The sequence below is a fragment of the Actinosynnema sp. CA-299493 genome (genome assembly GCF_050946825.1).
Lineage (GTDB): Bacteria > Actinomycetota > Actinomycetes > Mycobacteriales > Pseudonocardiaceae > Actinosynnema.
In genome coordinates, this window is record NZ_CP191993.1 from 1,315,197 (window position 1) to 1,429,209 (window position 114,013).

The window sequence follows — 114,013 nt, forward strand, 5'->3', positions numbered from 1 at the left end:
GGCCCCGAGCACGCTGCTGTTCGAGATCGGCGTGGAGGAGTTGCCGCCCGCCGAGGTGACCCGCACCGTCGAGGCGGTGGCCAAGGCCGTGGCGGACAAGCTGGGCGCGACCAGGCTGGCGCACGGCGCGGTCGAGGTGCACGGCACGCCGCGCCGGGTCGTGGTGCTGGTGCCCGACGTCGCGCCGCGCGAGCCGGACGCGGAGAAGACCGTGCGCGGTCCGCGGGTGTCCGCCGCGTTCGACGCCGACGGCAACCCGACCAAGGCCGTGCAGGGCTTCGCCCGGGGCCAGGGCGTGGCCGTCGACGCGCTCGGCCGCGTCACCGAGAACGGCGTCGAGCACGTGGCCCTCGTGCGCACGGACCCCGGTCGCGGCGCGGTGGAGGTGCTCAGCGGGCTGCTCGGCGAGGTGGTGTCCGAGCTGCGCGCCGAGAAGAACATGAAGTGGAACGACCCGAAGCTGTCGTTCACCCGGCCGATCCGCTGGCTGCTCGCGCTGCTGGGCACGACGCCCGTGCCGGTCGCGGTGTCGTCGCTGGCCGCCGAGCCGAAGACCCGCGTGCACCGCACCGCCGCCACGCCGGTGGTGGAGGTGGCGTCGGCGGATGGTTACCTGGAGTTCCTGGCCGGGCACGGCATCGACGCCTCGGCGCCGCGCCGACGTGACGCCATCGTGGCCCGGGCGGAGGAGCTGGCCGCGTCCGTGGGCGGCGTCGTGGACTTCGAGGGCGTGCTGGACGAGGTCACGAACCTGGTCGAGCGGCCGACGCCGATCCTCGGCTCGTTCGAGGAGCGCTACCTGGAGCTGCCCGCCCAGATCCTCACCACGGTGATGCGCAAGCACCAGCGGTACCTGCCGGTGCGCGCGGGGGACGGCTCGCTGCTGCCGCACTTCGTGGCCGTGGCGAACGGCGAGGTGGACGCCGACCTGGTCCGCGCGGGCAACGAGGCCGTGCTGCGCGCCCGGTACGAGGACGCGGCGTTCTTCTGGCGCGCCGACCTGCGCACGCCGTTGGAGGACATGAAGGCCGGGCTGGAGAAGCTGACCTTCGCCGACAAGCTCGGCTCGATGGCGGACCGGGCGGGCCGGATCGCGGTGCTCGCGCGGCGGCTCGCCGAGGAGGTCGGCGCGGCCGACGAGACCCTGGCGCGCGCGGGCGAGCTGGCCAAGTTCGACCTCGGCTCGCAGATGGTGATCGAGCTGTCGAGCCTCGCCGGCGTGATGGCCCGCGAGTACGCCGAGCGGGCGGGGGAGACCCCGGAGGTCGCGCGGGCGCTGTGGGAGATGGAGCTGCCGCGCTCGGCGGGTGACGCGATGCCGTCGTCCACGCCCGGCGCGCTGCTGTCCCTGGCCGACCGGTTCGACCTGCTGGCCGGGCTGTTCGGCATCGGGGCGAACCCGACCGGCAGCTCCGACCCGTTCGGGCTGCGGCGGGCGGCGCTGGGCGCGGTGAGCGTGCTGCGGGCGTTCCCGGACCTGAAGGGCATCACGCTGACCAAGGCGTTGGCGCTGGCCTCCCAGGAGCTGGAGGTGCCGGCCGAAGCGCTGGACACGGCCCGCGAGTTCGCCGTGCGGCGGTACGAGCAGCAGTTGCTCGACGCCGGGCACGACCACCGGTTCGTCAACGCCGTGCTGCCGCTGGCCGACGCGCCCGCGGTGGCCGACACGACGTTGGCCGAGCTGACCGCGCTGGCCGGCGACCCGGACTTCGCCGCGCTGGTCGCCGCGTTGCAGCGGGTGCGGCGGATCGTGCCGGCGGACACCGCGGGGGAGTACGACGCGCAGGCGCTCGTAGAGCCCGCCGAGGTGGCGTTGCACGAGGCGCTGGCCGACGTGCCCGCCGGCGTCACGGGTCTGGCCGCGTTCGTCGCCGCCGCGAACGGGCTCACCGGGCCGGTGAACAGGTTCTTCGACGAGGTGCTGGTGATGGCCGAGGACGCCGACGTGCGGCGGGCCAGGCTGGGGCTGCTGGCCGCGATCCGCGACCTGGCCGCGCCGGTGCTGGACTGGCAGGCCCTGGGCGCCGCGCTGGGCTGACGGAACCCCGCGGACGACGAAGATCCCCGCCCTCCGGTTCGCCGGGGGACGGGGATCTCGGTCTGTCGCTACATGTCGCGGTTGTCTTCGCTCGTCTGGAACTGAGCCTGCGACTGCGAACTGGCGGCGACGGCGTGGTCCGGCGTGACCTGTTCGGCGGCGGCCGGCCCGGCGCCCAAGGCGAGCAGTGCCGCGGCGGTCGCGGCCACCAGCGCTGCGGGGACGATTCTCACGCTGTTCTCCTCACACACCCAGCCAAGGTTCGGCACGCGACACCATCGCACAAAAATCGCCGGAACGGGAGTCCCCTATCGCACCTGCCGGCTCCGTGACCAATCGGGTGCGGAGCGTGATAAGTACGCACTGTAACGGCCCTACCTGCGGTTTCGGTGTTCCGGGAAGGTCAACTGTCCGAATGGGGCGGCCCATTTGGAGCTGCGAGGTTGCTACGTCTTGACGAACCCGCACCCGGAGGGATGGAATTCCGCGACATTCCGTATTTCCCGGGTCTACGTCGATGTGCCCGCGCAAGGGGTTGGCGAATGCGAAGGCTAGTCAGAGCCGTGTCCTGTGGTCTCGTCGCGCTCCTCGCCGTCGGTTGCGGCGCGGAGGTCGACCCGCTCGCGCCGCCGACGGGCAGCCGGGCGCCGCGGCCGGTGGTCGGCGTGATCCTGCCGGACCGCTCGTCGTCGGACCGCTGGGAGGACCAGGACCGGCCGCTGCTGCTCCAGGCGCTGAACTTCGCGGGCATCGAGGGCCTGATCGAGAACGCGGACGGTGACGAGGCGAAGTTCGCCAGCATCGCCGACGAGATGATCGGGCGCGGCGTGAAGGTGCTGATGACGACGCCGCTGAGCCCCGAGGGCGGCGCGGAGGTCGAGCGCAAGGCCCGGGAGGCGGGCATCCCGGTCATCAACTACGACCGGATCAGCCTGGGCGGCCAGGCCGACTACTACGTCTCGTTCGACAACCTCAACGTCGGGGAGTTGCAGGCCGAGGGCCTGCTCAAGTGCCTCGGCGACAAGCAGGGCGCGCGGATCATCGAGCTGCAGGGCGCGCCGACGGACAACAACGCCACCCTGTTCTTCGACGGCCAGCGCCGCAAGCTCGGCCCCAAGTACGACACCGGCGCGTTGAAGCTGGTCGACAGCAAGCCCGTCGACAAGTGGGACCCGGTGCTCGGCAAGGCCGCGTTCGAGCAGATGCTGTCGGCCGCCGGCGGCGCGGTGGACGGCGTGGTCGCGGCCAACGACGGGCTGGCCGGCGCGGCGATCGAGGTGCTCAAGACCAAGGGGCTGGCCGGGAGGGTGCCGGTGACCGGTCAGGACGCCACGCTGGAGGGCCTGCGGGCGATCCTGCGCGGCGAGCAGTGCATGACGGTCTACAAGCCGATCCGGGACGAGGCCGAGGCGGCGGCGCGGCTGGCCATCGCGGTGGCCCGCGGCGACCTCAGCGGCGCGGACGACCTGGCCACCGGCAACACCCGCGACCTGGTGGCGAAGCGGGACGTGAAGTCGGTGCTGCTGGGCGCGGACCTGATCGCCCGGGACAACGTGCGCACGCTGGTGGCCGAGGGCGTGGTCAAGCACGCGGACCTGTGCGCGGGCGACACCGCCGACGACTGCGCCGAGCTGGGCATCCTGAACGGCTAGGCGGCTCCGGGGCCGGGCAGCACGTCGATGCCGGCCGGCCCCATCGGCCCGCCGCACTCCGCGCAGTGCGGCTCCACGTGCGCGATCCGGCCGCACGCGTGGTGGCGGTAGAGCACGGGCGGGCCCGCCTCGCCCGCCGTCCAGCGCACCATCACCATCAGCAGCTCGACCAGCCCGAGCCCCTTCGGCGAGCGCGGGCGTTCGCGGAAGCGGAGACCGCCGAGCCGGACAGCCCCGGCCTAGCCCTCCTCGTCGTGCCGCCCGGAGATGAACTCCTGCACCCGGATCTTCACCTGGATCAGCGGCCGGCGGATGCGGGCCTCGCGGCGGTACGCGCGGCGCAGCTTGCGCGAGCCCTCGGTGTACCGCCACCGGGCCCACGGCGAGCCGGGCCGGGCCAGCCTCAGCGCGCCGATCTCCGGCAGCACGGGCACCAGCAGCCCGATCAGCCCGGTCCACACCTTGCCCTTGAGCAGCGCCACGATGGCGAACGCGAGGTTGACCAGGATGAGCAGCACGCGCACGGCCACGCCCTCGCCGTAGAACTCCTCGTAGCCGACCGGGCGGGCGCCGAGCAGCAGCAGGCCGGTCATCCCGATGGCCAGGAACACCGCGTCCACCGAGAGTCGGCCGTCCTTGGTCCAGTACACGTCGCGCAGGTGCAGGAGCAGCGCGAACTCGTCGAGCACGAGGGCCGCGCCGACGCCGAGCAGGGCCGCCGCGGCAACCCGCACCCCGTGCTGGTCGTCCGGCACGGCCAACCCGGTCATGCCGCCGAGCAGCATGAAGACGGCGCCGAACACGACGTGGTGGATGTGCGTGCCGCCGGGCGTGAAGTTGCCCGGCCACCAGCGCACCTTGGCCCGGATCAGGCGGACGCTGATCCGGATGAAGACGAAGGTGAGCACCAGGCCGAGGAAGAAGAACAGCAGCCGGGACTGGGGCAGGTGGAGCGCGTACACCACCCCATCTTCACCCGGCGGGGTTACTTGAACCTGATGCCGCCCTGGATGTCGCCCGCCTGCACGACGTTGCCGTGCACCGTGCCGGAGATCTGGTTGGACACCCGGCCGGTCTGCGTGACGGCGTGGTGGGCCCGCAGCTCCGCCCCGAAGCCCGGATCGGCCTCGACGGTCCGCTCCAGCGCTTCGCCCAGCGCCTTGACCTCGGGCGAGTCCTCGGGCGCGCCCTCGGCGGCGGTGAGCGCCGCGGTGGCGACGGGATCGTCCGCGAACTTGGCGCGGACCAGCTCGTACAGGCCGGCGACGGCCCGCGAGGCGAGCGACGCGGCGATGGAGACCAGCATCGGTTCAGGCATCGGAGACCCCCTGTGATCGCGACCTCGCCCACGGTAGCAGTGCGACTCGCCGCATTCTTCCGCTCGACTGCCGGCGGGATCTCATGGTTGACTGTCTTCGGTCGTACCATTCTGTGTTCGTGTTCCACCACGCTCGCGGAACGGAGTTGCGGGCGCCGAACTTTCCTCGCCAGGAGGGGCCGGGGCCCTAGCTGACCCGGTGGTCGCAAGCGCGATCCGGCACCTGTTAGAGGAGAAGTAGCAAGATGGCAGTTCAGGGCACCGTCAAGTGGTTCAACGCGGAGAAGGGCTTCGGCTTCATCTCCCCGGACAACGGTGGCGCCGACGTGTTCGTGCACTACTCGGAGATCCAGAGCAACGGCTACCGCACCCTGGAAGAGAACCAGCGGGTGGAGTTCGAGATCGGCCAGGGCCAGAAGGGCCCGCAGGCGCAGGCGGTTCGACCGCTCTGACCTAATCCGGGTCACCACCAGGACCTGGATCTTTTCGGGCCGCCACTCCCCGCTGTCGCGGGGGGTGGCGGCCCGAATCGTTGCTCAGACCCTCAGCGCGGGCGTCTGGTCGACCTGCCCGCCGTAGACCCGCTTGCCGACCAGCCGGGCGTCGTCGAACACGAAGAACGCCGTCGCGCGCACCCGGTAGGCACGCCCTGGGGGCCCCTCGCCGCGGAGACCGCCCTGGTGGGTGCCCCGCAGCTCCAGTTCCACGATCACCGCGTCGTCGGCGTGGTGCAGCTCGACCAGCGTGCTGCGCCGGTCCGGGAACGCGTCGCGGACGCGGGCGTAGTAGTCGGCGACCTCGGCCCGACCGTCGAACACCTGACCGGTCGCCACGATCTCGCACCGGGGGTGGTCGAAGGTGCCCACGGCGGTGTCGAACTCGTGCTCGTTCTCCGACTCCAGGTGCTCCAGCACGATCGCCTCCCGCAGGGCCCGCAGTGCCTTGGACGCGGTCATGCGCGCGATTCCCTCCGGTTCGTCGGTAGCTGACGACGAAACACGCAGCGCACCCACCAGTCAAGACGGCATCCGCGTCGAGGTGTGCGCGAACGGGCGTGCGTTCACCCGTCGAGCGGTGCGCGCGACCGTCCGGTCGGAGTGGCCGTGATTGGTGCCATTGCCCGAGCGGCCGACGGACTGCCAGCCGCGCTTAATCGTTTACCTGGCGCTTCGCCGGTAAGGCGGCGGGTGTTCACCGCCGCCTTACCGTGATCACTCAGGGACGCATTCCGTATGCGCCGGACAGCGCCGCGACCTTGCCCCAGACGCGTTCGAAGCGGGCCTGGTCGACAACGGGCTTGCGGACCTGCGCGACCGCCCAGCCCTGCTGCGCCTCGGTGGACGACGCCTTGCCGTGCAGCGCGACCGCGTAGGCCGAGAAGTCGCGCACCAGCACGTCGAACACCTGGTCGAGCACGTCGGCGTCCAGGTCGGTGAGCCGGGCCTGCTCCAGCGCCAGCTGGCCGTAGACGACCAGCGTGAACAGGTGGCCGAGGTTGAGCAGGAAGTCCAGGTCCGCCTGCTGCTCGTCGTCCGGCGCGGCGGTGGTCAGCAGGGTGCGCAGCCCCCGTGCCTGCTCGTGGAAGCGGGCCACGTTGGGCACGTGCGCGTGCTCGCGGTAGGCCGTCTCCCAGTCGTGGAACGTGACCTGCCCCAGCCCCCGGGCCGGTCCCTGCCGCCAGAAGAAGTCGTCGTCGGCCGGGTCGTGCCTGGTCGGGACGTCGGCGTACGCGGCGGGCTGGAACAGGTAGTTCGGCATGAACTTGAGCACGAGGGCCAGGTTGACGTGGACCGTGCCCTCCAGCTTCGGCAGCGCGCGGATGTCGCGGGCGGCCATCGAGAAGTAGGTGTCCTTCTCGAAGCCCTTGGCCGCGATCACGTCCCAGAGCAGGTCGACGACCCGTTCGCCCTCGCTGGTGACCTTCATCTTGGTGATCGGGTTGAACAGCAGGTAGCGGCGGTCCTCGGGGGACGCGCTGCGGAAGTAGTCCGCGGCGCGGTCGGCGAACAGCTTCATGGCGGTGAGCCGCGCGTAGGCGTCCACGAAGTTCTGCCGCACGTGCGGGAAGTCGGTGACCCGCTTGCCGTACAGGACCCGGTTGTGGGCGTGCGTGATGGCCTCGTAGAACGCGTGCTCGTCGATGCCGATCGAGGCCGTGCACAGGTTGAACTTGCCCACGTTGACCGTGTTGAGGGCGGCGCTGAACGCGTCCGGACCGGTGTGCAGGACGTCGTCCGGGGTGACCGGGTAGCCGTCCAGGTGGAACTCGCTGACGTACATCTGCGAGTCGACCACGTTCTTGACCAGCGTGAACTTCTCGTGCTGCGAGTCGACGGCGAAGAACACGTACCCGTCCGGGCCCTCGACGTCCGCGCGCCGGCCGAAGACCGACACCATGCCGGCCACGTTGCCGTTGCCGATGTAGTACTTGCCGCCGGTCGCGGTGAAGCCGGTGGCGGTGGGCGTGAGGACCATGTCGGTGGAGTAGACGTCCGCGCCGTGCTCCTTCTCCGACAGCCCGAACGCGAACACCGAGCCCCGGTCGAGCAGCGCGGCGGCCTTCTTTCGGGCCGCGGCGTTGTCGCTCATCCAGATCGGGCCCAGGCCCAGCACGGTGACCTGCCAGGCGTACCAGTACTGGAGGCCGTAGAAGGCGAGGACCTCGCTCAACGCGGCGTTGCGGGCGGCGTCCCAGCGCTTGTCGGGGTTGCCGTCGGCCTCGGCGGCGGGCGTGCAGAAGGTCGCGAACAGCTTCTCGCGCGCGACGAAGTCCAGGAACTCCGCGTACCAGACCTTGGCCTGGTCGTCGGCGATCAAGCGGCGCTTGCCGCGCTCCTCGAACCAGTCGACGGTCGCGCGCAGCAGGCGGCGGCTCTCCGCGTCCAGGTGTCCGAAGTCGTGGGTGTTCGGGTGGAACAGCACGGGGTTCTCCCTTCGTCGCCGCCGCACGCTACCAGTCGGTAACTTATTCGGCCCGCCCGCCGGGAGCGCGAGTGCCGGGGTGGGCGGTCAGGGCGCGGTCAGGGCTTCGCCATCCGCCGGTACAGGGGCCGCAGGTCGTCGGTCACCGAACGACCGTCCACGACGAGCGGTTCGAGCTGGTCCAACAGCGCGTCCGGGCGCCTCGTGGTCGGCTCCACGACGTCCGGCACGACCTCGGCGACCTTCGGGCGTGCCCAGAAGTCGGCGAAGGAGTCCGCCGGCTCGGGCACCGCCTCGGTCGGCTCGGCGGGGACGGGCGCGCGCAGGTCGCGCAGCCGGTCCAGCAGGTCCTCGCGGGACCGCCCGCGCCAGGCCAGGATCTCGAACGGGTCGGTGTCGAACGACTCGGCGAGCAGGTAGCAGGTGGCGGCGAGGTGCTTGCACGGCACTTCCCAGTCCGGGCACGTGCAGTCCATGTGCAGCTCGCGCATCGTGCTCGGGAACAGCGTGAGGCCGAGGTCGGCGAACACGTCCTCGATCTCCGGCGGCATCTCGCCCGCCAGCAGCTTGGCCGCGAAGATCGCCTGGTCGGCCAGCGCGTGCTCGATGCGCCGCCAGTCGTCGTCGGTGAACTTCCGCACCCCGATCCGCGCCCGGTACGGCTCGGGGCGCGTGCCGGTGACCAGCGCCACCACCAGGCTGGAGGACAGGGACAGGCTCATCACCTGGCCGGTGCGCGCGTACGCCCGACCGCGGTTCAGGCGGCCTGCCATGCCGAACGACTCCAGGACCTCGAGGAACCGCCGCGACCACCACGTCTGCGCGACGTCACCCCGCTTGCTGCGCAGCGTGAGGCCGCCCTCGACCCGGATCGGCCGCGACGGCGGCCGGTACCTGTGCCAGTCAGTCACCGACGGCCTCCCCGGACAGGGCGAACAGCTCGCGCAGCTCGCCGGTCGACATCTCGGTCAGCCAGTCCTCACCGGCGCCGACCACGAGCTGCGCCAACCCGCGCTTCTCCTCGATCATGCGGTCGATGCGCTCCTCCAGCGTGCCGACGCAGACGAACTTGCGCACCTGCACGTGGTTGCGCTGGCCGATGCGGAACGCCCGGTCGGTGGCCTGGTCCTCCACGGCCGGGTTCCACCAGCGGTCGAGGTGGATGACGTGGTTGGCGGCGGTCAGGTTCAGCCCCGTGCCGCCTGCCTTCAGCGAGAGCACGAAGATCGACGGGCCGTCGTCGGCCTGGAACCGCCGCACCATCTCGTCGCGCTGCCGCTTCGGCGTGCCGCCGTGCAGGTAGAGGACCTCGGTGTCGAACCGGGCGGCCAGGTGGGGCACCACGAGGGAGCCGAAGGCGGTGAACTGGGTGAAGCACAACGCCTTGTCGCCGTCGGCCAGCGCTTCGTCCAGGATTTCCTCCAGCCGGGTGAGCTTGCCGGAGCGGCCGGCGACGCGCGAGCCGTCACCGAGGAGCTGCGCCGGGTGGTTGCAGACCTGCTTGAGGCGCGACATCGTGGCCAGGACCAGGCCCTTGCGCTTGACGCCCTCCGCCTCGGCGATCTTGGCCAGCATGTCGTCCACCACGGCCTGGTAGAGCGTGGCCTGTTCGGCGGTCAGCGTGCACAGCTGCTTGACCTCGATCTTGTCCGGCAGGTCGGTGATGATCCGCGGGTCGGTCTTGAGGCGGCGGAGCACGAACGGGCCGGTGATCCGGCGCAGGCGGACGGCGGCGTCCTCGTCGTGGTGGCGTTCGACGGGCACGGCGAAGCGGGCGCGGAACGTGCTGACCGTGCCCAGGACACCGGGGTTGACGAAGTCCATGATCGACCACAGCTCGGCCAGCCGGTTCTCCACCGGCGTGCCGGTCAACGCCACGCGGTGCCGTGCGGGGATCGCGCGCACCACCTTCGACTGCCGGGTGGAGCTGTTCTTGATGTTCTGCGCCTCGTCCAGCACGACGCGGTCCCAGCTCACGTCGGCGAGCTTCCCGGCGTCACGCGCGACGACCGCGTAGGTGGTGATGACCAGGTCGCAGTTCGCGTCGAGGGCGCGCTCCGCGCCGTGGTAGACGCGCACCTCCAGGCCGGGCGTGAAGCGGGCGGCCTCGCGCTGCCAGTTGCCGACCACGGACATCGGGCAGACCAGCAGCGTCGGCAGGCGCTTGCCGTGCGCGCGGTTGTGCGCTTCCAGGGCCAGCAGTTGGACGGTCTTGCCGAGGCCCATGTCGTCGGCCAGGCACGCGCCCAGGCCCAGCCGGTCGAGGAACGCGAGCCAGGCCAGGCCGCGCTGCTGGTAGGGGCGGAGTTCGGCGACCAGGCCCTTCGGCTGCCCGACCGGCTCCAGGTGGTGCTCGACCTCGCCGGAGAGCAGGTCTCCCAGCCAGCCGGTGGCGCTGACCCCGTTCAGCGGGAGTGGCAGGTCGGCGTCCTCCGGGTGCAGGCCGGAGTGCAGCAGGACCTGCGCCGCCGTCATCTGCCCGCCGCCCCGCTTGAGGAAGGCGAGGCCCGCGGCGAGGCGCTTCGGGTCGACGTGCACCCACTGGCCGCGGACCCGGACCAGCGGCACCTTGGCCTCGGCGAGGGACTGGAGCTCGGCCTCGGTCAGCCGCTCGTCGCCGACCGCCAGTTCCCACCGGTAGTCGACCAGGACCTTCAGGCCGAGCTCGCTCTCCTTCGCGACCTGACCCGCCGTGCCGCGACTGGTGGCCGTGAGCCGGAGCCCGAGCCGGTGGGGTTGCCGCCACCACGAGGGCAGCATCACGCCGAAGCCCGCCTCCGCCAGCACCGCCGCGTGCTGGAGGAAGTCGTAGGCGCCTTCGACGTCCAGCGCCAGCTCGACGGGCCGCCGGGCGGAGAGCGCCCGATCCAGCGTCGGGTAGAGCCGACCGGCCCGTCCGAGGTCGCCGAGCAACACGTCCTCGGGTCGGCCGACCCACCGCCGCAGGACGGCATCCTGCTTGTGCCACAACTGCTCCGCCGTCACCACGACGCTCGGTTCGTCCACGGCCTGGAGCAGGAACTCGACCCGCCACCCGTCCTTCGCCATGCCGCCCTGGTCGGGTGAGCTGAGCCGGAAGCAGGTCCGAACAGGACTCTGCCGCAACCCGTTGGCCCGCCAAGTCGCCACCCTGGCGCGCAACGCACCCACCTCACCGACCACGCGCGGCTCGTCCACCAACGCGTCCAGCCACCGCCCCACAACCCCGTCGCCGCCCGGTCGGGCACCCCGCAACGCCGCCCTGACCTCACGGTCGACCGCGCGGTCCAGCACCTCCTCGACCAGGTCGCCAGGCCCGTCGGAGCCCCGGAACGACGGCGGCGCACTCGCCCGCAGCGCGGCGAAGCGCAACGAGTCCACCCCGGACAACGCGGCCCGCCACCTCGCGAACCCGTCCCCGTCCAGCGACGGCAGCACCCGACCACGCCGGACCAGTTCCCGCCCGAACCCGAGGACGTCGTCCAGGAACTTCCACGAAGCACCACCCCGGCAGTCCGGCGGCAGCGACCCGCCCACCTCCTCGACCCACACCACCGGAACCACCCACTCCCGCCACCGCAGCGCGCCCCGCCGCCCACCGGCGGTCTCCCGGACCAACTCGGGCGACCCCACCGGCCCACCCGCGTAGGAGGGGAGCCTCAGGGCAACCTCCCCGACCACCCCGCCGACCAACCGCTCAAGCGTCGCCCCACCAACCGCGAACGGATGCCCCACCGCCCGCCGAGGCAACCTCCCACCAACCCGCTCCGGCAAGAGCGAATCCTCCGCCCAAACCCCAACCCGCCCACTGCCCACGCCCAACGCATGCAACACCAACACGAACAGCACTATGCGCCTGAACCAACCCCGCCCCCAACCCGCCCCCACCCAACCACTCGGACCACCCCACCGCCCCAATCCCCAACCACCCCACCCCGCCCACTCCCGCTGCCCCGCCCACTCCGCAACGCCCCCGCCCACTCCCCGCCGCCCACCTGACCGCGCGGCCCGTCCTCGAACCGGGGCCGCCGACTGCCCCAGGCGCCGGGTCACGCGATCTGTCGCGCACACATCCGGCAGCGCCACCCATGCGCCTGGCCGGTCGCCTGCCATGCGCCCGGCTGAGCGAGCCGTGACAGGTAGGCGGTGGCGGCACGTGGCTGGTGCAGTCGAACCCGGGTCGGCTGCCCAGCCCTCGGCAGGCCGTTCCAGACCGCTCCGGGCGCGCTGGAGCGCCGGAACCAGACCGGGTCAGGCCATCGAGCCCTGCCGTGCCAGGCCGTGCCGTGCCAGACCAACCGCTGCGATCCAGCTCGCAGGGCAGGGCAGGGCGGCATCGGTTCATGGGCGTGCGGGGCACCGGTGGCAGGCCGGACAGGAGGTGGGGCCGGCGGCCTGCCCTGCGGTGAGGTGGTCACTGGGGTTGGCGGGACCTCCTGCGGGCCAGGGTGGTCACACCGATGGCGGCCAGGCCGACTTGGAGGGCCAGTTCCAGCCAGTCGATGCCGGCGGTGTCCGAGACGCCCAGGGCCGACGCCGCGAACGTGCCCACCAGGGCCGCCGCGATACCGACCAGGAGCGTCATCACCATCGAGATCTTCTGCCTGCCCGGCACGACCAGCCGCCCGAGGCCACCGACGAGCACGCCGATGACCAGCGCCGAGATGAGCCCGGTGATCTCCACGAGAGGTCCTTTCCTCGCCCTACGCGTCCACCACGAGCATCACTCGACGCCCTCCCCTCCCGAATCGGGTTTGCCCCTGACCCGGCCCTGATCCCGACCCTGAACCCGGAACACCCGCGCGCCGTCCGGGGACAACTCCCGGCCGGGCACGTCCGGGTCGCAGCCCACCCTGGCCAGCCGCGACCTGATCGAGGTGGGGGAGCGCTCCAGCCGCTTGGCGATCGAACGGATCAGGTCAGTGGTCGGGGTCTCGGTGGTGGCGGCCAGCCAGTCGGCGCGCAGGCCGTCGTCCAGGTCCTGCGTCCACGGCTGGTTGGCGTTGGCCGGGCGGTCGCGGGCCGACAGCGAGGACGGCGCGCTCAGCCTGCCCAAGGCCTCCAGCACCTGCGCCAGCAGCTTGCCGATCTTCGCGCCGGCGTCCGCGGGCAGGCGGAGGGTGCCCTCGGCCACCAGGACGCCCGACGAGTCGACACCGGCCAGGTCGACGGAGAGGTCCGGGTCGGCGGTGGCCACCACCTGGTAGGTCGTGGAGCCGATGCGGACCGCGTTCTCGTACGTGGTTGTCGTCATGGTGATGACGCTAGTGGAGGGGTCCGACAATTCCGGTTCGCGCGGCGGGGACCCCGGTGGATCAGGGGCAGAGCGGGCAGCTCGGCGCGGTCGGCTCGGCACCCGTCAGGTACGGCTTGAGGTGCTCGGCGATGGCCCTCGCCAACGACGGCGGTACGGCGTTGCCGATCTGCCTGGCCACCTCGATCTTCGAACCGCACCACTCGAACGAGTCCGGGAACGACTGCAGCCGCGCCGCCTCCAGGTGCGTGATCGGGCGGTCGACCCGGTGGCCGCCCTCGCCCGGCTCCCACTGCGGGTGCAGGTAGCGGCCCTTCTCCGGCTTGTAGAACTCCGTGCGGATGGTCACCGACGGCTCGTCCCACCGCAGTCGGCCCATCACGTCCGTCGTGCCGGTCTTCTTCTCCCGCCAGCACCGCGGCAACAGCTCCGTCGGCAGGTCGAACCGACCGCCGCCCGGCGGGATGTGGCGGTACCGCTCCAGCGACAGCGGCGTGGGGTTGCGGCCGATGTGCAGGTCGGGGCTCTTGAACGGCCCCGGCAGCTCCCGGCCGAAGAACTCCACCACCGACTTCGGCAACGCGGTCGTCACCGGCCGCTCCGGCAGTCCGCGCAGCACGTCACCCACCGTGTGCCAGTGCCCGCGCGGGTGCGTCGCGACCGGCAGCGGGACGCGCCCGATCCGCGAGCCGATGACGATCGTGCGCCGACGCCGTTGGGGCACGCCGAAATCCGACGCCAGCAGGATGCCGAAGCTCAGCTCGTAGCCCTCGGTCTCGGCCTGGAGCAGCGCGAACTCCGTCGACGCCAGGAACCGGTCCACGTTCTCGATCACGAACACCGACGGCCGCGCCTTGCGCACGAACCGCAGGTACTCGCGCCACAACGAGTTGCGCGGGTCGTCGACGTCCTTCGAGCCGAGGTTCGAGAACCCCTGGCACGGCGGGCCGCCCACGATCACGTCGACCTCGGGGATCGCGCTGTCCGGCACGGCCGCGATGTCCGACCAGCGGATGTGGTCCTCGCCGAAGTTCGCCGCGTACGTCGCCGCCGCGTGCAGGTCCCACTCGACCGCCATGACCGGCCGGTAACCGCCCGCCGCGGCGAACCCGGAGGTCATGCCGCCACAGCCGGCGAACAGGTCGATCATGGACAGCACGAACTCAGGCTAGCCGACCGCGCCGCCGCAACACCGTGCTCCGCACCCGACTCGCCGCGACGGCCGGGTCCTCGTGCTCCCACACCCGCACCGCCAGCCACCCCGCGTCCGCCAGCACCTGGTCGGTGTTCGCGTCACGCGCCTGGTTCGTCTCGATCTTGGTCCGCCAGAACTCGCCGTTGCGCTTGGGCCACGTGCCGTGCTCCGGGCAGCCGTGCCAGAAGCACCCGTCCACGAAGACCGCCACCTTGGCCGGCCCGAACACCACGTCCGCCTCGCGCCGCACCCCGCGCACGGGCCGCTGGTGCACCCGGTACCGCAGCCCCAGCCGGTGCAGTTCGCGCCGCAACGCCACCTCGATGGCCGTGTCACGGGAGCGCTGCTTGCTCATCCGGGCGCGGACGTCGTCCGTCGTCTCCAGGTTCGGCACCCGGCCATGATGGCTCATCCGGGCGCAGCACGTCCCGCAGCCTCCGCGCCGCCCGGTCCAGTTGCGACCGCGACGGCAGCGAGGCCGCGCCGACCTGCGTGAACTCCGTGACTCCCAGATCCGTGAAGAAGAACGGCGGCATCGCGTGCACCAGCAGGTCCTGCGACCGCTGCCCACCGCCGCGGGGGTTGAGGATCAGCCGCTCCACCCACGCGTCCACCTTGAACACGGTGTCCGCCAACGGGTGCACCCGCACGTCCAGCCCGTGCCCGCGCAGCACCGCGAGCACGTGCACGTCACGCAGGAACCCCAGGAAGTTGGACACCACGCGGTCGCGCAGCGCGGCACGCACCTCCGGCCCCACCTCGGCGATCACCTCGCGAGCCGGCGTCCACAGCATGCCCGCGCCCGCTCGTCGGTCGCGCAGAACGCCCGGAACTCCGGCCGGCCGGTAATCGCTCGCAGGTCAGGTGATCGACAGGTGTGCCCGGTCCGCCGCCGTCCGGCCCGCGTCCCACCCCGCCGCGCTGCGCACCGGCGTCGACTTGGCGACGGTCCGGGTGAACATCGCGCCGAAGTACTCCTCCACCGCCTTCTTGCGCTCAGCCAGCACGGGCAGCAGCCGGTCGTCGTCGGGCACCTCGTTCGCCGCGCGCAGCCGTTCCCCGACCCGGTGCGCGTAGGACAGCAGGAACGACTTGCGGAACGCCGCCGACCGCGCCTCGTCGCCCTTGCGCGCCTTCTCACCCGCCGCGACCATCGCCCGCGTCGCCTGGACCAGCAACGACGCCGACAGCAGCTCCACGATCTCCAGGTCGAGCTCCTCGCCGACGAGCGCCACGAACCCCAGGTCGTACACCACGGCGCGGCAGCGGTTCGCCGTCGCGACCACGTGCACGACCTGCGCCTTGCCGTCGAAGTACCGCTTGTCCAGCCACAGCCGGCGGGACGTCGTCGTCGGCGCGTCGAGGGGCATCCGCTCCAACGCGTGCCGCGTCACCAACTCCTGCGCCTTGGCCGACAGCGCCTCCGCCTCGTCCGGGAACGCGGTCGACTCCGCCTTGGCCAGCAGCCCGCGCACCCGGTTGAGGATCTTCGGGTCCACGTGGTGGTGGTCGACCGCGGCCAGCGGCGTGCCCGGCTTCGGCACGATCACCGGCAGCCCCGGCAACGTGACCAGCACCGCCAGCACCGCGACCGCGGCGGCCACGGCGTCGTCACGCGTCTCGATGTGCCTGCTCGCCCACTGGTCGACGTGCGGCTGGGAGGCGTCCCACCACACCGCCGCCTCGATCTCCTCCAGCTGCTCCCGCCAGCGCGGGTGCAACGCCGGGTAGCGGGACGCCTCGATGGCCAGCGAGTCGACCAGGAACGAGAGCGCGCGCTCGTCCTCGTTCCGCCGTACGACCTCGTACACGTCGTAGGGCAGCCAGCCGTGTTCCCAGAGGTGCTCGAAGGCACGCCTCAGCACCGCCTGGACCGCGTCGTCCACTTCGGCCGGTGGGAAGGAGGAGGTGCGCGGCAGCCGGGCCCGGCGATTCGCCGCGGCCCGCCACAACGCCTCGCGCAGGGAGTCCACGACTGCCGATTGTCCCCTTTCGGGTGTGGTGTCGCCGCACCCGGTGCGCGTTGCGGCCCCGTGGACGCCCCGACGTGCCAGCCTCGCGCGGTGAGCCGGAAGACGCAGGTGCCGAGGCGGCGGCCGATCGTGGTGGTCAACCGTCCACAGGGGACGCCGCTGACCACGGCACAACGAGAGGTCGTGCACCGCTGTCGCACCCTGCCGCAAGTCCTCGACCCGCTGGAGGCGGAGCTGACGGTCAGCAGCGCGGTCGCCGACCTCCGGCCCGACGAGGAGTTCTGGGCCGGCCTGATCGAGCACGCCGTGTCGCTGCCCAGCCGGCGCAACCACGCCCTGCTGCGCGTCCTGGCCGCCGTGCTCACCGGCCGGCCGCGCGAGTGGGCGGCGAACGCCGTCACCCCCGCAGGCCCCGCCCTGACCGTCGGCGGCGCCTGGATCTGCGACCGCTCGATCGACGCCGGCTACCTGGCCCTGATCTGCACGTACCGGTTCGCCGCCGACGAGCACGCCATGGTGTTCCTGATCGACGAGCTGTCCGGCGGCGAGGTGCGCACCGCCTTCGCCACCCGCGACGTCGCCACCGCCCGCACCCGCCTGGCCGACCAGGGCCCGCTGACCCCGATAGGAGCCGAGGCCGCGCACTGGCTGCTGGCCAAGTCGTACAACCGCCTGGACCGCAACGCCGACGCGGTTCTCGACCCGGATGTTCAGGGGACGCGCTTGCTCACCGCCCGCCGGATCTCGATCGCGTTCGGGTAGTCGAGCGGCTCGCGCTCGGTCCACACCACCATGGTCATGGGTGTGTTCGGGGCATAGACCTGCTGCTCAACAGTGGTCGTTCTCGACTCGATTCCGTGGATGACCGTTGGCCACGCCAAGGCGGTCGTCGCCGTGGCGATCAGCAGTGAAGCGGAGGTAGCGAGTACCGCGATAATCTTCGTTGAACGTCGAACCACCGGGTGAGGCTAACCATCCACATCAGAAGTGGATCTCACCGGGTCGGGTGACACCCACTCTACTAGCGGGTGATGCGTCAGCTGAGGTTACGGAGCGTGGCATCGCGGCATGGGACGACCACCACATCGGTGCTTCGGCGAGGGTTCGGGATAGGACGTCCGAACCGCCGCAGCGCCTGCAGATGGTCGAGGATGTCCTGACGCGCAGCGCTATCCGGCCCGTGCAGGTCTGCGGCGCGAACCCACCGTTGTTCAGCCGCGGTCAGGTCGCCGATGGCGACCAGTGCGTGCCCGGCTGCGTGCAGGGCCCGCGCGTGCCCGTCGTCGGTGCCCGTCTCGGGGAACCCGACCGCCCGTTCACCCATCGCGATCGCCTGGTCGAAGTCCCCCAGCACGTAGTGGGCCTCGGTGGCGACCGCCAGCACGTCCACCATCAGGGGTTGGTCGCCGCTGATCCGGATCGCTTCCAGCGCGGTGGGCAATAATTCGACGGATTCGGCGTGTTTGCCCTGTTCGTGCAGGTACTCGACCATCTTGGCCAGCACTGTGGCACGTCCGTGGTGATTCTCAATGACCTCCCAGGCGGCTAACGCGGCCCGGTAGTGGTCGAGGGCCTCGACCTCGCGTCCCTGCCGGTGGTAGGTGAGGCCCAGCCGTTCCAGAGCAGCCGCCTCCACATCCCGGGTACCGATCTCGCGCGCCAACGCCAACGCCTCGTTGAAGAGGGTGGTCGCCCGACCGATCTCACCGCGGTCCAAGTGGGCGGACGCCAGGTTGTGGATCATCACGGGACGCAGTTCCGATCGCTCGACGTCACGCAGCACCATCAACGCCTCTTGGCCGATCCGAACGGCGTCGTCGTACTGGTGGAGTCGGTAGTGGACGCTGGCGGAGTTGATCAGCGTGCCGGCGAGCGCCGACCTGTCCGGCAGCCTCGATGTGGCCTCCACGGCAACGGCCTGGCAGCTCAGGAGGTCTTCGAAGTACCCAAGTCTGAGGAAGGCTCCGTGGAGGTTGGCCACCAGTCGCCAAGAGTGTTCCGGGAAGTCGTCCGCGCGCACCACCGCGGCGACGAGGTTCGCCCGCTCGCCGGCGAACCAGCCGAGTGCCTCCTCGTCGCTGTCGAACCCCAGGGCCACCGGCACGCCCTCCAGGGCCGGGACCGGGTTGAGCTTCGGGTTCAGGGTGTGCCACGCCGCGATCGCGGTGCTGAGGTAGTAGTCCAGCATGCCTCTGCGGGCGGCCTTCCGGTCTGCGGGTGATTCCTCCCGGTCGGCCAAGTCGAAGGCGTGGTCGTGCAGTAGGTCGTGCAAGCGGAACCGGCGCGTCGCGACGTGCTGTGCGAGGTTGGCCGAGCTGAGCGTGCGCAGGTGCCGCTCCGCGGTGCTCTCGGGCTCACCGAGCAGTCCACTGGCTGCCGCGGTGCTGAACTCCGTCGTCGGGTGCAGCCCGAGCAGGCGGAACATCCGGGCGGTCTCGGCGGGCAGACTGCGGTAAGACCAGGAGAACGCCGCCCGGAGACCGCTGCCCTCCTCGTCCGCTCCTTCCGGCGAGCCGAGGACGCCGAGCCCTTCCTCCCGGGTGAACTCCTCCACCAGGTCGGAGAGCGGGGTTTCCGGGCGGTGGTCGACGTGCCTGCCGATGATGCGGACTGCCAACGGCAGACCCGTGGCGATGCGGACGAGTTCGTCCACGGCTGCAGGGTCCTCGGCTGCCCGTCCTGTGCCGATCACGGCCCGCAGCACCGCAGTGGACTCCTCGGCCGACAGCGGCGGTACGGGGACGACGTGGGCGTCTTCGTGCACGGAGAGGTCGAACGGTTGCGTGCGGCCGGTGACCAGCACGAAGCACGACCGGGTGGCGTCGAGGATCGGCTTGACGTGCCGGTCGTCGCGCGCGTTGTCGAGCAGCAGCAGGAACCGCCTGCCTTCCAAGGCGGATCGCAGTCGCATCCGCCGTTCCTCGGCCGAGGCTGGGACTGGTCCTTCGCCCAACCGGGTCAGCAGGATGCCGAGCGCGTCGTCGGCGGCTAGGGGCGAGCCCGGGCCGAACCCCTGGAGGTCCAAGGCGAAGGCACCGTCGGGGAAGTGACGGGCGCGCAGGTGCGCCCACTGCGTGGCGAGCTGGGTCTTGCCCACGCCCGGCATCCCGTGAAGCACCACCACCTGGTTCTGCTCGTCTGCGGCCAATATCGAGTCGAGGCGGGCGAGTAGCCCGGCGCGCCCGGCGAACGTGTTGATTTTGCGGAACAGATCGGGCTGGAACGACGGTCGGATGTCCGACTCCATGCCGCCGGTGTTGGCCTGTTTGCGCAGGATCGCCCGGTAGACGCTGTGCATCTCGGGTCCGGGCGCCGCGCCGATGCTGTCGAGCAGCCGGTCGCTGAAGCGCTCGTGGAACTGCAGTGCGCGTGAGTACTTGCCGAGGCCGTAGAGGGACTGCAAGTAGAGGCGGGCGCACGTCTCGTCCGTCTGGTGGTCCTCGGTGAGCCGCAGCGCTTCACCGACCACCTCGGCGTGTTCGCCGAGGTGCAGGCGGCTGTCGAGTAGCGCCTGCTGCGCCATGAGGCGGTCGAACAGCTCCAGTTGATCACGGATGTGGTCTGCCCACGGGCCGACGACATCCTGCAACGGCTCCCCACGCCACAGGTCGAGCGCTTCCTGTAACAATGCTTTGGCGGTCCGATGATCCTCGTGCGCGGCAGCGGCACGGCCTTTCTCCGCTAATTTGCGGAAACGGTGGTAGTCGATCGCCAGTGGATCGACGTCGAGGCGGTACGCCATGCCATCGCGAGTTATCGTGTCGCCCACACCGGCGTTCTTCAGCAACTTCCGCAGTTTGCTGAGAAGCGGCTGAAGCCTGCCCGGGACCTGCGTGGACGGGATCTCTCGCCACAACGCACGACCGATGAGTTCGTTCGAGACCGGTTTCCTCGCGTGGTAGAGCAACAACGCGAGCAGCGCTCGCTGCTTGGCTGACTCGAACTTGACATCATTCCGGTCGATCTGTAATCGGGTCCTTCCGAGGATGATGAACTCCACCGACGCCGCCTCTCGCTGGCACGGTATGTCCGGAATGCCAGTGTGGAGCCGGAGAGCAAGATCCTGTAGTTCATCGGTGAAATTTGCTCCGATTCGGTGAGCGGGGCCGGGCGATCGGCGCTGCAAGCGAACTGCAAGTCCACCGGCAAACCGGCCCGCCACGCTCGGTGCAGGGGGAGAGCGCGAGGGGGAACTGGATGACGAACACCGAATGGCTGCGGGTGCCGGTCGGGATTGACGCGCCCAGGTGGGTGACCAGGGGCAGGTGCCGACAGGTGCTTGCCGTGGTGCACACGGTGACCAGCGGACAACGCCTGTTGGAGGCCGTGGAGCTCGTGGAGTCCGATCCGCGGGTGCAGGTGACGTTCAGCCAGGCACCGGACACGTTCAGCGCCGGCGTGGCGGACTTCCTGAGGTCGACGCGCGGCGTCGTGCTGCCGTGGGAGCAGGCCACCAGGGAGAGGTTCGACCTGGCGCTGGCGGCCTCGTACGGCAGCCTGCACCTGCTGCACGCGCCGTTGCTGCTAATGCCGCACGGCGCCGGGTACGGCAAGTCCGTGTCGGTCGGCGATGAGCCGATGGTCTACGGACTCGACTCGCAACGGCTGATGCACAATGGCGCGGTGCTGCCCGCGGCCGTCGTGTTGTCGCACGAGGACCAGCGGGAAGTGCTGCGCCGTCAGTGCCCGCAGGCGTTGGACGTCGCGGTGGTGGCGGGCGACCCCTGCTACGACCGCATGGTGGCCAGCCTGCCCCGGCGGGGCGCCTACCGCGAGGCGCTGGGCGTTGCGTCGGGGCAACGACTGCTCGTGGTCACGTCCACGTGGGGGCTGGACTCGCTGTTCGCGCGGTTCGAGGACTTCCTGCCGCGCCTGCTCGAAGAGCTGGTCGCGCACGGTTACCGGGTGGCGGCGATGCTGCACCCGGCCGGCTGGTTCGCGCACGGTGTGCGGCAGGTCGAGGCGTGGCTGACGGAGTGCCGCGACGCCGGGCTGATCGTCGTGCCGCCGGAGGTGGACTGGCGGGCCGCGGTGGTGGCCGCCGACCAGGTGGTGGCCGACCACGGCTCGATCGGCGTCTACGCCGCGTCGATCGGCACGCCGGTGGTGCTCGCCGAACCGTCGGTCAGCGCGGTGCTCAGCGACGGTTCGGCGCAGGAGTTGCTCCAACGGGTCGCGCCACGCCTCACCTTCGACCGACCGCTGCTCGCGCAGTTCGACGACGCCGCACGTGGCGCCCCACGTCTCGGCGAGCTGATGCGCGAGCGCGTCACGTCGAGGCCGGGAGGTTCGGCCACGGAATTGCGTGGTGCCATTTACCGGCTGCTGGACTTGGCGGAGCCGGGACGGCACCGTGCGTCGACACCGGTTCCCACACCCGGCGGAGGAGGTCCTGATGGTTGCTGAGACCGATGGACTGCGCGCCGTTGTCTCGTCCGGAGGGGAGATCATCGCGCTGATGGGTGACGACGTGATCGAGTTCGCGCTCGTGGATCGTGCGTCGTGCTTGTCGGACACGGACACGTGGTGTTCGACTGTCGAGTCGCTGCGGGCCTGGGGTACTGCCGGTCTCGACTTGCGGATCCTGCGCCGGCAGGGGTTACCGGTCTGGTGCGCGCGGCACCGCGCCCAGAGCTCAGCCGAGCCGTGTGGACGGCTCGACGTCCGCCAACCTGGCTGACACCGGCGCTACGCGGTTCGAGCCGAGTTTCGTCAGCAGCCGCAGCGCGTGACGCCAGTGCTCGGCGGCACGCACCGCGTCGGTCCGTTCGGTGGCCGACTCGGCGAGGAGCTCGTGGGCTTCGGCCGCGCCGCGGTCGGAGCCGAGCTCGCGCATCGCGGCCAACGCGGCCTCGCCGAGGCGGTCGGCGTCGGCGCCGTTGCCGTCGTGGTGGTGGACCTTCGCCATCGCCAGGGTCACGCGTGCCCGGTTGTACGGGTCGGGTTCCGCCAGTCCGTCGAACAGGCGCACGGCCTCGTGCAGCGCCTCCAGCCCGGCTGCCGGCTGCCCGGTGCGGCCCAACGCCGTGCCTAGGTGGATCAGGATCAGCCCGAGGCTGCGGTCCGCCGCGAGCTCGCGGTTGATCCGCACGAGGTCGTGCAACTCGGCCAACGCCTTGGCGGGCTCGTCCCGGTCGAGGTGTAGCAGTGCCAACATCTCCCGTGCGTCGGCCGCGCCACGTCGGTCGCCCGCAGTGGTGGCGCGATCCGCCGACGCGGTCAGGTGCTCCTCGGCCTCGGTGAACCGGCCGAGGGTCGTCAAAGCGAGTCCTTGCCGCTTGAGCATGTCCGCCTCGGCCACGAGGTCGCCGAGGCGGCGTGCCGCGGCGATCCCGCACTCATTGATCCCCAACCGGTCGCGGTAGTGCTTGTGGTGCAACAGCAGCGGCCACATCACGTCTGACAGCTGCCAGGCGAGGTGGGGCCAACCATGGTCCAACGCCGTGCGTCCGGCGGCGATCAGGTTCGCCCGCTCTGTCTCCAACCAGGATAGCGCGGCCTCGCGGTCGGCGAGCCGCGGCTGACCCGGCGGCGTGGCGCGGAACTCGTACGACAACCGCCTGCGGTGCGGGGTGACCACCAGGTCGGCGACCCGCGCGGCGGCGAGGTACCACTCCAGCACCCGGTGCAGGGCGTCTGCCCTCTCCTGGGCACCGGCCTGGTCCCTGGCGTGCAGCAGGAGCAGGTCGTGGAAGCGGTAGCGGTCCTGGACGGTCTCCTCGACCAGGCTGTCCTGCACCAGTTCGTCCAGCAAGTCGAGGGCGCGCTCCGGCGGCTCGTCCAGCACCGAGCCCACCACCGCCGGTCCGAAGTCCGGTCCGGGGTGCTGCGCGAGCCGGCGGTACAGCGCGGCGGCGGCCGGTCCCAGCGCCCGGTAGGAGAGGTCGAACGTGGTGCGCACCGACAGCTCCGACCTCGGTGACAGCGCCGAGAGCCGATCGCGCTCGTCGGTGAATTCCGCCACCACACGCTGCACCGACCACCTGGGTCTGGCGGCGAGCCGGGCCGCAGCCACGCGCAGCGCGATGGGCAGGCCGCCGCACATCCCGGCCAACTCACGCGCGTGCGCCTGCTCCCGGGTGATCCGGGTGCCACCGACCGCGTGGCTCAACAGCCGCACCGCCGACGACTCGCCCAACGGCCCGACCTCGACCAGCCGGGCACCCTCGGCGACGAGCCCGGCGAGCCTGCTGCGGCTGGTGACGATGACGGCGCTGTCCGACGACGAGGGCAGCAGCGGGAGCACCTGGCCAACCGCCACGGCGTTGTCCAGCAGCACCACCAGCCTGCGATCGGCGGTGAGCGACCGGTAGAGCGAGGCTCGCTCGTCCAGCTCAGCGGGGACCTGGCCCGGCGGCGTGCCCAGACCTCGCAGGAACAGCCCTAGCGCGTCGGCAGGTCGCACCGGGGCGCCGCCGCTGAACCCGGCCAGGTCGACGTAGAGTTGGCCGTCGCCGAAACGGTCACGCGTCCGGTGCGCCCAGTGCAGCGCGAGCGCCGTTTTCCCGACACCTCCCGGCCCGTGCAGCAGCGCCAGCGCGCGGCCACCCTGAGCGGCAATGGAGTCGAGTTCGGCCAATTCCGCGGCCCGGTCCGTGAAATGTGCAGGCGCGCCGAGCAACTGACGCGGCACGGTGCGCGGCGCCGGAATGCCGTGGAAGTGGACGCCGCCGTGCACTGCGTCGGCTTGAACCACCCCGCCGACCACCGAGCCGGACAAGTCGTTCTTCCGCTCGTCCATCGCGTGCGTCACCTCCCCATGGCAACAGGACGACCGTACGGGAGGCCTGTCGGCGTGGACGGCTTCTCGGGCCGGAACCACCCGGGTTGGGCAAGGAGGACCGCCGGGGCGGGCGCCGGCTCCGGCGATCGGCGCAGCCGTCGGTGGTGGGATCGGCGCAAAGGGGAAAACAACAATGGGGCCACCGAAAGGGTGGCCCCATTGTTGGGTGGTGCGCCGCCAGGGACTCGAACCCCGAACCCGCTGATTAAGAGTCAGCTGCTCTGCCAGTTGAGCTAGCGGCGCTCGGACTCTCTTGCTCTGTCCGACGCGAAGAACATTAGCACAGCGTCCGACCGGGCTCCCAATCGCCTGGTCAGGGCAGGTGTGCCGCCCTGGTGCAGGGGGAACTTCGCCTTGGTAACGATCCAGCATCTCGGGCAACATCGTCAACCCTCCAGGCGTCACCTTGTCAGGGGACGCCGACGGACTCCTGTGACGGACTGTCAGGGCGTTCTGGGGATGAAGCGGAGGACGGGGATGTACCGCAAGCGGGGGGCGCGCAGTGCGCTGGGGATCGTCGCGATCGGGTTGGTTGCGACGTTGATCACAAGTTGTTCGTCCGGCTCGGCGCCGACCGGGGAGGCGGCCGCGGACGGGACGACGACCACCACGTCGTCCACGCCGCCGCCCAAGCCCGTGTCGCTCACCACCGGCCCCGCGGACGCGGCGGTCGACGTGGCGCCCGGCGTGCCGGTCGTGGCCACGGCCACCGACGGCAAGATCACCTCCGTCGCGCTGACCAACCCGGAGGGCGTGGCCGTCGCCGGCCAGTTGAGCCCCGACGGTCTGCAGTGGACCAGCACCGAACCGCTGGGCTACCAGAAGACCTACACGCTGGCCGTGACGGGCGAGGGCGCGGACGGCAAGCCGGTCAGCAAGAGCTCCACCTTCACCACCGTCAAGCCGCGCACGCTGACCTACCTCTCGGTCAACCCGCAGGACGGCACGACGGTCGGCGTCGGCCAGCCGCTGGCGTTCTACTTCGACGAGCCGATCGCGGACAAGGCCGCCGCCGAGGCCATGATCTCGATCACCACGGAACCGCGCGTCGAGGGCGCCTTCTACTGGTTCGACGAGAAGACCGCGCACTGGCGGCCCCAGGCCTACTGGACGCCCGGCACCAAGGTCACGATCAACGCCAAGATCTACGGCAAGCACGTGGGCAACGGCGTGTACGGCGAAGAGGACCGCCTGATCACCACCACGATCGGCGACTCCGTCATCCACGAGGCGGACGGCCAGACGCACCAGGTCGTGACCAAGGTCAACGGCCAGGTCGTGCGCACGATGCCGACCTCCATGGGCGACGCGCAGAACCCGACCCCCACGGGCACGTACGTCCTCACGGAGAAGCACGCCCACATGGTGATGGACTCCCGCACCTACGGCCTCTCGCTGGAGGCCGGCGGCTACGTCACGCCGGTCGACTGGGCCTTCCGGATGTCCAACTCCGGCATCTTCTTCCACAGCGCGCCGTGGTCGATCGGCGACCAGGGCAACCGCAACGTCAGCCACGGCTGCCTGAACCTCTCGCCCGAGAACGCCAAGTGGGTGTTCGACAACTCCAAGCAGGGCGACGTCGTGGTGGTCACCAACTCGGGCGGCCCGGTGCTCCAGTCGTGGGACGGCTTCGGCGACTGGCAGATCCCGTGGGAGCAGTGGATCAAGGGCAACCGGTAGGCCTCAGAGGTCGGTGACGCGACCCGCCGCCACCACCAGGCGGCGGGTCGTGCGCACGGCGTCCAGCATCCGGCGGTCGTGGGTGACCAGGAGCAGGGTGCCCTGGTAGGAGTCGAGGGCGGATTCCAGCTGTTCGATCGCGGGCAGGTCGAGGTGGTTCGTCGGCTCGTCCAGCACGAGCAGGTTCACGCCGCGCGCCTGGAGCAGGGCCAACGCGGCACGGGTGCGTTCACCGGGCGAGAGCGACGCCGCCGTCCGCAGCACGTGCGCCGCCTTCAGCCCGAACTTCGCCAGCAACGTGCGCACCTCGGCGGGCGCCACGTCCGGCACGGCCGCGCCGAAGGCGTCCAGCAACGGCTCGTCGCCCAGGAACAGGCCACGCGCCTGGTCGATCTCGCCCACCACGACGCCCGACCCGAGGGACGACGAGCCCGAGGTCAGCGGGACGCGGCCGAGCAGCGCCGCCAGCAACGTCGACTTGCCCGAGCCGTTGGCCCCGGTGATGGCGATCCGGTCCGCCCAGTCCACCTGCAGGTCCACCGGCCCCAGCGTGAACGACCCCCGCGTCACCACCGCCGCGCGCAGCACCGACACCACCGAACCGGACCGGGGCGCGGCGGCGATCTCCATCCGCAGCTCCCACTCCTTGCGCGGCTCGTCGACCGCGTCCAGCCGTTCGATCAGGCGCTCGGTCTGCCGCGCCTTCGAGGCCTGCTTCTCGGTCGCCTCGGTGCGGAACTTGCGCCCCACCTTGTCGTTGTCGGGCGCCTTGCGGCGGGCGTTCTTCACGCCCTTCTCCATCCACGCCCGTTGCGCACGGGCGCGCTCCTCCAGCGACGCCCGCGTGGACGCGTACTCGTCGTACTCCTCGCGCGCGTGCCTGCGGGCGATCTCGCGCTCCTCCAGGTACGACTCGTAGCCGCCGCCGTAGGACCGCACCTGCTGCTGCGCCAGGTCCAGCTCCACCACCCGCGTCACCGTGCGGGCCAGGAACTCGCGGTCGTGCGACACCACCACGACGCCCGCCCGCAGACCCGTCACGAACCGCTCCAGCCGGGCCAGGCCGTCCAGGTCGAGGTCGTTGGTCGGCTCGTCGAGCAGGAACACGTCGTACCTGCTCAGCAGCAACGACGCCATGCTCGCCCGAGCCGCCTGACCGCCGGACAGGGCCGTCATCGGCAGGTCGAGCGAGACGTCCAGCCCCAGGTCGGCCGCCACCTCCAGCGACCGCTCCTCCAGGTCCGCGCCGCCGAGCGCGAGCCACCGCTCCAACGCGTCGGAGTAGCCGTCGTCACCCGAGCCCGACGACAACGCCTCGGTCGCCCGGTCCAGCTCGACCTGCGCCGCCGCCACGCCCGTGCGGCGGGCCAGGAACTCGCGCACGGTCTCGCCCGGACGCCGGTCCGGTTCCTGCGGCAGGTGGCCGACGGTCGCGGTGGTCGGTGAGAGGCGGATCACACCCTGCTCGGCGGGCAGCAGGCCCGCGAGCGTCCGCAGCAACGTCGACTTGCCCGCGCCGTTGGCGCCGACCAGCCCGATCACGTCACCGGGGGCGACGACCAGGTCAAGCCCTTCGAACAGCACTCGGTCACCGTGCCCGGCGGCCAGGTCCTTCGCGACGAGGGTGGCGCTCATGACGACTCCACGACAAAAGAAGACGCCCCTCGACAGGGCGTCGAGGGGCGTTCCGCTTGGGGTGAGTGACGGGACTTGAACCCGCGACACCTGGGATCACAACCCAGTGCTCTGCCAGCTGAGCTACACCCACCAAGACCGGCTGACCCGGCGCGTGAAGCATACAGTGCCCTACCGCCGGGTCTGAAATCGACCCTATTTCAGACCGTCGGCGGCCAGGAGTTCGGCGGCGACGGCCTGCGCCTGCTCCGACGAGGGCCCTGGTTGCGGCACGAACGCCGTGCGCCGGTAGTACGCCAGCTCGCGGATCGACTCCTTGATGTCGGCGAGCGCGCGGTGGGCCAGGCCCTTGCCCGGCTGCGCGTAGTAGATGCGCGGGTACCAGCGCCGGCACAGCTCCTTGATCGACGACACGTCGACCATGCGGTAGTGCAGGTGGGCGTCGAGCTCGGGCATGTCACGGGCGATGAACCCGCGGTCGGTGGCGATCGAGTTGCCCGCCAGGGGAGCGGTGCGCGGGTCCGGCACCCACTCCTTGATGTAGGCCAGCACCTGGGCCTCGGCGTCGGCGAGCGTCACGGTCGACCGCCGCACCTCCTCGGTGAGCCCCGACTTGGCGTGCATCTGCATGACGACGTCCGGCATCGAGTCGAGCGCGGTGTCGTCGGCGTGGATCACCACGTCGACACCTTCGCCGAGCACGTTCAGCTCCGCGTCGGTCACCAGCGCCGCGATCTCGATCAAGGCGTCCTGGCCCAGGTCGAGGCCTGTCATCTCGCAGTCGATCCACACCAAGCGATCCATCACCCGCGCGAGCCTAGTCGCCCCGTCCCGCCGACCCCGCGTCGCTTCGGGTGGCGGTCCCTACCAATCTCATCACGCTCGGGGCGCCGGGCGTGATGAGCCGGGCGTGGTGGCGCAGGTGCCCGGCGGTGAGGTCGTTCCCGCGCTCAGCCGCCCGCGCCCTTGGCCGTGAGATCACCCGCGGGCGCGTCGGGACCTCCCGCGAGCGCCGGTGACCGCTTGATCTTCATGGACAGGAACGCGGCGCCGATGCTGAGCACGCCGGCGACGTACCAGGCCGGCGCGTAGTCGCCGAAGTGGTCGCGGGTCAGGCCGGCGGCGGTGGCGGCGATGGCCGCGCCGATCTGGTGCGAGGCGAAGACCCAGCCGAAGACCACCGGCGCGGACAGGCCGAACACCTGGCGGCACAGCGCCACGGTCGGCGGGACGGTGGCGACCCAGTCCAGGCCGTAGAAGATGATGAACACGAGCATCGACGGGTGCACCGAGTCGTGGAACAGCTGCGGCAGGACGAGCAGTGACGCGCCGCGCAGCACGTAGTACACGGCGAGCAGGATCCGCGAGTCGACGCGGTCGGTGAGCCAGCCCGACAGGACCGTGCCCACGATGTCGAAGATCCCCACCAGGGCGAGCAGGCCGGCCGCGGTGGTGGTGGGCATCCCGTGGTCGTGCGCGGCGGGGATGAAGTGGGTGCCGACCAGGCCGTTCGTGGTCGCGCCGCAGATCGCGAAGCCCGCCGCCAGGAACCAGAACGGTCCGGTGCGCGCGGCGCTGGTGAGCGCGCCGATGGCACGGCGGGCCGCACCGCCCGTCGACGGCGGCACGGGCACGACCTCGTCGCCGCCGTAGGGCGGGACGCCCACGTCGGCGGGGTGCTCCCGGAGGAACAGCAGCACCAGCGGCACCACCGCGAGGGCCGCGACGGACACCACGACGGAGGCGCTGCGCCACCCGGACGACTCCGCCAGCGCCGCCACCACGGGCAGGAACACCAGCTGACCGGTCGCGCCGCCGGCGGTCAGGATGCCGGTGACCAGGCCGCGGTGCTTGACGAACCACCGGCCGGTGATGGTCGCCACGAACGCCAGCGCCATCGACCCGGTGCCCAGGCCGACCAGCACGCCCCAGAACAGCACCAGCTGCCAGGCCGTGGTCATGAGCACGGTCAGCCCGCTGCCCACCGCGACCAGCGCCAACGCCGAGGCCACGACCTTGCGCACGCCGAGGCGCTCCATCAGGGCGGCGGCGAACGGCGCGGTCAGCCCGAACAGCATCAGGTTCACCGACACGGCGAAGCCGATCGTGGTGGTGGACCAGCCGAACTCGCGTTGCAGCGGTTCGATCAACGCGCCAGGGGTGGCCCGGAACGCCGCGGCGCCGACGAGTGCGATGAACGCGACGCCGGCGACCACCCATGCCCAGTTCTGCTTGCTGCGAATCACGTGCGCAAGCTTCGACGATCCGGCCCGGTTCCGAAAAGTGGCTGGAAGGCCATCATGTGCAAGGATCCGGCCATGGACAGTCGCCACCTGGTCGCCGTGCTCGCGCTGGACGAGGTGGTGACCTTCGACCTCGGCACACCGACGCAGGTCCTCAACGCCGCCCGCGACGAGGCCGGGCAGCGGTACTACCGGGTGCGGGTCTGCACGCCCGGCGGACGTCCGGTGCGCAGCGCGGCCGGGTTCACCATCACCCCCGACCACGGCCTGGAGCTGCTGGCGGAGGCGGACACGGTGGTCGTGGCCGGCGTGCACTACGGCGCGCGGGTGCTGGAGGACGGCGCGCTGGACGAGCCGGTGCGCGACGCCCTGCTCGCGGCGGCGGACCGGGGCGCGCGGGTGATGTCGATCTGCACGGGCGCGTTCGTGCTGGCCGCGACCGGTCTGCTGGACGGGCGCAAGGCCACCACGCACTGGGCGCACGCGGACAACTTCCGCCGCCTGTTCCCGCTGGTCGACCTCGACCCGGACGTGCTGTTCGTGGACGAGGGCGACGTGCTGACCTCGGCGGGCGTCGCCGCGGGCGTCGACCTGTGCCTGCACGTCGTGCGGCACGACCACGGCAGCGAGGTGGCGAACATGGCCGCCCGCCGGTGCGTGGTGCCGTCGTGGCGCCCGGGCGGGCAGTCGCAGTTCATCGTCCGCCCGATCCCCGACCGGACCGACACGTCCACTGCGCCGGCCCGTACGTGGGCCATGGAGCACCTGCACGAGCCGTTGGACCTGCGCGCGCTGGCGACGCACGCCCGGATGAGCGTCCGGACGTTCACCCGGCGGTTCCGCGAGGAGACCGGCGTGAGCCCCGGGAAGTGGATCACTCAGCAGCGCGTCGAGCGGGCGCGGCACCTGCTGGAGACCACGGACCTGGCGATCGACCAGGTGGCCCGGCACGCGGGCTTCGGCACGGGCGCGGCGCTGCGGCAGCAGCTGGGCGCGACGCTCGGCGTGGCGCCCAGCGTGTACCGGACCACGTTCCGCTCAGTCGGCTAGCGCCGGTTCCAGGAACGGCCGCAGCAGGTCCGGCACCGCCGCGTCGGCCAGCGCCAGGCCGTCGGCCTCGGCCACGTCGACCACGTGGTACGCGCCGTTGCCCGCCGCCGTGGTGGCGGTGATCGTGACCAGGCCCGCGCGGCGCTGGAAGAACGAGCGGGAGACGCGCCAGCCGATGATGCCGGTGCGTTGCAGCGCCACGGTCTCGCGGACTGCGGAGCCCGCGCGGGCGAGCAGGTGGCGGTCGGTCAGCGCGTGGCCGAGCGAGCGGTAGCGGTCGTAGCCCAGAGCCGCGGAGAACGGCACCAGCGCCAGCACGACCTGCCACGTCCAGCTCGGCGCGAACCACGCCAGGACCGCCGCGAGCACCAGCAGCGGCACGACGGCGCGCACCATCCGGCGGCGCAGCGCGGCCACCGGGTGCCGGCGCAACGGGGTCCGCGTCGGCGACTCGTCCGTCCGACCGCCGCCGTCCGTCCGACCGTCGCCGGTCGCCTGATCGCCGCCGGTCGCTTGGCCGCCGGTTGCCGTCCGATCGCCGACTGCCGTCCGGTCGCCGGGTCCGCCGGAGACTTGCCGCAGCACCTCGGCGGACACGCGGTGCGCCTCCGCGACCGGCGCGGGCGGCAGCAGCAGGTTGCTCTCGCCCTTGCGACCCAGCCCGGTCGTCACGGTCTTGGCGTGCGCGCCCCGCCCGGCGCGCAGCAGCAGCGGTTCGACCAGCTCGACGCCGCGAAGTCGTTGCTCGGCAACGGAAACCGAACGCGTGGTGAGCAGGCCGCGGCGCACCCGGACCGTGTCGTCAGGCTCGCGGGTCAGCCGGTAGCCCCAGAACTGCACCACGTACACCAGCACCGAGCCGAACGTGGCCACCAGCAGCACGACGGCGGCGATCACCGCGACGGTCAGCCCGAGCGGCTGCTCCGCGACCCAGTGCGCGGCCTCGGTCATCGGTTCGAGCACCTCGATGTCCAGCTCCCGCGCGAAGTTCATCACGAACCCGAACAACGCGCCGGCGGCCACCAGGCCGGACAGCGTCAGCGGCGCGTACCGCAACCACCGGTTGTCCCATTCGGACAGCACGACGCCGGGCCGTTCCTCCTCCACGACGGCGGTGGTGGCCGTCTCCGCCTTGGCGGTGGTGAGCAGCAGCACGCGCAGCCGTTCCGCCTCGGCCGACGACACCGCGTCCAACGTCAGGCCGTCCTCGCCGGGCTGGTCGCGCTGCCCGGTGCCCACCCGGATCGCGGACAGCCCGAACAGCCGGTGCCCGAGCTTCGCGGTCAGGTCCACCGTGCGGATCCGGTCGCGCGGCACCGCCAGGCGCTTGCGGACCAGCAGACCGGTGTGCATCTCGACCTGCTCGGTGGTGATCCGGTACCGGGTGGTGATCCACCGCAGCAGGCCGAACAGCACGATCGCCGCGATCACGCCGACGCTGGCCAGGATCCGCCACGTCTCGCCCCGGCCGAGCACGAGCAGGCCGATGAACAGCGGGACCAGGCCGATCAGCTCGTTGAGCGGGCGGACGACGAGCATCCGCACGTCCAACCGGTGCCAGTCCACCATCGGCTCGGCGTACTCGGGCGCGGCGGGCAGCTCCGCGGTCACGTGGCATCACCCGGCGTGGCCTGGGTGGTGGTGGTCAGCTCGTCGGCCAACCGCACCGCGTCGTCGTGGTCGAGGCCCTCGATGAGCACGGGGCCGGCGGCCGAGGCGGTGGTCACGGTCACCGTGGACAGCCCGAGGAGCTGTTGCAGGGGACCGCGCTTGGTGTCCACGGTCTGGATGCGCGAGACCGGCGCGACGCGCCACTCCTGGTTCAGCCAGCCGGCCAGCGTGTAGACCGCGTCCGGGGTGGCCTCCCAGCGGTGCACCCGGTACCGCCAGCGCGGCATCACCAGCGTGTGCGCCGTGCCGAGCACGAGGGTCGCGATCGCGGCGGTCAGCTGCCACGGCGAGGCGGCGAAGATCAGCACCACCAGTTGCGGCGCCAGCAGCACCGCCCAGCCGATCAGCGCGTGCAGCGTCCAGAGGGTGATCGACTTGCGGCTCACCTGGTGCCGCGGCGCACGCAGGCGCAACACTTCGTTGCTCACGCCGTCCACTGTGCCTCAAGGCCGAGCTCGCGTGCGCGCGAACCCGGCCTCGGGGCCGGTCGGTTACGGCTGCGGTGCGTAGGGCGCCTGGAACACCCTGGCCGTGGCGCTTCCGTCCTGGACGGCCACAGCGGCGGGCACACCGACGACGACCGCGAGACCGGCGCAGATGGCGAGCGCAGCCATGATTCTGTGCAGGGAGTGCACAACCATCGTCGAACTCCGTTCGATCGTAGCGGCTTTGTCGGCAGGGGGGAGCCGGACCAGATCCGCGGGTAACGCCCGGAAGCGTCCAAGCGGAGCATGGCACAGAGGGGTCGTCACGGTCATCACCCACTTCTGTCCCTGCCCGCTAGGCAATACCCACGGAGCGGTAGCCCCGATCGTCGGGGACATCCCACCACCACGGGTAACGAGCGGGAAACCCGGAAGTGACTCAGTCACGCCGAGTTCTTGCCCGAGCCTCCTCGTCCAGGTCCACCCACCAGACCGCCGCGCCCGCCCGGTCGCGCACGCCGATCGTCCGGTAGATGCGCTGGAGGTGGTTCTGCACGGTCTTCGGCGACAACGACAGCTCGGCCGCGATGTCGGTGGTGCTCTCACCCGCCGCGACGCGCCGCAGCACCTCGATGCCGCGCTTGGTCAGCCCGGACCGCAGCGCCCGCGCGATCCGCCGGTTGTCCTGCTCGGCGGTGGCCGAGCTGCGCAGCGGGTCCGGTGACGCCCGGTGCTCCCGGCGCAGCCCGAACGTGCGCTCGGCCAGGTGGTCCACCAGCCGCGCGGACAGGTCGTGCTCCCGCATCCGCAGCAGGTCGCGGCCTTCCTGGAGCTCCCACAGCCGGTACTGCTCCAATTGAGACCGGGCGTGCCGCAGCGCCGGGCCCAGCTTCCCGGCCCGCTCGTAGGCCACGCTCAACGCGCCGTGCGCCCGCACCGCGACTTCCCGCGCCAGCACGCCCATCGCCAGTTCCGCCGCACGGGTGAGCAGCCGCACCTGGTCGTCGTGCCGCTCGCGCGCGCCGCTGACGCGGGCCCGCGCCATCAGCAGCTCGGCCCGCAGCACGGGCCGGTCGTGCCCCGCCAGCAGCCGGTCCGCCCGCTGGCACGAGCGCAACGCGCGCTCCACGTCGCCGAGGTCCAGCCGCACGTGCGTGAGCAGCAGGTTCAGCCTCGCCATCCGCAACGGCTGGTCGAGGTGCTTCCACCGGTCCCGGACCTGCGCGCACAACGCCTCCGCGCGCCGCAGCTTGCGCGTGCACGGCTCGCCGTCCGGGCTGCACCGGCTCGCCGCCGAACGCACCATGCAGTGCTCGTGGTACTGCGTGCGCAGGACGTTGGCCTGCTCGAACAGGATCGAGCCGATCAGCTCGACGTCCTTGGTCAGCTCGGCCAGGCCGAGGGCGCGGGCCAACGAGTGCAGCGACCGCTCCCGCGAGTCCAGCCGCAGCTCGACCACGGCCTGCGAGAAGCTGCACCACGCCTGGAGCCCGACGTGCCGGTTGGCCGCCGCGATGGCCTGCACCCGGTCGATGGTGTCCAGCGCGCCGGGCAGCAGCCCGCGCTTGCCGAGCGCCACGGACTGGGCCAGCACGCTGTGCGCCACGCCCTCGGCGTCGTCCAGCCACGAGAACGCGGCCACCGCCTTCTCGGCGGACTCCAGCGCGTCACCGGGTCGTCCCTCGTCCAACGCCATCCGCGCCTCGCGCAGGTTGGCCACCGCGGCCTCGCGCGGGCCGGCCGCTCGCTGGACGGGAATCGTCATCGTGTGCCCCCGCCGGAGAGGGTACTCACCCCAACTCCCGCTTGAGCACCTTCCCGGTCTCGTTGCGGGGCAGGGCGTCGAGGAACACCACGTCCCTGGGCACGGAGAACCTGGCCAGGTTGCCGCGCACGTGGTCGAGCACGGCGTCCTCGTCCAGCGCGCCCGGCTCCTCGCGCACGACGTACGCGGCGAGCCGCTGGCCGAACCGCTCGTCCGGCACGCCGACGACGGCCACCTCGCGCACCCCGGCCAGGCCCGCCAGCAGGTCCTCGACCTCGCGCGGGTACACGTTCTCGCCGCCGGAGACGATCATCTCGTCGTCGCGGCCGGCGACGAACAGCAGGCCGTCGCGGTCGCGGTGACCCACGTCGCCGGTCGACATGAGGCCGTCCAGGACTTCCTTGCCCGCGCCATTGGTGTAGCCGTCGAACAGCATCTCGTTGGCCACGAAGATGCGGCCGGTCGCGCCGGCGGGCACCGGGCGTCCCGCGTCGTCCAGGATCTCCAGCCGGGTGCCGTGCGGCGGCAGGCCCGCCGTGTCCGGGTGGCGGGCCAGCTCGTCGGGCCGCGCGATGGTCACCCACGACACCTCGGTGGAGCCGTAGAGGTTGTAGAGCACCGGGCCGAACTCCTCCAGGCACCGCCGCGCCACCGGTGGCGGCAACGCCGAGCCGCTGGACGCGATCACCCGCAGCTTCGGCAGGTGCGGACGTCCGGTCAGCTCCAGGACGCGTTGCAGCATCACGGGAACGGCGAACAACGCGTCGCTGCCGTGCTCGCGCGCGTCGGCGAGGACGAGCGCCGGGTCGAACCTGCGGCGCAGCACGAACGTCGCGCCGAGCACGAGCCCGATCTGGAACGCGGCCAGGCCCCAGGTGTGGAACAGCGGCGCGGGCACGGAGAACCGGTCGCCCGCCTTGAGCGGGATGCGGGACAGCAGCGCGGCGGCGGGCGCGAGGCTCGCCGGCTCCGGCCGCTTGGCGCCCTTCGGCGCGCCGGTGGTGCCCGACGTCAGCACGATCATCCGGCCGCGCGGCGGGCGCCTGGGCAGCGGCGTGGCGGGAGAGCCCGCGATCAGCTGCTCCACGGTCTTGCTCTTGGTGACGCCCTCGACCCACGCCATCACCCGGCGGACCTTGCGCGGCGCGTTGGTCAGCAGGTCGCGGAACTCGGTGTCGGCGACGACCACGGACACGTCCTGCTCGCGCAGCACCACGGCGATCTGGGCCGCGCTCAACCCGGTGTTGAGCAGCACGGTGTGCGCGCCGAGCTTCACGCACGCGGCCACGGTCTCCACGAAGCCGCGGTGGTTGCGGCACAGCACCGCGACCTTCGACCCCGACCGCACGCCGAGGTCGTGCAGGCCGTGCGCGAGCCGGGTGGTGCGCTCGTCGACCTCGGCGTAGGTGAGCGTGCCCGCGTCGTCGATGATCGCCGGCCGGTCGGGGTGGCGCGCCGCGCCGGTGGCGAACCCGAACGCCACCGTCATGTCCCACTGGAGGTAGGCGTCGACGACGCCGAGCAGCCTGCCGGGACCCATGGGCCGCACGACACCGGCGCGCACCAGCGTCGCCAACGCGCGCAGCGCTCCCAGGACCCGGTTCACCGCGTCGCCCGGAGGACGAGGCGGGTGACGCCCGCGGCGACGGCGGCCACCGGCGACGTGCGCGGCGTGCCCTTCTCCGGCATCGCCCGGTACGCCAGGTGCAGCAACGACCGCACGGTCCTGGGCGCGGTCTTGCGCGCGAGCTCGGCCAGCAGCCCGGACGGGAGGTTGACCTCTTCGGGACGGTGTCGCAGCGCGCGGACGACCCACTGGGCCGCGCGTTCGGGCGTCGCCGCCGGGAACGCGTCGTAGGCCTTCGTCGGCCCGATCATGGGTGTTCGCACCAGCGGCATCCGCACGGAGGTGAACGTGACACCGTCGGCGACGGTCTCGCTAGCCGCCACCCGGCTGAACGCGTCCAGCGCGCTCTTCGAGGCCAGGTAGGCGGAGAAGCGCGGCGTGCTGAGCTGCACGCCCAGGCTGGAGATGTTCACGATGTGCCCGGACCTCCGTTCCCGCATGTGCGGCAGCAGGCCGAGGACCAGCCGCAGCGGCGCGAAGTAGTTCAACGCCATGGTGCGCTCGTAGTCGTGCAACCGGTCCACGGACAGGTGCACGCTGCGCCGGATCGACCGGCCCGCGTTGTTGACCAGCGCGTCCACGCCGTCGTGCTCGGCGAGGACCTGCTTGAGCAGCGCGCCGACGGCTTCCGCGTCGGTCAGGTCGCACGGATAGGCGTGCGCCGTGCCGCCTTCCGCCCGGATCCGCCCGGCGACGTCCGCCAACTCGTCGGCACGCCGTGCGACCAGCAGCGGCACGGCTCCCTCGCGGGCCACGGCGAGCGCGGTGGCCGCGCCGATGCCCGACGACGCGCCGGTGATCAGCACGGTCCGCCCGGCCAGGCCGTGCTCCCGGGCGGCGCGCAGCGGGTCGAGGTGGTCGGCCCAGTACCGCCACAACGCGTGCGCGTAGGTGGTGAAGTCGGGCGGTTCCAGGCCGGTGACCGCGCGGGTGGCGGTCGAGTCGAACTCGGCGCGCACCACGACGTGCGGCACGACCTGCGGCGGGATGCCCAGTTCCGCGAGCACGCCGGTGACGATCGCGCTCGTCGGCACGGCGGGCAGCGGCATCGGCACGGTGAACCGGACCTTGGGCGCGCCCGCGGCGTCGGCCAGCGCGTTGTAGACGTCGTCCAGCGACCGGGAGCGGCGCGCGGTGAGGTGGAACGTGCTGCCGGATGGCACGTCGGCGTGGATCAACCGGTCCAGCGCGCGCACCACGTAGTCGACCGGGACCAGGTTCGCGGCGCCGAAGTGCGGCGCGAGCAGGGGCAGCCGGCGCGGCAGGCGGGCGAGCGCGGCCAGCGCCGGGAAGAAGTAGTACGGGCCGTCGGCCTTGTCGCTCTCGCCGGTGCGCGAGTCGCCGACCACGGCGCCCGGCCGGTACACGCGCCACGGCGTGCCCTGCTCGCGGACGATCTTCTCGGCGGCGTGCTTGGTCGCGTGGTAGGGCGAGGGCAGGTGCTGGCCGAGGTCGAAGTCGTCCTCGGTGAACGCGCCCCGGTGATCGCCCGCGACCGCGATGGACGACACGTGGTGCAGCACTCCGCACCCGGTGCGCCCGGCGTACTCCACGACCCGCCGGGTGCCCTCGACGTTGACGGCGTGGTGCTCGTCGGCGGACGCGGTGAAGTCGTAGACCGCGGCCAGGTGCACGACGTGGTCGACCCGCTCGGCGTCGATGGGCGAGGTGAGGTCGCCCAGCACCGGCATCAGCTTGTCGTGCCGCTCCAACCGGTCCGCTGACTGGGGCCTGACCAGCGCGAACACCCGCTCGCAGGACGGCCGCCGGAGGAGCTCGGCGACCAGGCGCCTGCCGATGAAACCCGTCGCGCCGGTGACGAAGTAGGTACTCACGAACCCGATACTGACACTACCTACCCGCGAGTAGGAAGAGCGCGGCGGGAAATCGGAACGTTGGTGATCAGTTTTCCGGCGTGCCGGACGCGTTCACCACCGCGTCGCGCAGGGCCGCGCGCAGGCGGCCCACCTCCAGCGGCGTCAGCACGGCCGCCTCACCCGGCGGCACGGTCACCACCACGTGGCCCTGGCTGATGAAAACGGTCATGTCACGGCGACGTGACGCGATGTCGCGGCAGGAGATCTGCCACTCCTTGCCTGTACTCACGGCCCCCGACCTCCAGGTGTGTCGACACGGCGTGCTCGGACCGATCCGGGCGCTCGTGGGGAAGAGACGCACGCGGACTGGCGCCATGACGGGACGTTCCGCCGGGCGACCGTGCCGAGCGTCGCTAGCGTCGCACGACGTGGTCACGAAGGTCACCTGAAGGGATGGGAAAACCGCTGAACCGCAACGGATCGTGATAATCGCGTCTGGCCTGGCCGTGTCGAGGCGGGAGGGCGATCGGGGTCCGCCGGTGCGGTCCGTTCGTACGATCGGCTGATCATGGCCGGCGGTCAGGTCCGGATGGCCGCGAACCCCGGGACCGCCGACGCCGAGCCACTAGCGTGAAAACCTCGTCCCGTCATTCCATGGCAGTGAAGACGAGGAGCGCCATGCCCCCGTTATCCCACGTGCTGACTCATGACAGCTACTGCGATCGGGTCTCCGACGAGATCACCAGGTTCGCCGAGACCCTGCGCCACCTCGACGCCGACGACCCGGTGCCGAGCTGCCCGGGCTGGACCGTGCGGCGGCTGTCGACGCACCTCGGGATGATCCACCGCTGGGCGGAGCGCACCGTCGCCGAGCAGTCGCCGGAACCGCTGGAGTTCACCCAGTTCGGCGGTGACCTGCCGGACGACTGGGCGGGGTGCGCCGACTGGGTGGCCGCCATGGCCTCGCAGCTGACCAGGACTCTGCGCCAGGCGGACCAGGACGGCCCGGCGTGGTCGTTCACCGCGATCCAGCAGGCCCGTTTCTGGCCGCGTCGCATGCTGCACGAGACCACGGTGCACCGGGTCGACGTCGAGCTGGCGGCGGGCAGGGAGCCCGAGGTCGACGCCCCCACCGCGGTGGACGGCATCGACGAGCTGCTGTACCTGCTGTCCTACGGCCACCCGTTCCGCGAACTGCCCGCCGACCTGCGGGGCGACGGCGAGACGATCCACCTGCACGCCACCGACGTCGACGTGCGCTGGTTGGTCACGCTGGGTCCGGACGGCCACAGCTGGGAGCACCTGAGCGCAGAGCCGGGAACCCCGGCGACGGCGACGGCGCGCGGTGACGCCGGGAGCCTGCACCTGTTCCAGTACAACCGCCTGTCCGACCCGGGCGGCGTGATCGAGCGCACGGGCGATCGGGCCGTGCTCGTCGACTGGCTTCAGCGCTCCGCTCTCTGACCGCGGGCCGGGGCCCGTCATCCGCTGAGCGCTGCCGACCGGTGACACCTCGGGGCCTCGCCCCGGGGTGTCACATGCAGGAGCCGCTGTCGGGTCCGTGGTCGACCGCGATCAGGCGCTCCAGCAGTTCGCACAGGGCGTGGGCCTCCGCCGGTTCGAGTCCGGCGGTGAACTCCCGCTCCACCTGGACGTGCAGCTTCTCGACCTCGCGCTGGACGGCCCGGCCCTGCTCGGTGATCACCGGCACGCGCACGCGCCGGTCGTTCGGGTCCGGCTTGCGCATGATGAGACCCGCGCGTTCCAGCCGGTCCAGTTCCGCGGTGAGCGTGGTCTTGTCCACCCCGAGCGCGTGGCCCAGCGCGAGCTGGGTGCGCTGGAACTCCTCGCTGGCCAACGCGGTCAGCACGATCTGCCCTCGCGTGGTGATGCCGTGCCGCGCCGCCGCTTCCTGCGCGACCGTGCCCAGCTTCTGCGCCGCGCGGTGCAGCAGCCAGTTCAGGCCCGCACGGCTGGTGCAGCCGAGGTCAGGGGCGAGATCCATGCCCTCGATCATACGCCGGCTGTGAGATATTCCTAGGTGAGAACATCTTGACTCAGAACGACTCCGGCAATATGTTCCGACTTGAGAACTTCTGAGGGAGAACTATGGCGAACTTGTTGCACATCGACACCAGCCTGCGGTTCGAGGGCTCGGTGTCGCGCGAGGTCAGCGGGGCTTTCGCGGAGGCGTGGCGCTCCGCGCGCCCGGAGGGCGAGTACACCTACCGCGACCTGGCCACCGACCCGTTGCCGCACGTCGACCCCGCGGCGCTGGCCACCAGGGAGGCCGATGGCGACCGGCCGTTGGAGCAGCGGCTGATCGGGGAGGTGAAGGCGGCGGACACGGTGCTGCTCGGCGTGCCGATGTACAACTTCGGCCTGCCGTCGAGCCTCAAGGCGTGGCTGGACTGGATCCTGGTGCCGGAGCTGTTCGCCGACCAGCAGACCGGCGAGGGCGTGCTGACCGGCACGCGGGTCGTGGTCGTCACCGCGCGGGGCGGTTCCTACGCGCCCGGCACGCCGCGGCACTCGTTCGACTTCCAGGAGCCGTACCTGCGCGCCGTGTTCGGGATGCTCGGCGTGCACCCGGAGTTCGTGCACGCCGAGCTGACGCTGGCCGGCGTCATGCCGCACCTGGCCCAGTTCCGCGAACTCGCGGTGGCCTCGCTGGAGGACGCGCACCGGGTGGTGCGCGAGTTGGCCAACGCCTGACGGGGGAGCGGGTGACGGGCCGTGGTCGAGGGGGCGGCCCGTCACCCGATAGTGCAAGCGTCGTCGGCCTGCCACCATGTGGGCCATGTCGGAGTCGATCGCCGCGGTCGTGGTGCGTGCCGCCGAGCTGACCGCCCGCGGGATGCCGCGCCAGGCGATCGAACTGCTCCAGCCGGCCCTCGTGGTCAACCCCCGGCACGGTGAGGCGTGGTGCCGACTGGCCGCCGCCCACCTCGACGCGGGCGAGCCCGACCCGGCCCTGACCGCCGCCAAGCGCGCCCTGGTGCTCGACGGCGACCCGGCGTGGGCCCAGCGGCTGACCGCGTTGGCGTTGAGCGAGCTCGGCCGGCACCCGGAGGCGGTGGTCGCGGCGCGGGAGTGCGTGCGCCGCAAGCCCCGCGACTGGCGGTGCCAGGTGGTGCTGGCCGAAGTGCTGGCCGACAGCCCCGAGGGGCAGCGCGAGGCCGTGGAGGTGGCCCGGGAGGCCGCGCACCTCGCGCCGACGGAGGCCCGCGCGTTCCAGGTGCTCGGCGACTCCGCGTTGCGCGTGCGCGACTGGGGCACCGCCGAACGCGCCTACCGCACCGCGCTGCGCCTCGACCCCGGCGACGACGACGTGCGCGCGAACCTCGCCACCGTCCGGCGCAAGCGCGGTGGCGCGCCCGTGCCGCCGCCGTCCGGTGAAGCCCTGCGCGCCGCCCACGCCCTGGCCTGGCCCGTGCTGTCACGGCTCGCCGCGCTGCTCGTCGCGGGCGGCTTGATCCTGCTGCTGGGCGGCATGCCGAAGCCGACCCCGCTGCTCGGCTGGTTCGCCGGGCTGCTGGTCGTCGCCTGCCTGGTGATCGTCGGGCTGGCGCTGGCGAGGGCCCGGGGCGGTGTGCGGCGGGCGTTGCTCCGGCTGCCGCTGCACCGGCCCAAGGTGGCCGTCGTCACGACGGCGTTCGGGCTGTCCGCGGTGATCCTCGCCGGCTGGGCGGTGGCGCTCCTCCTCGGCGCCACGACGATGCAGCCGCTCGTGGTCGCCTGGCTGTGCGCCCTGGTCGGCGGCGCGGTCGTGGTCCTGGCCGGCGGTCGCTAACCTGGGTCTCGGGAAGGATGCCGATGACCCGACGCGCGGTGCTCGCGATCCTGGCATTGATCGCGGGTTTCGTCGTGGCCGGACCCGGCCCGAACCCGACCGTCGACGTGGTCGCCGTCTCGGCCACCGCGGACGCCGCCCACCTGCCCGGCACGGCCACCCGCGGCCTGAACGCCGCGCACCCCGTGCAGGTGCACGTCGGCCAGCCGCTGGACGGCGTCCAGCCCGCCGTGCACGTCACGCCCGCGCCGCCGGTGCGGGTGGACGTCGTAGACCCGACCCACCGCGCCCCCGAGCGCGCCGGCCACAACCCCCTCGGCGAACGCGCGCCGCCCTCGACCTCCGGTAGCTGAACCCCCATCCCGTTCACCTCGTCCGGAGGTCTCTTCACCATGCCGCGCCCCAGCGCGCGGCGAGCGCTACTCGTCCGTGGGCTGATCGCCCTCGGCGTGCTCGCCGCGTCCGCGTTCACCCTGCTCACCGTCCAACCGCGCCTCGGCCTCGACCTGCGCGGCGGCACCCGGATCGTGCTCGAAACCCCGGCCGAGGCCACTTCCGACGCCACCGACCGGGCGATGGAGGTGCTGCGCCGCCGGGTCGACGAACTGGGCGTGGCCGAACCCGTGCTGGCCCGGTCCGGCGATCACCGCATCGTGGTGGAGCTGCCCGGGGTGCAGGACCCCACCGAGGCCATCGAGGTGCTCGGCCGCACGGCCCAGCTGCGCGTGCAGCCGGTGACCGGGCTCGGCGACGTGCCCGCGCCCGAGGGTGGCGCGATCGGCCTCGGCGAGGTCGTGATGACCGGCGAGGGCATCGCGGATGCCCGCGCCACGCCCAACTCGCAGGGCGTCGGCTACCTGGTCGGCGTCGACTTCCAGGGTGACGCGCCGCGGGCGTGGCAGCGGGTGACGGCCGAGGCCGCGTGCTCACCACCGGGCGACCCCGAGCGGCGGGTGGCGTTCGTGCTGGACGGCGAGGTCGTGTCCGCGCCCCAGGTCGACCCGTCGGTGGTGTGCGGCACGGGCATGGTCGGCGGCAGCACGTCGATCACCGGGCGGTTCGGCCAGGCCGAGGCCGAGGAGCTGGCGCTGGTGATCCGGTCCGGCGCGCTGCCCGTGCCGGTGGAGGTGGTGGAGCAGCGGACCGTCGGGCCGACGCTCGGCGCGGAGGCGATCGAGGCCGGCGCGCGTGCGGCGATCATCGGGGTGGCGCTGACCGGGCTGTTCCTGGTGTTCGTGTACCGGCTGGCCGGGCTCGTGGCCGTGCTGGCGCTGGTCGGGTACGCGGCCTTGGCGTACGCGGCGATGCTGGCCATCGGCGCGACGTTGACGTTGCCGGGCCTGGCCGGGTTCGTGCTGGCCATCGGCATGGCGGTGGACGCCAACGTGCTGGTGTTCGAGCGGTCGCGGGAGGAGTACGCGCGGCGCAAGCGCTTGTCGAGGTCGGTGGACGAGGGGTTCCGCGGTGCGTTCAGCGCGGTGGCGGACTCGAACGTGACCACGTTGCTGGCCGCCGGGTTGCTGTTCTGGCTGGCCACGGGGCCGGTGAAGGGGTTCGGCGTCACGCTGTCGATCGGCGTGCTGGCCTCGTCGTTCAGCGCCCTGGTGCTGAGCCGGGTGCTGTTGCAGCTGGTCATGCCGGTGCTGCGACGGCGGCCGAGGTGGAGCGGGCTGCACTCGTCGGGGCGGGTGCGCACGTGGCTGACCTCGCGCGGGATCACGTTGTTCCGGCGACCGCGGCGGTGGCTGCTCGTCGCCGGGCTCGTGCTGCTCGCGGCGGTCGGCGGGGTGGTGCTGCGCGGGTTGGAGCTGGGGGTGGAGTTCACCGGCGGTCGGGTGCTGGAGTTCACCGCGTCCTCGACGGACACCGGTCGGGTGCGCGCGGAGCTGGCGTCCGCCGGGTTCGCCGACGCGGTCGTGGTGACCTCGGGCTCGGACGGCCTCTCGGTGCGCACGGGCCCCATCGACTCCGCCGCCGCCGTGCGGCTGGGCGAGGCCGTGGACCGCGCGACCGGTGGGGCGGAGCAGGTCAGCAATGAGCTGATCAGCCCCAGCCTCGGCTCGGAGCTGCGGCGCAACGCGCTGATCGCGCTGGCCATCGCGGTGGCCGCGCAGCTGGTCTACCTGGCCGTCCGGTTCGACTGGCGGCTCGGCGTGGCCACCGTGGTCGCGCTGGTGACGGACGTGGTCGTGCTGGTCGGCGCCTTCGCGTGGCTGGGCAAGACGGCCGACGGCGTGTTCCTGGCCGCGCTGCTCACCGTGATCGGCTACTCGGTGAACGACTCGGTGGTGGTGTTCGACCGGGTGCGCGAGCTGCGGCGAGCCGGGGCGCCGTTCACCGAGGTGATGAGCTCGGCGGTGCTCCAGACCCTGCCGCGAACCGTGAACACGGGCATCGGCGTGCTGTTCGTGCTGGCCGCGCTGCTGGTGCTGGGTGACGGCTCACTGGCCGACTTCTCCACCGCGCTGCTGATCGGCCTCGTCACCGGCACGATCTCGACCATCCTGACCGCCGCACCGCTGGCAATCGTCCTGGAAGACCGCTGAACGCAGACCACGCGTCACCCTCGAACCACCCGACCCGGCTCCTGCCGAAACGGATGTTCGTGTAGCAAGGTGTCCTCATGACCGGATTCGCCGCGTACCAGAACGAGATCTACCTTCAAGGCCTGGCGGGCGCCGTGCCGCCGTTCACCACGGACCCCGAAGCGCTGGAGGCGTCCGCCCGGGAACGGCTCGGGCCCGGGCCGTTCTGGTACGTGGCGGGTGCGGCCGGTGGTGGGGCGACGGCGCGGGCGAACCGGGAGGCGTTCGACGACTGGCGGATCGTGCCGCGGATGCTCACCGACGCCACCGAGCGGCACCTCGGGACGTCGTTGCTGGGCACGGACATGCCCGCGCCGGTGCTGCTCGCGCCCGTCGGCGTGCAGTCGATCCTGCACCCGGACGGCGAACTGGCGACCGCGCGCGCGGCGGCGGAGCTGGGCGTGCCGTTCGTGCTGTCCACCGCGGCCTCGCACACGATCGAGGAGGTCGCCGAGGCCGCCGGTGACGCCGCGCGCTGGTTCCAGCTCTACTGGCCCAACGACCCGGACGTGGCGGCGAGCATCCTCGGCCGGGCGCGCGAGGCCGGGTACCGGGTGCTGGTCGTCACCCTCGACACGTGGACGCTCGCGTGGCGCCCGCACGACCTCGACCGGTCCTACCTGCCGTTCCTGCGCGGCGTCGGCACGGCGATCCCGTTCTCCGACCCGGCGTTCCGGGCCGGGCTGGCCGCGTCACCCGAAGACGACCGGCCGATGGCGATCCTGCGGTGGGTGCAGCTGTTCACCGGCACGGACAAGTCGTGGGACCAGCTGTCGTTCCTGCGCGAGCACTGGGACGGGCCGATCGTGCTCAAGGGCATCCAGCACGTGGACGACGCGCGCAAGGCCGTGGACGCGGGCGTGGACGGCATCGTGGTGTCCAACCACGGCGGACGGCAGGTGGACGGCGCGGTCGGGTCGCTGGAGGTGCTACCGGAGATCGCGGACGCCGTCGGCGAGCAGGTCGAGGTGCTGTTCGACTCCGGCATCCGCAGCGGCGCGGACATCGTCAAGGCGCTGGCGCTGGGAGCGAAGGCCGTGCTCGTCGGCCGTCCGTTCGCCTACGGCCTGGCGCACGGCGGTCAGGTCGGCGTCCGGCACGTGCTGCGCAGCCTGCTCGCCGACTTCGACCTGACCCTGGGCCTGTCCGGGCACCGCAGCCCGGCCGAGCTCAACCGCGGGGCGCTGCGTCGGCGCTGAGCTGCCGCAACCGGTTCTGCAACGTGGTGAAGTCGGCCGGCTGCACGGTGATCCACGGCGTGCCGTCGCTACCGGTCGTCTTCGCCGAGAGGTAGCGCCCGGTGATCGTGTCGAAGTACGTCAACGGCGCCGCGCACCGCTGCTTGCGCCCGAACCGGTCACGCCGTGCCGCGTACAGCTGGCCGCCGCCGATGCGCTGTTCGGCGAGCAGCTTGCGCACCTGCTGCACCTCGGCCACGTGCGCCCCGGTGGGCCTGCTGGCCTGCAGGAACGACCCGCCCTCCTCGTCCGGGCGGGGCCGGCGCGGCTGGTCGCTCACCGCGTCGGCGGGCAGCGAGAGCACGCCGCCACGTCCCGGCTTCGCCTCGGGCAGCGCGGACACCAGGGACTGCACCACGTCCTCGGGCCGCACGGGCTCCAGCACGAAGTGCTTGTCCGCCCGCAGCACCACGCGCAGCGCGTCGTCACCCGACTGCGCCACCAGCGCGGTGCGGGTCTCGTCGTCGCCCTGGTTGAAGAACGCGTAGTACTCGACGCTCGCGTCCGCGATCAGGCGCAGCGACCGGCCGAGGTCGGCGTGCACCTGCCGACCTCGGGCCAGGCCGAGCCGTTCCAGCTCGGCCCAACCACGACGGGCGAGGTCGGCCAGCACCGTGACGTCGCCCTCGGCCAGTTGGTCGCCGTCGAAGTCGACCTGGGCCAGCAGCGCGTTGTGCAGCGTCGGCAGACCTTCGGCCTGCCAGGCGTTGTAGAGCGCGACGACCGGGATGGCCACCCTGGTGCGCAGCACGTTCTCCCCTGTTCCCGCTATTCGCCGATGACCGGTGGGGCCACCATCGTGCCGTCGCCGAAGATGTCCTCGGTCTCCTGCAGGTACGACGCGGACTTGTGCTCCTTGTCCTCGTCCCCCTCACCGCGCGCACCACCGGCGCCCATGCCCGCGCCCATGCCGCCGGCCCCGGCCCCACCACGGCCACCGGCCGCGCCACCGGGCCCGAACCCACCCGCACCACCGGGCCCGAAGCCACCGCGACCCTCGCCGTGCCCCATGACGCCGGCCGTTCCGCCGGGCCCGAACCCGCCACCCATGCCACCAGGACCGCCGCCCATGCCGGGAATCCGGCCGGCACCCATCCCGCCGCCGCCCCCACCGCCACTGCCGCCGCCGGGCATACCGGGACGTCCACCGCCGGGCATCCCCGGCATCCCGGGCGTCCGGTTGCGGGGGTTGTTCGGATTGTTGGGGTGGTTGGGGTTGCGCGGGTCGTTCGGGTTGCGCGGGTCGTACGGCAACCTCGGGTCATAGGGCAACCGCGGGTCGTTCGGCAACCGCGTGTCGGACGGCAGCGGGGGCGGCCGGTACCCGATGTCGGGCTTGGGCCCGTTGGGGTCGGGCTGCACCCAGGACGGCCTGGTCGTGTTGTCGGTCGTGCCGGGCGGCGGGATGGTCGGCTCGGCCCACGACGTGGTGGTCGTACCGATGCCGTTGCGATCCACGTTGCTGTTGCTGACGTTGGTGTTGTTCTCGCCGATGTTGTTGTTCGGCTCCTCCTTGCCCGGTTTGGGCGGCGGAATCTCGATTTTCTCTTTTTCGACGTTCCCGTTGATCTCGCCGGGCTCCGGGAACCACGGCATGGAGTTGCTCGCAGAGGTCGTGGAGCTGCCGTAGCGGTTCAGCACCTCGACGTTGTGCGTGTTGACCTGCTGGCTCTGCTCGACCGCGTCGTCGTAGTCGGTGCCCCACGGGATGGCGTCGTTGTACCAGGGCTTGTCCGGCACCTGGACGGGCTCCTGCATGTTGCCCTTGGCCTCGCGGAACGCACGGCTGATCTCGCCCGTGTTGTCGCCTGCCGTCGTGGCGAGTCCGCTGGTCAAGTCCGACCAGCTGGCCAACGGCGTGGTGTTGGCACGGGCCGAGTCGCCTGCGGCACCTTCCCAGACCGCGCCGGACGCCTTCACCGCCTCGTTGATCAACTCGCTGATCTGGGTGTGGCCGGTGGAAATCCCCATCCACGCCTCGCGGCTGGCGTCAGTGGTCTGGTCGGGCCCTTTGCCCTCTTGGAACCAGCGGTAGATCTGCTCCGGGGCGACGCACATGTTGAGGAGACCCATGCCATCGCTGTCGACATCGCCCACCATGTCCTACCCCTTCAGGTTCTTGACCACGGTTTCCGCGATCTCGCTGGACACGGAGCACGGGTCGGCGTACTCGGCCAGCTTCTTGTCGTTCACTCGAACCTGCACCGCGAAGCCTTGGCTCTTGGCCACGCCGACAGCGGTCGCGCACGCGCCATGAGCTGCGTCTGACAGATCACTGTTGACCGCCGGGTACCCGGCGACCTCGGTCGGCCGGAACACCGGGAGGTCCTCGCGGTTGGCGTAGACGCCATCCAAGCCGCCGGCTTTGTCCAGCAGGGCGACGACGAAACTCGTGCCGAACGCGCGGTCATCCGGGTGCCATTGACAGGCCAGGCCGGTTGGTTCCGGGCGTTGAGAGCCGGCCTTGGTCACGCCGCGGGCGCTGAGTTGGTCGTCCTTCAGCATCGCGCAAGGACCGTCGAACTTCGTGAGGTCCAGTTCCGGGCCGCTGATGGCCGGGACCTCGCCCACCGCTGACGACGTTGTGGTGGGCTCTGCTGCGGTGGTGCTCGTGTTGCCTGCTGGCGACGGAGTGCCGCCGTCCTTGGTCGTGCAGCCCGACGCGACTATGAGGGCCGTTGCGGACAAGACCACCAGCGCTGCTCGCCTCACGACTGATTCCCTTCGCCCGTGAAGGCGTCGGTGGTTGCCTGATCCTGGTTCTTATAGGTGTCCAGGGAGGCTTGGATGCTCTGGATCGTACTGTTGAGGGCGTCGATCGCCTTTGAGTTGGCCAAGGCGTAGCCGCCGGGGTCGCCCCCTGCGGTCTGTCCGATCGCCACTGCCGCCGATTCGCTGTATGGATCCTTACCAGGCGGCCCGGTGACCGTCAGGTAATAGGTTCGGTCGTACAGTTCTTGCAGCCGGTCGCGCGCGTCCGCCAAGCCGTTGATCAGCTTCTCCGCCTGCGCCAAGTCGACGGTGAACGCGGTCTGGCCCGCAGTGAGTCCCGAGCCCGCCGGCCCCGCGGACACGGTGTCCGCCATGAATCCGATTCTCTTGATGGCGTCGCCACCCCCGGCGTCCAACATCGACGCACCCCCTCACCTCTGTAACTCGAAGTGATGATGGCACAAGGTCTTTTCCCCACTGGGGATGCTCGCGAAGGTTACTCCTGGTGGGTGATGGACGTCCGATTCGTTCAAGACGGCGGGACCTCGGCGGGCATACCGTCGGTGGCATGATCGACGAGGCACGTTCCTTCATCTGGCTCAACGCGCGGGTCCTCGAGCAGCGGCGGTTCCTGCACCTGTTCGACGGCGGGTCCGGGGAGGCCGTCGCGGTGGCGGTGCTGGCCTACCGCAACGACGACGGCGGCTTCGGGCACGCCCTGGAGCCGGACGGACGTGGGCCGGACAGCCAGCCGTTGGCCACCTACACCGCCTTGTCGCTGCTCGACGAGGTCGGGGTGACCGGGCACGCCGACCGGGCGTGCGACTTCCTGACCACGATCACCAACGCGGACGGCGGCGTGCCGAACTGCGTGGACACCGGTCGCGAAGACCTGAGGGCGCCGTGGTGGCAGCCGTCCGGGGACAGCGACCTGCTGGCCACGGCCCTGCTGGCGGGTGTCCTGCACAAGATGGGCGCCGGGCACGCGTGGCTCGACCGCGCCACGGAGTTCTGCCGGCAGCGCGTCACCGGCCTCACCAAGACCCACCCGTACGAGGCCGCCGCCTGCGTCCGCTTCCTCGACCACGCGCCCGACCGGCCGTGGGCGGAACGGGAGGCGGCACGGCTCGGCGAGCTCGTGCGCGAGCAGGGGTTGGTCGACCTGGGCGAGGGCGAAGCGCACGAGGGGTACGCGGAAGGCGAGACGCACAAGCCGCACGACTACGCGCCGACGCCCGACAGCCTGGCCCGGAGGTGGTTCGGCGACGACGAGATCGCCGCTGACCTCGACGCGCTGGCGGCCCGGCAGCAGGACGACGGCGGGTGGACGTTCCCGTGGGCCGCGTGGACGCCCGTGACGACCTACGAGTGGCGACCGATCGTGACCATCACGGCGCTGCTGGCGTTGCGCGCCTACGACCGGATCAGCTGACCCAGCGGCACGCCCGCCAGGTCGCGCACCTCGCGCGACAGGTGCGCCTGGTCGGCGTACCCGGTGCGGTGGGCGATGTCGGCGAACGGCACGCCCCGCCACGCCAGCTTGACCGCGCGGTCGAACCGCAGCACGCGGTGCAGCACCTTGGGGCCGTAGCCGAACGCGGCCAGGCTCCGCCGGTGCAGCTGCCGGGCGCTGAGCCCCAGCGACCGGGCCAGGTCGCCGACGCTCCCCGAGGACGACGCGATGACGTCCACCGCGGGGTCCGGCGGCGTCTCCCGCAACCGGGACAGGGCGGCCGACGCCAGCACGTCGCACGGGTCCTCGGCGGCGCCGAGGGCGTCGTCCAGCCGCGCCGACGGCCCCCACAGCTCCGACAGCGGGACGCGCTGGTCGCGCAGCTCCACCCCGGGCAGGCCGAACGCCGCAGGCCCGACCCCGGGGCCGAACCGGACGCCGAACACCGTGCCCGGCCCCATCCGCGTCACGTGCCCGACCGTGTCCGGCCCGGCCACGAACACCTCGCCCGTGGCCGCCGCGTAGATGATGTCGGTGCACCCGTCCGGCACGACCAGGCCGGCGGCGGTCGACGTCGTGGTCCGGCGCCACGCGCAGGCCAGACCGGGGAACGGGCGTTCCTCGTACACGTCGCCGATGGTAGTGGCGGGCCGCGCCGGAGGAGGGGCGCGCGGCCCGCCACGAGCACTCACGTGCCGAATCGGATCCAGTTCACGCTCACGTACGGCGAGGGCTGCCCGCTGGTGAACGTGACGTACACGTCGTGCGTCCCGGTGACGCCGGAGATGTTCGCGGGCACCGTCCGCCAGCTCTGCCAGCCGCCGGTGTCGCCGATGGCGAAGCTGCCGACCGGCGCCGCGGTCGGGCTGTCCAGCCGCACCTCGACCAGGCCGCTCACCCCGCCGGACGCGCCGGACGCGACCCGGGCGACGAACTGCGTCGCGGTGCGCGAGCCGAACCGGACGCCGGAGAACCGCAGCGAGTTGCCGTTGGCCAGCTGCGCCACCGCCTGACCGCCGTCACCCGACACGATCGAACCGCCGGACCGCGCCGTGGCCTGCTCGGCCTGGATGTCGGCGAACGCGTCCCACCCGCTGCCACCGGGCGTGGTGGTGGTCGTGGTCGTCGGCTGGGTGCCGCCGCCGGCCGACCACACCGCCACGTAGTCGACCACCATCGAGTGGCCGGACTGGGTCGCCGCGGTCGGCGTGCCGAAGCCCGCGACGCCGTTGGGGAACGCGCCGCCCATGGCCAGGTTCAGCAGCAGGAAGTAGCCCGCGTGACCGGTCATGTTGTTCCACGAGGTCGCGTCCATCTGGTTCTGGGTGACGCTGTGGAACTGCTGCCCGTCCACGTACCAGCGCAGCGCCTTGGGCGAGGAGCTGTCGTCCCACTCGAACCGGTAGGTGTGGAACGCCGACTGGCAGGACGAACCGGGGCAGGCGCGGCTCGCGCCGAGGCCGTTCGTCTCGTTGCACGGCCCGCCGGGGTTCACGCCGCAGTGCAGCACGCCCCACACGGAGTTGATGCCGTTGACGTTCTCCATGATGTCGAACTCGCCGATGGCGGGCCAGTTCCAGTAGTTGCCGCGGTAGGGCGCGCCGAGCGCCCAGAACGCGGGCCAGTAGCCGAGCGCGGCCTGGCCGGTGACGTTGGGCATCTGGATGCGGCCCTCGATGGCGAGCTTGCCGCCGGCCGGCGGCTTGAAGTTCGACCGCTGGGTCTCGATGCGGGACGACGTCCAGTTGCCCGAGCCGTCGCGCAGCGCGGTGATGCGCAGGTTGCCCGAGCCGTCGAGCTTGATGTTGTTCGTGCTGGTCGTGTAGTTCTGGATCTCGCCGGTGCCCCAGTTGCCGGGGCCACCGGGGTAGCCGTGACCGGTGTCGAAGATCCAGTTCGAGGACGACGGCAGCGTGTTCGCGCCGCCGTTGAAGTCGTCGCTCCACTGGAGCGTCCAGCCCGCGGGCGTGGACGGCACGGACGCGTTGGCCGACATGGTCGCGACGATCGCGAGCGGCACGGCGGTGATCAGGGCGGCGGCGGTCGCGAGGACCCGTCGTCGTCGGCTCCGGCTGAACTCCATGAGCGGTGACCTCCTTGTCACTGTTCCGAGCGTTCGGCACCAGACAACACATTGCCCTCTCTCATGAGAGCGCTCTCACGATGATCGTTCAAGAGTCCGATCGGCCCAATGCGGCTACTTCGCGTCGGCGTAGGAGTCGACGGGCACGGCTTTGAGCGGGAAGCGGACCGGTGTCGCGCCGAACACCAGCCGGGACGCCTCCTCGCCCGCCGCCGTCACCTCCGCGCACACCACCTCGGCCTGTTCCGCCGGGCAGTGCACCAGCACCTCGTCGTGCTGGAAGAACACCAGGTGCGCGTCCGGCGCGGACCGGCGCAGCCGCCGCCGAAGCACGCCGAGCAGCGCCGCCGTCCAGTCCGCCGCGCTGGCCTGCACCACGAAGTTGCGGGTGAACCGGCCCCAGTCGCGCGCCGCCCGCCGCGACTGCCGCACCGCGTCCTCGCCGTCGTCGGTGCTGCCGGTCGTCTCGTGCCACGCGGCCGACGGCGGCGGGCTCGTGCGGCCCAGCCGGGACCGGACCACCCGGCCCTGCTCACCGGCCAGCGCGGCGGCCTCCACGTACCCGACCGCGTCGGGGAAGCGGCGGCGCAGCACCGCCATCGCCGGACCCGCGTTGCCGCCCGTGCCGCCGTACATCGCGGACAGCATGGCGAGCTTCGCCTTGCCCCGGTCGCCGTCGAACGCCTCCGCGGCCAACGTCGTGTAGAGGTCGTCGTCCGAGGACACCTCGGTGAACTTGTGGTCGTTCGACAACGCCGCCAGCACGCGCGGCTCCAGCTGCGCCGCGTCCGCCGCCACCAGCTTCCACCCCGGATCGGCCCGCACCGCCGTGCGCAGCGTGCGCGGGATCTGCAACGCCGCACCGCCCCGCGTCGCCCACCGCCCGGACACCACGCCACCGACCACGTAGTCCGGCCGGAACCGCCCGTCCGCCACCCAGGCGTCCAGCCACGTCCAGCCGTGCGCCACCCACAGCCGGGCCAGTTCCTTGTACTCCAGCAACGGCTCCACGGCCGGGTGGTCGACGCCCTTGAGCACCCACGCGCGGGCCGACGGCACGTCGATGCCCTCCCGGGCGAACGCGCGCACGATGCCCGGCGGGTGGTCCGGGTTGACCTGCTTGCCGCCGAACGCCGCCGTGATCCGGTCGGCCAGCTCGGCGAGCCTGGCCGGGCGCACGCCGGTGGCCGGTCGCGGGCCGAGGGTGTCCACCAGCAGCTTCTCGTGCACGTCCACCCGCCACGGCAGGCCGAAGTGCGTCATCTCGGCGGCGGCCAGCGCGCTGGCCGACTCGGCCGCGAACAGCAGCCTGAGCCGGTCGGCGTGCACGAGCGTGGCGGCCAGCCGCTGCTGCTCGACGTGCACCGCGACCACCGCGTCGAGCGGGTCGACGTCGCCGGGCAGCCGCCGCTGCTCGGGTTCGAACAGGGTCGGCTGGGTGTCGCGCTTGCGCGGCCCGTGGTCGTCCGGCACGGGCAGCCCGCGCAGCCGGGCGATCGCCGCGCCCAACCCGCGCGGCTCGCCGTGCCGCCCCTGGTAGGCCAGCAGCAGGTACTCGACGTGCGCCAGGTCCTGGCACCGCTCGACCCGCACCCCGCGTGCCAGCAGGTCGGGGTAGACCTCCGCCGTCTCCGCCCACAGCCACCGGGGTCGGTGCCGCTCCTCCAACCCGGACACCGCCGCCGCCAGGTCCGTCGTCGCCACCACCGGTCCCTCGGGCGCCCCGGAGTCGGCGAGCACGCGGAACCGGCCCGCGTTCTCGCCGTCCGGCACCAAGGCGATGAGCACGCCTCTGATTGTGCCGCCGAGGTCCGACAATCCCGGCCCCGGACCTCAAGCCGCCGGTGACCCGATCGTGGCGGAGGGCGGGGAGCAGGATGAGCCGGTGGACCGCACCCTGTCGCCCGGTGAGCTGCTGGACCCCCGGTACGAGGTGGTGCCGTTCCACGGGCGCGTGGACGAGCTGGCCGAACTGGCGCGCTGGTGGGAGGGCGACGAGGCGTGCTCCGTCCTGCTCCTGCACGGTCCGGCGGGTGTCGGCAAGACCCGGTTGGCGCGGCACTTCGCGGCCGGCCCGGACGGCCCGGACGTCCTGGTCGTGGACGACGCCGACCTGGCCCGGCACCTCGACCTGGTCGGGCACCTGGACCTGCGGGAACCCCGCGTGCTGCTGGTCGCCCGGAGCACGGGCTGGTGGTGGTCCGCGCTCCGGCAACGTGCCGTCGGCCTCGGCTACCGCACCGCGGAGCTCGCCGTCACCGCCCGCCCGGACGAGCACGAGACGTCCTTCGCCACCGCCTGCGCCCACTTCGCCTACGCCCTGGGCCTGCAGATCCCGACCACGGCCCCGCCGGACGCGCCGACGCTGCACGACCTGCACCTGGCCGCCCTTGTCGCGGTGCACGGCTCACCCGTCGAGCCGGCGCCGACCCGCGGCCGGCTCGCGGAGGACGCGCTGGCCGGCACGCTGCTGGACGACCGGATCACGCCCGACCGCACGCCGGAGACCCTGGAACTGCTGCTCCGCGCCGCCGAACGCCTGCCGCACGCCCGCCGCCGGGCCGAGGAGCTGTTCACCGCGCACCCGGAACTCGCGGACACCGCCACCGGCGCCACCCTGAGGATCCTCGCCGAGTGGCCCGCGCCGGCCCGGGCCGTCGCCCGCCGCGTCTTCGACGACCCCCGCTTCCACGGCGACCCGCTGCCCGCGATCCTCACCCGGACGTTCGCGCGCGAGGCCCGGACCAAGCTCGAACAGGCCGAGCTGCACGGTCTGCTGGCCGCCCGCGCGGCCCTGGCGTCGCTGCACGACGAAGCCCTCGAAGCGGCCCGCCGGGAGGTCGCCCTGTACCGCGAACTGGCCGACGAGGACCCGGCCGAGCACCGCTCCGCGCTGGCGGACGCGGTGGCGGACCTGAGCCTGCGGCACATCGCCGCGGACCGACCTGAGGACGCCCTGACCGCGGCCGAGGAAGCCGCGGCGCTGTGCCGGGTCGTCGCCGCCGAGGACCACGACTGCGCACCCCGGCTGGCCCGCGCGCTCGACCAGCTGGGCAGGCGCTACGCCGCGCTCGGCCACCGGGCGGAGGCGATGGCCGCCCTGGACGAGGCGGGCGACCTCTACCGCGACCTCGCCGAGGTCCACCCGAAGCTGTTCCGGGTGGACCTGGCGAAGGTCACCGACCAGCGGATCGGGCTAGCCCGTGGTGACCAGTGAGCGGAGGAAGAACGCCACGTTCGCCGGGCGCTCCGCCAGCCGCCGCATGAAGTAGCCGTACCACTGGTCGCCGTACGGCACGTAGACCCGCATGCGGTTGCCCGCGGCGGCGATGCGGCGCTGCTCGTCCGGCCGGATGCCGTACAGCATCTGGTACTCGTAGGCGTCCGGCGACCGGTCCTTGGCCAGCTCGCCCGCGATCGCGATCAGCCGGGGGTCGTGCGAGGCGACCATCGGGTAGCCCTCGCCCGCCAGCAACGCCTTCAGGCACCGCACGTACGACCGGTCGACGTCGGCCTTGTCCTGGAACGCCACCGAAGCGGGCTCCCGGTACGCGCCCTTGCACAGCCGCACGCGCGACCCGGCGTGGGCCAGGTCCCGGCAGTCCTGCTCGGTCCGCTTCAGGTACGCCTGGAGCACCGCGCCCACCCACGGGAAGTCCACCCGCAGCTCGCGCAGGATGCCCAGGGTGGAGTCGGTCGTGGTGTGGTCCTCCATGTCGAGGGTGACCGTGGTGCCGACCGCGCCCGCCGCCGAGCAGATGCGCCGGGCGTTCTCCAACGCGATCTTCTCGCCGTCGACGGGCAGGAACTGGCCCACCGCGGACAGCTTCACCGACACCTCGGCCCGCTCGGTGTGCCCGGCGAGTTCGAGCCTGCGCAGCAGGTCCAGGTAGGCCTCGACGGTGGCCGAGGCCTGCGCCGCGTCCCGGGTGTCCTCGCCGAGGTGGTCCAGCGTGACGTAGCGGCCGTCGGCCAGCACCTCGCCGGTGGTGGCGACGGCCGCGGCCACGTCGTCGCCGGAGATGAAGCGCCTGACCACCGGCCGGGTCAGCGGCGTGCGTTCGACCAGCTCGCGGACGGCGCCGGAGCGCGAGGCGGCGAGCAGCGCGGAGCGGAGCATGATCACCCCTGGTGCGGGTAGCGGTAGGAGGTCGGAGCCGCGAACGTCTCCTTGATGGAACGCGGGCTCACCCAGCGCAGCAGGTTGTGCACCGAGCCCGCCTTGTCGTTCGTGCCCGACGCGCGACCGCCGCCGAACGGCTGCTGCCCGACGACCGCGCCCGTCGGCTTGTCGTTGACGTAGAAGTTGCCGGCGGCGAACCGCAGCTCCCGCTGCGCGTGCGCGATGGCGGCCCGGTCCCGCGCGATGATCGCGCCGGTCAGGGCGTACGGCGCGGCGCTCTCCATCTGCCGCAGCACGGTGTCGTAGTCCGAGTCCTCGAACACGTGCACCGCCAGCACCGGCCCGAAGTACTCGGTGGTGAACACCTCGTGCGCCGGGTTGCTCCCCAGCAGCACGGTCGGTCGCACGAAGAAGCCCTCGGAGTCGTCCGCCGTGCCGCCCGCGACGACTTCGAGCTGGTCGTCGGCGCGCGCGGCCTCCAGCACCCCGGACAGCTTGTCGAAGGAGCGCCGGTCGATGACCGCGCCCATGAAGTTCGACAGGTCCGTGACGTCGCCCATGGTCAGCGACTCGACGTCGGCCAGGAAGTCGTCCTTCACGCGGTTCCACACCGAGCGCGGGACGTACGCGCGGGACGCGGCCGAGCACTTCTGGCCCTGGTACTCGAACGCGCCGCGGACCAGCGCGGTGCGCAGCACGTCGACGTCGGCCGACGGGTGCGCGAGCACGAAGTCCTTGCCGCCGGTCTCGCCGACGACGCGCGGGTAGGAGCGGTAGTTCGCGATGTTCGCGCCCACCTGGCCCCACAGGTGCTGGAACGTGCGGGTGGACCCGGTGAAGTGGATGCCCGCGAGGTCCGGGTCGGCCAGCGCCACCTCGGACACGGCCAAGCCGTCGCCGGGCAGCAGGTTGATCACGCCCGGCGGCAGGCCGGCCTCTTCGAGCAGCCGCATGGTGAGGTGCGCGGCGAAGCTCTGCGTCGGCGACGGCTTCCACAGCACCACGTTGCCCATCAGGGCGGGCGCGGTGGGCAGGTTGCCCGCGATGGCGGTGAAGTTGAACGGCGTGATCGCGTAGACGAAGCCCTCCAGCGGGCGGTGGTCCGTGCGGTTCCACACGCCGGTGGACGACTGCGGCTGCTCGGCGAGGAGCTGCCGGCCGAAGGAGACGTTGAAGCGCCAGAAGTCGATCAGCTCGCACGCGGCGTCGATCTCGGCCTGGATCGCGGTCTTGGACTGGCCGAGCATGGTGGCCGCGTTGAGCGTGGCCCGCCACTTGGTCGCGAGCAGGTCGGCGGCGCGCAGCAGGATCGCGGCGCGGTCGTCGTAGGACATCGCGCGCCACTCGGGCGCGGCCTGCTTGGCGGCGGCGATGGCGTCCCGGGTGTCCTGCCGCGTGGCGCCGTGCAGGGTGCCGAGGACGGCGCGGTGGTTGTGGGGCTGCACGACGTCGAAGCGCTCGCCGCCGCCGACCCGCTGCTCGCCGCCGATGGTGAGGGTCAGCTCGGTGGGCTCCTTGACCAGCTCGGCCAGCTTCGCCTGCAACTGCGCGCGCTCCGGGGTGCCGGGGGCGTAGCCGAGGACGGGCTCGTTCACCGGTGCGGGGACCGCGGTCACGGCATCCACAAGCAGCTCCTTCGCCACAAAGTTCGGGGGTGTCCCAACGGTAGGACTTCCAACCATGCGGCCCGTTGTCCACCCGTCTAGGCTTGGCCACCCCTCGTTGTGGAACTGGACAAAGATGAGCCTGCGGCAGGTCCTGATCGCGCTCGGCGATCCGCTGGTCGAGGTGCAGGTCGCGCCGCACGGGCTGGAGGCCGACGTCCTCGACGTGGTCATCCTCGACCCGGACGACACGCCCGACGTGCGGCCCGGCGACCTCGCGCTGGTCATCGGCGCACGGGGACGCGCCGCGGCACCGCTGGTCCGGGCCGCCGGCGCCGGGGGAGCGGTGGCGGTCGCGGTCAAGGTCGACACGCCGTCGACGGTGCTGCGGCAGGCGGCGGCGGACGCGGGCGTGGCGCTGCTGGCCGTGCGGCCCGAGGTCCGCTGGGAACACCTCGAAGCGCTGGCCCGCGGCGTCGTGCGCAACGTCCGCGTGACGGCCGACGCGGGCCCGGGGGAGGTGCACGGCGACCTGTTCGGCCTCGCCCAGACCATCGCCTCGCTGACCGGCGGCATCGTCAGCATCGAGGACACCGCGAGCCGCGTGCTGGCCTACTCCCGCTCCACCGACGAGGTGGACGAGCTGCGCCGGCTGTCGATCCTCGGCCGCCAGGGGCCGGAGCCGTACCTCAAGATGCTCCGCGAGTGGGGCGTCTACCAGCGCCTCCGCTCCGGTGAAGAGGTCGTCCGCATCGACGAGCGCCCCGAGCTGGGCATCCGCCGCCGCATCGCCGTCGGCATCCACGCGGGCGCGCAGCCGCTGGGCACGATCTGGGTGCAGGAGGGCGGCGCCCCGCTGGCCGAGCAGGCCGAACGCGCCCTCCTCGGCGCCGCCCGCGTCACCGCCCTGCACCTGGTCCAGCAGCGCGAGCCCGCCGCCGCGTTCCGGGAGAACCTGCTCGCGTCCCTGCTCGACGGCCGGATGGACGCCGAGGCGATCGCCGAGCAGATCGGCGCGGACCCGGACAAGCCCGCCGCCGTCGTCGTCTTCGCCCTGCGCGGGCAGGAGCACACCGACCGCACGCAGCACGAGCTGCGCCGGGCCGAGATGACCAGCCTGATCTCCGTGCACGCCGCCGCGTACCGGCGCAGCGCGCTCGTCAGCCGGCAGAGCGGTCGCACGTACGCCCTGCTCACCGACCTGCCGCCGAAGGCGCCGCTGCTGACGTTGACCAAGGAGATCGTGGCCGCCGCGCGCAAGCACATGGGCCTGCGGGTGCAGGGCGCGATCGGCTCCACCGTGCCGACGGTGGACGAGGTGATGATCTCCCGGGACGAGGCCGACCGGGTGCTCGACGCCATGTCGCGCGACCTCGACGCCGACGTGGCGACGCTGGAGGACGTCCGGTCCCGGGTGTTGATCAGTGAAACCCTCGCGCTTTTGGCCGACCACCCGCGCATCCGGGATCCGCGACTCGCGCGGCTCGATGGGGAACTGGCCCGTTCACTTTTGGTCTACTTGGACGAATTCGGCGATGTGAAAAGCGCAGCCGCGCAACTGCACGTTCACCCGAACACCCTCCGGTACCGCCTCCGACGTGCGGCGGAGCTCGGCGGATTCGATCTGGACGACCCGTTGCTCCGGTTGTTCGCCCAGTTGCAACTCAGGCTGGGCTGAGGCTCGACTGCCGCGCGCCGTACCCTCCGGGAGTGAGCACCCAAGCCCGCGGCAGCGACTTCGCTGAATTGTCCAGGTTGGTCAAGCAGCAAGGTCTGCTCGACCGGCGCACCGGTTTCTACGTCACGTTCCTGGTCGGCTTGATCGCCGCCCTGGGGCTCACCGTGGTCGGCATGGTGCTGATCGGCGACTCGTGGTGGCAGCTCCTGCTCGCCGCGGTGCTCGCCGTCGTGTTCACCCAGATCGCGTTCCTCGGTCACGACGCCGGCCACCGGCAGATGTTCACCAGCGGCAAGGCCAACTACAGGACCGGCCTGCTGCTGGGCAACCTCGGCGTCGGCGTCGGCATCGGCTGGTGGATGGGCAAGCACAGCCGCCACCACGCCAACCCCAACCACGAGGACGAGGACCCGGACGTCGACATCTCCGTGCTCGCGTTCAGCGCCGAGCAGGCGCAGCGCAAGCGCGGCTTCTTCCGGCTCGTCGTCAAGCACCAGGCGTGGTTGTTCTTCCCGCTGCTGCTGCTCGAAGGCCTCAGCCTGCACATCATCAGCACGTCCGCCGCGGCGCGCCGCGAGGTCAAGGGCTGGAAGCTGGAACTGGTCCTGCTGGTCGTCCACTTCGTCGCCTACCTGACCCTCGTCTTCACGGTCATGTCGCCGGTGAAGGGGCTCGCGTTCATCGCGGTGCACCAGGCCCTGTTCGGCCTCTACATGGGCATCTCGTTCGCGCCCAACCACAAGGGCATGCCGGTGCTCCAAGCCGGCCACCAGCTCGACTTCCTCCGCAAGCAGGTGCTGACCTCCCGCAACGTCAAGGGCGGCGTGTTCACCGACTTCCTGCTGGGCGGCCTGAACTACCAGATCGAGCACCACCTGTTCCCGAGCATGCCGCGGCCGAACCTGCGCCACTCGCAGGCTCTGGTCCGCGACTTCTGCCAGCGCCAGTCGGTGTCCTACGCCGAGTGCGGCCTGTTCAGGTCGTACGGGTACGTGCTCCAGTACCTGCACGAGGCGGGAGCTGAACTGCGCGATGCAGGAAAGCTCGCTCCAGCAGGGTCCAGGTAGTCGTCGTCACGAGGTAGACCCCGGCCGCCAGGGGCAGCACGGCGGCGATGAGAACGGTGCCGAACGGCAGGAGCCGCAGCAGCCTCGCGAAAGGCGGCTGCGGCCCTCCGTTCTTCAGGGCAACCGCCGCCTGCCACCGCGAGGTCGCGTACGCCACCCCGGTGAGCACGGCGAACAGTGCGAGGAACACGGGCGTGTGCGCCCACACGCCGAACCAGTGCGTGCCCAGCGGAACGCCGAGCAGCGTGCCGTCCAGCAACGGGTTCGGCGTGGTCACCAGCCGGTACATCACCATGAAGAACGGCGCCTGCACCAACGCGGGCAGGCAGCCGGCCAGCATCGACGTGCCGTTGGACCGGTAGAGCTCCAGGGTCTTCTCCTGGAGCTCGACCTTGTCCTTGCCGTACTTCTCGGACAGCACGCGGATCTCGGGCGCCAACGCGGCGCGGGCTTTCTCGCCGCGCACGGCGGCACGGCTGAGCGGGTGCATGAGCAGCCGCACGACGGCGGTGAAGGCGACGATGGCCAGGGCGGGCGTGGCGAACCCGGCCAGGGCTGAGCCCAAAGCGTGGAACAAGGGGAGAACTCCGTCCTCAGAGCAAGCGGAACAAGGGCCTCAGGAGCTGAGGCCGAGTCCGGGTGCCCGGGGACGGGGACGGCCCGCCGCGTCGGGGTCGCGCAGCCGCAGGAACGCGGCGCGCAGCGACTTCTCGCGGATCGACAGCGACCGCACCCACGCGGGCGCGGCCCGCACCACCGGCGTGGCGGTGAGCAGCAGCAAGACCAGCGCCACGGCCGTCACGGCGGCCAGCACCTCGGCGGGCGTGCCGAGCAGGGTGAGGGCGTAGAGGGAGACCAGGCACAGCGCCGGCAGCAGTCGCAGCCTGGACATGCCCTCACCTCCCCCTGGGTCTCAGTCCACCTTACCCACGAGGGCGGGTCGCGCGGGGTGGTCGTAGCGCACCGTCACATCCGCGTGCGGCTCGTAGGAGGCGTAGGCGGGCAGCGTCCACCGCCACTCGTCGGCCGACTGCCGTCCGAGCGCGCCGGCCGACAGCCACAGGTGCACGGTCAGCTCGGCGGGCAGCCACTTGTCCAACAACATCGTGCCGTCCAGCAGCAGCACGCCGCCTGCGCCGAGCGTCACGTACCCGGCCCGGTGCGCCCGGTCCGTCGCCGCGTTCCACAACGCCGGCAGCACCCGTCCCGACCCGCCGGGGTCGAGCGGCTCCAGCACCTCGCGGAGCAGGCCGCCCACGTCCAGCCACGAGTCGCGGAACGAGTCGGGGTCCTCGTGCCCGAACTCCAGCCGCACGGACGCGGGCCGCAGGAAGTCCCACGCCGACACCCGCAGCACCGGACGTCCCAGCGCGCGCAGCGGCTCCACCAGGGCGTCCGCCAGCTCGCCCGGCCTGGCCGGCACGGCGCCGTCGACCAGCACCCGTGCCCACGACGTGCGCGGCAACGCGTCGATCCGCCCGACCAACTCGTCCACGAGGGTCTGCGGCGAGAGCGGGACGACCTTCACGGCAGCGGGTGGCCCTCCCAGCCGGCGGGCAGCACCGGGACCGGCCAGTCCGGGTCCGGCTCCCACGAGCCCCACGCCGGGTCCCACCACGTCGTGCCGGCGGTCAGCATCGCCGCGACCTCCTCGGCGGTGCGCCGGATCCGCTCGGCCTCGGCGGCGTCGTACTTGCCGTCGGCCACCATCTCCTCGAACTCGTCGCGGTCCAGCTCCCGCCAGTCGCCGTCGACGGGCGCCCAGAAGTCCACCGCGTGGTCGAGTGTGTCGAAGCCGAACGCGGTGCGGCGGAACGGGGCCTGGAGGTTGAGGTAGAAGCCCGCGAACCGGCGTCGCGGCCCCTGCCAGTACAGGTCGACCGAGTAGGCGTCGCCGGGCCGGTGCAGCTGGAGCTTGCCGATGCCGGTCCAGCGCGTGCGGCCGAGCTCCTGCCAGTGGTGGGGCCGCGGGTGCGGGTGGAAGCCGAACTCGGTGTCCGGCGCGGTGAACACGACGAGCAGGTCGGGCCCGTCCGCCACGACCCGGGTCGGCGTCACCACCCACGGCTCGCCGTGCAGCACCTCACGGCGCAACGCCACGTCCCCCGGCTGGAAGTACCCCATGTCGATCAGGCTAGTGCCCGCCTCAGCCTGGTCGCCGCCACCTCGCGGCGCGGGTCGGCGCGCGGGAGCAGGCGGGCCAGGCGGTCCAGCACGGCCGCGTCCTCGGCCACCAGGCCGAACGCCCACAACGCCTCGACGTCGCCCCGTGCCAGCACGCCCCGGCGCAACGCCACCGCCAGGTCCTCCCGCTCCTCGCGCACCACCGGCGCCTCGGACCGGGGGAGCAGCTCACCCCGGTACGCCGCCGCGGCCGTCCCGACATCACCGGCGCGCAGCGCGTCGCGCACCGCCAGGAAGTCACCGCGCACGTCCGCCGACAGCCGGTACGGCCTGGTCAGCAGCACTCCGCCCAGCTGGGCGCGCAGCCGGTGCAGCTCGGCCCGCACGGTCGTCGGGTTGCCGCGCTCGCCGTACAGGTGCAGCGCCAGCCGCTCGGCCGTCAGCCCGCGCGGGTGCAGCGCGAGCGCCGTCAACAACTCCGCGTGCCGCAACGACAGCGGCAGCGCCCGACCGTCCAGCGACCCCTTCGGGTCGCCCAGGAACCGCAGCGACAGCACGGGTCTTCGCGTGCCCGGTCGTGGCGCCCGGAGCAGGTACCCCTCGTCCAACGGCTCCAGGCGCGCTTCCCGCCCATCGGCCAGCCGCACGGTCTCGCCGGTCACGTCCACCCGCGCCGTCAGCAGGCCGTGCGGTTCGGCGGCCAGCACCCGGCCGCTCGGGCTCAGCAAGGCGCCGGGCTCGCCGCGCAGGCCGATCAGGTGCCGCAGGTTCACCGACCGCAGCCGCTCGTCCCGGGTCGCCAGCCGCACCCGCAACTGGCCCTCCGCCAACCTCGCGGCGGCGGACACGAGCGCGACCAGCGCCGGGTGCGTGCTGCTCAACGGCCCGCTCACGTCCACCACGCCGATCGTGCGGCCGGTGTCCGGGTCGCGCACCGGGCTCGCCGCGCACGTCCACCCGTGGTAGGTCCGCACCAGGTGCTCGGCGGAGTGCACGGTCACCGGCCCGCCCACGGCCAGCGCCGTGCCCATCGCGTTCGTGCCGATCGCGTCCTCGGCCCAGCACGCGCCCTCGCTCAGCCGCACCCGTTCGGCCAGGCCGCGCACGGACCTCGCGCCCTCGCACCACAGGATGTTGCCGTCCGCGTCGGTGATGATCATGACGTGCCGCACCTCGTCGGCGATGCCCAGCAGCGTCTCCCGCAGCACCGGCAGCGCCGCCGCGATCGGGTGCGCGCCGCGCCGGTCGACCACCTCGGCCGGGTCGAGCACCACGGGCGGCTCGTGCCGGTCCGGGTCGACCCGCGCGGCCAGCGACCGCCGCCACGACTCCACGATCAGCTCGCGGGCGCCGCGAACCCGGTCCCCGCTCAACACCGCCTCGCGCGCGTGCGCGAGCCGACGCGGGTCCGGTTGCATGGGCGCCTCCCCGACCAGGATGACCCGCCCGCGCCGATCGCGGCAAGCCGATCGCTGGTCCGTTCGGGTGCAACGCGACTGCAACGTCCCGCGTCCGACGCTGCCGCCGCACGACCGACACGAGGAGGCCGGACATGGCGAGGTACGCGGCGCCGGGCGCACAGGGCAGCGTGGTCTCGTACCGGGACCGGTACGACCACTTCATCGGCGGCGAGCACGTGCCGCCGGCCCGGGGCGGCTACTCCGCCGACCGCACCCCCGTCACCGGCGAGGTGTTCACCGAGGTCGCCCGGGGCTCCGCGGAGGACGTGGACCGGGCGCTGGACGCCGCGCACGGCGCGTCCCGCCGGTGGGGCCGCACGTCACCCGCCGAACGCGCGACCGTGCTCAACGAGATCGCCGACCGGATCGAGGACCACGTCGAGGCCCTCGCCGTGGCCGAGACCTGGGACAACGGCGCACCGGTCCGGGAGGCGCTGGCCGACCTGCCGCAGGTGGCCGACTGCTTCCGCGACTTCGCCGCGCTGGTCCGGGCGCAGGAGGGCAGCGTGTCGGCGCCGGTCGACGGCCTGGTGGCCCACCACTTCCGGGAACCGCTCGGCGTGGTCGACCGGCTCGTCCCCTGGCGCTCACCGCTGCTGACGGCCGCCGTGCACCTCGCACCCGCGTTGGCGGCGGGGAACACCGCGGTGCTCAGACCGGCGGAGCGGGCGCCCGCGGTGGTCCACGTGCTGGTGGGCCTGATCGCCGACCTGGTGCCGCCGGGCGTGGTGAACGTGGTCAACGGCGTCGGCGGGGACGAGTCGCCGGTCGGCCGGGGCACGGACGTCTTCCTCGCCGACGTGGCCGCGAGCCGTGACGCGCTCTACGACCGGGCGTTGGCGGGCTTCACCGCGTTCGCCCTGGACCGGGCGCTCGTGCAGGGCCCGATCCACGACCGGTTCCTGTCCGACGCCACCGAGCGCGCCCGCTCGGCCCGGCAGGGCCACCCGCTGGACACCGGAACCGAGGTCGGCGCCCTGCCCGGCCGCGACCTGCTCGACCGCACCCTGTCGCTGATCGAGGTCGCCGAGCGGGACGGCGCCCGGGTCCTCTGCGGCGGCGAACCGGCGGACCTCGGCGGCGAGCTGTCCGGCGGGTGCTACCTGAAGCCGACGGTCATCGCGGGCGAGTCGCGGGTGTCCCGCTCCGACCTCGTCGGCCCCGTCGTGCGGGTCACCGCGTTCGACCACTTCGACGACGCGGTGAAGGAGCTCGCCGACACCGCCGCCGGGGTGGGCCTGTGGTCCCGGGAGGCGGGCGTCGGCTTCCGGGCCGGCCGGCGGGTGCCCGCGCGCCGGGTGCGGGTGAACACCTTCCGGTCCGGCCCGGGGCACGAGGACCGCCGCGCCCTGCTCGACCAGTGCCAACGGACGAAGACGGTCCTGGTCGAGCAGGCCTGCTGACCGCGGTTACCAGGGCACCTGCGGCGACGGGTAGTAGTTCACGCCCATCACGTCCCACCGGTCGGCCTGCGCCGCCAGCCGGACCTTGAACCGGTCCCAGTCGTGCGTCGACCACGGCGACCAGCCCAGCTCCGCGATCGCGGGCAGGCGCGGGAACGCCAGGTGCTCCAGGTCGGCGGTGTTCGTGATGGTCTCGCTCCACAACGGCGCCTCGACGCCGCGCACCGCGTCGGCCGGGAGCCCCTCGACGTACGCGCCGGGGTTCCAGTCGTACGCGTCCTGCACGTCGGTGTACCCGGCCCAGCTCAACCCCAGCTTGGTGTTCGCGTCGTACTTCATGTCCAGGTACGCCTTGGTCGCGGGCGACAGCACGATCTCGTTGCCACGCGCGGCGGCCTCGACCACGTCCGGCGCGACCGTCTTCGTGCCCCAGAACTGCGGCACCGCCGACGCGGGCGGACCGGCCTTCACGAACTCGTGCCACCCGGACGCGGTCTTGCCGTGCTTGGCCACCAGCGGCAGCACCTTGTCCATGAACAGGTCGAAGTCCGGGTCGGTGGTGGCGTGCGCCTCGTCGCCGCCGATGTGGAGGTACTCGCCCGGCGTCAACGCGGCCACCTCGCGCAGCACGTCGTCCACGAACCGGTAGGTGATGTCCTTGCCGATGCACAGGGAGCTGAAGCCGACCTCGATGCCGGTGTAGAGCGGCGGCGCGACGCCGTCGCAGTTCAGCTCCGGGTACGACGACAGCGCGGCGTTGGTGTGCCCCGGCAGGTCGATCTCCGGGATCACCGTGATGTGCCGTGCGGCGGCGTAGGCCACGAGGTCCCGGTACTGCTCCTGGGTGTAGAAGCCGCCGGGACCGCCGCCGACCTCCGTGCTGCCGCCGTGCGCGGTGAGGTTGGGCCAGCTCTTGATCTCCAGCCGCCAGCCCTGGTCGTCGGTCAGGTGCAGGTGCAGCCGGTTGACCTTGTAGAGCGCGATCTGGTCGACGTACCGCTTGACCTCGTCCACGGAGAAGAAGTGCCGGGCCACGTCGAGCATCGCGCCCCGGTGGGCGTAGCGCGGGTAGTCCAGCACCCGGCCGCCGGGCGCGGTCCACGGCCCGCGCTGCCTGGTCCTGGCCTCCACCTTCGCGGGCAGGACCTGCCGGAACGTCTGCACGCCCGCGAACAGCCCCGCCGCCGTGCGCGCCCGGATCAGCACGCCCCGCCCGGTCACGTCGAGCTGGTAGCCCTCGTCGCCGACGACGGCGTCCGCGCCGACGAGCAGCAGCGAGATGTGCCGGCCGGACGCGCCGGGCGCCACGGGCAGGCGGTAGCCCGTCGACGGGCGCAGCACGCCCGCGAGGAACTCGCCGACCTGCTTCGCGGCGTCCGAGCCGGGGTGGGTGTAGATCCTGGTGTCCGGGCTGAGCGTGAACGTCACGCCCGGTCGCGGGGTGACAGTGACGGGAGCGGGCACGATGTGCTGCAACGGCGTCTCCGGAGCTGCGTGGGCGGGAACCGCCGCGCCGACCGCGCCGATGAACAGCAGCGCGACGAGCACTCGACCGAACCCGCGCCGTCCGGCGCCTTCTGTGGGAAGCACTGACGTCCTCCTGGTCAGCGTGGATCACCGAGCGGCGGCTCACGCCACCGTTTCAGCCGCACCAGGAGGTGTCAAGGTCCAGACCAATTACCGCAGCTTCGGCTTGCCCAGACCACGCCACACGGCGGGGAAACGGTCCTCCACCTGGCGCGCCGCCGCCGTCTCCAGACCGTGCAGCAGGCCGAACGTGAAGCCGTTCTCCCCGTCGAGCCGGGCCTTCGCGCCGAGCTCGCGCAGCACCGGGCGCGCCACCACGCCGTCCTGGTGCTCCCCGAGCAGCTCCTGCACCGCCTTGACCTCCTTGCGGTACTTCGCGGCCCGCTTGCCGAACCGCGACTCGGACACCTCCACCGCGTACCGCAGCCGCTTGGCCGCCTTGCGCGCCTCGTGCAGCTGAACGTCGTCGCGCGCGTTGCCTGCCCGTTTCGCCAGCCTGCGGTAGGTCTTGTCGACCAGGTCCGGCAGCACCTTCGTGGCCTTGGCGCGCGCCGTCGGCGTGAACGGCGGTTCGGCGACCAGCGCGTCGACCGCGTCCAGCAGGGCGAAGTACCGCCCGCTGTCCAACGCCGCCACGGCCGCCTCGTGCGCGGCGGCCTCCAGCGGCGCGAAGTGCCGGGTGAGCTGGGCGTGCACCGGGCCGAGCACCAGGTCCTCGTCGAGCGCGGCGACGTGGTCGGAGAACCGGGTCCGCAGCACCTCCAGGTCACGGGCCTCGCCGAGCACGCCCGCGAGCCACTTCAGCTCCTCGGTCAGCTCACGCGTGTCGTCGCGTTCCACGATCGTGCCGAACGCCTGGAGCGCGCTGCGCATCCGACGCGTCGCCACCCGCATCTGGTGCACGGCGTCGTCCTCGCCCCGGCGCACCCGAGGGTCCTGGTGCTTCAGCGCGTCGGCCTGCTCGCGCAGGTACGCCAGCACCACGTCACCGGCGGAGTCGCCGGCGGTGGTCGGCGGCGGCGTGGTGGCGGCGATCCGGTCGGCCAGCAGGCGGCCCAGCTTCGCCGACGACGAGGACCGGGTGATGCCCGCGTCCGCCAGCCGTGCCTCGACCCGGTCCAGCAGCGCGACGTCACCGCGTTCGCCCAGCTCCACCTCGACCTCGCGCCACGAGTCGACCGGCGAGTCGTCCGCCAGGGCCTGCCCGGAGACCAGGTCCTCGACCACCTCGGTGAGCAGGCGGCCCTTGTCGTCCACGAGCTGCCAGCGCTGCCGCGTGGTCTGGATGCGCGCCACCGGCGCCAGCTCCCGGCCGCGCGTGTGCACCCGGACCAGCGAGCCGAGCTGCTTGGGCGGGTGCTTGGCCGCGCGACCGGGCGGCAACCGCACCTCTTCGCGCGTGTCCACGCCCGCCGGCAGCTTCAGGTGCCAGCCCGCGTCGTCACCGCCCGTGCGGCGGCGCAACGTCAGCCCGGCCCGGGCGAGCCGCAGGTCGGAGGTGTCGTAGTAGACCGCCTCCAGGCGCTGCTCCTCCGGTCCGGCCACGGCCGCCACGCCGGGCAGGTCGGCCAGGTCGGGCAGCGCGGCGCCACCGGGAGCCTCGTACTTGCGTTCCGTTTCGTGCACCGACGTCGACATGCCTCAGGCATACACCGTTTCGTCCGGGTTCAAGCTGCTCACGGTGCGTGATCGACCGTTAACCAGGCTGGGGGTTTGTGTCGGCCCGTACGCGTGGTTTTCCGGTTTCGTCCCTGGACACCGCGTTCCGGTGCGGTTGGCTGGTTCGCGTGCCCACTGAGAAGGAACGGCTCGACGAGGTCGAGCCGACCGTCGCTGACCTTGTCGCCACCACCCAGGCGCTGACGGCCGAGCTCGGTCGGGTGAGCGACCGCCTGCACGTGCTGGAACGCAGGCTGTCCGGCGCCGGTTCGGGCCCGGACGAGGACCTCGACTCGACCGAGGGCATCACCGACACGGTCACCGCGCTGCGCGCCGCGTGGGACGCCGAGCAGGAGCTGCTGGCCGACTCCGTCCGCGCCGACCTGAACGCCGAGGTCGCCGAGTACGAGTCGCTGGCCCAGCAGCGGGACGCCGGGCTGGCCAAGCTCTCGACCGGCCGGATGCCGCGCTTCGAGCGCGACGCGTTGCAGCACGAGGTGCAGAACCTGGAGTGGCGGGTCAACGCGCAGGAGGCGGGCGCGCGGGCCGCCTCCCACCGGCTGGTCGCCGACCAGCAGGCCGCCGAGGAGCCGTGGCGCGCGGAAGCCGTCGTGGCGGGGGACAAGGCGCGCCAGGAGATCCTGGACATCGCCCGCCGCCGCCTGAACCGCGCCCTGGCCGCCGACACGCGCCTGCCGCTGTGGTTCCGCGTCGGCCTCGGCGAGATCACCACCCCGGACCCGTCCCGCTGGGTCGAGGCCGCCGTGGCCCTGATCGCCTACCGCCTCGAGTACGGCGTGGCGGACCCGATCTCACCGCTGGGCGAGATCCCCTCCGCCGCCTCCGGCTTCGCCGCCTGGGTCCGCCGGGCCGAAGCGCACACCGACATCGTCGACCAGCTCGAATCCCTGCGCCCCTGACCCCCTGGCGAGTTGTCCACAGCCGGCCCTCTCCACCACCGTCTTGTCGGTCCCTCGTGGCAGGATCAAAACCGGGGATCCCCCGGACGGGGACCCCTGCGAAGCGTCACCATCGCCGCCGCGAAGCGTCACCGCGCGGTCAGCACGTCCCGGTCGGCCCGTCCGGTCGGCTCGTCCGGTCGGCACGTCACCGGTCGGAATGTCACGGGTCAGCAGGTCTTGAGCATCGCGCCCAGCGCGTCGCGCTCCGCCTCGTCCACGGTCAGCGCGTACAGCGTCTTCACCGACACGACTGCCCGCGCGTACGTGCACCAGTACGCCTGCACCGGCGGCTTCCACTTGGCCGCGTCCTGGTCGCCCTTGGACCGGTTGCTGCCCGCCGTCACCGCGATCAGCTGCAACCCGCCCATGTCGTTGGCGAACTTCTCCCGCTGCTCGTCGGTCCACTTGTCCGCGCCCGAGCGCCACGCCTCGGCCAACGCCACCGTGTGGTCGATGTCGAGGTCGCCCGCGTCGGTCACGACCTTGCCGTCGTAGACGCTGGTCCACGTCCCGGCCGTGATCTTGCAGCCGTCACCGGTCCGCACGTCCGCGCCCTGCCGCTGCAACACCACGTCACGCGTGTCGCACCCGTCGCCCTGGCCGCTCCAGTGCGGGAACCGGTCACGGCTGTAGCCCGTCATCTTCCCCTCGGGCGCCACGGTCAACGCCGCCAACTGCGCCGCCGGGTCATCACCGGGCGCGGCCGGACCGGTCGGCACCGGGGCGGTGGTCGGGGTGTTCGGCGCGAGGATGTCGGCGCCGCACCCGGCGACGACCAGGAGGAGCGCCAGGGCACCGCTGATGACCGCTGTCGTCCGCTTGCCGCTCATGCACCCAATGATCAGCGATGTTCGCGCCGATCGGAACACCGGGGCCGAAATCGTCCGGAATAATCATGAACCGCGCGCCGCCTCCGACAGTCGTTCGACGTGCTCGTGCCGGCCTCGGTCGCGGTGCTCATCGCGTTCACGGTCGTCGGGACGTCCACCTCCGCCACCGCGATCACGGTGACCGCCGCGCTGACGGCGTCGGCCTCCGGCGCCGCGTTGTGGTGGCGACACCGCCATCCCGTGCCGGTCATGGGCATCGCGCTGGTCGGTGGCCTGGTGGTGCAGCTCGTCGCGCCGATGACGGTGTTCCCGCTCGCCGCGCTCGTCGCCATCGGCTCGCTCCCCGCCGCGCGCCCACCGAAGCTCTCCCTGCCCGCCTTGGCCTTGTTGCTCGGCCTGATCTCGCTGAACTTCCGCACCACGACCCCCGAGGACACCCAGTTCGTGATGGCCGTCGCCGTGGTGGTCGCGGCGCTGGGCGAAGCGGTCCGCAACCGGCGGGTCGCGGTGGCGCAGGCGGCGCGCCGCGCGGTCGGCGAGGAGCAGGCCCGCATCGCCCGCGAACTGCACGACGTCATCGCGCACGGCGTCTCGGTGATCGTGGTGCAGGCCGCGGCGGCGGACGACGTGTTCGACCGACGTCCCCACGCCGTCCTGATCGTCCTCACCTGGGCTTTCCTGTTCGTCGTGCGCCAGACCTCGTTCAGGGGCGGCTCGTGAGGTACCCGCCCATGTGCGTGAAGTACTCCGTCGCGCCCAGCTCGACGCCGTCCTCCGTCCGCACCCGCTTGACCAGCAGGGCGTGGTTGCGGCCACGCCGCGCCTCCGCGCCCGCGACGATCGCGACGCCGTCGCCCTCGCGGTAGAAGATCCGACCGGGCGTGCCGCCGTACCGCTCCTGGGACACCTCGGCCTCCACGATCTCCAGCCGCTTGCCCTTGTGGAACGCGAACGCGCTCGGGTACGGCGCGCACTGGGCGCGCACCAGCCGGTCCAACTCCTCCGCACCCCACGTCCAGTCGATGCGCAGGTCCTCCTCCGCCCGCTTGTGGAAGAAGCTGGCCTTCGACCGGTCCTGCTTGGTGAAGTCCGTGCGGCCCTTGGCGATCTCGGCCAGGCCGTCCACCGTGATCGGCCCGAACAGCTCCAGCGTCTTGTGGAACAGGTCCGCCGTCGTGTCACGCGGGCCGACCGGGACGGCGCGCTGGAGCACGATGTCGCCGGCGTCCAGCGTGTCGTCCATCATGTGCGCGGTGACGCCGACCTCCTTCTCGTCGTTGATCAGGGCCCAGATCAACGGCGAGAAGCCCGCGTAGGCGGGGAGCAGCGAGTCGTGCACGTTCAGCGTGCCGTGCTCGGGGAGGGTGAAGATGTGCGGCGGGATCCACGTGCGCCAGTTCGTGGCGACGATGACGTCCGGCTCGACCTCCTTGAGGCGCTGGAACAGCTCGTCGTCGTCCGGCCGGTTGCGGATGATCGTCTCGACGCCGTGCTCGGCGGCCAGGTCCGCGACCGAGTCGCTCCAGATGCGCTCGTAGGCGTGCTCGCTCTTGGGGTGCGTGACGACCAGAGCCACCTCGTGCTCGGAGTCCAGCAGCGCCTGGAGCGTGCGATGACCCCAGGTCTGGTAGCCGAACATGACGACCCGCATGGAGCTCCTCCTTGGATAGCCTGGCCTAAGTTATCCAACCCTAACCTAAGTGCCCGTGGGCTAGCCTTTGCGGGTGATCCTTGACCTCAAGGTGGTTGGCGGGCGGGTCGTGACCATGGACCCGACCCGGCCGGTGGCGTCCGTGATCGGTGTCTGGGCCGGGAGGATCGTCGGCTTGGACGACGACGTCGCCGACCTGCCCGCCCGCCGCGTGGTCGACCTCGACGGCGCGGTCGTGCTGCCCGGTTTCGTGGACGCCCACAACCACCTCGCGTGGGCCGGACGTGCGGCGAGGACCCCGGACGTCTCCTCCTGCGAGACCGTCGCACAGGTCTTGGACGTCCTCCGCGACGCCCCGCGCGCCTCCGGCTGGGTCGAAGCGTCCGGCTACGACCACCGCGCCCTGGACCGCCCCCTGACCTCGCGCGACCTGGACCTGATCGGGCCGCGGATCTACGTGCAGGACCTCTCCGGCCACGCGTGCGTCGTCAGCGGCGACGTGCTCACCGCCCTACCCGCCTCCGCCCTGCGTGACGCCCAGCGCGACGCGACCGGCGCCCCGACGGGCTTCCTCGCCGAATCGGCGCAAACCGCGGTCCGCGCCCTGCGACTCCCGTACTCCTTGGACGACATCGCCGCCGACGTCGAGTCCGGCGCGCGCCAGTGCCTCCGGGAAGGCGTGGTCCTGGCCGCGGAAGCCGGCGTCGGCGGCGGCCTGATCGGCAGCAGCCCGCTGGAAGTCGAGGCCTACCAACGCGCCACCCTCCCCATCCGCGTCCAGCTGATGATCTCCGCCGACCGCCTGGAACCGGTGACCGCCCACGCCGCCGACGGCATCCGCCGCGCGGTGCCCCTTGGCCTGCGAACGGGCCTGGGCGACGACCGCCTCTCCATCGGCCCCCTCAAGCTGTGGACCGACGGCGGCATGATGGCCCGCACCGCCGCGTTGAGCTGGCCTTACGAGGGCATGGACACCGCCGGCCAACTTCAGGACGACCCGGACCTCATGCGCGCCGCGATCATCGACGGCCACCTGGCGGGCTGGCAACTCGCCGTCCACGCCATCGGTGATCGCGCCGTCGACTTCGCCCTGGACGCCCTCTCCGAGGCCCAAAAAGCACAACCCCGCCCGAACGCCAGGCACCGCATCGAGCACTGCGGCCTCGTCCGCCCGGAACAACTCGACCGCATCGCCGAGCTGAACGTCATCCCGGTGATCCAACCGACCTTCCTGTGGGCCTACGGCGACGACTACGCCAGGATCATGGGCCCGGAACGCTCACCCTGGATGTACCGGGGCAAGTCCTTCCTCGACCGGGGAATCGTCCTGGCCGGCAGCTCGGACCGCCCGGTGGCCGACGGCAAACCGCTGCGAGCCATCCAGTTCATGGCCGAACGAAGGTCCAAAGAAGGAACCCCCATCGGCCCGGACGAATCAATCACCGTCCACCAAGCACTATCCGCCTACACCATCAACGCCGCTTACGCCTGCCACCAGGAAAACGCCCTCGGCACCATCACCCCGGGCAAACTGGCCGATTTCGCCATCCTCGAAGCCAACCCCCTCACCACCGACATCTCCAAGATCGGCGACATCCCCATCGCCGCCACCGTCATCGGCGGCCACTTCACCCACAACCCCGCCTCCTTCCCCGCCTAACCACCCCACCCCACTCCCAACGGACCCGCCAAGGCCCGATTTGACATGGGTTCGGGTGCTTTAGGCTGGTCGAAGCCGGCAGGCTTGGCGGGACGCTCTTCCCCGCCGGGCCTGCCGGCTTTGGCCTGTCTGGAGTGCCCGTAAGGGCCCCATGTCACATCGAGCCAAACCCGCGCAAACACTGACCGAACCTCACCAACCCACCGAACCAACCCACCAAACCAGCTCACCTACTACGCGCTCATCCTCCAATGCACCACATACCCCGCCGCCTCCGCCGCGATCAACGCGTCCAACTTCGCCAGGTTCGTCCGCCGTGACATCCGGAACGCCCGTCCCCGTCGCGCGTCCAACACCAACGGCACCACCTCCGGCGTCGCACCCGGCAACGTGTCCGGAATCGTCTGCTGCAAGATCCGCAACCCGATGTTGGCCGCCTCCTGCGTCATCGGCGCCTCCTTGACGTACACGAGCACCGCCGCCCGTGACCCGTCCGGCATCCGCAAGCCCAGGTGCGGCCGAACCCGCAAGGCCAGGTCGCCCGTCCGCCACTTGGCCGCCGACGTGGGCACACCGGTCGCCCTGGTCGACCGCAACCACGGCAGGAACCCCTCCCGCAGCTCTTCGTACGCCCGAGGCTGCCCGGCCCGAGGCTGCCGGTGCGCCGCCTCGACCGCCTTGTCCAGCTCCGCGGCCGGGTCGGGCGAGTTGGCCGCCCGCCGCATGGCATCCCGCATCGGGTTGTAGAACCCGGCCACCCACTGCTCGGACGACAGGTAGATGCGCCGCTGCTCGGACACGATGCTGATCCGGCCACGCTGACCGCTCATGACGTACTCGGTGAAGGACAGGGCGGTGACGCTGATCGGCTCCACGACAAGCTCCCCTCGCACGCGCTCGAACTCATGTTCGATTCTACCGAGGGGGTCCGACAATCCGGGCCCCGCGAACGGGGTATCCGCAGGTAGCACGCGATCGGCCTAGTCTCGGCAGAAGAACCACCCCGCCCTCCACACCCCCACCCCCGCACCCCCACCCGCCGCACCCCACCCCGCCCACACCGTCACCCACACCGCACCGAGGCCTAAGCTGCCGGCCGGGGGAAGGAGCAGTCGTGGGTGAACGACCGGACATAGACCTGACCAGGCCGAGCGCGGCCCGGGTGTACGACTACTACCTCGGCGGCGCGCACAACTTCGCCGTCGACCGCGAGATGGCCGAGCAGGCGATGTCGATGTGGCCGGAACTGCCGCTGATCATGCAGGCCAACCGGGCGTTCCTGCGCCGGGCCGTCCAGTTCTGCGTGCGCCGGGGCGTGACCCAGTTCCTCGACCTCGGCTCCGGCATCCCGACCGTGGGCAACGTCCACGAGGTCGCCCGCGAAGCCGACCCCGCCGCACGCGTGGTCTACGTCGACAACGACCCGATCGCCGTGACGTACAGCCGCACGATCCTCGGCGACGACTCGCGGACCACCGTCATCCAGGAAGACCTGCGCCACCCGGACGAGGTGCTGGCCGTCCCGGAGGTCGCCGACATGCTCGACTTCGACCAACCGATCGCGGTGATGATGGTCGCGGTGCTGCACTTCGTCCAGGACGACCCGGCGAAGATCATCACCGCCTACCGCGACGCCGTGGCGCCGGGCAGCTACCTGGTCATCTCCCACGCCACCCACGACGGCCAGGACGCCCAGGCCGACGACCACACCGACCTCTACCGACGGCGCACCGCCACCCCGATGACGATGCGCTCCAAGTCCGAGGTCAGGGCGCTGTTCGACGGCTACGAGCTGGTCGAGCCGGGCGTCGTGCACCTGCCGCTGTGGCGTCCGGCCTCACCGGAGGACGTCGACGATCACCCGGAGCGGTTCGCCGGCCTCGCCGCCGCCGGCCGCAAACTCTGACCCCCTCCCCTGCACTCCACCCCTCCCCCTCTCCCCAAAACCGAGGAATTCGCACCTTCGAGTGATCGAGCCCCACCGGCCATCACCGCTGTTGTAGTTTTGTGACCTGGCAGGTGCGGCTGCCACCGAGGCTCCTCCTGACCCGGATGGAGTGGGTGCCTCCAGAGCGCGTTCGAGCGAACGCGTCCCGCGTGTCCTCTTCCCGGGGTTCGACATCAGCGCGTCCCACACATCCGTGTGCTCGCGCGTTGTCCGAACCCGGTGGCGTCGGCCGGGTGGCGTCCGCGGAGGTTCCTCGTGTCGACAAGCTCTCTGGTCAAGCGCTACTGGTGCACCGGCGAGACCCCGAACATGGTGCGCAGGCAACGCGACGGCGTCGAGCCCGATTCCCTCGTGCCCAGTGCCTGCCTGCCCGGCCAACGCCGGTTCGAGGCGTCGCTCCTGGCGGCGGCCAACCGCGCGATGGCGGGCATGCGCCGGCGCGGCCACATCCTGCGGCCGACGTCCCTGGTGAGCCGCGTGCGGCCGGACGCGAAGGTGCTCGGCCTGCGCGTCCACGACGCCGCGCTGGACCAACTCCTGACCGAAGCGCTGCCGGTCGTCGCCGGCGACCGGGTCCGGGGCGTGCCGGGCCTGCGCGTCCACCCGCGGCGCGACCACCTCGACCTGCGTTCACCGGACGGCCAGGTGCGCCTGCTCGGCGTGACGCGGGAGCGCTGGCGTCAAGCCGTCGCCACGGGCCTGTCGGTCGACCTGGCCCTGACCGACCACCTCGACCCGCGCGAATCCGAGTCCGAATCCACGCTCGACCTGCCCGCCGACCTGATGAGCGGTGTCCTCCGCCGGCTACCGCTGTGGCGCGGCGCCGCCTGGCTGGACGGCGTCGTCGTCGGCGACGTCCTGGAGCTGTACTGGCGAGGCGGCCCGCCGAGCGACTCGGTCGCCGCGATCCTGGCCGGTTCCACGTGCGGCATCCCCGCCTCGGCCGCCACCCCGTACCGCTTCCGCAACGCCGTGCACGGCGTGGCCCTGTCCACCGCCGACCCGCGCGCCGTGTCCGAACCAGCCGAACCGGAATGGGCGTGGGTCGAGTGGACCGCCGCCACCGCGCCCGGTCCGCCCGTGGCGGAACGCGCCGTCCAACCCGCCGTCCACCCACGTCCCGAACTGCCCGACGTGTGGGAGCAGCACGAGATGCGCGCCGCGTTGGCGTCGCGCGACATCACCACCGTCTACCGGCTCTTGACGCACCACGGCGTCCCACGTGCCCGGATCGGAGCCCTGACCGGCCAACCCGACCACCACGTCGACCGGATCATCTCCGGCGACAAGGTCGAGTCCTACGACACCCTGACCGACATCGCCCACGGTCTCGGCATCCCACCGGGCTACATGGGCCTGGCCCACGACGAACAACCCGGCCCCGACCACCCGTGCGACTGCGCGAACCTCGACGAACGCACCAAACGCGACCGCTTCCTCGCCCACGCCGCCCTGGTGACCGTCGGAACCACCACCACCTGGGGCTGCCAAGCCCCGAGCTGCCGCTCCGCCCGCCCCACCTGACCTCACCACCGCCCCGAACACCGGCTGCGGCTCCACCCGCCACCCAACACACGATCTCGACCGCGGTGTGGGCCGACCTCGACCAAAGACCGGCCACACCACCACCCACAGCGCTTGCGCGCCCCCGGCAGGATTCGAACCTGCGACCTCGGGATTAGAAGTCCCTCGCTCTCTCCACTGAGCTACGGAGGCTGGAGGGGCCGTTGACCACGCGCTGTAGCAGCGTAGCCGCCCCACCGGACACATCGTCCGGAAGACTCGTCGCGTTTCCTTCCGGGCGCCGGAAGGGGATCAGGATGGCCGAAAAGTGATGTGGATCACTTTGGTGGGGCCGTCGAGTCGCGCGAAACGAGAGAGACCGGCAGTCTGGTCGGCTCGCCCGGTCTGCCGCCGTCGAGCAGTCGCAGGGCCAGTTCGCCCGCGTGCCTACCCTTCTCGGCCAGGGGTTGACGCACCGTAGTCAACGGTGGGTCTGCGTGTTCGGCGGCGGGCACGTCGTCGAAGCCCACGACCGACACGTCGGCCGGCACGCGCAGTCCCAGGTCGCGCACCGCTTGGAGCGCGCCGAACGCCAGCTCGTCCGAAGCGCACAACAGCGCCGTCGGCGGGGGTGACGCCGAGAGCAGGGCACGGGCCGCCGCACGGCCCAGTTCGCGGTTGCTCCGAGCGCACTCCCACACCGGGGTGTCCGTCCCGGTCACGTCGAGGTAGCCGTGCACCCGGTCCCGCGTCACGCGGAACGACGTCGAAGCCAGCCGCGAGGGCGTCACGAGGCCCGTCTGCCCGTCCGGGTGCAGCGCGAACGTCACCACGCCGAACCGCCGGTGCCCCAACCCCCACAGCGACGACGCCGCCAGCCGCGCCCCGCCGAAGTCGTCGACCTCGACCCGTGCCGTGTCCGGCAGCACGGGCTGGTCGATCACCACCAGCGGCAACCCGCGTGCCCGCACCACGGCCAACGCCGGCGCGTCGTCCGGTAGCGAATAGGCCACCACGACGTCCGCCTGCGCCCGCGTCACGGTCTCCGGCCGCGGTCCGGCCTTGTCCCGCCCCGGCATCAGCACCAGGCAGTGGTCGTGTCCGTCCACGGTCGAAGCCAGCCCGTCCAGCACGATCGACAGCGCCGCGTCGGCGAACGACGCCGACAGCCCTTGCCCGAGCATGAACCCGACGGCCGCGCTGTGCCGGGTCGCCAGGCTGCGCGCCACCGGGTCGGGTCCGGCGTACCCGATGGACGCCGCGGTCGCCAGGATCCGCTCGCGCAACGCGGCGGACAGCTGGTCCGGCCGGTTGTAGGCGTTCGACACCGTGGCGCGCGACACGCCGACCACGCCGGCCACCGTGTCGAGCGTGGGCTTCCGAGGGCGGTCCACGTGATGAGCGTAACCAGGTAATCGATTGGACGTTCTGAAGCGCTCTAGTTCACACTCGGACGCATGCCAGCACCACGCCTCGCCGTCTTCGCGGTGTTCCTGTTCAACGGGGCGCTGTTCCTGTCCTGGGCCGCGCGCATGCCCGCGTTGGCGGCACAGGTGGGCGCGACCGAGGCCACGCTCGGCCTCGCCCTGTTCGGCGCGAGCGTCGGCCTGGCGTCCACGGCGCCGTTCGCGGCCAGGCTCTGCGCGCGGGTGGGCGCGCGGAAGCTGATCCTCGTGGGCGCGGCGGTCACCGTCCTGGCCGTGCCCTCGCTCACGCTCGCCGAGACGCCCTTCCAGCTGGGCTTGGTCCTGTTCGTGCTCGGCTCGTGCGGCGCGTCGCTGGACGTCGGCATGAACGTCGCCGCCGTGGCCGTGACCCGGAGCCTGGACCGGCCGCTGATGCCGCAGTTCCACGCGGGCTTCAGCGTCGGCGGCCTGGTGGGCTCGCTGGGCGCGGCCGCCGCAGCGAGCGTCGGCTGGGGCCTGACCCGTCACCTGATCTTCGTCGCGGTGCTCGGGGCGGTCGCGATGGCGTGGGTGATCAGGTCCGTGCCGGACACGACGGCGGAAGCGACCGGCGCCACCGCCGAGGCAGCCGGCACGACCGGGAACGACCGCCCGGTCCTCAAGCGGCCGTTGCTGTGGCTGCTCGCGACGATCACGCTGTTCTCCGCGATCGCCGAGGGCGCGGCCTCGGACTGGTCGGCGCTGTTCTTCGTCAACGAACGGGGTGTGAACGAGGCCGCTGCCGCTGCCGCGTACGCCGGGTTCTCCATCGCGATGGCCACCGCACGCCTGTTCGGCGAGCCCGCACAACGCCGGGTCGGCCCGTACCGGCTGCTCGCGGCGGGCGCGGTGGTGGCGGCGGCGGGGTTGGCGCTGGCCGTGCTGGTGGTGTCGCCCGCGGTCGGCTACGTCGGGTTCGCGCTGGTGGGCCTCGGCCTGGCGTTCGCGTTCCCGGTGATCATGGACCTGGCCGGTGACGCGGGCAAGCGCGCCGACGGCACGGGCGGCGAGCGCGAGATCGGCCTGGTCACGACGGTCGCCTACACCGGTTTCCTGCTCGGACCGCCCGTCGTGGGCGGTATCGCGCACGCCGCGAACCTGTCGATCTCGTTGGGCGTCGTCGCGTTCGTGATCGCCTTGATGGTGCCCGCCGTGCTGCTGGCGCGCCGGTCGCGCGCCCGTGAGCTCACGCGAGCGGGAGCCGGTTCAACGCGGCCTTGAGCAGCGGCTGCATCCCGGCCAGCATCTGCTCGGGCACGCCGCCCGCCTGCGCCATCGCCACCAGGACGGTGCGGTTGGCGTTCACCACCATGGTCGCGGTGCACGCCATCTCGCCGCCGCTCAGCTCGCACAGCGTCCACGTGGAGTGCCCCTCCACGACCACCTCGCGGCCCTTGGCCTGCCGCGCCTGCACCTGCTCGTACTTCTGGTAGAGCGCGACGACCACGGTCCGGCCGGGCTGCGAGCCGTCGTCCAGCACGTACTGGCACGACTCCTGGATCACGTCGTCCTTGCGCGCGGGCTCTTTCCTATACGACCCGATGGACTTCAGGTCGGCCGCGGTGAGCAGGGAGCACGGCTCGACGCCCACGACCGTGCGCGGCTTGGCGATCCGAGGCGCGACCGGAGGAGCCGCCGACGTCTCGGCCGTGACGCCGGCCTGGGGCAGCGCGTCGCCGTTGACGGAGTAGCTGCACCCCGCCGACAGGAGCAAGGCGAGGGCCGTCACGAGCGCCGTGCGAGAACTGGTCACGTCCGGCAACGGTAGCGGGTGTGATCTGCGCACGTCCGGCGGTTGGTGGCGGTGTGGTCACGCCGCCTACGCTCGTCACGTGCCCACAGACGCGCCTTCCCGCACCCGGCGGACCGGTCTCATCCCCCTGCTGATCGTCGGCACGGCGATAGCCGCACTGGTGGCGGCCGGGCTGTTGGTCCTCACCGGCGGCGACGCGTCCGCGCTGATCGTCGTGCGCGTGCTGACCGAGGCGGCCGGGGTGGTGACGGTCGGGTCGCTGCTGCTGGCGGCGTTCCTGGTGCCGCCGCAGGCGAGCGGCACGCTGGCCGCGGACGGTTACGCGGCCGTGCGCACGGCGGGCTGGGCGGCGTTGGTGTGGACGTTGGGCGCGGTGCTCTCGGTGCCGTTCACGGTGGCCGACGCGCTGGGGCAGCCGGTGACCGTGCTGCTGGAGCCGTGGGTGCTGTTCAAGGTGTCCGGGCTGGTGGAGCAGGCGAAGGCGTGGATGATCACGGCGGTGATCGTGGCGCTGCTGGCGCTGGGCTGCCGGCTGGTGCTGTCGTGGGGCTGGACCGTGCCCCTGTTCTTCCTGTCGGTGTTCGCCCTGATCCCGGTGGCCGTGACGGGGCACTCGTCCGGCGGCGGCTCGCACGACGTGGCCACGAACAGCCTGCTGTACCACCTGATCGGGGCGGCGTTGTGGGTCGGCGGCCTGATCGCGCTGCTGGCGCACGGCCGGCGGGGCGGCGACCACCTCGGGTTGGCCACGACGCGGTTCTCCAGGCTGGCGCTGGTCTGCTGGCTCGTGATGGCGGTGTCCGGCGTGATCAACGCCTGGGTGCGGCTGCCGGTGAGCGAGCTGTTCGGCAGCGAGTACGGCCTGCTGGTGCTCGGCAAGACGCTCGCGCTGGTCGTCCTGGGGGTCGTGGGGTACTTCCAGCGCGAGAGGAGCGTGAAGGAGGTCGTGGCCACGGGCTCCGGGCGTTCGCTGGTGAAGCTCGCGGGCGTCGAGGTGCTGCTGATGTTCCTCACGCTGGGCCTGGCAGCCGCGTTGAGCCGGACGCCTCCGCCGATGGAGGGCCGCGTGCTGCCCAGCACAGTGGAGCTGCGCATCGGCTACGACCTGGCCGGGGCGCCGACGTGGTCGCGGCTGCTGTTCGACTGGCGGTTCGACCTGGTCTTCGGCACGATCTTCATCGCCCTCGGCGTGCTGTACCTGCTCGGCGTGCGGCGGTTGCGCGCGCGCGGTGACGCGTGGCCGGTCGGCCGGACGGTCGCGTGGGTCGCGGGCTGCCTGACCGTGGTGTTCGCCACGTCGTCCGGCGTGGGCCGGTACGCGCCCGCGATGTTCAGCATCCACATGGAAGCGCACATGCTGCTGTCCATGCTGGCGCCGATCCTGCTGGTGCTCGGCGGTCCGGTGACGCTGGCGATGCGGGCGCTGCCGACGGCGGGCAAGGGCAACCCGCCGGGGCCGCGCGAGTGGCTGCTGGCGTTCGTGCACTCGCCGGTGGCGAAGGTGCTGACCAACCCGTTCGTGGCGCTGGCGCTGTTCGTCGGCTCGTTCTACGGCCTGTACTTCTCCGGGTTGTTCGACGCCGCGCTGGACTACCACTGGGCGCACCTGGCGATGAACGCCCACTTCCTCCTGGTCGGCTACGTCTTCTACTGGCCGGTGATCGGCATCGACCCGGCGCCGCACCGGTTGCCGCCGCTGGGACGGCTCGGCCTGCTGTTCGCCTCGATCCCGTTCCACGCGTTCTTCGGCATCGTGCTGATGAGCTCGCAGACCGTGATCGGCGACAACTTCTACCGCTCGCTCGGCCTGCCGTGGGTGACGTCGCAGCTGGAGGACCAGCGGCTGGGCGGGGGCATCGCGTGGGCGGCGGGCGAGCTGCCGCTGATCGTGGTGATGGTGGCGTTGCTGGTGCAGTGGGCGAGGTCGGACAGCCGTGACGCCCGCCGGGCGGACCGGCGGGCGGACGCGGACGGTGACGCGGACCTGGCCGCGTACAACGCGATGCTGCGCAAGATGTCGGGCAAGGACTAGGGACCGGACCGGCTCAGAGCGGCCGGCGGAAGCCCTTCACCGCAACGACCCACCCGGCCGCGGCCAGCACGGCGCTCGTCACCAGCGCCCCGACCACCCCGGTCACGGGCTGGGCCAGCGCCAGCGAACGCGCCGCGTCCACCGCGAACGTCAACGGGTTGACGTCCGCGACCACCTGGAGCCAACCGGGCAGGCCGCTGACCGGCACGTACGCGCTCGACGCGAACATCAGCGGGAACATCACCAGGAAGCCGACGGTCTGCATCAGCTCGGCGTTGCGCAGCCACGCCGCGATGGCCAGGGAGACCCAGCCCAGACCCCACCCGACGGCCAGGGCCAGCGCGAGCGCCGCGGCGATGCCGGCCACACCGCCGGCGGGGGAGAAGCCGAAGACCACGACCGCGAACACCAGCATCAGCAGCAGTTGCGCGGCGGTGCGGACCAGGTCGGACAGGCTGCGCGCGACGAGCACCGAGCTCAACCGGATGGGCAGCGAGCGGAACCGGCCCAGCACGCCGTTCTTCATGTCCGTGACCAGCCCGACCCCCGCCTGCAACGCGGACTGCATGGCGGTGTTGACCAGGATCGCGGGCATCAGGAAGTCGATGTAGGCCACGCCCGGCGGGAAGCCCGGTGTGGTGGCGATGCCGGCGAAGATCTGGCTGAACAGGGTGAGCATGATCAGCGGTTGGAGGATGCTGAACACGATGATGCGCGGGTCGCCGACCAGCGCGCGCAGGGATCGTTCGGTCAGCACCAGCACCTGGGTGCCGAAGCCCGTGCCACGCCAACGCGGCGCGGCGGTGAGGGTGGTCATCCGATGGCTCCTGTTCAGGCCGTGTGCTGCGCGAGGGTGAGGTAGACGTCGTCCAGGGTCGGCTCGCCGAGGGCCAGTTCGGTGGCTTCCAGGCCGACCTCGTCCAGCGCGCGGACCACCTTGGCGATCTCGCGGGACGACGTGACGGGCGCGGTCAGCGTGTTCTCCACCGCCACCGGCTGCATGCCGGCCCGTTCCAGGGCTCCGATGGCCTTGGGGACGTCCGAGGCGTCCTCCAGGGTCACGGTGACCGTGCGCTGGCCGACTTGGGCCTTCAGGTCTGCGCTGGTGCCCTCGGCGACGACCTTGCCCTTCGAGAGCACCGTGATCGAGTCGGCCAGGCGGTCGGCCTCGTCCAGGTACTGGGTGGTGAGCAGGACCGTGGTGCCATCGGTGACCAGGCCCTCCACGATCTCCCACAGGCCGGCCCTGCCGGTCGGGTCCAGGCCCGTGGTCGGCTCGTCCAGGAAGATCACTTCCGGGTGCCCGACGAGGCTCGCGGCCAGGTCGAGGCGTCGCCGCATGCCGCCGGAGTAGGTGCGGGACGGCCGCTTCGCCGCGTCCGCCAGCCCGAACAGCTCCAGCAGCTCGGTGCCCCTGCTCCTGGCCTCGCGCCGGGTCGCGCCGAGCAGCCGGGCGATCAGGATCAGGTTGTCCAGGCCGGACAGCTGCTCGTCCACGGCGGCGAACTGGCCCGTCAGCCCGATCCGGCTGCGCACCTGGTGCGCCCGCGCGACCACGTCCAACCCGGCCACCGTCGCGTGGCCCGAGTCCGGCGGGAGCATCGTGGTGAGCACGTTGACCAGCGTCGTCTTGCCGGCGCCGTTGTGGCCGAGCAGTCCGAGCACGGTGCCCCTGGGCACGGCGACGCTCACCCCGTCCAGGGCCTTCTGCGCGCCGAACGCCTTGCCGACGTCGGTCGCTTCGATCATCAGGTCTGCCATCGGTACCCCCTCAGTCCTGCTTCAGCACGCCGTGCAGGAACAGCTCCACGAGCTGGTCGGCTCCGGCGGTGGAGTCGCCGAAGCCCTCGCCCTGCATGCGGTTGGTGAACACGAGCCCGAGCAGCAGCCGTGCGGCGAGGGACGGGTCGACGCGCAGGTCGTCGTCCGGGCCGAACAGCGAGGCCACGCGCTCGACGATGCGCTGCATCTCGACCGGCGGTCCCTTGCGCTCTCGTTGCTTGTCGTGCTCGTCGTGCGGGTCGTAGCCCGAGTCGCGGAGCACGCTCATCAACTTCCACATCCGGTCCAGGTAGCCGGAGACGGCGCTGATGGCCCGCGAGAGGCGTTCGGGGAGGGTGTTCGCCTGCCTCGCCTGCTCGATCAGCCCCAGCTCGGAGTCGGCTCCCAGCACGCTCCGCACACACGTGCGGATGAGTTCCTGCTTGTCCTTGAACGCCCGGAAGACGGTGCCCTCCGCGATGCCGGCCGCCTTGGCGATCTGGCTGGTCGTCACGTTGGCGCCGTGCGTGAACAGCAGCGGGACGGTGGCGGCGACGATCGTCTCGCGGCGGTCCTCAAGGCTCATCGCGGGTGCGCGCCGACGGCGTTGGGCGGTCTCCTCGGACATGGGCCCAGGCTATGAGTGAGTCCTCACTCATGTCAACGAGTGAGCGCTCACTCATTTCAGTTATGCATGCCCCGGCCAGTTGTCCACAGTTCGCGAATCGCACCTCGTCACCCGCCCCCACCCCCGGCAACCTGGTCCCAGGCAATCCACCACGGGGAGACGCACATGGCCTTCAACGAGACCCGGATCACGATCTGCGGCACTGTCGCCAGCCCGGTCGCCCACACCAAGGTCGGCACCGGGTTCAGCCGGGCGAAGTTCCGGCTGTTCAGCGCGGAGCGGGTCTGGGACCCGGAGGACCGCAGCTGGTCCGACGGCGCGCGGTTGTTCCTGACGGTGTCCTGCTGGCGCATGCTCGCGGACAACTCGCTGGCGTCGTTGGCCAAGGGCGACCCGGTGGTGGTCACCGGCCGGTTGACGATCAGGGAGGTGGAGTTCGAGGGCAAGAGGCAGCCGGTCGTGGAGCTGGAGGCCACCGCGATCGGGCCCAACCTGGCCCTGTGCACGGCCGCGCCGACGCGCACCAGGTTCGCGGCGGACGCGGTCGAGGCCCGGGCCGCGCCTGAGATCGCCGCGCCCCGCAAACCGGAGGAGTTGCCGCTGGTCCTCACGGACGAGTCGGAGCACCCGAAGGAGGTGGCCGAAGCGCCGTTCTGAGCCAAACGAGCTACAAGGGCTTCCGTCGGGCCGATCCGGGCGGAGAATGCGCGGGCAGTCGTCGCCGTTGCGAGCGTGGAGGAGGGAGGTCGTCGGGCCGGCGCCAGGGCCGGATCCGCACGCAGGCATCGGGGGTTGACAGCGCACCGAGTTCGCGCATCCGGTCGGAGTCGCTGGTCGCAGGGTCGCGCCAGGCGGGACCGGCGGTCGTGTTACGACTGTGGGTGACCCACGTTCGCGTTAACTCTGCGTTGTGCCCCGTCCGTTGCCGGCGTCCGAGGTTCGGGCCCGATCGGCACCGCTCTACGATCGCGGGCATGGCCGAGTACGTCTACACCATGAAGAAGGTGCGCAAGGCGCACGGGGACAAAGTCATCCTGGATGACGTCACCATCATGTTCCTCCCCGGTGCGAAGATCGGCGTCGTCGGTCCCAACGGCGCCGGTAAGTCGAGCGTGCTGAAGATCATGGCCGGCCTGGACACACCGGGCAACGGCGAAGCCTTCCTCGCGCCGGGCTACACCGTCGGCATCCTCCAGCAGGAGCCGCCCCTCAACGAGGAGAAGACCGTCCTGGGCAACGTCCAGGAGGGCCTCGGCGAGGTCAAGGTGAAGCTCGACCGCTACAACGAGATCGCCGAGAAGATGGCCGTCGACTACTCCGACGAGCTGATGGAGGAGATGGGTCAGCTCCAGGAAGACCTGGACCACGCGAACGCGTGGGACCTCGACTCCCAGCTTGAGCAGGCGATGGACGCCCTCCGCTGCCCGCCGCCGGACGCCGACGTCACGACCCTCTCCGGTGGCGAGCGCCGCCGGGTCGCCCTCTGCAAGCTGCTGCTGAGCAAGCCGGACCTGCTGCTGCTCGACGAGCCCACCAACCACCTGGACGCCGAGAGCGTGCTGTGGCTGGAGCAGCACCTGTCGCAGTACCCGGGCGCGGTCCTGGCGGTCACCCACGACCGGTACTTCCTGGACAACCTCGCCGAGTGGATCCTGGAGCTCGACCGCGGTCGGGCCCACCCGTACGAGGGCAACTACTCCACCTACCTGGAGAAGAAGGCCGAGCGGCTGGCGATCTCGGGCAAGAAGGACCAGAAGCTGCAGAAGCGGCTGAAGGACGAGCTGGAGTGGGTCCGGTCGGGCGCCAAGGCCCGGCAGGCCAAGTCCAAGGCCCGCCTCGGCCGCTACGAGGAGATGGCCGCGGAAGCCGAGAAGACGCGCAAGCTCGACTTCGAGGAGATCCAGATCCCGCCGGGCCCGCGCCTGGGCAGCGTCGTGGTCGAGGCGGACGGCCTGAAGAAGGGCTTCGGCGACCGCGTGCTGATCGACGGCCTGTCGTTCAGCCTGCCGCGCAACGGCATCGTCGGCGTCATCGGCCCGAACGGCGTCGGCAAGACGACGCTGTTCAAGACCATCGTGGGGCTGGAGGAGCCCGACTCGGGCACCGTCCGGATCGGCGAGACGGTCAAGCTGTCCTACGTCGACCAGAACCGCGGCGGCATCGACCCGAAGAAGAACGTGTGGCAGGTCGTCTCCGACGGCCTCGACTACATCCACGTCGGCAACGTCGAGATGCCGTCGCGGGCGTACGTCAGCGCGTTCGGCTTCAAGGGCCCGGACCAGCAGAAGCCGGCGGGCGTGCTCTCCGGTGGTGAGCGCAACCGGCTCAACCTGGCGCTGACCCTCAAGGAGGGCGGCAACCTGATCCTGCTGGACGAGCCGACGAACGACCTGGACGTCGAGACCCTGGGCTCGCTGGAGAACGCCCTCGAGCAGTTCCCCGGTTGCGCCGTGGTCATCTCGCACGACCGGTGGTTCCTCGACCGCGTCGCCACGCACATCCTGGCGTGGGAGGGCACGGACGAGAACCCGTCCAAGTGGTACTGGTTCGAGGGCAACTTCGAGGGCTACGAGAAGAACAAGGTCGAGCGCCTCGGCGCGGACGCGGCGAGGCCGCACCGCGTCACCTACCGCAAGCTCACACGGGACTGAGAGCCGGGTACCTACATCGTGGCGGCGAGGGGCGAGGCGCAGGCGGACGTCGAGGTGAGCACGCTGGTCGTGCCCGCCTGGCGGTTGCGTTGGCGGGCACCGGAGCTCGCTCTGGTGCTGGGCGAACGCGCCGTCGCGCTCGCCTCCACCCGCCGTGACGAGGTCGACCGGTTGCGCGCGGAGGCCCTGGTGGTCTTCGCGAGCAACCGCATGGGCCGGGGCGTCCGCATCGCGGACCGGGCGTTGGACGCCCTCAAGGCGGCCGAGGCCGCGTCCGAGCGGGAGACGGCCTGGCGCCTCCGGGTCGAGCTGGCCGACAGCGCCAGGTCGGTCGGCGCGCCCCTCACGGGCTTCGCCGCCGTCCGCCCGGTGCTGGAGGCCGACGACGTCCCGCCGGGTCTGCGGGCCACGGCCCTCGTCCAGGCGGGCGAGTGCCTGGTCTCGGTGGGGCGCGGCACGGCGCTGACCCAGGCGTTGGACGAGGCGGACCGCCTCTACCAGGCGGATCCGATGCTGGACCACGACACGACCCTGCTGCACCGCGGCCTGCTCCGCGCGTCCGCCGCCGGCCAGCACCGCCGTTGGGGCGACCTGCAAGCGGCGGTCGCGGCGGCCCGTGACGGACTGGCCGTGCTGGACCGGCTCAAGGAGCCGGAGTCCGACAACGGCCAGGTCCGGGGCAGGCTGACGGTCGAACTCGTCTGCGCCCTGATGGACCTGAACAAGCCGGGCGAGGCTTCGGAGATCGGCACCCCGCTGCTGGAACGCCCGGTGCGGGCGCCGTCCGCCTCCACCACCGGTTGGCTCCGACTGGCCCTGGCCACCAGGGTCCACCTGCCCGCCGGCCGCGTGGACCAGGCCCGCGACCTGCTCCGCGACGCCGCCGACAGCGCCGAGCGCCACCAGTTGGACATCCTCCTGGCGGAGAGCCTGCTGGCGCTGGCGCACGTCCACGAGGTAGCCGGCGACCTGACCGAAGCGCTGGCCAACCTCCGCTCCGCGCACGCCGCCGAACGCAGGCGCGCCAGAGCGGTCTACGCCGTGCGGGCCAGGCTCGCCGCCGAGTTCTCCGGCGTCCACCGCCGGCCGGCGGGTGGCCTGCACGACGAACTGGCCGCCCTGCTCCGCACCGGGACCCCGGCCGTGCCGCCACCCACCGACCCCGACCTCGCCCCCGAGGCCAAGCAGCAACTCCGCCAGTGGCGTCCGGTCCAAATGCACCGCAACGAGGGAATCCGGGTAAAGCGCTCCCGCCGTGCGGCCGAAGACATGACGGTGGAAGGCCTCTCAGCCGCAAGGGCCCACGCCGCCGACCGCTGGCGCCTGGTCCAACCGTTCGGTGAGACGGAAGGCGACGACCCCCAACCGGGAGGCCGCCGCCGAGCACCGGACCCGGAAACCCCACCGCCAGCCACCCATGGCCGCCCGGAACACGCCCGGAGCGGCCAGGCCAAGCCCACCCACACGCCGCCCTCCGGCTTCCCGGCCCCCGCCCACCCGGGGATCGGCGCGGGCATCGGCAACGCCTTCGGCAACAAGCCACCCACCGACACCAGCCGCGCCGCAACCGACGCGCCCGCGACCAGCGGCCCGGCCCACAGCACCCCGCCCAACGCCTGGCCGGCAACCCCCGCGAGCCTCCCTGACCCAACCGCCGCCATGCCCACCAGCGCACCCAACGCCAACACAGCCGCGACCATCCCCGCCGACCCGCCCGGCTCCCACTCAGGCGCTACCACCACCAATTCGGCCACCTCCGCCGCCATCCACGCGCACGACGCAGGACCCAGCGGAACCACGCCCGGCAGCACGCCGGCCGGGGGCCACCCTGGCGGCGCAGGTGCCGGCATTCCGGTGCCCGGCAGTACGCCTGCCGTGAGCCACCTGGGCGGCACGGGTGCGGGGGATTCGGTGTCCGGCAGTACGCCTGCCGTGAGCCACTCGGGCGGTGTGGGTGCCGGTGATGCGGTGCACGGCAGCTCGCCCGCCTCAAGCCAGCCGGGCGGAGCACGAGCAAGTGAGCCGGGAGCCGGTGGTGTCGTGCCTGGCAACGCCGCCTCGGATGTTGGTCACGCGCGCGGGTCAGTGGCCGGTCAGCCGCAGAGTGGTGTCGCGGATGGCGGCAACGTTCCGGGCGGTTTCGGGGTTGGTGGCGCGGCGGATGTCTCGTCCGAGGCCCGGTCCGGTGGCCGTCAGGGGCGGCCGATCGGTGGTGCCGGGCTTGGTGGGGGTGGCTTCGGCATCGTGCAGCCGGATGCGGATGAGCCCGATGCGGTCGAGGGTGGTGTCGGTAAGAGTGGTGCCGAGGCGGCTCTTCCCCCCGGTCAGGAGGGTGGCGAGCGGAGTGTGCCGGCGGCTGGGTTGATCGCTGCGGCCGGTGCTGTGCGCAGTGGTCGTCGGCGGGCGGCTCGTGAGGCTACCGAGGACGAGGGGGAGCGGTCGTCCGGTGACGCCGACCCCAATGTGCTGGACACCCTGAAGGCCGCCGGGCTGCTCGACCCGCAGCGCACCGGCGGTCGGCGGCGCGCTCCTGACGCCGACGAGGAGGCCGTCGTTTCCGAGCCCGAGCCCACGCGACAGGCCGAACCCGAGCAGGTGCAGTGGCGCGTGGAACCGCCGCCGCGACTGCGCGGCGAGGCACCGCCACCCGTCGACATGTTCGACTCACCGACGATGGTCCAGCCCGCCGTGCGCGACGACGTGCCGCCGGTCGGACTCGGCGCGGCCTTCGTGAAGGGGCCGCTCATCCCGACCGCCCGGGTGCCCGACCCACCCGACTACCCGCTGCCGCCGGTGCCCGACTTCGCGATGTCTTCCCCGATGCCGATGCCGATGCCGGAACCGGAGCCGGAGCAGGCGGTGACGGCGGAGGACGTGCCGCCGGTCTTCCCCCCGACGGACGTGGATTCGCCCGCCGAGGAACTGCCGGCACCCCCACCGCAGCCGCAGCCGCAGCCGCAGCTCGCGCCGGAGCCGGTGTCCCAGCCCGCACCGCAACCCGAGCCGGACCAGGTGCCGGTGGTACCGGTTCCCGACCTCGTGTCGTCCGACCCGTCTCCTGCCACGCCTCCGCCTGCGTCGGCGCACTTCAGCCCGTCCGGGTTCCTCGGCGCAGGCGATGTCGAGCACGACGACACACCCGCAGCCGGTGACGCGACCGTCGTCGCGCCCGCTGAAGCACCCGGCGTTGAATCCTCGAAGGAGCCCTTCGTCACGGCCGTCGTGGTCGGTGGCAAGACGATCGACCTCCCCGCCATCGTCGTCGAACCGACACCGCCCGCCCCCGACTCGCCCAGCGCCACCCGCGCCTCACGCCGCCACAAGAGCGACCTGAGCCTGGCCGAACTCCTCGCCGAGGCCCTCGTCGCGTACGAGGACGCCCGACGCGAGGACGAAGCCGCCGGTCACTCCGAGGTCGATGGTCGCTCTGACGTCGACAGTCGGTTCGAGGCCGACGAGAGCACCGTCCTGTTCTCACCTGTCGGGACGCCACCGCCCGAATCCGACAACGAGACCACCGCTCCGATCCGGCGCGTGGACCCGTCGTACCGCTTCGACACGTGGACACTTCCCGAATCGTGAAATCAGTTGAGGTTCTAATAAGGTTTCCCGCCGGTAACAAAGCGGGAAATAGGCCACGTCACAAGTGAATTCCGGACTTTCCGGCAAGTTGTTCGATTCAGTCCGAGGGTTGCGGCGAAGGGCTTCGCGCTCGTCTGGTTAAGTGGTGCGCACACCCGGTACACAGAGGTGCCGGATAGCGTGGAGTCGCCTGAACATGACCTCGACTGGAGCCCCGTCCCGCTCCGAGCACGCCGCCCGCGACGTCGGCGCGGCTCGCCCGGCCAGTCCCGAACAGGCCCGTGACGAATTGATCGAACGGGCCGCCGCCAACGCCCCCGAGCTCGCCGACCTGATCCGCCTGTACTACCGGCACGTCCCGGCCGAGGAAGTCAACGACGACGACCCGGTCGACCTGGTGGGCGCGGTGCGCTCGAACTACCAGCTCGCCGAGTCCCGCGTGCCCGGCCGCCCGGTGGTGCGGATCCTCAACCCCGCCCGCGCGCACGACGGCTGGACGTGTCCGGCCACGGTGGTGCAGGTGGTCACCGACGACATGCCGTACCTGGTCGACTCGGTGGCCTCCGAGCTGACCCGCGGCGGCGTGCAGGTGCAGCGGGTGGTGCACCCGATCGTCGTGGTGCGCCGGGACCTGGTGACGGGCGCGCTCCAGGAGGTCCTGCCGACCGCGGACCCGGCCGACCCGCCGGGTGACGCGCTGGCCGAGTCGTGGATGCACATCGAGGTCGACCTGCTCACCGACCCGGACCGGGCGCGTGAGCTGGAAGCCAAGCTGCACACCGTGCTCAACGACGTCCGCGAGGTCGTCGAGGACACCGACAAGATGGCCGGCATGGCGGGGCACCTGGCCGAGCTGCTGGAGTCCGAACCGCCGCCGCTGCCCAGCCACGAGGTGCAGGACGGCGCGAACCTGCTGCGCTGGCTGGCCGACGACCACTTCACGTTCCTCGGCTACCGCCAGTACGAGCTGGTCCACGACGACCCGGCCACCGACGGCGACCCCGCTCTCCGGGCGGTCCTGGCGAGTGGTCTCGGCGTGCTCAGACAGGACAGCCTCGCGGCGCGCAGCCTGACGGCGGGCCCGGACGCGGGCGCCCAGGCGCTGTCACCGGCACTCCTGGTCCTGACGCAGGCCAGCGCGCAGTCGAGCGTGCACCGGTCGGTGTACCCGTACTACGTCGGCGTGAAGACCTTCGACGCCGACGGCAACGTGTCCGGCGAGCACCGGTTCCTCGGCGTCTTCTCCACCACGGCCCTGCACGAGGACGTGCTGGACATCCCGGCCATCGAGCGCCGGGTCCGCGACGTCATCCACCGCGCCGGGTTCCCGCTGCACTCGTACTCGGGCCAGCGGATGCTCGAAGTGATCCAGAACTACCCGCGCACCGAGCTGTTCTCGGTCGACCCGGACACGCTCTACCAGACCGTCACGGGCGTGATCGCGCTCGCCGAACGCCGCCGGCTGCGCCTGTTCCTGCGCCGCGACCCCTACGGCCGCTTCTACTCCTGCCTGGTCTACCTGCCGCGCGACCGCTACACGACGACGTCGCGGCTGGCCATGCAGGAAGTGCTGATCGACCAGCTCGGCGGCGTGAACCTGGAGTACAGCGCCCGCGTCGGCGAGTCGGCGCTGGCCCGCGTGCACTTCACCGTGCACACCGACCCGAGCCGTCACGTCGAGCCGGACACCGGTCACATCCAGCAGCTGCTGGCCGAGGCCGTGCGCCTGTGGGACGACCGGATGGTCGAAGCGGTGCTGGAGGACCACGGCACGGGTCTGGGCGCGGAATCGTCGTCCGAGCAGGGCCAGCGGATCGCGGCGGCGTTCCCCGAGGCCTACAAGGAGGACTTCACCGCGGCCGAGGGCCTGGCGGACTTCCGGCGCATCGAGGCCCTCCAGCGCGGTGACCTGGACCTGGTGTTCTACACGCCGCGCGACGCCGAGCCGGGTGAACGGCGGTTCAAGCTGTTCCTCGTCGGGGCCCGCCTCACGCTGTCCGACGTGCTGCCGATGTTGCAGCGCATGGGCGTGGTCGTGGTGGACGAGCGCCCGTACGAGCTGTCCCGCGACGACGGCGTCGAGTGCTGGATCTACGACTTCGGCCTGCGCCTCGACCAGGTCACGCTGGACAAGCTGTCCAGCGAGGACGTCGAGTCGATCCGCACCCGCTTCCAGGACGCGTTCGCCGCCTCCTGGCGCGGTGAGGCGGAGGTGGACGGCTTCAACACGCTCGTGCTCAAGGCAGGCGTCACGTGGCAGCAGGCCGCGATGCTGCGCGCCTACGCCAAGTACCTGCGCCAGGCCGGCACGCCGTACAGCCAGGACTACATCGAGGACGCCGTCCTGGCGCACACCGAGGTCGCCACCGCCCTGGTGGGGCTGTTCGAGGCGCGGTTCGACCCCGCCTTCTCCGACGAGCAGCGCGAGGGCCGCACCGGGCACCTCGCCGACGAGATCACCGCGATGATCGACGACGTGACCAGCCTGGACGCGGACCGCATCCTGCGCAGCCTGCTCACGCTGGTGCAGGCCACGCTGCGCACGAACTACTTCGTGCGCGACGTCGACGGCAACCCCCGCCCGTACCTGGCGGTGAAGCTCGACCCGCGCGCCATCCCGGACCTGCCGCAGCCGCGGCCGAGGTTCGAGATCTTCGTGTACTCGCCGCGCCTGGAAGGCGTGCACCTGCGCTTCGGCCCGGTGGCGCGCGGCGGCCTGCGCTGGTCCGACCGGCGTGAGGACTTCCGCACCGAGATCCTGGGCCTGGTGAAGGCGCAGGCGGTGAAGAACGCGGTGATCGTGCCGGTCGGCGCGAAGGGCGGCTTCGTGCTGAAGAAGCCGCCGGCGCCCACCGGCGACCCGGGCGCGGACCGCGAGGCGTTGCTGGCCGAGGGCATCGCCTGCTACCGCCAGTTCATCTCCGGCCTGCTCGACCTGACCGACAACCTCAACTCCGGCACGGTCCTGCCCGCGCCCCAGGTCGTCCGCCACGACGGTGACGACACGTACCTGGTGGTCGCGGCGGACAAGGGCACGGCGTCGTTCTCCGACATCGCCAACGAGGTCTCCAAGTCCTACGGCTTCTGGCTGGGCGACGCGTTCGCGTCCGGCGGTTCCGTCGGCTACGACCACAAGGCCATGGGCATCACCGCCAAGGGCGCGTGGGAGAGCGTGAAGCGCCACTTCCGCGAGCTGGGCACGGACACCCAGACCGACGAGTTCACCGTCGTGGGCGTCGGCGACATGTCCGGTGACGTGTTCGGCAACGGCATGCTGCTGTCCGAGCACATCCGGCTGGTGGCCGCCTTCGACCACCGCCACATCTTCATCGACCCGGACCCCACCGCCTCGACCGGCTACGCCGAGCGCAAGCGGCTGTTCGAGCTGCCCCGCTCGTCCTGGGACGACTACGACCGCTCCCTGATCAGCGCCGGCGGCGGCGTCTGGCCCCGCACGGCCAAGTCCATCCCGCTCTCCGAACAGGCCCGTCGAGCACTGGACCTGCCCGAGGGCGTGGTCAAGCTGTCGCCGCAGGAGCTGATGAAGGCGATCCTGCTCGCGCCGGTCGACCTGCTGTGGAACGGCGGCATCGGCACCTACGTCAAGGCGGGCGCCGAGTCGCACGCCGAGGTCGGCGACAAGGCCAACGACGCCATCCGCGTCAACGGCGCCGACCTGCGCGTCAAGGTCGTCGGCGAGGGCGGCAACCTCGGCCTGACCCAGCGCGGCCGGATCGAGCTCGCCCGCAACGGCGGCAAGGTCAACACCGACGCGCTGGACAACTCGGCCGGCGTCGACTGCTCCGACCACGAGGTCAACATCAAGATCCTGCTGGACGAGCTGGTCCGCGACGGCAAGCTCGACCAGGAGCAGCGCAACGAGCTGCTGGGCCAGATGACCGACGAGGTCGGCGAGCTGGTGCTGGCCGACAACTACTCGCAGAACTCCGTGCTGGGCGTCTCCCGCGCCCACGCCGCGCCGATGCTCTCGGTGCACGCGCGCCTGGTCGCCGACCTCGAACAACGCGGCGTCCTCGACCGCTCGCTCGAGGCGCTGCCCACCGCGGCGGAGTTCAAGGCGCTGGAGAAGGCGGGCGACGGCCTCACCTCACCGGAACTGGCCACGCTGCTCGCGCACGTGAAGCTGGCGCTGAAGGAGGAGGTGCTGGCCAGCGACCTGCCGACGATCGACGTGCTGGCCCGCCGGCTGCCCGACTACTTCCCGAGCGAGCTGCGGGAGCGGTTCGCCGACGCCATCGGCAACCACCCGCTGTCCCGCGAGATCATCACGACCGTCCTGGTCAACGAGGTCGTCGACGGCGGCGGCGTGTCCTACGCGTTCCGGCTGGCCGAGGAGACCAGCGCGTCCGCCACGGACGCCGTGCGCGCGTACACCGTGGTGGCCGCGATCTACGACCTGCCGTCCATCTGGCGCGAGATCAGGGCGCTGGACAACGTCGTGCCGACCGACGTGCAGGACGACATGGTCCTGGAAACGCGCCGCCTGCTGGACCGCGCGTCGCGCTGGCTGCTCACCAACCGCCCCCAGCCGCTGGCGGTTGGCTCCACGATCAGCCGCTTCGCCCCCGTGGTCGGCTCCCTGGCGCCGCGCGCGATCGACCTGCTCCAGGGCCACGAGAAGGAATCCGTGATCGGGCACGTCGAACGACTGGTCGGCCACGGCGTGCCGGTCGACCTGGCGCGGCGGATCGCCGGACTGCTGTTCACCTACGGCCTGCTGGACGTCACCGAGGTGGCCGAACTCGCCGAGCGCGAGGAAGGCGAGGGCGCGACCGGCCAGGAGCGCACCCACGAGGAAACGGCAGAGGTGTACTTCGCGCTGTCGGACCACCTGGACGTCGACCGGATGCTCAGCTCGGTCTCGAGCCTGGAACGCCTCAACCGCTGGCACTCGCTGGCCCGCCTGGCGTTGCGCGACGACTTCTACTCGTCGTTGCGCTCGATCACGATCGACGTCCTGCGCTCGGCCGACCCGGGCGACACCCCGGACGAGAAGATCGCGAAGTGGGAGCAGGACAACTCCTCCCGCCTGGGCCGCGCCCGCGCCGCCCTGGCCGAGATCAACCGGGTCAGCAAACTGGACCTGGCCACCCTCTCCGTCGCCGCCCGCCAAGTGCGCAGCATGATCCGCTGACCCACCGGCACGAACCCCTTTACCGGCACGAAGCCCTCCCCGAACGGGAGGGCTTCGTGCCATCCCGCTGATGTGCCTGTCCGGCGAGAACACGGTTCGGCGCTCCTCGCGCCATCACCAACGCAGTTCCCCGTTCTCATCCTGGAACGTTCCCGTCGGGCCGTCCACCGGCAGGGTCGCCAAGCGCACGACCGTCCTCGCGCTCTCTGCCGGTGTCCTCCCTCCCTCGATCCCGAACCCCGCCGTCATGTCGGTGACCGTGTAACCCGGTTCGAGCGCGTTGAACTTGATGCCCGGTTCGGACTTCGCGTACTGGAGCGTCAACATGGTGGCCGCCGACTTGGACGCCGAGTAGAGCGCCGCCCTCAGGTGGAACTCCGGCCGGTCGGGGTTGGTCGCCGCCCAGAACGACCCGGCGCTGCTCGACACCGTGACCACCGCGGGGTTCGCGGACTTGCGCAGCAGGGGCAGCGCCGCTTCCGTGACACGCACGATCCCCACCGCGTTCGTGTCGAAGACCCGCAACGCGGTGGGCCCGTCCACACCTCCGGTGTTCAAGATGCCCGCATTGTGCACCAGGACGTCGAGCAAACCCTCCGCCTCGCCGATCGCGGCCAGCGCGCCACTCACCGAAGCGTCATCGGTCACGTCGAGCTGCACGAATCGCGCGCCGACCTCCGCCGCCGCTTTCTCGCCCCGTTCGACGTCACGTGCGCCGAGGTAGACGACGTGGCCCAATTCGGACAACTGCTTGGCCGTCTCGAAACCGATTCCCTTGTTGGCCCCGGTGATCAATGTGACAGTCACGTCGCACCCCTCCGAAATAAATGGCTCGAACCGTCCGTTGATCACGTTATGCACCGGCACCCGCCCCAGCCAGAGCCCTCTTGAGCCGGGGGTGCGGCAGGACCCCCTCTCCCCGACCCTCCGAGTCACCGGGCGGCCTCATGAGCAAGTCGACCAACGCCCTCGGCGCGTACCTGCGTGCCCGGCGCGAACTCGTGACGCCCCGGCAGGCCGGCATCCCCGATGTCGGTGTGCGGCGCGTGCCGGGGTTGCGCCGCGAGGAGGTGGCCATGCTCGCCGGCATCAGCGCCGACTACTACCTGCGGTTGGAACGCGGCCGTGACCGCAACCCGTCCACCCAGGTCGTCGAGTCGATCGCGCGGGTGCTCCAGCTCGACGACGACCACCTCGCGCACCTGATGACGTTGGTCTCGGAGGCGCCCCGGCAAGGCCGACGCCGATCGCGCGAGGAGGTCCCGCCGCCCGGCGCGCTCAAGCTGCTGGACTCCCTCGTCCAGCCGGCTTTCATCGAGGGGCGCTACTTCGACGTCCTGGCCTCGAACAGCTTGGCCAGGGCGCTCTCCCCCCATCTCGCCGTCGGGGGGAACCAGCTGAGGGACATGTTCCTGGTCCCGGCCGTGCAGGCGCTGCACCCGGACTGGGAGAACGTCACGGAGTGCTTCATCGCGAACCTGCGGCAGGCCGTGGGCAACGACGTCGACGATCCGCGCTTCACCGAGCTCACCGGGGAGCTCTCCCTCGCGAGCCCCCGGTTCCGCCGGCTCTGGGCCCGCCACGAGGTGCGCGGGCAGCGCGGGACGCTGATCCGTCTCGACCACCCCCAAGTGGGCGAGCTGACCCTCAACCGCGAACGCCTGGGCATCGGCGGGACCGAGGGCCTGATGCTCGTCGTGTACCACCCGGACGCGGGGTCGGCCGACGCGGAGAAGCTGGCGCTCCTGGCTTCCTCGGACCTGCCGACCAAGCGCTCCTCCCCATCCCGGTTGGACAGCGCCGCATCCAGGTAGCACCCCGAAGGGCGGGCGGGAGCGTCGGACTCACGCCCCGCCCACCCCTCTCACCTGGTCTTTTCCCGCACCCGCTAACTCCGCCAGGTGTCCGACAACGCCACCGGCGACGTCGCGGACCGGTTCGTCCCGCTCTCCCACGTCACCGCACCGCCGGCGTCCTTCCGGATGTACTTGTACTGGAACGACGTCCCCGCCGGCAGCGACACCGAACCCCGCCACGTCGGGTAGGTCGCCGACGACAGCGCGACCGCCGCACCCGTGTTCCAGGCGCCCAATGACGGGTGGTCGCCGACCACGAAGATGTTCTGCCCCGGCGACGTCGTGGCGTTCACCGCGAACGACGTCGTCCCGACCGGCGGGTTGCCGATCCCCGTCGCGCCGACGTGCAGCGCCAACGCCTCACCCGCGCCCAACGTGGCGGTGAACTGGCCGTTCGACCCGACCGCCACCGCGACGCACCCCTCCCGCTGCACGTTGCAGTACGACCCGGCGGGCAGCGAGGTCTGGAACGTCCGCGTCATCGCCGACGACTCCCGGTTGATCGCGACGAAACCCTTGTTGCCCCGCCCGAACGCGATGGCGTCGCCACCGTTGTCCCACCAGTTCACGACCGCCGTCCCGGCCACCGCGTTGCGGAACTGGACCATCGACGAGATCTGCGTCCACCGGTGCTGGCACTTCCACCCGGACGTGTAGCACTCCGACCCGGAGGGCGGCCCGGCGTCGTGCGACGAGAACTCGTAGCCCGAGTACACGTTCGGGGAGCCGTAGGGCCACGCCAGCATGAACACGTTCGCCAACGTGTAAGTCGAGCCGTCGCGGTACGTCAACGTCGACCCGTTGCGCTCGGTGTCCCAGTTGTCCACGAACGACCGCGCCTGGCCGCTCGCCAGGTAGCCCCACGACTGCCCGAACGTGCTCAGGTACGCCAGGTTCTCGTTGGTGAAGATCCGCTTGATGTCGTAGGCGTACCGGAACTCGTCCACGTCACCTGATCCGGTGTACTCGCCGGGCTGCACGGCCTCACCGGCCCCGTAGATCACCTCGTGCACCCAGTACACCCCGGGGTTGCTCAGCCGCGACTTGATCGCGGCCAGGTCGGCCGCCGCCACGTGCTTGGCCGCGTCGATCCGGAACCCGTCCACCCCGAGCGAGATCAGGTGGTTCAGGTGCGTCGCGATCCGCCCGCGCACGTAGTCGCTGCCGGTGTTCAGGTCCGACAGGTTGACCAGCTCGCAGTTCTGCACGTTGTCGCGGTTGCGGTAGTCGCTGATCGCCGTGCGGCACGAGTGGAAGTCCGGGTCGCTGTAGACGCCCGGGTAGGTGTACTTCGTGTACGACGAGCCGCCGGTGCCCGTGCCGGACCCGGCGCTCATGTGGTTGATCACCGCGTCCGCGATGACCTTCACGCCCGCCGCGTGGCAGGTGTTCACCATGGTCCGGAACGCGGTCTCGTCACCGAGGCGTCCGGCGATGCGGTAGCTGACCGGCTGGTACGAGGTCCACCACTGGGAGCCCTGGATGTGCTCGGTGGCCGGGGAGACCTCCACGAACCCGTAGCCCTTCGGCCCGAGCACGTTCGTGCACTCCGCGGCGACCCGCGCGAACGGCCACTGGAACAGGGTCGCGGTCACGTCCTTCGCGGACGGCGGCGCTGCAAAACTTTGCGGAACCGCCAAAAGGCTGAACAGGAGTACGGCTATGACGCCCAAAGCGCGTCGACTTGAGGAAACCACGGTGTCTCCTAGCTGGCAGGGATGTGCTCTAGGTCATACCAGCTGCCAGACTTGCTGAAAACACTTGCAAAGTATTTCATTGCCCTCCGGCGGAACCGATCCGGAAGGACACCCCCATGACGCAGGACTGGTGGCGCGATGCCGTCATCTACCAGGTCTACGTGCGCAGCTTCGCCGACTCGGACGGCGACGGCGTCGGTGACCTGCCCGGCATCCGCTCCCGGCTGCCCTACCTCGCCGACCTCGGCGTGGACGCCGTCTGGATCACGCCGTTCTACCGGTCGCCGATGGCCGACGGCGGCTACGACGTCGCCGACTACCGGACCGTCGACCCGCTGTTCGGCTCCAACGAGGACGCCAAGGCACTCCTGGACGACGCCCACGCCCTGGGCATCCGGGTGATCGTGGACATCGTCCCGAACCACACCAGCGACCGGCACGCGTGGTTCCGGCAGGCGCTGGAAGCCGCACCCGGCTCCCCGGAACGCGCCCGCTACCACTTCCGCGACGGCCGCCCCTCCGCCGACGGCCAGGCCGAGCTCCCACCCAACGACTGGGAATCCGTCTTCGGCGGCCCCGCGTGGACCAGGACCGCCGACGGCCAGTGGTACCTGCACCTGTTCGCGCCCGAGCAGCCGGACCTGAACTGGGACCAGCCGGAGGTGCGCGACGAGTTCCTCGACGTGCTGCGCTTCTGGCTCGACCTCGGCGTGGACGGCTTCCGCATCGACGTCGCGCACGGCATGGTCAAGGCCGACGGCCTGCCCGACGTCGGCACGCCCGGCCACCTCAAGCTGCTGGGCACGGAGGCGCTGCCGTTCTTCGACCAGGACGGCGTGCACGAGATCTACCGCGACTGGCGCAAGGTGCTCGACTCCTACCCGGGCAACCGGATCGGCGTGGCCGAGGCGTGGACGCCGAGCCCCGAGCGCACCGCCCGCTACCTGCGCGCCGACGAGCTGCACCAGGCGTTCAACTTCCACTACCTGACCGCCGGGTGGACCGCCGCCGACGTCAAGCAGGTCATCGACGACTCGCTGGCCGCGATGAGGCCGGTCGCCGCGCCCACCACGTGGGTGCTGTCCAACCACGACGTGCAGCGGCACGTGACGCGGTACGGCAGCGTGGCGCGCGCTCGTGCCGCCGCGATGCTGATGCTGGCGCTGCCCGGCAGCGCCTACGTGTACCAGGGCGAGGAACTCGGCCTGCCCGAGGTGCTCGACCTGCCCGAGGACGTCCTCCAGGACCCGGTGTGGGAGCGGTCCGGCCACACCGACCGGGGCCGTGACGGCTGCCGCGTGCCGATCCCGTGGACGCCCGACGGCCCGTCCTTCGGCTTCGGCGCCGGCGGCTCGTGGTTGCCGCAGCCCTCCTCCTGGGCCGACCTCAGCGTGGCGAGCCAGCTCGGTGACCCGAACTCGGTGCTGGAGCTCTACCGCGGCGCGCTGCGCGTGCGGCGGGAGCACCCGGACCTCGGCGCGGGCTCGGACGTCGAGTGGGTCGAGGAGTGGTCGGACGTGCCGGCGGGCGTGCTGGCGTTCCGCCGCGGCGCCTTCACCTGCGTGGTGAACTTCGGCCCTGACGTGGCACGTCTGCCCGCCGCCGGCGAGGTGCTGCTCGCCTCCGGCGGTGTCGCGACCGAGGACGCGGACGTCCTCGTGCCGCCGGACACGACCGTGTGGCTCTCGCGCCCGTAGAGTCACCCGGTGTGACAGCGCGGCTCAGTGACATCGCGACCCAGGCAGGCGTGAGCGAGGCGACGGTCAGCCGAGTGGTCAACGGCAAGCCAGGCGTCTCGGCCACGACCCGCCAAGCGGTGGTCGCCGCGATGGACGTGCTCGGCTACGAGCGCCCGCCCAGGCTCCGACAGCGCAGCGCCGGGTTGATCGGGTTGATCACCCCCGAGTTGAACAACCCGATCTTCCCGGCGTTCGCGCAGGTCATCGAGCAGGTGCTGACCCGCGACGGCTACACGCCGGTGCTGTGCACGCAGACGCCCGGCGGCTCGACCGAGGACCAGTTGACCGAGATGCTGGTCGACCGGGGCGTCACCGGGATCGTCTTCGTGTCCGGCCTGCACGCCGACACGACCGCCGACAAGGACCGGTACGTGAAGCTGGCCGGGCGCGGCGTGCCGTTCGTGATGATCAACGGCTACACCGACCAGGTGTCCGCGCCGTTCGTCTCGGTGGACAACCGGGCGGCCGTCCGGTTGGCGGTCACCCACTTGGTCGAACTCGGGCACGAGGTGATCGGCCTGGCCGTGGGTCCGCCGAGGTTCGTGCCCGCGCAGCGCATGGTGGAGGGCTTCACGCTCGTCCGCCCGCGGGCCGCCGGCCTGGTCGAGCACTCCTTGTTCACGGTCGAGGGCGGCCAGGCGGCGGCCAACGCCCTGCTGGACCGCGGCTGCACGGCGATCGTGTGCGGCAGCGACCTGATGGCGTTCGGCGCGATCCGCGCGGCCCGCCACCGGGGCCTCGACGTGCCGCGTGACGTCTCCGTCGTCGGCTTCGACGACTCGCCGCTGATCGTGTTCGCGGACCCGCCGCTGACCACGATCCGCCAGCCCGTCGAGGCGATGGGGCAGGCCGCCGTGCACGCGTTGCTGGAGGAGATCGGCGGCACGCCCGCGCCGCACGCGGAGTTCGTGTTCCAGCCGGAACTGGTGGTGCGCGGCTCGACCGGCGCCCGTCCCAGATGACCTCGCTCGCGGCGCGGATGCGGGCCCAACGGCTCTCGCACCCCGCCTCCGACGCGACGGACCTGTTCGCCTCGGTCTTCGCCCTGCAAGCCCAGGACGTCCCGGCGGCACGACTTGCCGCGCGCGCCCGCGGCGTGAGGTCCCTCGACGGCCCTCTGGTGCGCACGTGGGCCATGCGCGGCACCCTTCACCTGATCCACCAGGACGACCTGTGGGTCGTGCGCCTCCTCGGCCCGACCTTCATCGCCGCCGGACGCCGCCGCCGCGGACAACTCGGCCTCACCGACGAGCTGTGCGAACGCGCGCTGCCCGCGCTGCGCGAAGTCCTGACCGAGCCGCTGGACCGGGCCGATCTCGTGCGCCGCCTCGCCGAGGTCGGCATCGCCCTCGACCCGAGGTCCCAAGCGCCCGCGCACCTGCTGGCGTTCGCCGCGAACTCCGGCGTGCTGTGCCGGGGCCTGGACGACACCTACCGCCTCCTGCGCATCGACTGCGAACCCCGTGGCGTGGACGAGCTGTGGCGGCGCTACCGACGTGCCTACGGCCCCGCCACGCCCGACGACTTCGCCTCGTGGAGCGGCCTGCCCAAGCGCGAGCTCGAGAACCTGCCCGACGTGCCGACCTCCCCGCCCCAGCCGACCTCGGCGCCGCACCCGACCGGCACCGTCCGGATGCTCGGCCACTTCGACACCTACCTCCTCGGCTACCGCGACCGCTCCCGAGCCCTTCCCCCCGAGCACGCGCCGCTCGTGCAGACCGGCGGCGGCTTCCTCACCCCGCACGTCGTCGTGGACGGCCGCGTCGTCGCGGTCTGGCGGCGGGACGGCGCGCGCTTCACCGTGCGGCCGTTCGACGACCGCCAGGAGCGCCCGGACGTCGCCGAAGAGGTCGCCGACCTGGGCCGATTCCTCGACGTGGACGCGCGCTTAACCTGGGGGTAGCACGTCGATAGGGTCACGGTCACGCAGCGACAGCGGGAGGCGCGTTCAACTTGGGTGTGTTCGTCACGGGCGTTCGCCCGCGCTGGTCGGACATGGACGCGTTCGGCCACGTCAACCACGCCAACACGGTGACCTTGCTGGAAGAGGCCCGGATCGACCTGCTGTTCACCGAGGCCGCCAGGCACGGTGTGCCGGAGATGTCGCACGGCCTGGTCGTCGCCCGGCTCGTGGTGGACTACCTCTCGCCGGTGGTGTTCACCGGCGAGGAGGTCGTGGTGGAGATGTCCGTGCGGGAATTGAAGTCCGCGTCGTTCACGTTGGACTACACCGTCCGCGGCGGTCGCCAGGAGGGCAGCGCCGTCGTGACGACGGCGGAGACCCTCATGGTGCCGTACAACCTGGCGGCCGGACGTCCGCGCCGCCTTCTCGAGGCCGAGCGCGATTTCCTCGCGGGCTGGCGTGCCGGAGGTAATGGTGCCTGAGTTGGTCCTCGCCGACCCCGCCGAGAGGGACGACCTCGGCGCGTTCGTCGCCCGTGCCGTCCGGTTGGACGGCCAAGCCGTGGTGCGGCTGCGCAACCGCCCGTCCGGCGGCCTGGTCGACGCGTGGGTGGCCACCCCGTTCGACACCCTGGCGACCCGGACCGTGGCCGGGCAGGTCGCCCCGGGCGACGTCACCGTGTCCGGGACCGACCTGCTGACCGGCTTGGCCGTGGTGCGCAGCGAGACCGTCGACCCGGGTCCGGCGCGGGACATGATGTGGCGTTCGGCGCTGCCGCCGGTGGCGGGCTGGCTGCCGGTGGACCGGCTGCCCGGCAGCGTGGTGTCCGAGCTGGCGGAGAAGGGCGTCGAGGTGGCGCGGGAGAACGCGGGCCCGCGCGGCACGCCGCCCGCGTCGCTGCTGGACCAGACCGTGCTCACGGTGAGCGGTTCCGGCCTGGACGTGAAGGTGCCGATGCGGTGCCTGTTCGCGCTGTCCGGCATGGGCTTCCTGGGCGGTGACGACGTCCGCATCACCGCCACCGACTCGTGGCTGCGCATCGACGCCCGGTTCGGCGCGGTGGTCCGCCGCCGCCACTCGATGCTGCCCCTGCTGGTCTGACCCGCCGTTCGCCGCACCGGGGGAAGGCGCGGTCCCCTCGACCACGCCTCCCCGCACCCGGCAGCGCTAGACCAGCCAGACGGCCGTGTCGGGCGGCAGCTGGTTGCCGTCCATCGGCCCGCTGGACAGCAGGATCTCGCCGGGCGGCAGCGGCACCGGTCCGCCGGACGTGTTCAGCGCGCAGATCAACCCGCCGCCCTTGCGCCGGAACGCGAAGCACCCGGGCGGCGCGCCGTACCACTCCAGCTCGTCGCCGTCGAACGCCGGCTGCGACTTCCGCAGTTCGAGCGCCTGCCGGTAGAACGACAGCATCGACCCGGGGTCTTCCAGCTGCGACTCCGCGGTCAGGCCCGCCCACTCGTTCGGCTGCGGCAGCCACGTGGTGACCGCCTGCGAGAAGCCGAACGGCGGCGTGTCGCCCTCCCACGGCAACGGCACCCGGCACCCGTCCCGACCGCGCTCGGTGTGCCCGGACCGCAGCCAGATCGGGTCCTGCAACGCCCACTCCGGCAGCTCCACGTCCGGCAGGCCGAGCTCCTCGCCGTTGTAGAGGTAGACCACGCCGGGCAGCGCCAGCTCCACCAGCGTCATCGCCTTCGCCCGCTGCGCGCCGATCGCGCCGCCGCCGTACCGCGTCACGTGCCGCGTCACGTCGTGGTTGGACAACGTCCAGGTGGGGGGCGTGTCCAGGCCGCGGACCGCGCCCAACGAGTGCTCGATCGCCGCCCGCACGCCGTCCGCGTCGAACGGCGCCTCGACCAGCCGGAAGTTGAACCCGAGGTGCAGCTCGTCGGGCCGGATGTACCGGGCGAACCGCTCGTCGTCCTTGACCCAGATCTCGCCGACGGCCATCCGGCCCGGGTACTCGTCGATGACCTTGCGGATCATCCGGTGCACTTCGTGCACGCCGTCGTTGTCGAACCGGGGGTCCAGCGAGTTGTCGTGCATGACGCCCGCGCCCAGCTGCGCCCGCGGATCGATGTTCGGCAACCCGTAGGGCTTGGCCATGCCGTGCGCCACGTCGATGCGGAACCCGTCCACCCCGCGGTCCAGCCAGAACCGCAGCGTGTGCGCCAGGTCGGCGGCGACCTCGGGGTTGTCCCAGTTCAGGTCGGGTTGCTCGGGCGCGAACAGGTGCAGGTACCACTGCCCGTCGGGCACCCGGGTCCACGCCGGCCCGCCGAACTGGCTGGGCCAGTTGTTCGGCGGCGCGGACCCGTCGAACCCGCCACCATCGCGGAACACGAACCGGTCCCGCTCGACCGACCCCGGCCCGGCCCGCAGCGCGGCCTGGAACCAGGCGTGCCGGTCGCTGGTGTGGTTCGGGACCAGGTCGATGGTGACCTTGAGGTTGTGCGCGTGCGCCTCGGTGACCAGCCGGTCGAACGCGGCCAGGTCGCCGAACAGCGGGTCGACGTCACGGGGGTCGGCCACGTCGTAACCGTGGTCGGCCATGGGCGAGGTGAAGAACGGCGTGAGCCAGAGGGCGTCCACGCCGAGTAGTTCGAGGTAGCCGAGCCGGGAGCGGATACCGTCGAGGTCGCCCACGCCGTCACCGTTCGCGTCGGCGAACGACCGAACGTAGACCTGGTAGAAGACGGCGTCACGCCACCAGGCGGACTCGTCGGCGATCTCTGGTTGTAGATCGGAGGATCGTCGCACGAGGAGTCATCCTGCCATTCGCGACCGACACCACGTCCCCGTTCGTGTGATCACGGATCACACCCAGGCGTTCATCATGCTGTTCGCGGCCATCTCCAGGTACGCCCAGAGCTGCTTGCGGTGCTCGGGGGAGAGCTCGACCGAGTCGACGCCGACCTTGGCGCAGCGCAACCAGGCGTCCCGCTCCACGGGACCGATGACGAACGGAGCGTGACGCATCCGCAACCGAGGATGACCCCGGTTGTCCGAGTACGTGTGCGGACCGCCCCAGTACTGCATCAGGAACAGCCGGAACCGCTCTTCGGCGGGACCGAGGTCCTCTTCGGGGTACAGCGGACGCAGGACGGGATCGTCGGCCACTTCCCGGTAGAAGACCGCGACGATCTTGTGGAACGTCTCGTACCCGCCCACTGCTTCGTAGAAGTTCTCCGGAGGAGTGGTCACCCCTCCATCCTGCCTCAGCACCCGTGCGGCAGCCCACGCCGACCCCGCCGGACCTCGCCGACCACGCCGAACGAACCCACGGACATCGCTGCTTGGCGAACGGTTGGCGCACTCGGCCGTTCCGTGGTGAACGCGCAACACCGCGCCGCATCCTGGGCCCGACGGCTCCCGCCGTGAGGGAGGGCACGACATGGGCGAGGCCAACGAGGCATTGCTGCACTGGTTCCGGCAGGGCGGGTGGACGCAGCTCGAACTCGCGCGCGCCGTCGGGCGGCTCGGGCGGGCGCAAGGCCACAACGTCGCGCCCGACAGCTCCCGGGTGCGGCGGTGGCTGGAGGGCGAGCAGCCGAGGCACCCGGTCCCCGACCTGCTGGCGGCGTTGTTCGCCGACCGGCTGGGCAGGCCGTTCACGCCGGCCGACCTCGGGCTGACCGCGTCGTCGCCGGCCCGCGACCACGTGCCGTGGGACCACCGGGGGCTGGTCGCCACGTTGCAGGACTTCACGAGGAGCGATCTGATGATCAAACGCAGGGACGTGCTCGGCGCGACCGCCGCCCTCGCCACCGGCGCGGTACTGGAGGGGCGCTTGGCCGGGTGGCTGGACGCGGGCGACACGGCGCCGACCCCGGCACTCGGTCCGGGCCGGATCGGCACCGCGGAGATCGTCGAGATCGAGTCCGCGACCAGGACCTTCTGGGCCTGGGACGCCAAGCGCGGCGGCGGCCTGTACCGCGAGGCCGTGGTGGGGCAGCTCAAGGCGATGACCGACCTGCTCGACCACGGCTACCCCGACCCGATCTCCCGCCGCCTGTTCCGCTCGACCGCGGACCTGGCCAGGTTGGCGGGCTGGATGTCGCACGACGTGGGCCTCCAGGCGACCGCGCAGCGGTACTTCACGCTGGCGCTGCACTGCGCGAAACGGGCGCGGGACACCGGGCTGGGCGTCGAGGTGCTGTCCCGGATGGCACGCCAGATGGTGCACGTGAACAAACCGCGCGAGGCGTTGTCGCTGGTCGCGCTGGCCAGGCGGGGAGCGGGGGACCGGCTGGGGCCGATGGCCTCCGCGATGCTCTCCACCTGCGAGGCGTGGGCGCACGCGACCCTGGGCGACGTCGAGGCGGTGGACCGGGCGGTCGGCGCGGCGCAGGCGCGGTTCTCGCGGGCCGACCCCGCCGCCACGCCCGGCTGGCTGTCCTACTTCGACCAGGCGGGGCTGGAGGGCATGGCGGCCCTGTCGTACCGGACGGCCGCCGACCACCGGCCGGGCACGGAGCGCAAGGCAGAACCGCACCTCGCCGAGGCGCTGCGCCTGCGACGTGACTCCTACCGGCGGTCGAACCTGTTCGACGTGATCTCCCTGGTGGGCGTCCGCGTGCTCCAGGGCGAGCACGCGGAGGCGAACCGCCTGGCGGCCGACCTGCTGAGCCCGGCCGGGCGCATCAGCTCGACCAGGACCTTCGACCGCATCAAGGTCGTCCGCGACCGGGCCGTGGCCGACGCCGCCCGCTCGAAGGACGCCCGGCTGCTGGCCGACACGCTCACCACGGTGATCGCGGCCTGAGCGGCTGCCCGGTGGTCGGGCAGGAGCACGACGGCCCCTGCCCGGTCGCCGTCAGGAGGACTTCAGGGAGATGCCCGCGTCGTCCAGCGCGGGCATCAGCTTGGCTCTCAGAGCGCGCTGGACGGCCCACTGGCGGCCCGGCCGGACCTTCACCGTCACCCGCATGGTGATGCCCTCCGGCGTGACCTTCTCCACGCCGAGCACCTGCGGCTTGTCGATGACGTCCTTGGCCAGCAGCTCCTCGACCGTGGCTTCCTCCACGGCCTTGGTCAGCACCTCGCTGGCCGACGCCAGGTTCGCGCCGTACCCGAGCGGCAGGTCGACCACCGCCACCGCGAAGCCCTGCGACGAGTTGCCGACCCGCAGGATCTCGCCGTTGCGGACGTACCAGACGGTGCCGTTCGTGTCGCGGATCGTGGTGATCCGCAGCGCCACCGACTCCACCGTGCCGGTCGCGGGGCCGAGGTCGACCACGTCGCCGACGCCGTACTGGTCCTCCAACATCATGAACATGCCGGACAGGAAGTCCTTGACCAGGTTCTGCGCGCCGAAGCCGATGGCGACGCCGAGGATGCCCGCCGAGGTCAGGATGGGCGCGGGATTCATGCCCAGCTCGGTGAGGACCTGGATGAACGCCACCCCGAACACGATGATCGTGACGAACGACTTGAGCACCGAGCCGATGGTCTTGGCCCGCTGCTCGCGCCGCTCGGAGACCAGCGCGCCCAACGCCTGGGGGGCGCGCTCCCGCAGCGGCTTGAGCAGCTTCGGCTTCCGCCCGCCGTTGCCCCGGGTCATCCGGTCGATCAGCCGGCGCAGCACGAACCGGACCACGACCGCGATGATCAGCGTCAACGCGATCCGCAACGCGCCCTCGGCGATCTTGGGCCCGTTGGTCACCCACCACTCGACGGCGAGGGTCGACTCCACGTCGAACACCGGTGTCGGCGTCGGCTCCACGTCCAGCACCTGCTCAGTCCTCCACTCACAACTCCAGGCCGGTCGCCCAGGCCAAGAAGGTCAACTGGTCCACGGCCAGGCCCACCGATCGGCTCACCGAGCGGCCCGCGTGCCCCACCTCGGTCTCGCGGCGGAGTAGCACCGGGTGCTTGGTCGGATCACTCGACGTCGCGTGCTGCAGCGCCGCGCACATCTTCCGGGCGTGGTTGGGGTCCACGCGGCTGTCCGACTCGAAGACCGTGAACAGCACCGAAGGGTACTCAACTCCCGTCCGCACCCGGTGGTACGGGGAGTAGGCCAGCAGCCACGCCAGCTCTTCGGGCACGGCCGCCGAGCCGTACTCCTCCGCCCAGAGCCGCCCCAGCAGGAAGTTCTCGTACCGCACCATGTCCAGCAGTGGCGCTGAGCACACCACGGCCGCGTAGAGCTCCGGCCGCTGCGTCAACGCCGCACCGACGAGCAGCCCGCCGTTCGACCCACCCATGATCGACAGCTGCTGCGGCGTGGTCCACCCGTCGCGGATCAGCCGCTCGGCCGCCGCGTGGAAGTCGTCGAACACGTTCTGCTTGCGCTCGCGCATCCCCGCCCGGTGCCATTCCTCACCCTCCTCGTCGCCGCCGCGCAACGACGCGTGCGCCCACACGCCGCCCGCCTCGACCCACGCCAACGTGGTCGCGCTGTACCCCGGCCCGCGCCCCACCGCGAACCCGCCGTACCCGGTGAGCAACGTCGGCCGGGGCAGGTCCGGGTGCTGCTCGCCGGACACCACGAACATTCGCACGACCGTGCCGTCCGACGACGTGTACGAGACCTGTTGTGTGGACAACTCCGGAAGCGTCACCGATCCGGGCGCCGCCGCCTCCAGCTCGGTCCGCCCGCTCGACAGCGAGTACCGGTACACCGACAAGGGCGTGATGAAGTCCGACCACCCGAACCACAGCACGTCCCGGTCCGCACCGGTCAGCTCGTCGACCGTGGACAACCCGTGCAGCGACCCCGTCCCGGGCAGCGGGACCTCCCGCAGGTGCTCGCCGGTCGCGGGGGAGTGCAGGTGCAGCTCCGACACCGCGTGCCGGGTCCGCAGCAGCACCAGCGACCCGTCCAGCCACGTCACCGCGTCCAGCACCGAGTCCGGCTGCTCGGCGACCAGCTCGGTCCACTCGGTCGGCGCCGCCGGGTCGGCCACGCACACCCGGAACCGGGGCGCGTCCAGGCTGGTGCGCAGGTAGAGCCGCCCGTCCGGGGCGACCCACGCCGAGCACTGCACGTCGTCGGAGTCGCGCACGACCGGCGCCAGCTCGCCGGAGCCGCGCAGGTCGGCGATCCACACCGAGTCGCGCCGCACGGTGCCGGGCGCGCCGTTGACCACCAGCCACCGGCCGTCCTCCGACAACGACAACCCGTAGTAGTAGGTGTGGTCGAGCCCGTCGCCGTGCACGTTCACGTCGTCGGACGCGGGCGTGCCCACCCGGTGCCGCCACACCCGCCGGTGGAACTGCCGCTCGTCCTCGGGCACCAGCGCGGGGTCGACCCGGCGCACGTAGAAGAACTCCTCGCCGCCGGGCAGCCAGCCGACCGGCGAGTACCGGCACCGGTCGATCGGACCGTCCAGCAGCTCGCCCGTGTCGACGTCCACGACGTGCAGCAACGAGTGCTCGTCCCCGCCGACGGACACCTGGTACGCCAGCCGCGTGCCCTCGCGGGACGGCGACCAGCGGTCGAGCGTGGTCCGCCCGGACGGGTCGAGCCGCGACACGTCCAGCAGCACCCGCTCCACGCCGTCCACCCGCACGTACAGCACCGGGTGGTCCTCGTCCGGTCCGCGACGGGTGTAGAACGCCCGCCCGGCCCGCCACACCGGCGTGCCGACGGAACCGGTTCGCATCAGCTCGCCCAACCGGGCGGCGAGCGCGTCCCGGCCCGGCATCGCGTCCAGCCACGACCGCGCCACCCCGTCCTGCTCGGCGGACCACGCGGCGGTTCGGGGGTCCGCAGGGTCCTCCAGCCAGCGGTAGGGGTCGTGGACCGCGTTTCCGTGCAGGTCGTCGACGAGGTCGAGCCGCGGCGCGGTCGGGTAGGCGATCGTCGCAGGCAGCGCTGCGGGGGAGGCTTCGGTCACCTCTCCGAGCGTAGCGCGGGTGATGAAAACCATGTCCGATAGGGGTCGGTTCACCCCGGTTTCGCTCTCGGCTTCGTGACACGTCACATATCACAGGTGATTTTTGGGGTCGATCTGTGGTCTGCTAGGTCTGAACCGGTGGAGGTGGTCGCGTGCCAGACCGACAACCCACCCCGATCGGCGCCCTGGTGAACGCCGGGATCGCGTCGTCGGTGCCGTCCGGCCAGAAGCAGCTCGCGCTGAACACCGTGCACACTGTGGCCGACGGCCAGGGGGCCGGTCCGGCGCCCGTGGTGTTGCCTTGGGGAAGACGCAAGGTCCTGCTGCTCAACGCCACGTTCGAACCGCTCACCGCGCTGCCCCTGCGGCGCGCGGTGGTCCTCGTGGTGTGCGGCAAGGCCGAGGTCGTGCACGGCGACCCCGCCGGGGCCGTCGTCCACTCCTCGACGTCCGCGGTGGTCGTCCCGTCGGTGATCCGGCTGGCCAACTACGTGCGGGTGCCCTACCGGGGTCGGGTGCCGCTCACGCGGGCCGGGCTGATGCACCGGGACCGGTACCGCTGCGCGTACTGCGGCGGACGCGCCGAGACGATCGACCACGTGGTGCCGCGCAGCCGCGGCGGCCCCCACTCGTGGACCAACTGCGTCGCCTGCTGCGCGAAGTGCAACCACCGCAAGGCCGACAAGCTCCTCTCGGAGCTCGGCTGGCGCCTGCGAGTGGTGCCCAACGCGCCCCGCGGGCCGCACTGGCGGCTGCTGGCCGGCGTCACCGAGGCCGACCCGCTGTGGCTGCCCTACCTCGGCGAGCCCGCGGCTTAGCGACCGCTCCCGCTCAGGCCGCCAGGACGTGGTCCTGGGGGTCGTTCGTGATGCGCACCGAACCTCCCGTGATGCGCACCGACCCCTCCGTGATGCGCACCGAACCGTTCGTGATCCGGACGGAGCCCGACGTGATGCGCACCGAGCCCACCGTCGTGATGCGCACCGAGTCGGTGTCCGACCCGGTGATCCGAACGGAGTCCGAGGTGATGCGGACGGAGCCCTGGGAGGTGATCCGAACGGAGTCGTCGGAGGTGATGCGCACCGACTCGGCGAGCACTGCTTGAGGCTGAACAGTGGTAACGCTCTGCTCCGGTTGGGTGTACGGCGAAAGAGTGAGGGCGGCGACCAGAACAAGGTTCATGGTGTACATGTCGTGTCCTCCGAGACTCATCGGGCGGGAATTGGCCTCCGGAATCGGATGCGCAAGACCCGTACAGGTGAAAAGCTAGAAGCCGAGTGGGCCCAGGACAAGACGCCAAACCGGCCGCCATTCGCCTCCGTCCGGGGGAAGGCCATCCGGGTGTACGCACTGCGACGATCGAGCACGGGAGCTGGTTCATCCGGTGCCGATGGACACCGAGGGTGACGTCGTCGCAGGTAGGGCGTCGGGTAGATCACAAAGGGTCATATGCCACGTGGCAGGGCCATGCCGGTGACGGCCGCGCGCTCGCGGCACGGTCGGCGTCCCACGACGTGGTCACCGCCGTACGCGTGGTCGCGGACCGCGCCCGCGGGGCCGCGTTAACAGTTGGAAGGACCGCCGGACGGTCCCGCGCGCACCGCTGGACCCACACCAGTGCGGAAACGGTGCCCTCACCCGGACCTGACCAGGACGATCGGTTACCGTAGCCGGCGTGACCATCGTGGAGACCGTGCTCGTCTTCGCGCTGATCCCGCTGGCCATCTACGGCGTGATCACGCTACTGACGCTGAGGCCGAAGGCCACCCGCATTCAGCGGTACCGCCCGGGCCAGGAGTGGAACTACGCCCCCGTCTGGTGGACGGCGAACCCGGCGGGCTTGCCCGGCGGCGCGCACCAGGCCGTCACGGCGCCGGCCGAGGGCCGCACCGCCAAGGGAGGTGCCCGTGGCAACTGGTGAGCTGACGAGGGTGGACGTCGACCCGTCGACGCTGGAGGTCGGCGAGGTCGTCACCAACAGCGGCCGGGTGTCCGCCGCGAAGATGTACGAGCCGCACGCGCCGAGCCTGCCGTTCACGCCGGTGCAGCTGTCGAGCCTGGACGAGGCGCTGACGCTGGCCAGCCGCACCACCGGGCTGGACTTCAGCGTGTACCTCGGCGAGCTGGGCGCGGACGCGCGGGCGAAGGCCGAGGAGCTGCACGCCGCCACCACGCGCCCCACGCACGCCGTGCTCGTCGCGGTGTCGCCCGGTGAACGCCGGGTGGAGGTGGTGACGGGCGAGGAGTCCCACCGCCGCATCGCCGACCGCGGCGCGAAGCTGGCCGTGATGAGCATGGTCGCGTCCTTCAAGGAGGGCGACCTGTCCGGCGGTCTGATGAGCGGCCTGCGGATGCTGACCGACCAGGCCGGCCCGGCTCCCAAGCACGCCTGACGCACGACGAGGTGAAGGCCCCGGCGCACACCCGCCGGGGCCTTCTCGCGTCACTTGGACTTGAGCGCGTCCACGAACGCCTTCAGCCGTGCCGGACGGACACCCAGCACGACGCCGGGGTTCTTGCTGTCCCGCACCGCGCCCAGGTGGTTCGCCACCTCGACGCAGGAGCCATCGCTGACACTCCTGTCGGACTTCTTCCAGCGCACCGTCATGCGACTCCCGTCGTCCGTTGCACCTCCTTCGCGATGAGTTCGAACGACTGCTCCGTGCTCATCGCGACGTCCATCAACCTTGGCACGCACGCCTCGAAGCCTGCTACTGCCTCAGCCTCTTGCACGAAGACCGAGCTGACGTGGTTCTCCAGGTGCGCGAACGACGTGCCCTCGCACTTCAGCACCGTGAACGCGCCGTCGAGGCCCGGGTGCCAGCCGGTGGCGGCCGGCACGACCCTGAGGTCGACGTTCTCGTGCGCGCTCAT

At 71.8% G+C, this 114,013-nt stretch carries 98 protein-coding genes, 3 tRNA genes and 1 pseudogene (2 of these 102 only partly in view); 40 read left to right on the forward strand and 62 right to left on the reverse strand.

What is annotated here, in order from left to right:
* On the forward strand, nt 1–2,038 hold the 3' portion of the coding sequence (locus tag ACQPYE_RS06315) for a glycine--tRNA ligase (RefSeq protein ID WP_498722849.1). Its footprint begins 908 nt before the window's first position; only the last 2,038 of its 2,946 coding nucleotides appear in the window; its start codon lies beyond the left edge, outside the window; it ends in the stop codon at nt 2,036–2,038.
* A 68-nt stretch (nt 2,039–2,106) separates the two neighbouring features.
* Here ACQPYE_RS06315 and ACQPYE_RS06320 read toward each other — a convergent pair whose 3' ends face one another.
* Nucleotides 2,107–2,271, reverse strand: coding sequence for a hypothetical protein (locus ACQPYE_RS06320; RefSeq protein WP_498719892.1), 165 nt, complete (start codon nt 2,269–2,271; stop codon nt 2,107–2,109).
* A 309-nt stretch (nt 2,272–2,580) separates the two neighbouring features.
* On the opposite strand from ACQPYE_RS06320, the gene ACQPYE_RS06325 reads away from it, so the two are divergent.
* Nucleotides 2,581–3,690, forward strand: a complete 1,110-nt coding sequence (locus tag ACQPYE_RS06325) for a sugar ABC transporter substrate-binding protein (protein ID WP_498719893.1) — start codon at nt 2,581–2,583, stop codon at nt 3,688–3,690.
* Here the strand turns inward: ACQPYE_RS06325 and ACQPYE_RS06330 are convergent.
* The 3 genes from ACQPYE_RS06330 to ACQPYE_RS06340 form a co-directional block, all read right to left on the reverse strand.
* Entirely contained in the window at nt 3,687–3,848 is a 162-nt protein-coding gene (locus ACQPYE_RS06330) for a hypothetical protein (RefSeq protein WP_498719894.1), read from the reverse strand. The genes ACQPYE_RS06325 and ACQPYE_RS06330 overlap by 4 nt on opposite strands.
* An 81-nt stretch (nt 3,849–3,929) precedes the next feature.
* The gene (locus ACQPYE_RS06335; RefSeq protein WP_498719895.1) at nt 3,930–4,652 is read right to left on the reverse strand and encodes a hypothetical protein; all 723 of its coding nucleotides are present in this window, start codon (nt 4,650–4,652) and stop codon (nt 3,930–3,932) included.
* Nucleotides 4,653–4,675: 23 nt separating this feature from the next.
* Nucleotides 4,676–5,008, reverse strand: coding sequence for a hypothetical protein (locus ACQPYE_RS06340; protein WP_498719896.1), 333 nt, complete (start codon nt 5,006–5,008; stop codon nt 4,676–4,678).
* A gap of 245 nt (nt 5,009–5,253) precedes the next feature.
* On the opposite strand from ACQPYE_RS06340, the gene cspE reads away from it, so the two are divergent.
* Nucleotides 5,254–5,460: a transcription antiterminator/RNA stability regulator CspE gene (gene cspE, locus ACQPYE_RS06345; protein ID WP_015098655.1), complete on the forward strand. Its 207-nt coding sequence runs from the start codon at nt 5,254–5,256 to the stop codon at nt 5,458–5,460.
* 84 nt (nt 5,461–5,544) lie between these two features.
* Here the strand turns inward: cspE and ACQPYE_RS06350 are convergent, their stop codons facing one another.
* The 10 genes from ACQPYE_RS06350 to ACQPYE_RS06395 all read right to left on the reverse strand — a co-directional run bounded on the left by ACQPYE_RS06350 (nt 5,545) and on the right by ACQPYE_RS06395 (nt 16,331).
* Entirely contained in the window at nt 5,545–5,964 is a 420-nt protein-coding gene (locus tag ACQPYE_RS06350) for an ester cyclase (protein ID WP_498719897.1), read from the reverse strand.
* A gap of 259 nt (nt 5,965–6,223) precedes the next feature.
* On the reverse strand, nt 6,224–7,930 hold the full coding sequence (locus ACQPYE_RS06355; protein ID WP_498719899.1) for an acyl-CoA dehydrogenase family protein: 1,707 nt from the start codon (nt 7,928–7,930) through the stop codon (nt 6,224–6,226).
* 98 nt (nt 7,931–8,028) lie between these two features.
* Nucleotides 8,029–8,841: an SWIM zinc finger family protein gene (locus ACQPYE_RS06360; protein ID WP_498719901.1), complete on the reverse strand. Its 813-nt coding sequence runs from the start codon at nt 8,839–8,841 to the stop codon at nt 8,029–8,031.
* Nucleotides 8,834–11,542: a DEAD/DEAH box helicase gene (locus ACQPYE_RS06365; protein ID WP_498719902.1), complete on the reverse strand. Its 2,709-nt coding sequence runs from the start codon at nt 11,540–11,542 to the stop codon at nt 8,834–8,836. The genes ACQPYE_RS06360 and ACQPYE_RS06365 overlap by 8 nt, the downstream gene beginning before the upstream one ends.
* Nucleotides 11,543–12,323: 781 nt before the next feature.
* Nucleotides 12,324–12,593 (reverse strand): GlsB/YeaQ/YmgE family stress response membrane protein, encoded by a 270-nt coding sequence (locus ACQPYE_RS06370; protein WP_498719903.1) that lies wholly within the window; start codon nt 12,591–12,593, stop codon nt 12,324–12,326.
* Nucleotides 12,594–12,632: 39 nt separating this feature from the next.
* Complete coding sequence (locus tag ACQPYE_RS06375; RefSeq protein WP_498719904.1) at nt 12,633–13,163, reverse strand: hypothetical protein; 531 nt, start codon at nt 13,161–13,163, stop codon at nt 12,633–12,635.
* Nucleotides 13,164–13,224: 61 nt separating this feature from the next.
* On the reverse strand, nt 13,225–14,313 hold the full coding sequence (locus tag ACQPYE_RS06380) for a DNA cytosine methyltransferase (RefSeq protein ID WP_498722850.1): 1,089 nt from the start codon (nt 14,311–14,313) through the stop codon (nt 13,225–13,227).
* 13 nt (nt 14,314–14,326) lie between these two features.
* On the reverse strand, nt 14,327–14,770 hold the full coding sequence (locus ACQPYE_RS06385; RefSeq protein WP_498719905.1) for a very short patch repair endonuclease: 444 nt from the start codon (nt 14,768–14,770) through the stop codon (nt 14,327–14,329).
* The gene (locus tag ACQPYE_RS06390) at nt 14,691–15,152 is read right to left on the reverse strand and encodes a hypothetical protein (protein WP_498723110.1); all 462 of its coding nucleotides are present in this window, start codon (nt 15,150–15,152) and stop codon (nt 14,691–14,693) included. Before ACQPYE_RS06390 ends, ACQPYE_RS06385 begins: the two co-directional genes overlap by 80 nt.
* 66 nt (nt 15,153–15,218) lie before the next feature.
* Nucleotides 15,219–16,331 (reverse strand): DUF2786 domain-containing protein, encoded by a 1,113-nt coding sequence (locus ACQPYE_RS06395; protein ID WP_498719906.1) that lies wholly within the window; start codon nt 16,329–16,331, stop codon nt 15,219–15,221.
* A 90-nt stretch (nt 16,332–16,421) separates the two neighbouring features.
* Here ACQPYE_RS06395 and ACQPYE_RS06400 point away from each other — a divergent pair, with 90 nt between their 5' ends.
* Complete coding sequence (locus ACQPYE_RS06400) at nt 16,422–17,093, forward strand: hypothetical protein (RefSeq protein WP_498719907.1); 672 nt, start codon at nt 16,422–16,424, stop codon at nt 17,091–17,093.
* Between the two features lie 274 nt (nt 17,094–17,367).
* Here ACQPYE_RS06400 and ACQPYE_RS06405 read toward each other — a convergent pair whose 3' ends face one another.
* Complete coding sequence (locus ACQPYE_RS06405; protein ID WP_498719909.1) at nt 17,368–20,331, reverse strand: AfsR/SARP family transcriptional regulator; 2,964 nt, start codon at nt 20,329–20,331, stop codon at nt 17,368–17,370.
* Between the two features lie 284 nt (nt 20,332–20,615).
* Here ACQPYE_RS06405 and ACQPYE_RS06410 point away from each other — a divergent pair, with 284 nt between their 5' ends.
* Nucleotides 20,616–21,737 carry a hypothetical protein gene (locus ACQPYE_RS06410; protein ID WP_498719910.1) on the forward strand — a complete coding sequence of 374 codons (1,122 nt, stop codon included), beginning with the start codon at nt 20,616–20,618 and terminating at the stop codon, nt 21,735–21,737.
* Nucleotides 21,727–22,011 carry a hypothetical protein gene (locus ACQPYE_RS06415; RefSeq protein WP_498719912.1) on the forward strand — a complete coding sequence of 95 codons (285 nt, stop codon included), beginning with the start codon at nt 21,727–21,729 and terminating at the stop codon, nt 22,009–22,011. Before ACQPYE_RS06410 ends, ACQPYE_RS06415 begins: the two co-directional genes overlap by 11 nt.
* Here ACQPYE_RS06415 and ACQPYE_RS06420 read toward each other — a convergent pair.
* The gene (locus ACQPYE_RS06420) at nt 21,967–24,072 is read right to left on the reverse strand and encodes a regulator protein (RefSeq protein ID WP_498719914.1); all 2,106 of its coding nucleotides are present in this window, start codon (nt 24,070–24,072) and stop codon (nt 21,967–21,969) included. The genes ACQPYE_RS06415 and ACQPYE_RS06420 overlap by 45 nt on opposite strands.
* 209 nt (nt 24,073–24,281) lie before the next feature.
* A tRNA-Lys gene (locus ACQPYE_RS06425) sits at nt 24,282–24,357 on the reverse strand.
* A 297-nt stretch (nt 24,358–24,654) separates the two neighbouring features.
* Between ACQPYE_RS06425 and ACQPYE_RS06430 the strand changes: the two genes are divergently transcribed.
* Entirely contained in the window at nt 24,655–25,794 is a 1,140-nt protein-coding gene (locus ACQPYE_RS06430) for a L,D-transpeptidase (RefSeq protein WP_498719916.1), read from the forward strand.
* A gap of 3 nt (nt 25,795–25,797) precedes the next feature.
* On the opposite strand, the gene ACQPYE_RS06435 is transcribed toward ACQPYE_RS06430, so the two are convergent.
* From ACQPYE_RS06435 to ACQPYE_RS06450, 4 genes are all read right to left on the reverse strand, one after another.
* Nucleotides 25,798–27,429, reverse strand: coding sequence for an ABC-F family ATP-binding cassette domain-containing protein (locus tag ACQPYE_RS06435; RefSeq protein ID WP_498719918.1), 1,632 nt, complete (start codon nt 27,427–27,429; stop codon nt 25,798–25,800).
* 57 nt (nt 27,430–27,486) lie between these two features.
* Nucleotides 27,487–27,562 (reverse strand) — tRNA-His (locus tag ACQPYE_RS06440).
* A gap of 62 nt (nt 27,563–27,624) precedes the next feature.
* Nucleotides 27,625–28,236, reverse strand: a complete 612-nt coding sequence (gene orn, locus ACQPYE_RS06445; RefSeq protein WP_498719919.1) for an oligoribonuclease — start codon at nt 28,234–28,236, stop codon at nt 27,625–27,627.
* A 143-nt stretch (nt 28,237–28,379) separates the two neighbouring features.
* Nucleotides 28,380–29,675, reverse strand: a complete 1,296-nt coding sequence (locus ACQPYE_RS06450) for an MFS transporter (protein WP_498719920.1) — start codon at nt 29,673–29,675, stop codon at nt 28,380–28,382.
* A gap of 72 nt (nt 29,676–29,747) precedes the next feature.
* Between ACQPYE_RS06450 and ACQPYE_RS06455 the strand changes: the two genes are divergently transcribed.
* Nucleotides 29,748–30,722: a GlxA family transcriptional regulator gene (locus ACQPYE_RS06455; RefSeq protein ID WP_498719921.1), complete on the forward strand. Its 975-nt coding sequence runs from the start codon at nt 29,748–29,750 to the stop codon at nt 30,720–30,722.
* Here the strand turns inward: ACQPYE_RS06455 and ACQPYE_RS06460 are convergent.
* The 6 genes from ACQPYE_RS06460 to ACQPYE_RS06485 all read right to left on the reverse strand — a co-directional run bounded on the left by ACQPYE_RS06460 (nt 30,711) and on the right by ACQPYE_RS06485 (nt 38,316).
* Entirely contained in the window at nt 30,711–32,291 is a 1,581-nt protein-coding gene (locus ACQPYE_RS06460; protein WP_498722851.1) for a PH domain-containing protein, read from the reverse strand. The genes ACQPYE_RS06455 and ACQPYE_RS06460 overlap by 12 nt on opposite strands.
* A gap of 38 nt (nt 32,292–32,329) precedes the next feature.
* Complete coding sequence (locus ACQPYE_RS06465; protein ID WP_498719925.1) at nt 32,330–32,821, reverse strand: PH domain-containing protein; 492 nt, start codon at nt 32,819–32,821, stop codon at nt 32,330–32,332.
* A 436-nt stretch (nt 32,822–33,257) separates the two neighbouring features.
* Complete coding sequence (locus tag ACQPYE_RS06470; RefSeq protein ID WP_498719927.1) at nt 33,258–34,583, reverse strand: response regulator transcription factor; 1,326 nt, start codon at nt 34,581–34,583, stop codon at nt 33,258–33,260.
* Between the two features lie 25 nt (nt 34,584–34,608).
* A complete protein-coding gene (locus tag ACQPYE_RS06475) occupies nt 34,609–36,189 on the reverse strand; it encodes an AMP-binding protein (RefSeq protein WP_498719930.1) in 1,581 nt (526 codons plus the stop codon).
* Nucleotides 36,186–38,045 carry an SDR family oxidoreductase gene (locus ACQPYE_RS06480; protein ID WP_498719932.1) on the reverse strand — a complete coding sequence of 620 codons (1,860 nt, stop codon included), beginning with the start codon at nt 38,043–38,045 and terminating at the stop codon, nt 36,186–36,188. Before ACQPYE_RS06480 ends, ACQPYE_RS06475 begins: the two co-directional genes overlap by 4 nt.
* Before the next feature lie 67 nt (nt 38,046–38,112).
* Nucleotides 38,113–38,316, reverse strand: coding sequence for a hypothetical protein (locus ACQPYE_RS06485; RefSeq protein WP_123743748.1), 204 nt, complete (start codon nt 38,314–38,316; stop codon nt 38,113–38,115).
* 389 nt (nt 38,317–38,705) lie between these two features.
* On the opposite strand from ACQPYE_RS06485, the gene ACQPYE_RS06490 reads away from it, so the two are divergent.
* The gene (locus ACQPYE_RS06490) at nt 38,706–39,491 is read left to right on the forward strand and encodes a maleylpyruvate isomerase family mycothiol-dependent enzyme (protein ID WP_498719934.1); all 786 of its coding nucleotides are present in this window, start codon (nt 38,706–38,708) and stop codon (nt 39,489–39,491) included.
* A 70-nt stretch (nt 39,492–39,561) separates the two neighbouring features.
* On the opposite strand, the gene ACQPYE_RS06495 is transcribed toward ACQPYE_RS06490, so the two are convergent.
* A complete protein-coding gene (locus ACQPYE_RS06495; protein WP_498719936.1) occupies nt 39,562–40,032 on the reverse strand; it encodes a MarR family winged helix-turn-helix transcriptional regulator in 471 nt (156 codons plus the stop codon).
* 104 nt (nt 40,033–40,136) lie between these two features.
* Between ACQPYE_RS06495 and ACQPYE_RS06500 the strand changes: the two genes are divergently transcribed.
* The 5 genes from ACQPYE_RS06500 (at nt 40,137) to ACQPYE_RS06520 (ending at nt 45,604) form a co-directional block, all read left to right on the forward strand.
* A complete protein-coding gene (locus ACQPYE_RS06500; RefSeq protein ID WP_498719938.1) occupies nt 40,137–40,742 on the forward strand; it encodes an FMN-dependent NADH-azoreductase in 606 nt (201 codons plus the stop codon).
* Nucleotides 40,743–40,827: 85 nt separating this feature from the next.
* Nucleotides 40,828–41,820 (forward strand): tetratricopeptide repeat protein, encoded by a 993-nt coding sequence (locus ACQPYE_RS06505; protein WP_498719939.1) that lies wholly within the window; start codon nt 40,828–40,830, stop codon nt 41,818–41,820.
* Nucleotides 41,821–41,843: 23 nt separating this feature from the next.
* Nucleotides 41,844–42,173 carry a hypothetical protein gene (locus tag ACQPYE_RS06510; RefSeq protein ID WP_498719941.1) on the forward strand — a complete coding sequence of 110 codons (330 nt, stop codon included), beginning with the start codon at nt 41,844–41,846 and terminating at the stop codon, nt 42,171–42,173.
* A gap of 39 nt (nt 42,174–42,212) precedes the next feature.
* Nucleotides 42,213–44,366 carry a protein translocase subunit SecD gene (gene secD / locus ACQPYE_RS06515; protein WP_498719943.1) on the forward strand — a complete coding sequence of 718 codons (2,154 nt, stop codon included), beginning with the start codon at nt 42,213–42,215 and terminating at the stop codon, nt 44,364–44,366.
* Between the two features lie 77 nt (nt 44,367–44,443).
* Entirely contained in the window at nt 44,444–45,604 is a 1,161-nt protein-coding gene (locus ACQPYE_RS06520; protein ID WP_498719945.1) for a lactate 2-monooxygenase, read from the forward strand.
* Here ACQPYE_RS06520 and ACQPYE_RS06525 read toward each other — a convergent pair.
* The 4 genes from ACQPYE_RS06525 to ACQPYE_RS06540 are packed head-to-tail and all read right to left on the reverse strand — an operon-like array spanning nt 45,576 to nt 48,729.
* Nucleotides 45,576–46,394 (reverse strand): ESX secretion-associated protein EspG, encoded by an 819-nt coding sequence (locus ACQPYE_RS06525; protein ID WP_498719947.1) that lies wholly within the window; start codon nt 46,392–46,394, stop codon nt 45,576–45,578. The two genes, ACQPYE_RS06520 and ACQPYE_RS06525, sit on opposite strands and share 29 nt — an antisense overlap.
* A 17-nt stretch (nt 46,395–46,411) precedes the next feature.
* Nucleotides 46,412–47,743 (reverse strand): PPE domain-containing protein, encoded by a 1,332-nt coding sequence (locus ACQPYE_RS06530; protein WP_498719949.1) that lies wholly within the window; start codon nt 47,741–47,743, stop codon nt 46,412–46,414.
* 3 nt (nt 47,744–47,746) lie between these two features.
* Nucleotides 47,747–48,355, reverse strand: coding sequence for a DUF3558 domain-containing protein (locus ACQPYE_RS06535; RefSeq protein ID WP_498719951.1), 609 nt, complete (start codon nt 48,353–48,355; stop codon nt 47,747–47,749).
* Nucleotides 48,352–48,729: a hypothetical protein gene (locus ACQPYE_RS06540; RefSeq protein ID WP_498719953.1), complete on the reverse strand. Its 378-nt coding sequence runs from the start codon at nt 48,727–48,729 to the stop codon at nt 48,352–48,354. The genes ACQPYE_RS06535 and ACQPYE_RS06540 overlap by 4 nt, the downstream gene beginning before the upstream one ends.
* 194 nt (nt 48,730–48,923) lie before the next feature.
* Between ACQPYE_RS06540 and ACQPYE_RS06545 the strand changes: the two genes are divergently transcribed.
* A complete protein-coding gene (locus ACQPYE_RS06545) occupies nt 48,924–49,787 on the forward strand; it encodes a hypothetical protein (RefSeq protein ID WP_498719955.1) in 864 nt (287 codons plus the stop codon).
* Here ACQPYE_RS06545 and ACQPYE_RS06550 read toward each other — a convergent pair.
* The 3 genes from ACQPYE_RS06550 to ACQPYE_RS06560 all read right to left on the reverse strand — a co-directional run bounded on the left by ACQPYE_RS06550 (nt 49,769) and on the right by ACQPYE_RS06560 (nt 53,679).
* Nucleotides 49,769–50,437: an AraC family transcriptional regulator gene (locus tag ACQPYE_RS06550; RefSeq protein WP_498719956.1), complete on the reverse strand. Its 669-nt coding sequence runs from the start codon at nt 50,435–50,437 to the stop codon at nt 49,769–49,771. The two genes, ACQPYE_RS06545 and ACQPYE_RS06550, sit on opposite strands and share 19 nt — an antisense overlap.
* A 59-nt stretch (nt 50,438–50,496) precedes the next feature.
* On the reverse strand, nt 50,497–51,891 hold the full coding sequence (locus ACQPYE_RS06555) for a carbohydrate-binding protein (RefSeq protein WP_498719958.1): 1,395 nt from the start codon (nt 51,889–51,891) through the stop codon (nt 50,497–50,499).
* Between the two features lie 114 nt (nt 51,892–52,005).
* A complete protein-coding gene (locus ACQPYE_RS06560; RefSeq protein WP_498719960.1) occupies nt 52,006–53,679 on the reverse strand; it encodes a bifunctional 3'-5' exonuclease/DNA polymerase in 1,674 nt (557 codons plus the stop codon).
* 97 nt (nt 53,680–53,776) lie between these two features.
* Here ACQPYE_RS06560 and ACQPYE_RS06565 point away from each other — a divergent pair, with 97 nt between their 5' ends.
* Nucleotides 53,777–55,108, forward strand: a complete 1,332-nt coding sequence (locus ACQPYE_RS06565) for a hypothetical protein (RefSeq protein ID WP_498719962.1) — start codon at nt 53,777–53,779, stop codon at nt 55,106–55,108.
* On the opposite strand, the gene ACQPYE_RS06570 is transcribed toward ACQPYE_RS06565, so the two are convergent.
* A complete protein-coding gene (locus ACQPYE_RS06570) occupies nt 55,088–56,011 on the reverse strand; it encodes a proline dehydrogenase family protein (RefSeq protein WP_498719963.1) in 924 nt (307 codons plus the stop codon). The two genes, ACQPYE_RS06565 and ACQPYE_RS06570, sit on opposite strands and share 21 nt — an antisense overlap.
* Nucleotides 56,012–56,013: 2 nt before the next feature.
* The gene (gene pruA, locus ACQPYE_RS06575; protein ID WP_498719964.1) at nt 56,014–57,639 is read right to left on the reverse strand and encodes an L-glutamate gamma-semialdehyde dehydrogenase; all 1,626 of its coding nucleotides are present in this window, start codon (nt 57,637–57,639) and stop codon (nt 56,014–56,016) included.
* A 115-nt stretch (nt 57,640–57,754) separates the two neighbouring features.
* Here pruA and ACQPYE_RS06580 point away from each other — a divergent pair, with 115 nt between their 5' ends.
* Nucleotides 57,755–59,296, forward strand: a complete 1,542-nt coding sequence (locus ACQPYE_RS06580; RefSeq protein WP_498719965.1) for a PucR family transcriptional regulator — start codon at nt 57,755–57,757, stop codon at nt 59,294–59,296.
* Between the two features lie 32 nt (nt 59,297–59,328).
* Entirely contained in the window at nt 59,329–60,363 is a 1,035-nt protein-coding gene (locus ACQPYE_RS06585) for a fatty acid desaturase family protein (RefSeq protein WP_498719967.1), read from the forward strand.
* On the opposite strand, the gene ACQPYE_RS06590 is transcribed toward ACQPYE_RS06585, so the two are convergent.
* Genes ACQPYE_RS06590 through ACQPYE_RS06610 form a run of 5 tightly spaced genes read right to left on the reverse strand, consistent with a single transcriptional unit; the run spans nt 60,272 to nt 63,905 of the window.
* Complete coding sequence (locus tag ACQPYE_RS06590) at nt 60,272–60,940, reverse strand: YidC/Oxa1 family membrane protein insertase (protein WP_498719969.1); 669 nt, start codon at nt 60,938–60,940, stop codon at nt 60,272–60,274. The two genes, ACQPYE_RS06585 and ACQPYE_RS06590, sit on opposite strands and share 92 nt — an antisense overlap.
* A 39-nt stretch (nt 60,941–60,979) precedes the next feature.
* Entirely contained in the window at nt 60,980–61,255 is a 276-nt protein-coding gene (locus ACQPYE_RS06595) for a DUF6412 domain-containing protein (protein WP_498719970.1), read from the reverse strand.
* A 21-nt stretch (nt 61,256–61,276) separates the two neighbouring features.
* Nucleotides 61,277–61,891, reverse strand: a complete 615-nt coding sequence (locus ACQPYE_RS06600) for a nucleoside/nucleotide kinase family protein (protein WP_498719972.1) — start codon at nt 61,889–61,891, stop codon at nt 61,277–61,279.
* Nucleotides 61,888–62,487 carry a DUF402 domain-containing protein gene (locus ACQPYE_RS06605; protein ID WP_498719973.1) on the reverse strand — a complete coding sequence of 200 codons (600 nt, stop codon included), beginning with the start codon at nt 62,485–62,487 and terminating at the stop codon, nt 61,888–61,890. The genes ACQPYE_RS06600 and ACQPYE_RS06605 overlap by 4 nt, the downstream gene beginning before the upstream one ends.
* A 5-nt stretch (nt 62,488–62,492) precedes the next feature.
* Nucleotides 62,493–63,905 carry a GAF domain-containing protein gene (locus ACQPYE_RS06610; protein WP_498719974.1) on the reverse strand — a complete coding sequence of 471 codons (1,413 nt, stop codon included), beginning with the start codon at nt 63,903–63,905 and terminating at the stop codon, nt 62,493–62,495.
* A gap of 134 nt (nt 63,906–64,039) precedes the next feature.
* Between ACQPYE_RS06610 and ACQPYE_RS06615 the strand changes: the two genes are divergently transcribed.
* Nucleotides 64,040–65,350 (forward strand): aldehyde dehydrogenase family protein, encoded by a 1,311-nt coding sequence (locus ACQPYE_RS06615; protein WP_498719975.1) that lies wholly within the window; start codon nt 64,040–64,042, stop codon nt 65,348–65,350.
* A 6-nt stretch (nt 65,351–65,356) separates the two neighbouring features.
* On the opposite strand, the gene ACQPYE_RS06620 is transcribed toward ACQPYE_RS06615, so the two are convergent.
* Together ACQPYE_RS06620 and ACQPYE_RS06625 are read right to left on the reverse strand one after the other, a co-directional pair.
* The gene (locus tag ACQPYE_RS06620; RefSeq protein ID WP_498719977.1) at nt 65,357–66,940 is read right to left on the reverse strand and encodes a beta-N-acetylhexosaminidase; all 1,584 of its coding nucleotides are present in this window, start codon (nt 66,938–66,940) and stop codon (nt 65,357–65,359) included.
* 87 nt (nt 66,941–67,027) lie between these two features.
* A complete protein-coding gene (locus tag ACQPYE_RS06625; RefSeq protein ID WP_498719979.1) occupies nt 67,028–68,515 on the reverse strand; it encodes a CYTH and CHAD domain-containing protein in 1,488 nt (495 codons plus the stop codon).
* 149 nt (nt 68,516–68,664) lie between these two features.
* Here ACQPYE_RS06625 and ACQPYE_RS06630 point away from each other — a divergent pair, with 149 nt between their 5' ends.
* Nucleotides 68,665–69,456 (forward strand): hypothetical protein, encoded by a 792-nt coding sequence (locus ACQPYE_RS06630; RefSeq protein ID WP_498719980.1) that lies wholly within the window; start codon nt 68,665–68,667, stop codon nt 69,454–69,456.
* Nucleotides 69,457–69,665: 209 nt separating this feature from the next.
* Here the strand turns inward: ACQPYE_RS06630 and ACQPYE_RS06635 are convergent, their stop codons facing one another.
* The gene (locus ACQPYE_RS06635; RefSeq protein WP_498719981.1) at nt 69,666–70,328 is read right to left on the reverse strand and encodes an HNH endonuclease family protein; all 663 of its coding nucleotides are present in this window, start codon (nt 70,326–70,328) and stop codon (nt 69,666–69,668) included.
* 99 nt (nt 70,329–70,427) lie between these two features.
* Here ACQPYE_RS06635 and ACQPYE_RS06640 point away from each other — a divergent pair, with 99 nt between their 5' ends.
* A complete protein-coding gene (locus tag ACQPYE_RS06640) occupies nt 70,428–71,048 on the forward strand; it encodes a histidine kinase dimerization/phosphoacceptor domain-containing protein (protein WP_498719983.1) in 621 nt (206 codons plus the stop codon).
* Here ACQPYE_RS06640 and ACQPYE_RS06645 read toward each other — a convergent pair.
* The gene (locus tag ACQPYE_RS06645; protein ID WP_498719984.1) at nt 71,032–71,979 is read right to left on the reverse strand and encodes a methionyl-tRNA formyltransferase; all 948 of its coding nucleotides are present in this window, start codon (nt 71,977–71,979) and stop codon (nt 71,032–71,034) included. The two genes, ACQPYE_RS06640 and ACQPYE_RS06645, sit on opposite strands and share 17 nt — an antisense overlap.
* 73 nt (nt 71,980–72,052) lie before the next feature.
* Here ACQPYE_RS06645 and ACQPYE_RS06650 point away from each other — a divergent pair, with 73 nt between their 5' ends.
* Nucleotides 72,053–73,639, forward strand: coding sequence for an amidohydrolase (locus ACQPYE_RS06650; RefSeq protein WP_498719985.1), 1,587 nt, complete (start codon nt 72,053–72,055; stop codon nt 73,637–73,639).
* A 233-nt stretch (nt 73,640–73,872) separates the two neighbouring features.
* Here ACQPYE_RS06650 and ACQPYE_RS06655 read toward each other — a convergent pair whose 3' ends face one another.
* Nucleotides 73,873–74,514, reverse strand: coding sequence for a hypothetical protein (locus ACQPYE_RS06655; protein WP_498719986.1), 642 nt, complete (start codon nt 74,512–74,514; stop codon nt 73,873–73,875).
* A 239-nt stretch (nt 74,515–74,753) separates the two neighbouring features.
* Here ACQPYE_RS06655 and ACQPYE_RS06660 point away from each other — a divergent pair, with 239 nt between their 5' ends.
* Together ACQPYE_RS06660 and ACQPYE_RS06665 are read left to right on the forward strand one after the other, a co-directional pair.
* Complete coding sequence (locus ACQPYE_RS06660) at nt 74,754–75,545, forward strand: SAM-dependent methyltransferase (RefSeq protein WP_498719987.1); 792 nt, start codon at nt 74,754–74,756, stop codon at nt 75,543–75,545.
* A gap of 297 nt (nt 75,546–75,842) precedes the next feature.
* Nucleotides 75,843–77,111, forward strand: a complete 1,269-nt coding sequence (locus tag ACQPYE_RS06665) for a hypothetical protein (protein ID WP_498719988.1) — start codon at nt 75,843–75,845, stop codon at nt 77,109–77,111.
* Between the two features lie 119 nt (nt 77,112–77,230).
* On the opposite strand, the gene ACQPYE_RS06670 is transcribed toward ACQPYE_RS06665, so the two are convergent.
* A tRNA-Arg gene (locus tag ACQPYE_RS06670) sits at nt 77,231–77,303 on the reverse strand.
* A 125-nt stretch (nt 77,304–77,428) separates the two neighbouring features.
* On the reverse strand, nt 77,429–78,484 hold the full coding sequence (locus ACQPYE_RS06675; protein ID WP_498719989.1) for a LacI family DNA-binding transcriptional regulator: 1,056 nt from the start codon (nt 78,482–78,484) through the stop codon (nt 77,429–77,431).
* 138 nt (nt 78,485–78,622) lie between these two features.
* On the opposite strand from ACQPYE_RS06675, the pseudogene ACQPYE_RS06680 reads away from it, so the two are divergent.
* Nucleotides 78,623–79,468, forward strand: a pseudogene (locus ACQPYE_RS06680) (MFS transporter); the annotation flags it as partial.
* Between the two features lie 253 nt (nt 79,469–79,721).
* Here ACQPYE_RS06680 and ACQPYE_RS06685 read toward each other — a convergent pair.
* Nucleotides 79,722–80,288 (reverse strand): DUF3558 family protein, encoded by a 567-nt coding sequence (locus ACQPYE_RS06685; protein WP_498719991.1) that lies wholly within the window; start codon nt 80,286–80,288, stop codon nt 79,722–79,724.
* A gap of 79 nt (nt 80,289–80,367) precedes the next feature.
* On the opposite strand from ACQPYE_RS06685, the gene ACQPYE_RS06690 reads away from it, so the two are divergent.
* Nucleotides 80,368–82,320 (forward strand): bifunctional copper resistance protein CopD/cytochrome c oxidase assembly protein, encoded by a 1,953-nt coding sequence (locus tag ACQPYE_RS06690; RefSeq protein ID WP_498719992.1) that lies wholly within the window; start codon nt 80,368–80,370, stop codon nt 82,318–82,320.
* Nucleotides 82,321–82,333: 13 nt separating this feature from the next.
* Here ACQPYE_RS06690 and ACQPYE_RS06695 read toward each other — a convergent pair whose 3' ends face one another.
* From ACQPYE_RS06695 to ACQPYE_RS06705, 3 genes are read right to left on the reverse strand one after another with little or no spacing between them, the layout of a single operon-like run.
* Nucleotides 82,334–83,137 carry an ABC transporter permease gene (locus tag ACQPYE_RS06695; RefSeq protein ID WP_498719994.1) on the reverse strand — a complete coding sequence of 268 codons (804 nt, stop codon included), beginning with the start codon at nt 83,135–83,137 and terminating at the stop codon, nt 82,334–82,336.
* 14 nt (nt 83,138–83,151) lie between these two features.
* Nucleotides 83,152–84,081 carry an ATP-binding cassette domain-containing protein gene (locus ACQPYE_RS06700; RefSeq protein WP_498719995.1) on the reverse strand — a complete coding sequence of 310 codons (930 nt, stop codon included), beginning with the start codon at nt 84,079–84,081 and terminating at the stop codon, nt 83,152–83,154.
* Between the two features lie 10 nt (nt 84,082–84,091).
* Nucleotides 84,092–84,709 (reverse strand): TetR/AcrR family transcriptional regulator, encoded by a 618-nt coding sequence (locus ACQPYE_RS06705; RefSeq protein ID WP_498719996.1) that lies wholly within the window; start codon nt 84,707–84,709, stop codon nt 84,092–84,094.
* Between the two features lie 165 nt (nt 84,710–84,874).
* Between ACQPYE_RS06705 and ACQPYE_RS06710 the strand changes: the two genes are divergently transcribed.
* From ACQPYE_RS06710 to ACQPYE_RS06725, 4 genes are all read left to right on the forward strand, one after another.
* Nucleotides 84,875–85,366 carry a single-stranded DNA-binding protein gene (locus tag ACQPYE_RS06710; protein ID WP_498719997.1) on the forward strand — a complete coding sequence of 164 codons (492 nt, stop codon included), beginning with the start codon at nt 84,875–84,877 and terminating at the stop codon, nt 85,364–85,366.
* 317 nt (nt 85,367–85,683) lie between these two features.
* Nucleotides 85,684–87,360 (forward strand): energy-dependent translational throttle protein EttA, encoded by a 1,677-nt coding sequence (ettA, locus tag ACQPYE_RS06715; protein ID WP_498719998.1) that lies wholly within the window; start codon nt 85,684–85,686, stop codon nt 87,358–87,360.
* An 18-nt stretch (nt 87,361–87,378) separates the two neighbouring features.
* Complete coding sequence (locus tag ACQPYE_RS06720) at nt 87,379–90,942, forward strand: hypothetical protein (protein WP_498719999.1); 3,564 nt, start codon at nt 87,379–87,381, stop codon at nt 90,940–90,942.
* Between the two features lie 196 nt (nt 90,943–91,138).
* On the forward strand, nt 91,139–96,097 hold the full coding sequence (locus tag ACQPYE_RS06725; RefSeq protein ID WP_498720000.1) for an NAD-glutamate dehydrogenase: 4,959 nt from the start codon (nt 91,139–91,141) through the stop codon (nt 96,095–96,097).
* Between the two features lie 114 nt (nt 96,098–96,211).
* Here the strand turns inward: ACQPYE_RS06725 and ACQPYE_RS06730 are convergent, their stop codons facing one another.
* Nucleotides 96,212–96,949 (reverse strand): SDR family NAD(P)-dependent oxidoreductase, encoded by a 738-nt coding sequence (locus ACQPYE_RS06730; RefSeq protein ID WP_498720001.1) that lies wholly within the window; start codon nt 96,947–96,949, stop codon nt 96,212–96,214.
* 95 nt (nt 96,950–97,044) lie between these two features.
* Here ACQPYE_RS06730 and ACQPYE_RS06735 point away from each other — a divergent pair, with 95 nt between their 5' ends.
* Entirely contained in the window at nt 97,045–97,911 is an 867-nt protein-coding gene (locus ACQPYE_RS06735; RefSeq protein WP_498720003.1) for a helix-turn-helix domain-containing protein, read from the forward strand.
* Between the two features lie 74 nt (nt 97,912–97,985).
* On the opposite strand, the gene ACQPYE_RS06740 is transcribed toward ACQPYE_RS06735, so the two are convergent.
* On the reverse strand, nt 97,986–99,548 hold the full coding sequence (locus tag ACQPYE_RS06740) for a carbohydrate-binding module family 20 domain-containing protein (RefSeq protein ID WP_498720004.1): 1,563 nt from the start codon (nt 99,546–99,548) through the stop codon (nt 97,986–97,988).
* A 218-nt stretch (nt 99,549–99,766) separates the two neighbouring features.
* Here ACQPYE_RS06740 and ACQPYE_RS06745 point away from each other — a divergent pair, with 218 nt between their 5' ends.
* Genes ACQPYE_RS06745 through ACQPYE_RS06765 form a run of 5 tightly spaced genes read left to right on the forward strand, consistent with a single transcriptional unit; the run spans nt 99,767 to nt 104,393 of the window.
* Nucleotides 99,767–101,347, forward strand: a complete 1,581-nt coding sequence (locus tag ACQPYE_RS06745; protein ID WP_498720005.1) for a glycoside hydrolase family 13 protein — start codon at nt 99,767–99,769, stop codon at nt 101,345–101,347.
* A gap of 11 nt (nt 101,348–101,358) precedes the next feature.
* Nucleotides 101,359–102,351: a LacI family DNA-binding transcriptional regulator gene (locus ACQPYE_RS06750; protein ID WP_498720006.1), complete on the forward strand. Its 993-nt coding sequence runs from the start codon at nt 101,359–101,361 to the stop codon at nt 102,349–102,351.
* On the forward strand, nt 102,348–103,292 hold the full coding sequence (locus ACQPYE_RS06755; RefSeq protein WP_498720007.1) for a DNA glycosylase AlkZ-like family protein: 945 nt from the start codon (nt 102,348–102,350) through the stop codon (nt 103,290–103,292). The genes ACQPYE_RS06750 and ACQPYE_RS06755 overlap by 4 nt, the downstream gene beginning before the upstream one ends.
* Before the next feature lie 50 nt (nt 103,293–103,342).
* Entirely contained in the window at nt 103,343–103,774 is a 432-nt protein-coding gene (locus ACQPYE_RS06760; protein ID WP_498720008.1) for an acyl-CoA thioesterase, read from the forward strand.
* On the forward strand, nt 103,767–104,393 hold the full coding sequence (locus tag ACQPYE_RS06765; RefSeq protein ID WP_498720009.1) for a DUF8010 domain-containing protein: 627 nt from the start codon (nt 103,767–103,769) through the stop codon (nt 104,391–104,393). Before ACQPYE_RS06760 ends, ACQPYE_RS06765 begins: the two co-directional genes overlap by 8 nt.
* A 66-nt stretch (nt 104,394–104,459) precedes the next feature.
* Here ACQPYE_RS06765 and ACQPYE_RS06770 read toward each other — a convergent pair whose 3' ends face one another.
* On the reverse strand, nt 104,460–106,055 hold the full coding sequence (locus ACQPYE_RS06770; protein ID WP_498720010.1) for a glycoside hydrolase family 13 protein: 1,596 nt from the start codon (nt 106,053–106,055) through the stop codon (nt 104,460–104,462).
* A 57-nt stretch (nt 106,056–106,112) separates the two neighbouring features.
* Nucleotides 106,113–106,499 carry a globin gene (locus tag ACQPYE_RS06775; RefSeq protein ID WP_498720011.1) on the reverse strand — a complete coding sequence of 129 codons (387 nt, stop codon included), beginning with the start codon at nt 106,497–106,499 and terminating at the stop codon, nt 106,113–106,115.
* 190 nt (nt 106,500–106,689) lie between these two features.
* On the opposite strand from ACQPYE_RS06775, the gene ACQPYE_RS06780 reads away from it, so the two are divergent.
* Nucleotides 106,690–108,060, forward strand: a complete 1,371-nt coding sequence (locus tag ACQPYE_RS06780) for an NsdA family TPR-like regulatory protein (protein WP_498720012.1) — start codon at nt 106,690–106,692, stop codon at nt 108,058–108,060.
* Between the two features lie 51 nt (nt 108,061–108,111).
* Here the strand turns inward: ACQPYE_RS06780 and ACQPYE_RS06785 are convergent, their stop codons facing one another.
* Both ACQPYE_RS06785 and ACQPYE_RS06790 read right to left on the reverse strand, forming a co-directional pair.
* On the reverse strand, nt 108,112–109,029 hold the full coding sequence (locus ACQPYE_RS06785) for a mechanosensitive ion channel family protein (RefSeq protein ID WP_498720013.1): 918 nt from the start codon (nt 109,027–109,029) through the stop codon (nt 108,112–108,114).
* A gap of 16 nt (nt 109,030–109,045) precedes the next feature.
* Nucleotides 109,046–111,139 (reverse strand): prolyl oligopeptidase family serine peptidase, encoded by a 2,094-nt coding sequence (locus ACQPYE_RS06790; RefSeq protein ID WP_498720014.1) that lies wholly within the window; start codon nt 111,137–111,139, stop codon nt 109,046–109,048.
* A 152-nt stretch (nt 111,140–111,291) separates the two neighbouring features.
* On the opposite strand from ACQPYE_RS06790, the gene ACQPYE_RS06795 reads away from it, so the two are divergent.
* The gene (locus ACQPYE_RS06795; protein ID WP_236594732.1) at nt 111,292–111,957 is read left to right on the forward strand and encodes an HNH endonuclease; all 666 of its coding nucleotides are present in this window, start codon (nt 111,292–111,294) and stop codon (nt 111,955–111,957) included.
* 13 nt (nt 111,958–111,970) lie between these two features.
* Here ACQPYE_RS06795 and ACQPYE_RS06800 read toward each other — a convergent pair whose 3' ends face one another.
* Complete coding sequence (locus ACQPYE_RS06800) at nt 111,971–112,237, reverse strand: hypothetical protein (protein WP_498720015.1); 267 nt, start codon at nt 112,235–112,237, stop codon at nt 111,971–111,973.
* Between the two features lie 577 nt (nt 112,238–112,814).
* On the opposite strand from ACQPYE_RS06800, the gene ctaJ reads away from it, so the two are divergent.
* Together ctaJ and ACQPYE_RS06810 are read left to right on the forward strand one after the other, a co-directional pair.
* The gene (gene ctaJ, locus ACQPYE_RS06805) at nt 112,815–113,060 is read left to right on the forward strand and encodes an aa3-type cytochrome oxidase subunit CtaJ (RefSeq protein ID WP_106615147.1); all 246 of its coding nucleotides are present in this window, start codon (nt 112,815–112,817) and stop codon (nt 113,058–113,060) included.
* Entirely contained in the window at nt 113,047–113,532 is a 486-nt protein-coding gene (locus tag ACQPYE_RS06810; RefSeq protein WP_498720017.1) for a DUF5130 family protein, read from the forward strand. Before ctaJ ends, ACQPYE_RS06810 begins: the two co-directional genes overlap by 14 nt.
* A gap of 50 nt (nt 113,533–113,582) precedes the next feature.
* On the opposite strand, the gene ACQPYE_RS06815 is transcribed toward ACQPYE_RS06810, so the two are convergent.
* Both ACQPYE_RS06815 and ACQPYE_RS06820 read right to left on the reverse strand, forming a co-directional pair.
* Nucleotides 113,583–113,747 (reverse strand): DUF397 domain-containing protein, encoded by a 165-nt coding sequence (locus ACQPYE_RS06815; protein ID WP_498720018.1) that lies wholly within the window; start codon nt 113,745–113,747, stop codon nt 113,583–113,585.
* On the reverse strand, nt 113,744–114,013 hold the 3' end of the coding sequence (locus ACQPYE_RS06820; RefSeq protein ID WP_498720019.1) for a helix-turn-helix domain-containing protein. Its footprint extends 573 nt past the window's final position; only the last 270 of its 843 coding nucleotides appear in the window; its start codon lies beyond the right edge, outside the window; its stop codon occupies nt 113,744–113,746. Before ACQPYE_RS06820 ends, ACQPYE_RS06815 begins: the two co-directional genes overlap by 4 nt.

What these genes read in the sequence shown, in the direction of transcription:
- ACQPYE_RS06325 (WP_498719893.1), top strand. Translation starts at nt 2,581, where the DNA reads ATGCGAAGGCTAGTCAGAGCCGTGTCCTGTGGTCTCGTCGCGCTCCTC.
- ACQPYE_RS06330 (WP_498719894.1), bottom strand. Translation starts at nt 3,848, where the DNA reads ATGGTGATGGTGCGCTGGACGGCGGGCGAGGCGGGCCCGCCCGTGCTC.
- ACQPYE_RS06340 (WP_498719896.1), bottom strand. Translation starts at nt 5,008, where the DNA reads ATGCCTGAACCGATGCTGGTCTCCATCGCCGCGTCGCTCGCCTCGCGG.
- cspE (WP_015098655.1), top strand. Translation starts at nt 5,254, where the DNA reads ATGGCAGTTCAGGGCACCGTCAAGTGGTTCAACGCGGAGAAGGGCTTC.
- ACQPYE_RS06350 (WP_498719897.1), bottom strand. Translation starts at nt 5,964, where the DNA reads ATGACCGCGTCCAAGGCACTGCGGGCCCTGCGGGAGGCGATCGTGCTG.
- ACQPYE_RS06375 (WP_498719904.1), bottom strand. Translation starts at nt 13,163, where the DNA reads ATGACGACAACCACGTACGAGAACGCGGTCCGCATCGGCTCCACGACC.
- ACQPYE_RS06380 (WP_498722850.1), bottom strand. Translation starts at nt 14,313, where the DNA reads ATGATCGACCTGTTCGCCGGCTGTGGCGGCATGACCTCCGGGTTCGCC.
- ACQPYE_RS06385 (WP_498719905.1), bottom strand. Translation starts at nt 14,770, where the DNA reads ATGAGCCATCATGGCCGGGTGCCGAACCTGGAGACGACGGACGACGTC.
- ACQPYE_RS06390 (WP_498723110.1), bottom strand. Translation starts at nt 15,152, where the DNA reads ATGCTGTGGACGCCGGCTCGCGAGGTGATCGCCGAGGTGGGGCCGGAG.
- ACQPYE_RS06415 (WP_498719912.1), top strand. Translation starts at nt 21,727, where the DNA reads ATGGTTGCTGAGACCGATGGACTGCGCGCCGTTGTCTCGTCCGGAGGG.
- ACQPYE_RS06420 (WP_498719914.1), bottom strand. Translation starts at nt 24,072, where the DNA reads ATGGACGAGCGGAAGAACGACTTGTCCGGCTCGGTGGTCGGCGGGGTG.
- ACQPYE_RS06435 (WP_498719918.1), bottom strand. Translation starts at nt 27,429, where the DNA reads ATGAGCGCCACCCTCGTCGCGAAGGACCTGGCCGCCGGGCACGGTGAC.
- ACQPYE_RS06455 (WP_498719921.1), top strand. Translation starts at nt 29,748, where the DNA reads ATGGACAGTCGCCACCTGGTCGCCGTGCTCGCGCTGGACGAGGTGGTG.
- ACQPYE_RS06460 (WP_498722851.1), bottom strand. Translation starts at nt 32,291, where the DNA reads ATGGTGGACTGGCACCGGTTGGACGTGCGGATGCTCGTCGTCCGCCCG.
- ACQPYE_RS06470 (WP_498719927.1), bottom strand. Translation starts at nt 34,583, where the DNA reads ATGACGATTCCCGTCCAGCGAGCGGCCGGCCCGCGCGAGGCCGCGGTG.
- ACQPYE_RS06490 (WP_498719934.1), top strand. Translation starts at nt 38,706, where the DNA reads ATGCCCCCGTTATCCCACGTGCTGACTCATGACAGCTACTGCGATCGG.
- ACQPYE_RS06495 (WP_498719936.1), bottom strand. Translation starts at nt 40,032, where the DNA reads ATGGATCTCGCCCCTGACCTCGGCTGCACCAGCCGTGCGGGCCTGAAC.
- ACQPYE_RS06500 (WP_498719938.1), top strand. Translation starts at nt 40,137, where the DNA reads ATGGCGAACTTGTTGCACATCGACACCAGCCTGCGGTTCGAGGGCTCG.
- ACQPYE_RS06505 (WP_498719939.1), top strand. Translation starts at nt 40,828, where the DNA reads ATGTCGGAGTCGATCGCCGCGGTCGTGGTGCGTGCCGCCGAGCTGACC.
- ACQPYE_RS06510 (WP_498719941.1), top strand. Translation starts at nt 41,844, where the DNA reads ATGACCCGACGCGCGGTGCTCGCGATCCTGGCATTGATCGCGGGTTTC.
- secD (WP_498719943.1), top strand. Translation starts at nt 42,213, where the DNA reads ATGCCGCGCCCCAGCGCGCGGCGAGCGCTACTCGTCCGTGGGCTGATC.
- ACQPYE_RS06520 (WP_498719945.1), top strand. Translation starts at nt 44,444, where the DNA reads ATGACCGGATTCGCCGCGTACCAGAACGAGATCTACCTTCAAGGCCTG.
- ACQPYE_RS06530 (WP_498719949.1), bottom strand. Translation starts at nt 47,743, where the DNA reads ATGGTGGGCGATGTCGACAGCGATGGCATGGGTCTCCTCAACATGTGC.
- ACQPYE_RS06540 (WP_498719953.1), bottom strand. Translation starts at nt 48,729, where the DNA reads ATGGCGGACACCGTGTCCGCGGGGCCGGCGGGCTCGGGACTCACTGCG.
- ACQPYE_RS06545 (WP_498719955.1), top strand. Translation starts at nt 48,924, where the DNA reads ATGATCGACGAGGCACGTTCCTTCATCTGGCTCAACGCGCGGGTCCTC.
- ACQPYE_RS06555 (WP_498719958.1), bottom strand. Translation starts at nt 51,891, where the DNA reads ATGGAGTTCAGCCGGAGCCGACGACGACGGGTCCTCGCGACCGCCGCC.
- ACQPYE_RS06570 (WP_498719963.1), bottom strand. Translation starts at nt 56,011, where the DNA reads ATGCTCCGCTCCGCGCTGCTCGCCGCCTCGCGCTCCGGCGCCGTCCGC.
- ACQPYE_RS06580 (WP_498719965.1), top strand. Translation starts at nt 57,755, where the DNA reads ATGAGCCTGCGGCAGGTCCTGATCGCGCTCGGCGATCCGCTGGTCGAG.
- ACQPYE_RS06595 (WP_498719970.1), bottom strand. Translation starts at nt 61,255, where the DNA reads ATGTCCAGGCTGCGACTGCTGCCGGCGCTGTGCCTGGTCTCCCTCTAC.
- ACQPYE_RS06605 (WP_498719973.1), bottom strand. Translation starts at nt 62,487, where the DNA reads ATGGGGTACTTCCAGCCGGGGGACGTGGCGTTGCGCCGTGAGGTGCTG.
- ACQPYE_RS06610 (WP_498719974.1), bottom strand. Translation starts at nt 63,905, where the DNA reads ATGCAACCGGACCCGCGTCGGCTCGCGCACGCGCGCGAGGCGGTGTTG.
- ACQPYE_RS06615 (WP_498719975.1), top strand. Translation starts at nt 64,040, where the DNA reads ATGGCGAGGTACGCGGCGCCGGGCGCACAGGGCAGCGTGGTCTCGTAC.
- ACQPYE_RS06625 (WP_498719979.1), bottom strand. Translation starts at nt 68,515, where the DNA reads ATGTCGACGTCGGTGCACGAAACGGAACGCAAGTACGAGGCTCCCGGT.
- ACQPYE_RS06635 (WP_498719981.1), bottom strand. Translation starts at nt 70,328, where the DNA reads ATGAGCGGCAAGCGGACGACAGCGGTCATCAGCGGTGCCCTGGCGCTC.
- ACQPYE_RS06645 (WP_498719984.1), bottom strand. Translation starts at nt 71,979, where the DNA reads ATGCGGGTCGTCATGTTCGGCTACCAGACCTGGGGTCATCGCACGCTC.
- ACQPYE_RS06695 (WP_498719994.1), bottom strand. Translation starts at nt 83,137, where the DNA reads ATGACCACCCTCACCGCCGCGCCGCGTTGGCGTGGCACGGGCTTCGGC.
- ACQPYE_RS06700 (WP_498719995.1), bottom strand. Translation starts at nt 84,081, where the DNA reads ATGGCAGACCTGATGATCGAAGCGACCGACGTCGGCAAGGCGTTCGGC.
- ACQPYE_RS06705 (WP_498719996.1), bottom strand. Translation starts at nt 84,709, where the DNA reads ATGTCCGAGGAGACCGCCCAACGCCGTCGGCGCGCACCCGCGATGAGC.
- ACQPYE_RS06710 (WP_498719997.1), top strand. Translation starts at nt 84,875, where the DNA reads ATGGCCTTCAACGAGACCCGGATCACGATCTGCGGCACTGTCGCCAGC.
- ettA (WP_498719998.1), top strand. Translation starts at nt 85,684, where the DNA reads ATGGCCGAGTACGTCTACACCATGAAGAAGGTGCGCAAGGCGCACGGG.
- ACQPYE_RS06725 (WP_498720000.1), top strand. Translation starts at nt 91,139, where the DNA reads ATGACCTCGACTGGAGCCCCGTCCCGCTCCGAGCACGCCGCCCGCGAC.
- ACQPYE_RS06735 (WP_498720003.1), top strand. Translation starts at nt 97,045, where the DNA reads ATGAGCAAGTCGACCAACGCCCTCGGCGCGTACCTGCGTGCCCGGCGC.
- ACQPYE_RS06745 (WP_498720005.1), top strand. Translation starts at nt 99,767, where the DNA reads ATGACGCAGGACTGGTGGCGCGATGCCGTCATCTACCAGGTCTACGTG.
- ACQPYE_RS06755 (WP_498720007.1), top strand. Translation starts at nt 102,348, where the DNA reads ATGACCTCGCTCGCGGCGCGGATGCGGGCCCAACGGCTCTCGCACCCC.
- ACQPYE_RS06780 (WP_498720012.1), top strand. Translation starts at nt 106,690, where the DNA reads ATGGGCGAGGCCAACGAGGCATTGCTGCACTGGTTCCGGCAGGGCGGG.
- ACQPYE_RS06815 (WP_498720018.1), bottom strand. Translation starts at nt 113,747, where the DNA reads ATGACGGTGCGCTGGAAGAAGTCCGACAGGAGTGTCAGCGATGGCTCC.